Origin of the sequence: Brevibacterium sp. UCMA 11754, from assembly GCF_021532275.1 — a bacterium.
In the GTDB taxonomy this organism is placed as follows: domain Bacteria; phylum Actinomycetota; class Actinomycetes; order Actinomycetales; family Brevibacteriaceae; genus Brevibacterium.
In genome coordinates this window covers 1-115,343 of sequence record NZ_JACBOT010000011.1, presented here as the reverse complement: position 1 = coordinate 115,343, position 115,343 = coordinate 1, and the positions used below count along the sequence as shown (strand labels likewise).

Sequence of the window (115,343 nt, the reverse complement as noted above, 5' to 3'; positions counted from 1 at the left end):
ACACATTCGACGCTATCTTATACTTTGACCTCTTCAAATCCGAGATCGGAGCAGATGAGGCCGTTGATCGACCGGCACTCCCGGGCGCAGGCCGACCCTGAAGCAACCTCGGCGAGGCTATTTTCTGAGGTGGACGCGTTGTCCCTCCGGTCCGAAAAGGCTCAGATACTCGAGGCCGGACCCCTCCGCGCTTCCGAACCAGTGCGGGTTGCGGGTGTCGAATTCAGCGGCTTCCCCTGCGTCCAGAGTCATCGATCTGTCACCCAGGATCAGACTGAGCCTGCCCCTGATCACGTAGACCCATTCGAATCCGGGGTGTGTTTTCAGCGCGCCGAGCTTCGGCGTCTGCTTGCCGTCGACGATGTGCTTGAACGCTTGGACGCCGATGGCACCTTGACTCAGCGGAAGGACGGTCTGACCATTGATCTTCTGTGGCGTGATGTGAATTCGCGGGTCTCCGATCGTCGGCGTTCCGACGAGCTCATCGAGTGGCAGCCCGTAGATGCTCGCCAAAAAGAAGGAGAAGCTCCAGGCTGGGCTTTCGCTTTCCAGACTCCAGCCGCGACAAGGTGCTCAGTGACATCCCGACCAGATCGGCCACCTCTTCGAGGGCGTGCCCCTGCTCCCGACGCAGATTTCGCAATCGGGCGCCGACACCGGCGAGTGACTGCTGAATAGCCTCCTGCGGGCTTGACCCCCTCAGATTTCGCACCGAGCCGACGAGTGCCCAGCGGCCCCGCCCCATCGCTCGACCATCTGCCTGTGCTTGATTCCTGCGGAGCACCATCAACCATGGGTCACATACTGCCAGAATTTGCCAGTTCCGCAAACATACTTGCGTTTCGGTGGCTAGAAGGGTGAAACTGCAGAAGTACCGCTTCCTCACCACCCCATGAGCCAAGGAATGCCATGTCAGAATCAGACCCCACACCGCAGAGTCAGCCACACTCCTCCCCGCAGAGCCAGCCGCATCCCACTCCGCAGAGTCAGCCACCCACCTCCCAGCGGAGTCAGCCAAACCAGCACAGCCAGCAGAAGCTCATCGCCGAGGTGGCCGTCATCGGCGGAGGCGCAGGTGGTCTGGCCGCATCGATCGCTTTGGCTCGCTCGCTTCGCAGCGTCATCGTCATCGACGCCGGTTCCCCGCGCAACGCGGCGAGCGCTCACGCTCACAACGTCCTCGGCCATGAGGGCGTCAATCCGCTCGACCTCCTAGCCAAGGGACGTCAGGAGGCCGAAGCATATGGAGTCCAGTTCATCGACGCCACAGTCCTCGGCGCCAATAGTAGGACGCAGGCACCAGAGACACCTGGCTTCGATCTCGAGACATCGGTGGGAATCTCCATCGAGGCGAAGCGAATCGTCATCGCGACCGGGCTCACCGACGTGCTCCCCGACATCCCGGGGCTGGCCGACGGGTGGGGCGACACCGTCCTTCACTGCCCCTACTGCCACGGTTACGAGGTGCGCGGGCAGAACATCGGCATCATCGGCACTACCGCCATGTCATACCACCAGGCGATGATGTTCTCCCAGCTCAGCGACCGCGTCACCTTCCTGCGACACAATGCTCCGGCACCGGATGAGGCGCAGAGGAGAATGCTCGGCTCGCTTGGCATCGCCTTCGTCGACGCGGCAGTCGAAACGGTGGAACGCACCGAGGCCGGAACCGTCGTCACGCTGCGCGACAACGACAACGACAGCGAGGCCACCCGGTCAGACGCCGATTCAAGCCCCTCGGACATGACTTTCGACGCTCTGGCCGTCGGGCCCTACTTCCGGGCGAACGGCCAGATCTTCGAGCAGCTCGGCGGCACCGTCGTCGACCACCCGACCGGCATGGGCTCGTCCATACCCGCCGAGGCGAACGGCGCCACAGATGTACCCGGAGTCTGGGTGGTGGGAAACAGCGCGGACATCTCGGCCATGGTGGTGGCGAGCGCGGCCAGCGGTGTCCTGGTCGGTGCGCAGGTCAACGCCGAACTCATCATGAGCTCAGTGTCGTAGCAATCGCCCAGGCCCGATTTCAGCTGCCGAGCACCGTCACCGCCGAGGTGTCCCGGCCGTCGAGGTACCGAGCCACCGAGGTGCCGACCCCGCCGAGTTATCCAGCCACCGAGATACCTGGCCGCCGAGTTACCCGACCATCGAGTTACCCGACCGCCGAGTCACCCGCCGGCGTGGGACGCCCCACTACGGCGGACTCAGCTCAGTGACTGGCCTTCACACAGAGGACGGGGCAGACGGCTTCGAGTATGACCCGTTGGATCGTCGACCCCAGGAGGAACTTCCCAACCGGGGTCCGCTTCCGGGTGCCGAGCACGATCAGCTGAGCCCCCACCTCGGCGGCGGCATCGAGAATCTGCTCGGCAGGGTCGTACTCGCTGCCACGCGTCAGCACCTGCGCCTGCACACCGGAGCGCGACAGATAGTCCTGGACCGACTTGATCTCCCCCTCGCCGAGGCGGTAGGAATCTCTGCGATCGGATGATCGGGAAGCGTTGACGACGACCAGATCCCGGTTGTCCTTCTTCGCCTCTTCGATCCCCTTGTCGAGGGCCGCGTGGCCCGCTGGATTGTTGACATAGCCCACGACGATGGTCATTTCTCACCTTCACTTGTTGAGACTGATTGAAACCTAGTGCGTCCCGCGATCATGTGAGTTCCTCGGGATTGCGGAACTTGGTGCTCGCACCTTTGACCGAACGATTCCACAGCCACGTGATTGCCCAGAGGACGACGCCGATTCCAATCAGCGCCACCGCAATCTGATATTGGATGAGTTCGTCGAGGCGAGCCCACGGTCCCACGAGGAATGCGCAGGTGAACAGTCCGATCCAGGGCAGATAGGTCGGCGCTCTGAAGTGCTCGTGCTCGACCGGCTTCTTCCGCAGGATCAGCACAGCGACGTTGACGACGGCGAACACGGCGAGCAGCAGCAGCGAGGTCGTACCGCCCAGGGACGCGGTCACCGTCTCCGGCAGCAAGGTGGTCACGGCGATGATGAGGGCGAAGGCGATGAGAGTCGTGAAGAGGATCGACACCCAGGGCGAACGACGGCCGCGCAGCACCTTCGCGAATACGGGCGGAAGCACGTTCTGCTTCGACATTCCGTACAGCAGACGGCTGGCCATGAGCATGTTGATGAGTGCGGAGTTCGCGACTGCGAACATCGTCATGAACGGGAAGATCAGATCAATAGGAAGCCCTGGAGCACCGGCCCTGACGACTTCCAGCAGCGGCGTCTCACTCTCGGAGAGTTTGCCGATCGGCACCGCGGCCACTGCCACCAGCGAGACGAGCACATAGATCACGCCGGTGATCGACAGACCCGTGAGCATGATCTTCGGGAACACTCTCGGATCCTTGGTCTCCTCGACCATGTTCACCGAATCCTCGAAGCCGACCATCGAGAAGAAGGCCAAGGAGGTCGCACCGGTGATCGCGAGGAACACGCCCTTGTCGTCCGCGGTTTCGAAGATCAGCACACGCGAGAAGTCGGCGCTTCCGGATCCCAGTGCGAAGAAGCCGACCAGGATGACGAGCAGCAGGCCGCTGAGTTCGATCATCGTCAGCACGACGTTGAACCAGACGCTCTCGCCCACACCGCGCAGATTGATCGCGGCGATGACGGCCAGGAAGCCGAGCGCGATCCACATGACTCCAGTCCCGGATACGTCCCATCCGAAGCCGGCCACCATATTGGCCGCGAAGACATTCGAGGCTGTCGACGCTGAGGTGATGCCGGAGCTGAGGACGGCAAAGGCGACGAGGAACGTCACGAAGTGGATCCCGAACGCCTTGTGCGTGTACAGCGCTGCACCGGCTGCGGTCGGGTACTTGGTGACGAGCTCCATATAGGAGAACGCCGTGACAAGTGCGACTGCGAACGCCAGGATGACCGGGGCCCAACCGGCACCGCCGACCTGCCCTGCTACCTTGCCCGTCAGAGCATAGACACCTGTGCCCAGGATGTCTCCGACGATGAAGAGGAGCAGAAGTTTGGGGCCCATGACCCGCTTGAGCGTTTCCGGTTGCTGTTCGGCCCCCGACCCCGCCTTGGTGGTGTTCTCGCTGTGACTCACGATGGTTCCTCCGTGTTCGCCTGTGATCGCAGCCTTACGATCACTGGTGTTTGCTGCGGACCACGTCGAGGAAAGCTGTCAGAAGCGCCTTCGCCTCCCGTTGACTGTCCTCACCGCGTTCCTCTGCTTGTTCCAACAGGGTCTCTTTATTAAAGCCCAATTCTTGCAGTTTGTCCGCGTCCCAGTTGCGTATGTTCTGCCCTGAAGACTCGGGATGGAACTGCGTGCCCCATGCGTTGCCGATTCTAAACGCTTGGAACCGGCAGGCGGTACTGGTTGCCAACAGTGTTGCCTCTGGCGGAAGGTCGACAATCCGATCGACATGACTTTCGACGAAGGCCGCGCGATTGCCGAACGCGGAGAACACCGGATCCTGCGCCGCGTCTGCGGTCATATCGATCCAGGTGTACCCCTTCTCCGGCGCACCAGTCTGCGCCCGCACATCCCCACCGATGACGTGAGCGATGAGCTGTCCGCCGAGGCAGATGCCGAACTGCGGCAGATCCGTCTCCAGGGCATGTCGTGACAGCCGCGCCTCGGCCTCCAGCCAGGGCGCCCTATCGGTCTCATCGGGCATGTATCCCCCGCCGAGCATGATCAGCCCGTCGTAGCCGCTCAGAGCGTTCGGTTCCGGCAGTTGCGAGACGCCGCCGATGCGCAGGTCGAACTCGATGTTCTCGCTGATCATCCACTGTGTGAGCAGTCCCGGCTGGGATTCGATGTGGTTGACGATGACGAGGAGTCGAGTCATGACGACTGTCCCGCCGAGGTCCCCAGGAAGCGGGTATAGGCGTCCTCGTGTGCTTCGAGGACCCGCATCGCATTGTCGAAGCCGAGCTTGCGCAGATCGGAGTCCGACCAGCCACGTGAACTCAGTTCCGAGAACAGTGCCGGGTACTGCCCGGCGTCGCCGAGTCCGGTCGGCAGCTCATCGACACCGCAGATGTCGCCGCCGAGGCCGATATGGTCGATTCCGATCCGTTCGCGCACGTAATCGCAGTGATCAGCGACATCGGCCACGGTCACCTCGGGGGCGGTGCCGTTCTCCCCGGCATCTGCCCATTCGCGGCGCGCGTTCGAGACGAAGGAGGGCACGAAGGTCATCATCGCCACTCCCCCGTTGCCGGGCACCCGGTCGAGGACGTCGTCGGGAATGTTGCGCGGATGCGGGTTGAGCCCGAACGCACATGAGTGGCTGAAGATCACCGGCAGGGTCGAGATGTCTAGGGACTGGTGCATCACGCTGGGCGCGACGTGGGAAAGGTCGACGATCATGCCGATCCGGTTCATCTCTGCCACAACCTCACGGCCAAAGGCGCTTAAGCCCCTGTGCTGCGGTTCATCCGTGGCCGAATCCGCCCAGGAGTGAGTCGTCGACCAGGTCAGGGTCATGTACCGGGATCCGGCGCGCGCATAGGAACGAAGCACGGCCAGGGATTCATCGATCTGCTGTCCGCCTTCGACGCCCATCAGCGAGGCCACCTTTCCGGCTTCCCGGGCGGCGACCACCTCGGCGGCGGTGCGGGTGAACTGGAGTCGTTCCGGGTAGCTCGTGACGACGCGCTGCACTGCGTCGATCTGTTCCCACGTCGCCTTGATCGCGTCCGCGCCGGTGATCGAGGAATGGACGTAGACCGACCAGTACTGCGCGGCAACGCTGCCCGCGCGCAGCTGGTCCATCGTGGTGAAGGGCGAGACACTGGGGTCGTTGAGCCCCTCAACGCTGTAGTCGCGCTCCTCCCGCAGGTACCAGGCGAGGTCGTTGTGCCCGTCGAAGACGTCGATTGTCATGAGTGCGCTCCTTCAGTTCGGATGATCGTCGGTGGGTTGGGTGGAAATCTGTGCGGTCTCAAGCGCCGAATCAAGCTCATCATCCGATGCCCGACATCAGCTGCGCCGACCACAGCCCGAGGAAGGTTCCGGAGAACGTTCCGATGAGTGCGAAGAGGACGCCCACCGGCACCAGCTGACGGTTGAAAGCACCCGCGACCACCGGCGCCGAGGCGATTCCCCCGATGTTCGCGGTGCTGGCCACGGCAATGCTGAACAGTTCGGTCTTCGTCAGCTTCGCATAGACGAGCATGATGACGATGTGGACGAGGAGCACGATCACGCCGGCAACCAGATAGATCGGGGCTTCGGCCAGCGAGGTGAAGTCGGATCCGGAGGCGATGATGCCGATGATGATGTAGAGCATAATGGTCGCCAGCTGATTCGAACCCGCTGCCCGTCCCCACCGGGTAGACCCGATGACCAGGCCCAGGATGCTCACGATGAGGATCGTCCAGGCCGAGGCATTGATCACCGTGCCCACTTCCGGGAGCACTTCGCCCGCCTTGGCTGCCAAGGCGGAGACGAGCAGGGAGAAGCCCAGCAGACCGATGATCGAGGACAGCGTCATCGGCTTCTCCTCCTCGTCGGTGACCCGATCGGCGAAGTCGAACTTCGAGGTGTCTGCCTTCGTCCATCTGTTGAACTTATCGGAGACGGCGACCGAAGAGAAGATGAGGAGCAGCCAGAAGGAGTAGAGAACGGTGTCGACGATGAGCACATAGCCGAAGATGTCCTCCGGCGCCTCCAGAATATTCTGAACGGCGACCATATTGGCCGAACCGCCGGTCCATGACGCATTGAGCGCGCCGAGGGCCTTCCACGATTCGGGAGCCAAAGCCGAATGCACGATCAGGTAGGCGACGATGAAGCCGATGATGATGCTCGCAGCCGTCACCACGAAGGTCAGCAGCAGTTTCGGTCCGAGCCGGATGATCTGTCGCACATCGCATTTGAACAGCAGGAGCAGGATCATCGCCGGCAGCAGCGCGTCCTGCAACCCGTCGCCGACGCTGTCGATCGCGTCGTGGTCGAACATGCCGACCGTGTTGAGCAGGGCCGCCACGATGTAGAGGAAGACGAACCCGGGGACATATTTGAATACTTTGAATTTCCCGCTGCGATCGGCGACGACGAGAATCGCCGAAATCGCCAGCAGCAGGCTGATGAATAGAAAACCGTCCGTAATCACAAACGACACTCCTTCAGGTGGATTGGACCGCGTCGCGCTGCCCTCGGTCCATTCCACGAGGTGCAGGCGCAGTGCGCGGTGAAGCCATGTGCGGTTGTCGATTGGATCCGGTCCGGTGAGGGCCCAGGCAATCTTGGTGGTCGAGGAATCGAATCAGCCGAGGGGCGGGAGCTCTTGGTACTTCTTCGCCGCGTTGTTCACCGCGACGATGAGCGCCTTCTGGGAGGACCCGTGGTATCTGGCTGTGATCGAATCCGTGAGTCGACCGGTGTCCCTGATGTCTGCATCGATGAACAGGCCCCTGATGAACTTCCTTGTCAGGGCCAACGTCGCCGAGCAGTCGACATCGAGGACTCGATGTGTCTCCGCCTCGATCTCGAAGGCGATGTAGAACAATCCGTACTGTGCCATGATCGGGTTGTTCGACGGTGCTTTCGCTTCGCCTGTGAGGTAGATCGAGGAGGTCATAGGACATCAACGATACTCGAGGAACGGCGTGTGACAGTGCGTATTCTCGAGCCGATTGGATGCTGATCGATGTCCGGTTTCTCAGAGGAATCGGTGAATCGCCTCCCCCGCTTCGCGCATGATGGGCATGACGTCGACGACCCGGTCCGTGTCCTTCTCCCAGTTCGCGAACACGGCGTAGGCGACCCGCCGGGTCGGTGTCATGGCGATCCCGGCATCGGCGCGGATCGTCCCGTTCGTGCCGGTCTTGTTCCAGACCCACACGTCGCGCTGATAGTTGTAGTGGGCCAGAGGATCGAGATCGAACGCCGAGGCGACCATCGAGGTGTCCGCGCCGGCGCCCAACCAGCGCCGGAAGATCTCGTTCGTCGACTCGTCCCAGAACTCGTCCTTCGCGTGCCGGGCCATGAAGTCGCTGAGCTCGGCCGCGGTGCCCGTCGACAGAGTGCGCGGCGCCTTGGCCGGCCGGGGCCAGCGGAGGAAGTCATGGAGACCGGAGTTCCTGTACCCCAGATCCTCGACCTGGCGGGCGACGTTCTCGAGGCCGATCCGACGAATGAGCACATTGGTCGCGAAGTTGTCGCTGAAGGCTCCGACGAGCACGGCCACGTCATAGACGCTCAGATCGTCCTGCTCCATGAGGTACCAGATGCCGGACTCGTCGACTCGTTCCGAGGGACGCCTGGACAGCCGCTCCTGTAAGTTGAGATTGCCGTTGACGTGCATCTGCAGGGCCGTGTGCAGGAGAAACACCTTGCCCATGCTGGCGGTGTCGAGTTCATCGTTCTCGTTGTGGGCGAACACGCGTTCGCCGCTGTCGATGTCGAAGGCCAGGGCGCTGAAGCGCACCCCCGGCAGTCGGTCGAAGCCCACGCCGCCCATGTTCGACGCTGTCCCTACCTGCGACGCTGACTGTACCTGCGACGCTGTCCCTTGGTTCATGCTCTCACTCTTCACGTTCATGTCATCTGTCATCGTGCGAATTCCTCTGCTCCATCGACATCTGCAAGCACCACAGTCCGCTCGCGCCCCGTCTGCACACGCTCACGCCCAGTCTGCACACGCTCACGCCCCGTCCACCCACATTCGCGGTCGGCCCCGGGCCGGAGCCTCGAGTGTGACGGCGACTCCCAACGGAGTGCTCGGCGCATCCGGGTCATGCCCGAAGCCCATCTCGCTCACGATCGGTATGCCCGCCTCGCCCAGGTAGTCCATGATCAGGGCCTCGACCTCGTCGACCTCCGCGCAGTCCTGCCAGGAGCCCAGCACCACTGCGTCGGCCGAGTCGAACCAGCCGCCGCGAACGAGCTGCACCAGCAGATTGTCGAGTCGGTAGAGCTCCTCCTCAACATCCTCGAGCATGAGGATCGAAGGCCCGCTGCGTTCACGCAGCTCGCGTACCCCGGCCAACTCCGGACTTCCCATCCCGGCCGCGACCAGACTGAGGTTTCCTCCGCCGAGGCGGCCCTTCGCCGTCCCCGGAACCAAGGTTCGCGCCCGGCTGAGCGGGCGCCCACCCTGGTCTTGGGTGGACGTTTCGGGCTGATCCTCGGCCCGTTTATCGGACCAAAACGTCCACTCAGCCCCGGACTCCCCCGTGGCTCCGTCGAGGGCCGGGAACCCGAGTTCGCGGCCACCCCAGGGTTCAAACAGCCAGGCAGCCACCTCGTCGGGGACGACCGTGGAATTCTTGAACGGATCGTTTCCGACCATCGGGCAGAACAGCGTCGCCACGCACATGTGATGGTCCCAGGCCTGATGCAGCGCTGTGATGTCCGAAGAGCCGGTCAGCAGCTTGGGGCGGCCGTCGGGTCGCAGGGCATGCTTGCGCATGAAGTCGAAGTCGATGCCGTCGAGCAGACGCATCGCGCCGAATCCGCCCCGCAGTGCGATGACCGCTGCGGCGTCCGGATCGCACCATGCCTCGACGAGGTCGGTTCGGCGCTGTTCGTCGGTTCCCGCCAGGTACTTCACGCGTGGGTGCCGAGCGCGGACGTTGTCACCGACGACCACACGCAGCCCCCAGGATTCGAGCTGGGCGATCGCCCGCAGCAGGGACTCTTCGTCTGTGGGTCCCGACGGTGCGATGAGACGCACGGTGTCGCCGGCCCGCAGCGGTGCGGTGTCGAGGTACGGGCTGACGCTCGACTTCGGCTGAGCGTCGGAAGGGGTGGGGCTATGCATGCGTGACCAGACTCTGACTTCCCAATCGGGGAACTGCGGCGAGGAGTTCCTGCGTGTATGCGTGCTGCGGGTTCGCCAGCACGGAGTCGACATCGCCGTACTCGACGATCTCGCCATTCTTCATCACGGCCACTGTATCGGCGATGTTCCACGCCAGGCCGAGGTCGTGGGTGATGATCAGGGCGCTCATCCCCAGGTTCTTCTTCAGTGCCAGGAACAGGGAGAGGATCTCTCCCCGCACCGAGGCATCGAGAGAGGCGACGGGTTCATCGGCGATGAGCACCTGCGGGTCCAGCGCCAGTGCTCCGGCGATGACGACCCTCTGCCTCTGTCCACCGGAGAGCTCCTGCGGAATCGACTCGAGGTAGTCGGCCGCGGGAGTCAGCTCGGCGGCTTCCAGTGCCCCGATGACTCGCGCGTATTCGTTGTCGGTGATCTTCTGCACGCGCAGGCCTTCGACGACGGCCTCGTAGACGCTGCGCTTCGGGTTGAGCGAGCCCGCGGGATCCTGGAGGATCATCTGCACCTGTCGACGGAAGGTCCGCAGTGCCTTCGCCTTCTTCGGCAGGGCCTTGCCCGCGAACTCCATCTGCGAGCCCGAATCCACCTCCTGCAGGCCGAGCAGTGACCTGGCCAGGGTCGTCTTGCCCGACCCGGACTGGCCGACGACGGCGAGGATCTCGGCCTTGTGCAGCGCCAGGTCGACATCGCGCACGGCCCGTTCCCTACCCTGGCGGGTGACGAAGGAGACGTTGAGGTTCTTGGCCTCGAGCACCACCTCGTCGGTCATCGTGAACGGCTGCGCCCGGCGCACCTCGGCGGGCTTGAGGGTTCGGGGATTCATCCGCGACTCGGCGTCGCCGATCTGCGGGAACGCACCGGCCAGCTGCTTCGTGTAGTCCTCCTGCGGCGACAGGCACACCTGGTCGCTGGGACCGTATTCGACTAGCCTGCCGTAGCGCATGATCGCGAGGTTCTCACACACCGCGGAAAGCACGGCGAGGTCGTGGCTGATCATGAGCAGCGAGATCCCACGTTCGGCAACCAGCTTCGCCAGGCCCACGAGAATCTGCTTCTGCACGATGACGTCGAGGGCGGTGGTCGGTTCGTCGGCGATGATGATGTCCGGTTCGCAGGCCAGGGCCATGGCGATCATGATCCGCTGCTTCTGCCCACCGGAGAGCTCATGCGGATACGCCACGGCCTTGCTCGGATCGAGGTCGACCTCCTCGAGGAGTTCGAACATCCGGTCGCGTCGTTTGGCCGGTGTCGTCCAGGTGCCCTTCGCGTGGTGTTCGAGCGCCTCGATGATCTGTCCGCCCACCTCGCGCACGGGGTTGAGCGAGTGCAGGGCCCCCTGGAAGACGATCGAGGCCTGCGCCCAGCGCACCGCCCGGATCTGGCCGAAGCTGAGATCCCTGATGTCCTTCCCACCGAGGCTGACCTGCCCGTCGATCTGCGCGGACTTGGGCAGCAGGCGCAGGACCGACATGATCAACGTGGACTTGCCCGAGCCGGATTCCCCGGCGATGCCGAGAGTGGCACCGGTGGGCAGGTCGAGGCTGATGTCGCTGACGGCGGTGACGTCACCACGGGCTGAGGCCGAACGGTAGGTGATCGAGACCTTGTCAAAGCTGAGGTCGGTCATCAGCGGCTCCTCAGTGCTGGGTTGATGATGGCTTCGAACGCACGCCCGACCATCGTGAAGGCGAGCACCACGAGCAGGATCGCGATGCCGGGTGTGAGCACGTACCACCAGTAGCCCGAGGTCGCGGCGGAGATGTCCATCGAGTTCTTCAGGATCGTTCCCCACGACTCCTTGCTCGTGTCCCCCAGGCCCAGGAAGGACAGGGTCGATTCGGCGATGATCGCGCTGCCGACCGTCAGGGTCGTGTTCGCCAGCACCAGCGGCATCACCGCGGGCAGCATGTGCTTGAACAGGATGTGACGATGTCCGGCCCCGAGGATGCGCGCCCTTTCGATGTAGAGCCGAGACTCAACGCTCAAGGTCTGGGAGCGCACGATGCGTGCCGTCGATGCCCAGGAGGTCAAGCCGATCGCGATGACGATCGTGAAGACGCCCCGTTCGAGGACGGAGGACAAGACGATCGCCAGCAGCAGGGAGGGCAGGACGATAAAGAAGTCGATGATGCGCATGACGATGGCGCCGAAGAGTCCGGAGAAGTGTCCGGCCGCCAGACCCATCACGGTGCCGATGACCATCGACATCACCGTGGCGGCGACGCCGACGAGGATGGACACCCGGGCGCCCCAGAGAATGCGGACCCAGAGCTCACGCCCCAGGTCGTCGGTGCCCAGCGGGTGGGCGAGGCTCGGCGGGGCGTAGCGGGGCACATCGAGCTGCTTCGTCACATCGAGCATGGAGGCGGGGGCGATGAGTGGGGCGAAGATCGCGATGAGGATGAAGAAGACGAGCACGATCGCGCCGACCATCGCGGGGATGTCGGAGCGGAACAGGGACCAGTTCTTCTTGGCGTTGTTCAGTCGGCGTTCACGGACGAGCTTCGCGCCGTCGATGACGGGAGTTGGGTCGCTCATCAGGCCCTCCTGACTCGTGGATCCAGGAACCGGTAGACGATGTCGGCCGCCAGATTCATGACGATGATGATGGCCGAGAACACGACGAAGGTGCCCTGCAGCAGCGGCAGATCCGGTCCGCTGATCGCTTCGAACGTCAGCTTGCCCAGGCCCGGCCAGGAGAATACGGCCTCGACGGTGACGGCACCGGCGATGAGGCCGCCGATGTGCATGAACACGACGGTGACCGTGGGCAGCAGCGCATTGGGCACCGCGTGCTTCTTGCGCACTTCGTCCTCGGTCAGGCCCTTGGCCCGAGCTGTGGTCAGGTAGTCCTCGCTCATCTCTTCGATGAGGGAGGCCCGCATGACCATGAGGAACTGTGCGTAGACGACGGCCACCATGGTGATGACCGGCAGGATCAGGTGTTTGATGATGTCGACGATGCCGGCGAATGACCACGGGTCCAGTCCGGGGGTGATCATTCCGCCGGTGGGCAGCCACTGCAGGGTGCCCCCGAAGATCATGAGGAGGATGAGACCCAGCCAGAAGGTGGGCACCGACCAGAACACGAGCGAGGTTGAGGAGGCGATCTTGTCGAAGAGTGAATTGCGGCGCCAAGCCGAGAGCTGGCCCAGCCACAGGCCCAGTCCGATGGCGATGACGGCGGCGGCGGCAGTGAGCAGGAGCGTGGGTCCCAAGTACTCGCCGATGAGCGCGGCGACGGGTTTGCGGTAGACGTAGCTTTCGCCGAAGTCGCCGGTGAAGATGCCGACCAGGTAGTCCCAGAATTGGACGATGACCGGTTTGTCGAGACCGTACTGGCTGCGCAGCTCGGCGATCTGTGCCGGGCTCATCGGGCGTTCCTTGGCGATCTTGAGGACCGGATCGCCGGGCAGCATGCGGAAGGCGAAGAAGCCGAGGACGATGACAAGGATCATCGAGGTCAGGGCACCGCCGAGTTTGCGCAGGAGATAGCTGACAAACGAGGCACCCTTCGGCGGTTCGTCCATGTCGCGGCTGGGACCTCCGGAGATGCCGGAGCCTCCTGATTCGGGGCCGCCCGCGGGGGTGGGGAGGTCGTGCGTCGGTGTTGTCACTGGGAAACTCCTGGTCTCACTGGGAAACTCCTGATGTCACTGGGGATGCAGGTGGTGCAGGTGGTGCAGGTGGTGCAGGTGGTGCAGGGACCATCGTCGGGTGGGTTGCGATGACGAGGACCATCGTCGGCGAGCGCCGTGGGCACGACACTCGCCGACGATGGTTGTCGGTGCTGGGACTATTCGCGATCGTCGGACTTCTTGCGACGGCTGATCAGGAAGCCGCCTCCGCCGATGACCACGATGGCTGCGACGGCGATGCCGATCCAGCCGCCTGCGCCCATACCGCCGCCCTCACCGGAAGCGTCCTCCGCGCTGGCGGGTTCGACCGAGGAGTATCCCCAGTAGCCGACCTGGTTGGCGATGATGCCGCCCTCAGTGGGCTGCTTGGTGAAACCGGAGAACCGGTCGGAGCGGAAGGCCTCGAGCTGGTTCGGGTACCACAGCGTGATCGAAGCGGCGTCCTCATAGTGCTGAGCCAGCGCCTGGTGGACCAGGTCGGCGCGTTTGCCCTCATCGAGTTCGACGTGCTGCTGCTGGTAGAGCTTGTCGAAGTCCTTGTTGCAGTACCCGTCCTGGCTGGTTCCGCCGTTGCCGTCGGCGTCGGGGCGCGAATCGCAGGTGTTGATGAACAACTGGTAGTCGGGATCCGGTCCGAGCGACCATCCCGAGAAGTACATGTCGTAGTCACCCTTGGTGGTGCGCTCGGACACGGTGTCGACGTCGCTGGCCTCGTTCTTGAGACTGATGCCGATGTCCTTCATCCACGGTTTGAGGAACTTCGCCGTGTTCTGTTCGACCGTGGCGTCGGAGTCGGTGAGGAAGCGCAGCTGAAGCTTCTCGCCGTCCTTCTCGCGGATGCCGTCGGAGCCTTCCTTCCAACCGGCGTCGTCGAGAAGCTTCTTCGCCTTCTCGACGTCGAAGCCGGAGATCGCCGGATCGTCTTTGGGAAGCGCCCACGTCTTATACACGGATGGCACGAAGCTCGTGGACGGCTGTCCGTAGTCCTGCAGCACCTGATCACGCAGGGTGTCGATGTCGATGCCTGCACGGATGGCTTGGCGGACCTTCTTGTCCTTCAGCGCCTCATTGCCGGTGCCGAATTCCTTGTCCTTGGCGTCGGCCAGTCCCGAGTTGATGGAGATTCCCTGGAACCTGCGCCCGTTGCCCACATTGGTCTCGACGTTGTCGGCGCCTTCGATGGCCTTGAACTGCTCGGGAGTCAGTCCGGTGATGAAGTCGACCTCACCGGAGCGGATCGCCTGCACCTGGGCATCGGAATTCGTGTAGTAGCGGTACTGGATCTCGTCGAGCTTTGGCTCACCGCGCCAGAAGTTGAGGTTGGCCTTGAGCGTGACGGACTTGTTCGCCTCGTAGCTCTCGAGCTGGAAGGGCCCCGAGCCCACGGTCTTCTCATCGTTCTTGAACTCGCCGGGCTTGTCGACCTTCGACCAGATGTGCTCGGGAACGACCGGAATCTCCTGGCCCGGGTTGTTCGCCTGCGGGTTCTTCAGAGTGATGACCACGGTCTGGTCGTCCGGGGTTTCGACCTTGTCGAAGTTCTCGACGAGGGCGCCGTTGGCGACCGACAGTTCCTCCTTCTCCATCATCTGGTTGTATGTCCAGGAGACGTCCTTCGCTGTCAGCGGTTCTCCATCGGACCACTTCATATCGGGACGCATCTTGTACGTCCAGACCTTGCCCTCGGAATCCGTGTCCCACTCGGTGGCAAGACCTTCCGAGACCTGCGTGTCTTCGGCACTGTTGCCGACGAGGTTCTCGTACATGTATTTGAACGTATTCGTCGGCATCAGATAGAACGAGGTGAACGGATTGAACGAGTCGATGAAGCCGTCGGTGGCGATCCGCAGCACCTTGGAATCGTCGCCGGCCTCTGTGGTCTCTGCTTGGGCAGGGGCGGCGGCCATAGAGCCGACGAGTGCCATTGCCGCAAGACCGGCAAGACACGTTCCCAGCCGCCTGCGCAGCTTATATTGAGCGAACATCGTTGTCCTTTTTCTCGATTTGGTGATTCAGTTATCAGTCGTTGCAGGTGAGAGCCTGCTCACACTTCATCTTAAGTTCTCGGATCGTCAATTCGGGGCAAGCGCGCCCCGTCGTCTCGCGCCATTCTCACCCGCTTCCGAAAGCCCGGTCTGCAGCGGTTGAATCCTGACCTCGCCCGCCTCGGCGAGGACCTCTGCGATGGTCTGTCCGCGCCGGATGAGCGAGAACTCAACCTCTCCCTCGCCGAGGTGGCGCTGGGCATCGGCGCTCACGTCGGGCCGTACCCGGTACCCGAAGATCGGGACCCGCGGAAGCAGGTTGTAGGAGAACGGATTGGAGAAGTAGTAGGCGCCGGTATCGGGCACGGCCACGATGTCGCCGGCGTCGAGGCGCGGCAGCATTCGGTCGCGGGCCAGGAGGTCACCGGCGAAGCAGGCGGGGCCGGCGACATCGGTAGGCACCACCTCGGCGGATTTGAGACTGCCGTCCGGGCTGAAGGGCAGGATCCGCAGCGGCCAGTCTGCGGGGGCATAGGCCGTGCGGGTCGCGACCTGAACCCCGGCGTGGGTCATGGCGATGCGCCGACCGCCGGTGGTCTTCGCATACTCGACATAGGTGAGAATGGTGCCGGCCTTGGCCAGGAGTGCCCGCCCGAATTCGGTGATGATGTCGAAGTCGAACAGGCCCGGGACCTGTGCTTCGAGCACGGCCCGATATTCGGCGAAGGTCGGAGTGATGTCCTCGCCGGCGAAGTTCACGGGCAGTCCTCCGCCGATGTCGATGCGGGTGACCTGGCGGTCGCGACTGTGGGTCTGCGCCTGCGCGGCGCGCGCATTGATCTCCTGCGCCAGTTCGACGACCGTTTCGATGCCTGCGGCGGCCTGGTCGAGGCTGATGCCCTGGGAACCCGAATGGACGTGGATCTGGTTGAGCCAGGGACGTGCCAGATAGGCCTCGATGAGTGCCTCGCGTGCCCCGGGGTCGGCCAGTCCGATGCCGAATTTCGAGGTCTGCGTGGCGGTGGACAGCGCACCGATCGTGCCCGTCCCCGACTGCGGATTGATCCGAACCCCCACCCTCGCCGAGGTGGTCCCGGTGGAACCGCTCACAGTCGCCGAGGTGGTCTGTCCGTCAAGGAGCCCGTCGAGTCGTTCGAGCTCGGCGAAGTTGTCGATGTTCATCGATACCCCGAGTTCGACGGCGCGCTTGAGCTCGCTCATGGTCTTCGCCGGAGAGTCGAAGACGATGTTCTCCGGCGCGAATCCGGCTGTCAGAGCCAGCTCGAGTTCTCCCGGACTGGCGACCTCGCAGCCAGCGCCGGCCTCGGCGTAATAGCGCAGCAGGGGCTGCAGGGGCACGGCCTTGCAGGCCACGGCGTGGAGGACGTCATTGTCTCCGGCGAAGGCAGAGGTCAGATGCTCATATGCAGTTTCGATCTGGTCGAGGTCGATGAGTCCGATCACCGGGGTCGAATCGTCGAGCTGCGGGATCTGGTCCACCGTGCTGTTCGCGACTGCCTTGATAGCTTGGTCTCGGCTGACCTGGATCGATGGCCCCGACTGGTTGCTGTGCATACTGTCCTTCGTTCGTGGTGTGCTGCCACTGTAGAACGCGAGCACCAGGACGAACGGACAATAATCTGCCAAACCTTGACGTGGAACCTTGTGAGAATCACACAGCCGCCGGTCTTGGTGATCGTTTGACGACTGCTGAACGCGAGTAGGCGACGTCAGTCTCGACTCAGGCTCGCTCTCGATCGAAGACGAGCACCGCGAGCTCAAGCCACAGACGTCCGGACCGCTCGGCAGTCGACAGTCCGGTGATCTCTTCGATCCGACTGAGACGATGACGCAGCGAATTCGTGTGGACGTGCAGACGGCGGGATGCCTCCGCGGAATTGCCGACTGTGGCAAAGTACACCCGCAGGGTCTCGAGCAGCTGGCCCTGGTGCTTTGCATCATGCTCGGCCAGCAGTCGGGCAGGCTCGGTGATGCGAGGCCCGACGGGGCGCAGAGCATCAGCAGCTTCGAGCCCGACGAGTTCGGCTGCGACGTCCTCGGCTGTCGCACCGCGGACCATGCTTTGGTCATCGGCACATGTGACGCCCGCAGAATGGTTGCCCGCAGTCGTACTGCCTGCAGGTGTGCTCGCGCCGCTCTTCGACCGTGTCAGCAGCGCATCGATGACGTACACCGCCTCGGTCCACGATCGATGTACAAGGTCGAGACGTTCGACTGCGACACCCACCCCGAAGTGCAGCGGCTCGCTCGGAGACAGGGACCGCTGCAGGGCCGAGGCGACATGAGACCTGATGTCGGCGGCTTCCATTCCTTCGCTCATGTGCACGAGGACAGCCAGATGACCGTCCGACCCTACGTGGGCGAGCACGGCATCGGCGAAGGCGGCCCGCAGATGAAACCTCAGCACAGGCTCTCTGTCGGGGGCCACCTCGGCGAAGGCCAGGGTTGCATAGTGCCCGGAGAATGGCAGCGCGAGCAGGGTCGCGGCCGGCCCGAGGTCCGGCGAGCCACCGAGGATCGAGCCGAGGGCCTCACGACGGATCCGCTTCTCGAACGGGGAACGTCGCAGGGTCCGCAGCATGACCGGCAGTGCGGCTCGGGCCGCATCGCGGAGGACATCGCGCAGCGACGCGGGATCCACCGAATCCGGGTAGGCAGCCCAGATCGTGCCGAGCAGCTCGCCCTCGCTGCGCAGTGCGATCACCGAACGGGCAGGAGAGGCGCCCGCGGCTTGTCTCTCGACGACATCGGTCGAGTGGCGGACGACGTCGAGGAATCCGGACTCCTCAAGCTCAGCGATCCGCCATTGAGGAATCGCGCCCGAGAGGATCGTCTCCCGTCGGATGTCATCGATCTCATCGCCGAGGTTGGAGTGCGCGAGCACACGCGACGCCGGGTCCTCGATCGTGATCGACGCACCCGTCATCTCCGCGATGACCGCGGCCAGCGCGCTGAGATCGTCGACGTCGGGCCAAGCCAGGGCGCTCGAGGCACCCTCGTTGAGCTGTCGCAGATGGACGAGGACCTCGGACCAGGTCACGCCCGTGGACCGCTCGAGCAGAATGGGCAGCGCTGAGGCAGATGTCCCCTCACCGAGGTGGGTATGCGTTCCCGGCGGCACAATGAGTGCCGCGGCACCCGCAAATCGTGAGCGGATCGCGTTGAGTCCGGCCACACCGTCTACGGCTTCGGTGACGAGGACGACGGCTCCCGCGAGTCCAGTGGGAGACCTGAGAGCAGCAGCCGAGCTTCGCAGGTCGAGGTCGAATTCGATGCGAGTCACCTCAACGTCGATTTCGGTCTGAGTCAGGGGAAGCAGAAACCCCGCGGTCTCGCGCAACAGGCGGGAGACGCGTAGGGCATTCGTTTCACTCATACACCCACTGTAGTCAACAGTGCACCCACACACCTCGTGACCCGATCATCTGCCGAACCTGCTCGGGTTTCAGACATTCCGCAGCTGGACGAGGGCTTCGTCATTCGGGAACGTAGAACTTGTACTGGATGGCACGGATGACGACCTGTGCCAGATTCTTCGCATCCAGTTTGATGCGCAGGTTTCTGGCGTGGGACTTCACTGTATAGACGCTGACGACCTGTTGTTCGGCGATCTCCGAGTAGTCCATCCCCTCACAGATCTGCCGTAGCAGGAGCTTCTCACTCGGAGTCAGCGCCGGCACCGCGCTCGAACCTTCCGCGGCGATATCGCCGCTGATCATGATGTCCTCTGCCAAGGATCGCAGCAGGGCCGGAGACTCACCTGCGACTGCCGCTCGCGCGACGCGAACGAGTTCGGCGTCGGTGGCGGATTTGTTCACCGCCGCTATCGCTCCGGCCTCAAGAGCACGTGTGATTCCCGGCCCGGGCGAGACAGTGGTCAGCACAACGATCGTCGCCTCTGGGTCGAGACACATGATCTCCCGGGCCGCATCCACTCCACTCATCCCCGGATGCATGTTGACATCCATCAGGACGAGATCCGGGCGATGACGATCGAACGCTTCGACGGCGTCTTCTCCGGAGTGCTGAGGATCGAGAACTGAGAACCCGCCGTCATCGAACAGAGCTGCCGCCACGGCTCTCGTCGTCCACGAATCGTCGTCGACGATGAGCACGACTATGCGCTCGTCTGCTGACGAGTTGTCGATCTCCGAACCGACCGAGCCGCTCATACCCTCTCGCTCTTCGTCGCTGATACGTCACGGTCGGCATTCGCCTCACGAGCTGTGGAGGACTCCGCAGCGGTGAAATCGTCGCGGACACAGACAGCGTCGGCCTCGTCCCCATCGGCGAAGTCATTGAATCGCAGCGGCTGGGAGACTTCGACGACGACGCGGCCCTGATGATTCGATCTCGTGGTGCATGACCCGCCCAGGGCCTGAGCGCGCCGACTGAGAGAGCGAGGCGGACCCGTCAGCGACGTCGCCGCCTCGTTCTCCGTGCGGAAACGCAGGACGGCCGCATCAGATCCCTCACGATCCACGCTCACGGTCAGACTCGACTCGGTTCCCGGCAGAGAATGTCGGATGACGTTCGTCGCCAGTTCTCGCATGATTGCGGTGAAATGTGCGCCCAGCACCGGGGATGCGTATCGGGGCAGGGTGCCGACATCGAGCGTCAACGCCACACCGCCGGCGGCACAGCCGTTCTCAATGGACGTGGCCAGTGCTTTCGCCTCGGCCTGCAGCCGAATCCTGGGCTGCCGCTCGTCTCCGTCGCTGAGCTGTGTGACGAGCTGCCGCAGGCGCTTCGACGCCTCGGTGTTGACCAGGGAGAGCTCGGCGAGCTGACGGCTGATGTCGAGATCCCGCGATCCTCTGGCCAGTGCTTTGATGATTGCGCCCTCTGTTGCGAGTGAGTTCGAGATTGTGTCGTGCATATCGCTGGTGAAACGTGCACGCAAGGACTGCACCGCCTGCTGGTGTTACACGGCGGCGCGCTCCCGGCGATGGATCTCGCGTTGGATCCTCAGCTCGACGGCTCCAGCAGCCAAACCGATCAGTGAGTACGTGACCCAGCCGTACCCGTAGTCGATGAACCCTGCAATACCGCCGTCGTAGGCTGACATTTCGGTGCAGGTGATGAGGTAGGCGACCAGTCCCACGGTGGCGATGACTGAGCCGACCCACCGCCGCTGGCTGAACAGCACAGCCGTGGCGAAGATGAGCGACTCGGGGAACATGTTCTCCAGGTCGGGGTAGGGCACGACGAAGACGAGGCTCAGCCCGGTCGAGACGAACACCGTCGCCAGAGGGAAGAACGGGGAGAGGACGAGCAGAGCATAGGCACAGATGAGGAGGACCATGTAGCGAGGTTCTGTGATCTCAAACGATCCGGGAATCAGCAAGGTCAGCCCCATGATGAGGGCGAGGAGCCGCATGGGCAGATCCACGAAGCGCGGTCCGCGGAATACAAGCCACAATCTGTTGAGCGCACTCATGGTGCCGTCGTCTGTCGCTGATGCCATGGAGCCTATTGTGCTATACCCTCGTCCCTGCCGTAGCGGTCGGATCTCATACTTACGTGCGATGCCCGATCGCGGCAAGCACGATAGCGTTGCAAAGGCACTCCCCCACAGCAGCACACCCCTCGTGAACAACCCGGACCATCCCCCATGGAACCGGTGACGTCACCCAGCCCCAATAGAACCGGTGACATCACCCCGCCCCCCTGGGACCTGGCGATATCACCGCGTCCCAATAGAACCGGCGATGTCACCGCAGTTGAGCGCTACTCCCGCCCTGTCCCACAAAGACCGACGGCGGCGTATCGACCTCGCATGAGGTCGATACGCCGCCGTCGGAACCCGCAGACGCTGCCTGCGAGCGGGGCCGGATTCGAGCTGTCAGGCCAGCGAAGCGGCGACAGCCTCTTCGATGACGTCGAAGGCGTCGGCCAGGAGCTCATCGGAGATCGTCAGCGGGGGCAGGAAGCGCAGGATATTGCCGAAGGTTCCCGTGGTGAGCACGAGGACACCGTTCTTCGAGCAGTAGTCCGCGATCTTCTTGACCAGCTCGGGGTTCGGATCGATCGTGTCGTGCTGGACGAATTCGGCAGCGATCATGGCGCCGCGGCCGCGGATGTCACCGACCTCCGGGTACTTGCTCTGCAGCTTCGTGAGGCGATCGGTGACGATCTCACCGATGTGCGCGGCGTTCTCAACGAGTCCGTCTTCCTCGTAGGAGGCGATGGCACCGAGCGCTGCCGCACAGGCAACGGGGTTACCGCCATAGGTCCCGCCGAGGCGACCCGGTCCGACCGAGTCCATGATCTCCGCGCGACCGGTCACGGCCGAGAGCGGCAGACCGCCGGCGATGCCCTTTGCTGTGGTGATGATGTCAGGGACGATCTCTTCCCACTCGGAGGCGAACATCTTGCCAGTGCGGGCGAAGCCGGCCTGAACCTCGTCGGCGACGAATACGATGCCCTTGTCCTTGGCGTACTCGACCAGTGCAGGCAGGAAGCCCTCGGCCGGAACGATGAAGCCGCCCTCGCCCTGGATGGGCTCAATGACGATCGCTGCGACGTACTCGGAGCCGATCTGCTTCTCGATCATGGTGATGACGCGCTTGGCCGCTTCATCACCGCTGACCTTGGTGCCTGCAGCATCGTTGTCGCGGTAGGGGTAGGACATGGGTGCGCGGTAGACCTCGCCGGCGAACGGACCGAAGCCGGCCTTGTAGGGGGCGGACTTCGCGGTCATCGACATGGTCAGGTTCGTGCGACCGTGGTAGGCGTGGTCGAAGACGACGACGGCGTCGCGGCCGGTGTGGGCGCGAGCGATCTTGACGGCGTTCTCGACAGCCTCGGCGCCGGAGTTGAGCAGGATGGAGCGCTTCTCGTGGTCACCCGGGGTCAGGCGGTTGAGCGCCTCGGCGACCTCGACGTAGCCCTCGTAGGGGTTGACCATGAAGCAGGTGTGGGTGAAGGACTGGAGCTGCTCGGTGGCGGCCTTGACCACTCGGGGGTTCGAGTTGCCTGCCGTCGTCACGGCGATGCCGGCTCCCAGGTCGATGATCTGGTTGCCATCGACGTCCTTGAGGATTCCGCCGCCGGCTGCCACCACATAGGCGGGGAGGCTGGAACCGACTCCCGGGGCCACGGCTGACTGGCGACGCGCCTCGATCTCACGGGACTTCGGCCCGGGGATCTCGGTGACGATCTTACGTTCCTGCGGCAGAGCTTCGCCGCCAATTTCCAAAGCTGTCATAACGGGAACAATAGAGCCTCACGACGGTTCTTGTCACTTACCGTCCGCAGGGTGAGCAGATCACGCCTATCGCAGATCCAGACGGTGCGAAATCCGTTGCCATCGGTACAACTCAAAAACCGTGCAGAATACGCTCACAAGGCGTTTCAGGTCGGGCCTGAGAGTCAGGTCTGAGAGCCGCCGATGCGGATTCGCTCGCCGATTCCGCTGCATCCGCCGAGGGAGGAAATCAGCGTTGCTGATTCCGCATGTCGGTGTCCTTGTTGCGTCCCGGAAGTTCGATCTCGTGTTCGCGCACAGGCGCGACGATCGTCTCCTGGGCCCCGGCCACACGGGGTGCGTCATCGCCCAGATCGAAGCTGAGTTCAGCCTCGGCGGAGAGATTGCGTTTGACCACGGCCAGGCCGATCGGCCCGAGTTCCCAGTGCAGAGCAACCGAGGTCAGCTGGCCCACGGACCGTTCGGACCCGCGGACCTCAGCGAGCACCTCGGCGCCGGTTTCGGGCTGGATGTGCCCGGATCCGTCGAGGTGGACGAAAACGAGCCGGCGAGGCGGCTGGCCCAGGTTGTGCACGCGGGCCACGGCCTCCTGACCGCGGTAGCAGCCCTTGGCCAGGTGCACCGAGGTGCGCAGCAGATCGAGTTCGCCGACGAGCGATTTGTGGTCGATCTCGTTCGTGCCCGGACGCCAGGCGGCGATCCGCACGGCTTCCCAGGCGTCGAACCCGGCCATGATGAATTCGCTCGCCGAGGTGGCCTGCAGGTCCGTGCGGGCGATGATGCCGATGACGAACTGAGTCTCGAGCCCGGGGTGGTCCTCCCCTGCCACCTCGAGCCCGAGATCGACCTCGGCGTACGAGGCCGAACCGGACCCGATGTGCGGCCAAGGATCGGACCACAGCTGGGTCACGGGCAGGCTGTCGGGGAGCTTCACGACGGCGCCGATGCATTGGAACTCATCGCTGACGTCATCGATCGTCACCCGCATCATGAAGACCATCTTGCGGAGGAATTCGAGAGTCTCGTCGGTGCGCAGCTCACTGATCGCCCACAGCGATTCGCCGTCGTCGACGAGCTTCAGCCAGCCTTCGATGCGGCCGTTCGGGTCAAGGACGAGAGTCTCTGTGGACACGCCCGGGGCCAGGGTGTCGAGCTTCTGCGTGGTAATGGAGTTCAGCCAGGTGAGGCGATCGGCTCCGCTCAGACGCAGGATTCGCAGGTGGGGCAGATCGACGATCGCGCCCTTTTCGAGCAGTGCCCGCTGCTCGCGCAGCGGCGAACCGTAGTGGGCCGGGGTGTGCTCGAGCCCTTCGCCGCCGAATACCGCGGTGGAGCTCAGTGGGCGATTCAGCGATGAGGCAGTCATATCAGGCAATCTTCTTCAGTCGAGCTGAGGAGTGTGTGGCGAGTTCGTGGCCCAGTGCGGCCATGTCCCAGGCCCACATGAGCTCCCCGCCGACGAGGCCGTACATGCGGGTCGAGGCCGTGTACTCCTTCGCGGTCTTGGTCCGGGCGACGACATCGGTGGAGAGGTCGATGCGCGGTCCCTTGACGTGGCCTGCGTAGAGTTCCATCACGCCGTGCGGGTGGACGATCTCGGCTTCGATCTCGAATCCGTCATCATTCGTGCGCAGGGTGTCGACGGCGGCCGCCGAGGTGAAGCTGGACTCTTCGGTGGGCATGAGCATTCCCGGGCCCACGTCACCGGCATCGCGCGGACGCACCAGCTGCCAGATCCCTGTCTCCAGAGTCAGCGTCGATTCCAGTTCGCCGTCCTCACTCAGCAGCCACGCATGCGCAGTGTACTGCAGGAACGGTGTTCCCGGGTGGGCGATGAATTCGACGCGCTGCCCGAACTGCTTCTCCGGGGTGTCCGCGTAGCCGACGACTCCGACGCCTTCCCACGAACCGATCAGCCAGGACAGGGGAACGAGCTCGGGGTGAACCGAGGAATCAAGTTCGATCATTGAGTTCAGCGATTGTCTTTGAACAGCGCCGTGACGACCTTGACTCCGACGCCCAGGGCGCCGAGTGCGGCAATGCCGACGAGACTGGAGAAGACGATTTCGAGAGCGACAAGGTTATCCATGCTCCCAGTCTACATTTCCCATCTGCGGTATGCGCACTCAGTCCGAGCTCTGAGCACCGCTTCAGCACGAATCTGGCCACGGCATCAACGCGGAGTCGACCTCACCGTGTCTGACCTCATAGCCGAGGTCAGAAGGCGATGCGCTCCAGGGAATAGACGACGACACCGCCGAGGGCGATGGGAGCGGCCCCGAGCGCGAGCTGAACGGCAAAGCTGCGGGCTTTCTCCACGTTCTTCTTCAACTCGATGTTCTGGGAGAGCTCAAGGCTCACAGCCTGGTACTGGCTATAGGCGATCAGCCCGAGCATGCGGTCGACGCCGGCGACCAACAGCCCCATGATGCCGCCGAGGACGAGCGAGACAGGCACGCTGATGGCGTCCTTGAAGATGAGGACCGAGAGGATCCCGGCGACCGCCACCGGCATCGCAATCGCCAGCGGAGACGTGTAGATCGCAGGCCAGGGCAGGGCTGTCATGCAACCAGCGACGATGAGCGAGACGAGGCCGACGACGATGGCTTCCTTGTCGCCGGGCATGGTGATCGCCGCGACCCAGGTGCTTGCGGACAGGACGATGACCACGCCCGCAACTTGGGCTGAGACGTTGGCTACGGCATCAGAGGCACCCATTCCCCGGGTGAGATTCTGCACGAAGGTCCAGAGCAGGCCGAGACCCGCCAGGACAGGAAGCCAGTCAAGATAGGGTGCTGCGTCGTCGCGGAACGCCGCGAGCAGTCCGGCCACGCCGAAGAGGCCGAGCATGATCGACGTCGCGCGAGGCTGCGGTGAGTCTGTCAGTCGCGGCCAGCCGTAGGCGACACCGAAGACGATGAGCCCGGTCGCCAGCAGGAACAAGGTGTAGCCCCAGTACACGGAGGCACTGAGGGCCAGCGCCAAGGCCAGCGCGACAACTACTCGAATCCATCTGATCACAGCACTATCGTGCCTTATTCGGCCGAGGCGACGCGATTTGGGCCAGTGTCGGCGATCCCCGCCGACGTCACCGACGCCGCTCATCGTCTGTCCTTGCGGGCATCTGCTGAGTCACAGCCGACCCTGTTCACTCCTGACGCAGCGACCTACGCTGATGCGAACCTGCTCACTTCTGATGGAGAATCTCATGACCAATGTGCTGACAACAGGCAGCTGCACCGCCGACCAATACGACCTCAGCTGCGGAACCGGAACCGATCTGGGCACACAGCAGCTCACCCTTCTATCCGCACTCCTCGACCCGACGACGCGTACAGTGCTGAGGTCGCTTCAGCCGAAGGAGAACGCAAGGTATCTGGAGGTCGGAGCCGGAAACGGCTCCATCGCCGAAATGATGGCAGCAGACTTCGGCGGCAGCGTCCTGGCCGTCGACAAGGACGTGACGAACCTGGGTGCGTCCCCAGGTGTCGACGTCGTCCATCACGATGTCCACAACGGCGTCCCCATCGGGCCGTTCGACCTCATCCATGCGCGCCTGGTCCTCGCCCACCTGTCTGCCCGGAGACGGGTCTTCGCCCAGCTCGTCGAGCAGTTGGCTCCCGGAGGATGGCTCGTCATCGCAGATGTCGGTGTCGCCGCGGAACTGCTCGTGGCACCGGAGGAATCCGACCACGCGGTATGGCGGAGATACAACCACGCGGCGTATCAGCGGTTAGGCCCGGAAGTCGACTGCGACTACGGCTGGGCCGACCGGACCGAGGTCGAGATGTTCGGAGCCGGGCTCGCGGATGTCGCCGCGCAGCACCTCGTTCCTCTGGCCCGCGGCGGTGGACCCTGGACGAGCTACCATCTGAACCTCAGCCTGCAGAACGAGGAAGGTCTCCTCGCCACCGGTCTCCGTCGCGAAGACCTGGACCGCTACCGCACCATGCTGACCGACCCCGAGTTCCGCGCGCGCTTCTTCTCACTGACCTACACGACAGGGCGCAAGCCGACCGCATGACCGGCATCCCTCCCTTCTCCTGTGACCTGTTCTCTCCTGTGCCCCGTTACCCCTCCCCTGTGACCTGTTGCCCTCCCCTAGGCATCTGAGAAGCAGTTGGGCAGTTATCGAAGAAGCACAGCTGGGCACCCTCGGTATACTTTCCTCAGGCTGCTACTTCAGCGGCCGAGCCGAGTCCGAGGAGGTGGATGGAGCACATGCGAATCCTGCACATCTGTCCTGCACCCCGCCTCGACTCCCCCGTCGCCCCAGAGTCCCTGCAGTATCTCGGCCACCAGATCGAACGCCTCGGCCTCGATCAGCTGAGCCGGGCAGACTCCAACTCGCTCAGTGCCGACATCGTCGTCGCCGACGCCTGCCTGGACCTGTCCTTGGCACCTGCCATCGCCGAGGCGGTGGCGCAGACGCGCATCGCTGCTCCGATCATCGTCGTGCTCAGCGAAGGCGGACTGGCCACCGCCTCGGCGAAATGGAACGTGTCCGACATCGTCCTCACCACTGCCGGCCCCGCCGAGGTGGAGGCCCGCCTGCGTCTGGCACGTGATCACCACCGGGCGCAGGCCTCACACGGTGCTGCCTCATGGGGAGGCGGGGCCGGCGTGAGCGCAGCCGGCTCGACACCCACCGTCGGAGGATCGCGCCCCGACCGCCCATCCTGGAACACCAGCGGCCCCTGGACGAGCGAGGGCGAGCCCATGATCGTCGTCAGCGGCGCCCTGCGCATCGACGAGACCGCGTTCACCGCACACCTGGGCGAACGCAGCCTCGACCTGACCTACCGCGAATTCGCCCTGCTGAAGTTCTTCGCGATGCACCCCGAACGTGTCTTCACCCGCGATGAGATCCTGCTCGCGGTGTGGGGCGATGACTACTTCGGAGGGACCCGCACCGTCGATGTGCATGTCCGCCGCGTGCGTGCGAAACTCGGCAAAGACTTCGAGAACGCCATCCACACCGTCCGCTACGTCGGCTACCGCTTCAGCCCCGACTCCGCAGCCGAACACGGCGACGGTGATGAGACAGATTCGGACAACGAAGAAACGCCAGACACCGACGCAGCGGTGGAGACCGACGCAGCGGCGGCCACTGACGAGGTCGCGGAGCACGAACAGGCTGACCACGAACAGCCGGAAGCAGAGTCGAACGAGGAGGACGTGAAGGTATGAGAATCGAAGCCAGCGGAGCCGTGACCGGAACCCCGATCACCACTCTCTCCGAGACGGAGCTGACCTTCCTCGACCGCGTGGCAGCAGCCGATGGGTCCGCTGAGATCTCCGGCGGACTCCTGGCCATCGCCACCGGCGAGAACGAATCTCACTCCGCGCAGACGGCTTCCAGCGTATGGCGAATCTATGCCGACGACTCAGCAGACTCGAACGCCGACGACGGCGCTCTCATCGGCTTCGGCATCCGCGCGCTCCAGGGCGATCGTCATGCGGCCGAATTCCTCATCGACCCCGATCACCGCGGTCAGGGCCTGGGCGAAGAGCTGCTGTCGACGATTCTTCAGGAAGAGCCCGACTCCTGGTGCTGGTCACACGGCGACCACCCAGGCGCACAGGCACTGGCGAAGAAGCACGACCTCGGTCGTGATCGCGTTCTCTACCAGATGCGCACCGGTTCGGGACTCTCACTCGATGACCTGCCGCAGACCTCGGCGCCGGAAGGTGTCACGATCCGCTCCTTCACCTCCGGTGATGAGGACGGTTGGCGGCGAGTCAACAACGCGGCCTTCGACTGGCACCCAGAGCAGGGGTCGCAGACGGCTGAGGACTTCGCCGAGATCATCCAGGCACCCGACTTCGACCCGGATTCGGTGATCCTCGCCATCCGGGATGAACAGGTCATCGGATTCCACCAGACCAAGCTCACGGACTTCGGCGCTGAGGGCCGCCTCGGCGAGGTCTATGTCGTCGGGGTCGACCCGAGCATCCATGCCAAGGGTGTGGGCAAGGCGCTGACGATCGAGGGCATGCGCCGGATGGTCGCCGCCGGCGCGAGTGTGATCGAACTCTACGTCGAATCCGACAACGCGCCGGCGCTAGGCTTGTACGAGCGGCTGGGATTCCATGTCGCGGTGGCGCACGTGTCCTATGCGCCGGCTTCCTCGACCGAACGCAACCAGGAGTAGAGCGATGTACGACATCACTGCAGTCGGAGCGGAGCTGGGTCTGCCGGACCCAGAGGATCGATTCCTCGACCGGGAGCTCAGCTGGCTGGCGTTCAACGAGCGTGTCCTCGATCTCGCCTCCGACCCTGATATGCCGCTGTTGGAAAGGGTCCGATTCCTCTCCATCTTCGCCACCAACCTCGACGAGTTCTTCATGGTCCGCGTCGCCGGCCTCAAACGCCGCATCAACACCGGTTTGGCCGTGCCCAGCGTCACCGGCCGGATGCCGCTGCAGGTCATGCACGCGATCGGTGTCCGGGCGCATGACCTCATGACCCGTCACGCCGCCCTGCTCAAGGATGACATCGGTCCCCGCCTCGATGCGGAGTCGATCACGAAGGTCCAGGTGGACGAGCTCACCGAGGACGAGCGCGCCAGAGTCGACGAATTCTTCGCCGGCCACGTCTTCCCCGTCCTCACCCCTCTTGCGGTGGACCCGGCGCACCCGTTCCCCTACATCTCCGGACTCTCACTCAACCTCGGCGTCCTGCTGCGCTACCAGGATTCCGGCAAGGAGCTCTTCGCCCGGGTCAAGGTGCCGCCGCGCCTGCCCCGATTCTTCAATGTCGCCACGGCCACGGATCGCCCCGCCGGCCGCGATGTCCCCGCCCGCTTCGTCGCGCTCGAAGACATCATCGCCGAACACCTCGACACACTCTTCGAGGGCATGGAGATCATCCACCACTCGACCTTCCGCGTCACCCGCAATGAGGACCTCGAGGTCGAGGAGGACGATGCGGAGAACCTCCTCAAGGCTCTGGAGAAGGAACTCCTGCGCCGCCGCTTCGGGCCTGCCGTGAGGTTGGAGATCACCGAGAACATCAATCCTCGGGTCCGCGAGATGCTCAAGGACGAACTCGGCATCGACGAGAACGAGATCTACCAGCTGCCCACCCCTCTCGACCTCTCCGGCATGTCAGACATCGCTGACGTCCCTCGCGATGACCTGCACTTTCGAAAAATGGTCCCGCAGATGAATAAGGATCTGTCGCTGCGTGAATCCAGCGACCAGGTCGACGTCTTCGCGGCAGTGTCGAACCGCGACATCCTGCTCCACCATCCCTACGACTCGTTCTCCACGAGCGTCCAGGCGTTTCTGGAGCAGGCGGCAGCGGACAAGAACGTGCTCGCCATCAAGCAGACGCTCTACCGCACTTCGGGCGACTCCCCGATCATCGATGCCCTCGTCGACGCCGCTCAGGCAGGCATCCAGGTGCTCGCGGTCGTGGAGATCAAGGCCCGCTTCGATGAGGAGGCCAACATCACGTGGGCGCGCAAACTCGAACGCGCCGGCGTCCACGTCGTCTACGGGATCGTCGGGCTCAAGACCCACGCGAAGCTCTCCCTCGTCGTCCGCCAGGAGGCTGAGGGTCTGACCCGCTACTGCCACGTCGGCACCGGCAACTATCACCCGAAGACAGCGCGAGGCTACGAGGACTTCGGGCTGCTGACCAAGGACAAGAGCGTCGCCGATGACCTGACGAAGCTGTTCAATCAGCTCTCGGGCTACGCGCCCCTGGCCGAATACTCGCGCCTGCTCGTCGCCCCCACCCGGGTCCGTTCGGGGCTGACCGAACTCATCGACAAGGAGATCGCCATCGCCGAGGCGGGTGGTGCCGGCATGATTCGGATCAAGGTCAATTCCATCGTCGACGAGGCGATCATCGATGCCCTCTACATGGCTTCCCGGGCCGGTGTCCAGGTCGAGGTCTTCGTCCGCGGCATCTGCGCCCTGCGACCAGGCATCCCCGGCGTGAGTGAGAACATCACAGTGCGGTCCGTGCTCGGCCGCTTCCTCGAGCATTCGCGGACCTTCGTCTTCGGCAACGGCGGCGATCCTCTCGTCTACATCGGATCAGCTGACATGATGCACCGCAACCTCGACCGCCGCGTCGAAACCCTCGTCCGGCTCGTCGCACCGAATCACAAGGCCGAGATCATCGAACTCTTCGACCTCGCCTTCGCCGACACCACCTCGGCGTTCGTGCTCGCCGCTGACGGCAAGTGGACGCGCAGCACCCACGACGATGAGGGCAACCGGCTCACCGAGTACCAGACGGAGCTCATCCGCCGACATCGCAAGCGCCGGCAGATCGGAGAAGAGGCTTGAGCCCGAAATCGGTCGGATCCGCGCAGGCATCCTCACGCGTCACCGCCGATATCCTCGCCGCCGGTGCGCTGTGCTGGCGCAATGGCAGCGAAGGACTCGAGGTCGCTCTCATCCACCGCCCCCGCTACAACGACTGGTCCTGGCCCAAGGGCAAGGTGGAATCAGGCGAGACCCTTCCGGAGACGGCGATTCGCGAGGTCAAGGAGGAGACGGGACTCGATATCACCCTCGGCGTCCCCCTGCCTGCGGCGGAATACATGGTCGGCGGAAAGCACCTCAAGAAGGTCTTCTACTGGTCAGCACAGGTCAAGGGCGAGCACACCTTCACTCCGATGAATCAACGCGAGGTCGACGAGGTGAAGTGGCTTCCCGTCGGCGAGGCGCGAACGAAGCTGACTTCCTACGCGGATCGCGACCAGCTCGATGCGCTGGAGAAATTCGATTCGACCAACGCACTGCGTGCCTGGCCTCTGATCCTCGTCCGCCACGGGAAGGCATTTCCCCGAGCGAAGTGGCATGAGACGGAGCACGTGCGCCCGCTGCTGGCTTTGGGGACCCGTCAGGCCATGGCTCTGACCGGGCTGCTCTCAGCGTGGGGCACGAAGAGACTGATCTCGAGCCCCTGGAAGCGGTGCATGGCCACGCTCGCTCCGCTGTCCGCGGCGACCGGCAAGCCCATCCGCAGGGCTTCGTGCCTGAGCGAGAAGGCGAGCTCTGCGAACCCCGACAAGACCTCCCGATTCATCGAGAAGCTGCTGGAGAAGGGCAGGCCGGTCATCTACTGCACCCACCGGCCTGTCCTGCCTCTGATCCTCGAGGTCTATGCGAAGTACGCCCCACAGCGCATCGCGGAGAAGTTGCCGCGCGAAGACCCCTACCTCAAACCCGGTGAGATCCTCGTCGCCTATGTGCGTCCGGGCGCAGTGCCGCGCATCGTCGAATTCGAACGGATCCGCCCGATCGACGCCTGAGACTGGTTCCTCAGGGGGGCCCGGTTCCTCAGTGGGCGGGGAGTCTGCACCATGCTCCGTACATCGGCGGGCCCATGACCATGCCATCGAGGGCATCGATCTCATCATTGAGCCGATCGGTGAGCGTGTCGATCCCGATCTCCTCGGCGCTGGCGATGCCCAGTCTCTCCAGCAGCGGCACGACCGCCGTGATGATGTTCGACCATCCGAAAGCAGGCGAATCCCCGCGTCCGCCCACCGGAGCACCCATCATCATCTTCGGATCCGGCAGACCCGCTGCACGGTAAGCGGTGAAGAGCTCCGGCCCCATCTGGGCATGCACGCCGAGCTCGTCGAAGGCCTGGAGGATCCAGGTGCGCGCACGATTCCAGAGCGGGGTCTCCTCGTTCGTCCACATGTAGGTCATATCGGGTTCGTGCATGCACAGCAGCCCACCCGGACGAAGCTGCACGGCGGCAGAGCGTAGGACCGCCTCGGGATCGGGGACGTGCATGATCACAGCCCGTCCGACGACGGCGTCGAAGGTGCCGTCGAGTTCCAGATCGGGAAGAACCGCCTCGGCGAATTCGACTTGGGGCACACCGGCCAGGACTGCTCGGGCAGCCGTCAGGGACTCGACGTCCCGGTCGATGCCGAGAACATAGCCGGTCTCTCCGACGAGATTCGCTGCGATCGCGGCCACGGCTCCGGTCCCGGTACCCAGATCCAGCACCTTCATCCCGGGACCGACTCCGGCTCGAACAAGCAGCTCTTCGGTCAGAGGATCCAGAACGGTCGACTGCTCACGCAGACGGATCTCTTCCTCTAGGGCGTCTTCGAACATGTAGTGGTGCTCGGCTGACATGGGCTTCTCCTCATCGAGAATATGAATGACGGCATGTTCTGGCACGTCACTCTATGGACCCCGGTGATCATCGACAAGAGGTCGACGAACCTCAGCGCGCTGCCCTGCGAAATCGGGCCGATTCAGCCCTGCGAAATCGGGACAACGTCGTCCCGACAAGCATCCTTTCATGAATCCGCAGGTTCCTGTGATGGAGCACTCACCCCGACCTGAAGCCTTCAGGATTCATTCACCCTCCATTCACTTAGCGACTCCCAGGGCTTTACGCACGATCCTTAGCGTGTAACACGAAAGATCGAACAATCTCGAACAGTGTTCTCATACTCGAAAGGCATCTTCGTGAAGCTGAAGCACCTGGCACCATCCGCTGCAATCCTCGCAGCCGGCGCACTCACCCTGTCGGCCTGTGGCGGAACCTCTGCCACTGGAGAAGAAGCAAGCGGCGGCGACAGTGATCTGCAGGGCACACTGACCGGAATCGGCGCCTCATCGCAGAAGGCCGCGATGGATGCATGGACCGCCGACTTCGCCTCAGAGAACTCCGGCGTGACCGTCAACTACTCGCCCGACGGTTCAGGTGCGGGCCGTGAGCAGTTCCTGGCCGGAAACGCTCAGTTCGCCGGGTCTGACGCTCACCTCGACGACGACGAGGTCAAGCAGGGCAAAGAAGCTTGCGGCGCCGATGGTGCCTACGAGTTCCCCGTCTACATCTCCCCCATCGCAGTGACCTTCAACGTCAAGGGCGTCGATGAGCTCAACCTCGCGCCTTCGACGATCGCCAAGATCTTCAAGGGCGAGATCAGCAAGTGGAACGACAAGGCGATCAAGGCCGACAACCCTGATGCCGATCTCCCCGACACGAAGATCACTGCCGTGCACCGTGCCGATGACTCCGGCACCACGGAGAACTTCGCCGAGTACCTCAAGGCCACGGCCGAGAAGGACTGGGACGCTGAGATCAGCGGGGACTTCCCCAAGGACTTCGGTGGCGAAGCCGCACAGGGCACCGACGGTGTCGTGCAGACCGTCTCCGACACCGACGGAGCCATCGGCTACGCAGACGCCTCCGCCGTCGGATCACTGAGCAAGGCCAAGGTGAAGGTCGGCGAAGAATACGTCGAGCTCTCGGCCGATGCCGCGTCCAAGGTCGTCGACGCGTCCGACAAGGTCAAGGGCCGCAGCGAAGGCGACCTTGCCTTCGACCTGGCTCGCGACACCACCGAATCGGGCGCCTACCCGATCGTCCTCGTCTCCTACCACGTCGTCTGCTCGTCTTACAAGGACCAGGAGACCGTGGACATGGTCAAGGCCTGGGAGAAGTTCGTCGTCTCCGAGGAAGGACAGAAGTCGGCAGCGGATTCCGCCGGCTCCGCACCACTGTCCGATGACCTGCGTTCGCAGATCGAAACCGTCATCGATTCGATCAAGGTTGAAGGCTGATTCTTGGCTGCTGACCTGCAGAATTGATATGTCGAAGAGCGGCGCAGCGACCCTGCGCCGCTCTTCGGTGCCTAGGGACCCGTCCACCGGATCCACCGCAAGTTTCATGAGGAGCACTTGTGCCGACCAGCACACAGACCACAGTGTCCGGCCCTGCCGGAGCACCTGAGCCGGACTCACAACCCGAGTCCGGCACGGGCCAGAGGCCCAAAGCCGTCGTTCGTCCCGGTGACCGAATCTTCTCGGCCGCGACCCTCATCGCCGGCATCCTGATCCTGCTCATCCTGGCCGGAGTCGCACTGTTCCTTCTGGCGCAGTCTACGGACACCATCGAAGCCCAGGTCAATGATCCGAGCTCGATCACCGGCGGCAAAGGGTTCTTCTCCTACGTCTGGCCGCTTGTCATCGGCACACTCATCTCCTCCGCCATCGCGCTGCTCGTGGCCACCCCGTTCGCACTCGGCATCGCACTGTTCACCACGCACATGGCACCACGGAAGCTGGCGCCGGTCCTCGGCTACGTCATCGACCTGCTCGCTGCGATCCCCTCGGTCGTCTACGGTCTCTGGGGAATCGCCCTCGCCGGCAGCCTCACAGAGTTCTACCTGTGGCTGTCGAAGTGGTTCGGCTGGATCCCGATCTTCGCTCCCGATGCGAACGGCGATGTGTCGAACACCGGCCGCACACTGCTGACGGCCTCTCTCGTACTCTCCATCATGATCCTGCCGATCATCACCTCCCTGACCCGTGAGATCTTCCTGCAGACTCCCCGTCTGCAGGAAGAAGCTGCCCTGGCTCTCGGCGCAACGCGCTGGGAGATGATCCGCATGTCGGTGCTGCCGTTCGGAAAGTCCGGCATCGCCTCGGCGACCATGCTCGGCCTCGGCCGCGCACTCGGAGAAACCATGGCCGTGGCCATGATCCTCTCCCCCGGCCTGCTCACCGCGTCCCTGGTGGTCAGCGGCAACCAGACCATCGCGTCTGAGATCGCGCAGAACTTCCCCGAAGCCGCCGGACTGCGGCTGTCCGAGCTGATCACGGTCGGCCTCGTCCTCTTCGTCATCACCTTGCTGGTGAATATGGGCGCACGTGCAATTGTTGCCAAGACCTCGGTGAAGGGCAGTTGAGAATGTTGACTACTACGAACAATTCGACGACCACGTCCCGCGCCCTGACCTCGAAGCAGCTCCCCAAGGCCACACCATGGGTGGTTGCAGTCGCCTCGATCATCGTCGCGATCATCATCAGCTTCATCGCCTTCGGCGGGTTCAACATCCCAGTCGTCGCAGTCCTCGCCGGACTCATCAACGTGGTGGCCGTCTTCGCGCTCTCCGGAGCCTACGAGGGCCGCCGCAAGGCCACCGACCGGGTGGCCACCACCGTCGTCACATCCTCGTTTATCCTCGCCTGTGTTCCCCTCATATCACTGCTCTGGATGACCATCTCCAAGGGCGGAGCCGCTATCAGCTTCGACCTCCTCTCCCGCACGATGCTCGGCATGAAGGGTGTCCTCGACCAGCAGTACGTCGCCGGTGAAGCAACAATTGCCGGTGGCTTCTACCACGCGATCGTCGGCACCGTGCTGATCACGGTCATGGCCTGCATCATCTCGATCCCCATCGGTGTGCTGACCGCGATCTACCTCGTCGAGTACGCCGAGAAGAACAGGCTGGGCAAGGCCATCACCTTCCTCGTCGACGTCATGACCGGCATCCCCTCAATCGTCGCCGGACTCTTCGCCTTCGCGCTGTTCTCCACCATCGCAGGGTTCATCATGCCGGACGCGGCAGGCATCGCGAAGACAGGCTTCACCGCCGCCGTAGCACTGTCGGTGCTCATGATTCCGATCGTCGTGCGCAACACGGAGGAGATCCTGCGCCTGGTCCCGATGGATCTGCGAGAGGCGTCCTACGCACTGGGCGTGCCGAAGTGGAAGACGATCGTCAAAATCGTTCTGCCCACCTCGGTGTCGGGCATCCTCTCCGGCATCACCATCGCGATCGCCCGCGTCATCGGCGAAACTGCACCGATCATGGTCACCGCCGGATTCGCCAAGGCTCTCAACTGGAACCTGTTCTCCGGTTGGATGTCGACTCTGCCGACCTTCATCTACGATTCGCAGCTGCGGCCGGTCTCTCCCGGCGATGCCGCCCTGGCCAGCTCCGAGCGAGCCTGGGCAGCAGCCCTCGTCCTCGTCGCCCTGGTCATGCTCCTCAACCTCCTGGCCCGCGTCATTGCGAAGGTGCTGGCTCCGAAGGCAGGACGCTGATGAAGCGCTGAGACCCCGAGGCACGCCATACTTGTTCCAGACATTCCACAGATAGGGAAACACATTGTCCAAGCAGATCGACATCAAGGATCTCGACATCTTCTACGGCGATTTCCGCGCCGTCGACGGTGTGCAGATGCAGATCAAGCCCCGCTCGGTCACGGCCCTCATCGGCCCCTCGGGCTGCGGTAAGTCCACAGTGCTGCGCACACTCAACCGGATGCACGAAGTGATTCCGGGCGCCAGCGTCTCCGGTCAGGTCCTCATGGACGGCAACGACATCTACGGAGCAGGCGTCGACCCGGTCAACGTGCGCCGTGAGGTCGGCATGGTCTTCCAGCGTGCGAATCCGTTCCCCACGATGAGCATCAAAGAGAACGTGCTGGCCGGTGTGCGTCTCAACAGCCGCCGCATGACCAAGTCAGAGGCCGATGATCTCACCGAGCGTGCACTGCGCGGCGCCAACCTCTGGAACGAGGTCAAGGACCGTCTCAGCCTGCCCGGCTCAGGACTCTCCGGCGGTCAGCAGCAGCGCCTGTGCATCGCCCGCGCTATCGCCGTTGAGCCCGAGGTCCTGCTCATGGACGAACCGTGCTCCGCGCTGGATCCGATCTCCACACTGGCCATCGAGGATCTCATCAACGACCTCAAGGACCAGTACACGGTCGTCATCGTCACCCACAACATGCAGCAGGCCGCTCGCGTGTCCGACAAGACAGCGTTCTTCAACATCGCGGGCACCGGCAAGCCAGGCAAGCTCATCGAGTTCAACGAGACCTCGACGATCTTCTCCAACCCCGAGAAGGAAGAGACCGAGAACTACATCTCCGGCCGCTTCGGATGATCTGAAGTCTGGCCTGCGGCTGCGTGGGCGGCGACCGCAGTCCTCAGCGAAAATGTCCAACGGTTGGTAACTTCGTCGCGATCCAAGAGCTCGGATCGCGACGAAGTTACCAACCGTTACCTGTATTCACGGCTCATAGTGGTTAAGGGGCGAGGTCTCCACCCAAGAGACCTCGCCATCACGCCCCGGCCTGAACTTGGTCTGGGAGTTACCTCCGCAGTCGACGGAACGACCTTCCCAGCAACCCATCGACGATATATCGTTATATATCGTCAAGGCGATTCGATCAGACCTGGAGGTCATCATGAACGAGCCATTCAATCACGGAGGTTTCTCTCGTCGGAACGGCGATTGGGGCGGGGCGAATATCTGGGAAGCGGTGGAGCAGCTGCGCTCATCCTTCAACCCCAAACAGCCGTTCCGCATGAACCGCGGGGATGTCCGCGCCGGAATCCTCACACTGCTGGCCGAAGCCCCGATGCACGGCTACCAGATCATTCAAGAGATCGAAGAGCGCAGCGGCGGCAGCTGGAAGCCCAGCCCAGGATCGGTCTACCCGACGCTGCAGCTGCTCACGGATGAGGGCCTCATCAGCTCGGAGTCCTCAAGCGGGCGCAAGACCTATTCACTCACCGAGGACGGACGCGAACAGCTCGCATCCGAGCCGGAGTCCAATGCTCCATGGGAATCAGCGAAGAAGCCCGAAGCGCCCAGGGCCGCAAACCTGGCCAAGGCCGGCGTCGAGCTGGCGCAGGCAGCAGCTCAGGTCGGCCGATCCGGCAGCAAGGAGCAGGTCGCCGAGGCGGTCACCGCGCTCGAGGACACCAAGCGCAGATTGTATTCGATCCTCGCCGAGGACTGAACAGTGGCGGCGCGAACCCTTCGGGCTCGTTACGGTCGGATCCTCCGCTTCGCCGCGGCCCAGATGGTCATGGCCTGGTGGTTCGAGATGACGCTGCCGCGAATCGGCCTGGGTCATCTCGCGGCAAGAGGTCGGGTGGAGCGCTGGCGTTCCACGGCCAGGCGTTTCCGCACTCTGGCCGTGGAACTCGGCGGTCTGATGATCAAGGTCGGTCAGTTCCTCTCCTCGCGCATGGATGTTCTCCCACCCGAGATCACCAGAGAACTCGAGGGCCTGCAGGACGAGGTCGCCCCGGTCCCCTTCGACCAGATCCGCGACCTTGCAGAAGCGCAGTTGGGGATGGCACTCACTGATGCCTTCGCCTCCTTCGAATCTCGCCCATTGGCCGCGGCATCCCTGGGGCAGGCGCACTCTGCGACCCTGACCCCGGAGATCGCCGCAGAGAACGGCTTCGCCGAGGTGGTCGTCAAGGTCCAGCGTCCGAGCATCGCCGATATCGTCGAGGTCGATCTGCGTGCACTGCGCCGGATCGCCGGATGGCTCTCCCGCGTCCAGTTCGTCTCCCGTCGCGTCGACATGCCGGCGCTGGTCGAGGAGTTCGCCCATGTCAGCCTCGAGGAGATCGACTATCTCCATGAAGCGGCGAATGCGGAGGCCTTCGCCGTGGATGCGGCTGAGTCGGCCAGGGTGCATGCTCCGCAGATCGTCTGGGAACAGACCACACCACAGGTGCTGACCTTGGAGGACGTCACGGCGATCAAGGCCAACGACGTCGCTGCGCTGCGTCGAGCCGGGATCGACCCCCACGAGGTTGCGACGACCTTCGCGCACACAATGTTCGATCAGCTCTTCCGGACCGGGTTCTTCCACGCCGACCCCCACCCCGGCAACATCTTCGTGACACCTGCCCACCCGGGGACAGCCTCGGCGGGGGCGGGGTGGCACCTGACCTTCATCGACTTCGGGATGATGGGGCACGTGCCGGAGAATCTGCGCGCGGGCCTGCGGGAGCTCTTCATCGCCGTGGCGATGCGGGACTCCCGCCGCCTCGTCGCAAGCGTCGGACTCATCGGAGTTCTGCTCGACGGCGCGGACACGGAAGAGCTCGAACGCTCTCTCACGGGACTCTTCGCACGGTTCGGAGGCATGGGGTTCGCCCAGCTGCGCGACGTCGATGAGAAGGAGCTGCGAGCCTTCTCCACGGATTTCGAATCGGTGGTGCGGGATCTGCCCGTGCAGCTGCCGGAGAACCTCTTCCTCATCATTCGCTCGCTGTCCATGGTCTCGGGTCTGTGCAGTTCGCTCAATCCCTCGTTCAACATCTGGGAGGTGGTCGAACCCTATGCGAGCGAGCTGATCGAGGAGGAGAAGGGCGGCGCCGCCGGCACTGTGGCGAAGGAGGCAATCAACCTTGTGCGCCTCACGCTCGGCCTTCCGGGACGCCTCGACGGCCTGGTCCAGAGGCTCGAGAACGGTGAGCTCTCGGTGGCTACGCCCAAACTGGACCGCCGGGTCGCGGGCCTCGAACTTCTGGCCCGCGGGGTGATCTCAGCCGTGCTGTTCACCGGTTTCGTCATCGGCGGTGCAGTGCTGCTGTCCATGACCACACTGGGTGGCGTCCTGCTGCTCATCGCCTCGGCGCCGGCGCTCATCCACAGCCTGGTCACTCTGCTTCGACACAGGACGCTCAGCCGCCGACACCGCCGCAGGTGAGAGCACACGGTCATCCGATCCCAGCAGAAGCGCATGCCGAAACGACCTGTCACTGCCGCCTGGAAGCGCGGGCATCAAGTCGCCTGGCACGGTAGGCATAGGTGGCCCAACCGAGGGCCAGAGCCCACAGCGGGAAGAGCAGCGTCGGTCCGATCGTCACCCAGTTGCCATTGATGCTGACACCGTTGAGCAGAACCGTACGGATCATGCCCATACCTCCGGTGAACATCGCCAATGTGACGATGCAGGCGGGTATCGTCGCGAGGAGGATCGGCACACGTCGTCCTGCCAGCGGCCCTGTCCAACGCGGAAACCTCTCTCCCCATCTCTGCACCAGCCCCAGGGTCAGCAGCGCTCCGAGCAACCCGGCGATCGCCAAGGCGAGACCTGAATGCCACATCCCGACCTGGAGGCCTGCGGAATAGAACTCGGGGCTGAGCCCGAACGGGATACCCAGTGCCCACAGAATACGAGTGGATGCATAGATGACGGGAACCGCCACGGCCACGCCGACGGCGATCTTGGCACTGACCTGGACGGGCCGGCGACCTTCGGCAGCCTTCACAGAGGTCACCCCCGCGGCGGAGACCTCGCCGACAGAAGCATCCACGGCCGCACCATCGGCGCTTGCCCGGCTACGTCGCCTGCGGCCCTCCAGCGATGCCCATACCGCTGCCCACAGCCCCGGGCCGAGCAGCATGAATCCCTGCCAGAGCACGGCGACGGGAATCGCCGGGAACTGCAGGCTCAGGGTGTAGCCGAGGTATGCCAAGACCAAGGTGTCGGTGAAGACCATAGTGGTGACGAGGGTGAGGAAGACCGCGAAGATTCCCGCTGCGGCGACGGCTCTGCCGCGCAGTCGTGGCAGGGTCAGGAGGGTCGATGCGAGGGTCAGGCTCAGCAGCGCACAGGACCCGACCCATGCTGCTCCAGCAGGGATGGAGAGATAGTCCAAGAGTGTGCTGTACTCGCCCCGTTGCGCATGACCGAACGGAGAGACGAGCAGTCCGCTCCCCCACAGCACGGAGACGACCAGCATGGTCAGTGACCAGACCGCGCTCAGGCCGAGCATAGTGACATCGACATTGAGTGCCCGCGTCGATTGAGATGGATGTCCTGATTGTGTATAGCTCTGTGTTGTCTTCATGCTTCAACACTCGCGCCGTAGCCGTCCTGACAGACTCCCCCGAACGGGTGAACGGCATCCCTCAGAGGGTGAAGCATGCCCCTCAGAGGGTGATGAAACCCGATTCGAAGGCTCTGATGACGGCTTGAGTCCGGTCCCTGGCGCCGAGCTTGCCGAGCAGCGAGCTGACATAGGTCTTGACTGTCTCACTGCCGAGGAACAGTTCACCGGCGATCTCCACATTGCTCAGACCGCGCGCCATGAGTGAGAGCACCTCCTGCTCGCGACTGCTCAGCTGGGCAACACTGGCCAGGTCTTCGCGCCGCCCCGCCTGAGCTGCCATCTCACGCACCTTCTGCGGATACAGGAGCACCTCCCCACCGGCCACGACGTACACAGCTCGGATGAGTTCCTCCGGCTGGGCCCGCTTGAGCACGAAGCCATCGGCACCGGCACGCAGCGCTTCGAAGACGTAGTCGTCGCTGTCGAAGGTGGTCAGGATGAGCACACGTGGAGGGTCCTGCCGCGCCACGAGCAATCGAGTCGCTTCGAGTCCGTTGAGCTGCGGCATGCGCACGTCCATGATGGCGATATCGGGCTGCGTGCGCTGGACGAGGTCGATTGCGTCGGCACCGTCGCCGGCCTCGCCGACCACTTCGAGTCCAGTGTCCGAGTCGATGATCGCCGCGAGCCCGGCGCGGACCAACGGCTCATCGTCGATGAGGACCACCCTGATGCTCATGTCTGCCTCTCCTCGTTCGCAACTCGTACAGTGCCGCTGTCTGTCGGCAGCACGGCCTCAAGCGTCCATGAGCCACCATCTGCAGTCCACCGAACTTTCCCGCCGAAGAGCTCAACACGCTCTCTGATCCCCTGCAGACCCCGGCCTGTACCCGCATTGCTCCTCGCGCCACTGGTGTTCACCACGCAGGCGTTGCTCACCGTCAACGTCACGCATCTCGCATCGACGCTGATCGACACCGAGGCCCCCGGGACTGAGGCGTGGCGAAGCGAGTTCGTCAGAGCCTCCCGCACGATCCGATGCAGCTCGTGCGCCACGACTGAAGGCAATGAGCCCATGTCGCCTCTGATTCTCAGCTGGGTCGGGTGCCCCACTGATCTCGCTTCCTGGGCCAGGACCTCGAAATCCTCGATAGTTCGCCGAGGTGGTTGTGCCGTTTCCGCACTGATGACGGCATCATCATCTGCCTCCAGATCGGCCTCCGTGCGGAGCAGCGCGAGAATGTGGTCCAACTCGGCCACCGCCTCACGTCCGGTGCGGGCGATTTCGTCAACGGCCGCCTCGGCGATGGTGGGGTATGTCTGCAGTGCGCGCTTGGCGACTGCCGCCTGCATCGTCGTCACGGTCAGAGCGTGGCCGATCGAGTCGTGGACCTCGCGGGCAAGCACCGTGCGGCGGAACCGGCGGGCCCGCTCGCGACCAGCGAGCTCCGAGCGGTCGGCCGCCGACGGGCCGAGGAGAATGAGTGCATAGTTCGGCAGAAAGTATCCCTCCACGACGATGATGGCGATGCACATCAGCAGGATTCCCACGGCGAGGGCCTGGATCAGCCCTGCGGGCAGTACGGTGGCCGCCAGGCTCGTCTCGGTTCCGATCAGACCGTCGGAGAGTTCATGAGCCTGTTGGGGGTCGGCGGCCAGAACGATGGCGGCTGGGACCAGGACGACGATCGTGAGCAGGAGCAGTGCGCCGGCGAAGGTGTGACCGAAGTAGAACAGGGCACCGCGCAGTCGATCGGCCGTTCGGGGCCGCCTCGGCGGGGTGGGGATGCTCAGTTCGAGCAGCTGCTCGGCCAGTGTGCGTTCGAGGGCGCGGATGACGGCGAGGAATGCTGGAATGCACAGCAGCGCGAAAGCGATGATTCCGACGACGATGATGGTCAGCGAATCGGCGCGGTTGCCGACCCGGTTCGAGGCAGTCACGATCCAGATCACGACCGCCGCGTAGGGCACGGCGATGACGCCGCCGATCAGCAGGACCAGCAGCCTGCGCCACAACTTTGCCACGCGAGCCTTCACCGTCACCAGACTACCGTCGCGGCACTCGATCAGCTCGGAATACCGGGTGCATTCGAAAGCCACGGCAGAAAAGCCTCGACGGAACCCATCCACGACGAAATCCGCTCCGAATCCGCTGATGTACGACGAGAGTCTTCGAAAGGATCGTCATGAGCACTCACATAGTTTCATCATCAGCTCACACCGACCGCACCGGCGTCCAGATCATCTCAGGCATCTTCGGAGCCGTGTTCCTCCTCGTGGGCATCTTGGGCTTCGTCCCGGGCATCACCCAGAACCTGGACACGATGATGTTCGCCGGGCATCATTCACAAGCCGCGCTGCTGGGGATCTTCCAGGTCTCGGTGCTGCACAACATCGTCCATCTGCTCTTCGGCGTCGTCGGCCTGCTCGGGCTCAAGTCACGCCGACTGGCCAAGACCTACCTCATCGTCGGAGGCATCATCTACGCCGTGCTGTGGATCTACGGCCTCGTCGTTCCGATGGAGTCCATGGGCAACTTCGTTCCGCTCAACACCGCTGACAACTGGCTGCACTTCGTCCTCGCAGCAGCCATGATCACGACCGGGATCGTCTTCGGCCGGAAGGCTCACGCTGCGGCACAGCGGTGACGTCTCAGCCGGTGAAGACCCTGACCACCAGGCCGAGGCAGATCGCCAACGCCGCGGCCGCGGGAATGGTCAGCACCCAGACCCCGGCGATGGGAACGATGAAGCGGGCGCGGGCGCGACCCTGGCGTCCGGCGAACTGGGTTCCGAGGATGGCAGATCCGAGGATGAAGGTCAGCGACACCGGCACCCGCATAATGAGCGCCGCCGTGTACATGAGCACCGTGGCGGTGGCATCTGCTGTCGCGGACTTCAGCGGGTCGAGACCGGCCATGCGAACCGACAGTGTGCGGACAACTCGCCACCCGCTCAGGCCGGTGCCGATCGCCAGCGCTCCCGCGATGATCAGCCGCACCGGCCAGGAGATCTCGACGACGGAGAGCTCGGTGTACGGGTTGGCGTCCACGGCGAGGAGCCCGACCATGACCAGGGCCGCGATCTTCTGTGCGTCCTGAACGCCGTGGACCAGCGACAGCGAGGCGGTGAGCACCGAGTCGACCATGCGCGCACCGCGGAAGAGCGGTTTGGGCGGTGAGGCGGCAAAGGTCTTCGACAGCAGAGCCGTCAGGCCCCAAGAGAGTACGAATCCGAGGATCGGCGAGATCACGAGGGGCAGGATCACCGAGTTGACCGCCTCGGCGGAGTTGACCGAGAACCCCAGCACGATCCCGGCACCCAGGAGACCGCCGATGAGGCAGTGCGTAGAGGACACAGGCAGCGCGAGATAGTAGGTGAAGAGACTCCACGCCGTTGCGGCGACAAAGGCGATGATCAAGGAGGTGAGGATGACCTCGGGGTCGCCGTCGAAGTGGACGATCTGATTGGCCACGACTGAGGCGATTCCCTCTCCCAAGAGTGCGCCGATGAAGTTGAAGACGACGGCCAGGCCCAGTGCCCACCGTGCGTTGATGGAGCGTCCGACGACGGCATTGCCGATCGTCAGCGCAGCATCATGGAAACCGTTCGAACCGGCGAAGATCACCGCAGTTACGATGACTCCCGCCAAGAGCAGCTCCACGGACTACGACTCCTTGATCGCGATGGCGGCGACGACCTTGCCCAGCTCGGTGAAGCCGTATGCGGCACGCACGAAGGCCTGCCCCAACTGGGATACCGCGGCCATGTACGTCAGGCCGCGCTTCGAGTTCGGCACGGCGTCAGACATCCGCCATTGCAGGGCCTCTACTTGATAGGTGAGGCGGTTGATGGAGTCGACGTAGTCCCACTGATCGAGTTTGCCCGGCAGCCGAGTGACCATCCGCGAGGTGTGGTCGGTCTGGTTGGACAGGACCGCGAGGGTTTCGAGGACACCGGAAGGCAGTTCGTCGAAGGCCTCCGAGGCAAGGACGAATCCGGCACCGTGGAGAAGGTGGCAGATGTCTCGCATGTGATGACCGAGCAGGTAGAGGTCATTGCGGTCGAACGGGGTGATGTAGTTCTCGCGCAGCGCGCGGAGCACGGCGCCCATGTCTTCATCGGCTTGATCGCCGATCTCGCGGAGACGGTCTGCGACCTGCCGACGTTCGCTGACTTCGATTCCGGAGAGTTCGGCAAGCACCAGGTTGCATTGCCGCATCTGCCCGACCAGATCGGACAGACGTTCGTAGAAGACAGTGTCCTGCGGTACCCGCTTGAGCCGCATGCGTTCCTCCTGCCCGGGGCCCGGTCGAGCCGGACGAATGTGCATGTTGCTTCAATTGTATGTGCCGGACGCTGAACCGAGAGCGCCTCTCGGCGGTAGGCCGCTCGAAGCGGCTGAATTTGGAGCCCGGGGCTTCAGATCCAGCGTCCGGTGGCCACGAGGGCCACCCACCACGATACTCGCTCACGCTCATGAGTCCACCGCCGAGGCGGGTGAACGAGCGTTGAAAATCTCACAGTCTGCGTACGTGGCCGAGTTCCATCTCGGAGGACGAGTCCACGTGTCAGTCAGGCGATCGGACCGTCAGTTAGGCGGCCGGACTGTCAGTCAGGCGATCGGACCGTCAGTCCAGTCCGCCGTGACGATGGGAGATGGCGGCATCTTTGAGGTCCTTCGCGAACTGGCGCAGCCGCGTGGCGGTCTCGGAGCTGTCGGTGCCTTCGGCGCACATTCCGACGAACGCTGCGGCTCGGAGGAGAGCGATGACGACGTCCCCGCGGAAGGCTCCAGCGAGGATCTCATCGATGGCACGGGCAACCTCGTCGGGGCCTGCGGGAAGCTCGACTCCGGCGAGGATCTCATCGAGTCCGAGACCGTCGGTCATCCTGCGCTGCCCGGCGGAGAACATGTCGGCGAGCTCACGCGGAGCGGTGAGGATCCATTCGCGCAGTGCATACAGACGCCAGAGCGCTCCCGGCGCTGAGACGGCAGGGGCTGCAGACCACATTTCGGCGATGACCTCGAGACCGATGTCGTCGGCCAACTCCACGAACCGCTTCGTCGCGGCCTCATCGCGCCGTCCGCGCGAATCTCCGAGCAGAAGTGCGGCGGTCGCGTGAGAGGTCTCTGATCTGGTCACCGGGTCATTGGAGGCACTGACCGAATCAAGATCGGCCAGAGGTATCGGGCGGTGAAAGCGTGGCTGTGTCATCGTCAGAGCATTCTAGTCCCCTACTCTGACCGGCGCTCCACCCAGAGCAGGCTTTCGCCTCTCGCCGGTGAGATCAGGCTTTCGCCCCTCCCGGGTCAGATCAGGCATTCGTCTTCCGGTCAGGGTTCATTCGTCAGGTTCACAGTGGCAACTACTAAACTGGTGACAAATTCGGGCCTGCGACCAGCAGGTCACGAGTGCAGACAACGAGAAGGAACTCCCGTGGCAAAATCATCAGTGGCGAAGAAGGGCCTGGACAAGGCAGCGAAATTCGCTGTCAACGAGGACGGGACCCTCAACCCCCGCGCCCAGTCGATGCTGTCGAAACTTCTGTCGGTCCAGCGCCCAGTCGCCCTTGCCTATGTGCGCAGCCTGCGTCGCCGGAATCCGGATGCGACTCCGGAAGAGCTCATCAAGATCATTCGCCGGCACTACCTCGCGCTGACCACTTCGGGTGGCGCGGCAGTCGGTGCCACCGCTGCAGTCCCCGGACTCGGCACAACTGCCGCACTCGGTGTGGCCACCGCTGAGACCGCCGGATTCCTCGAAGGCACGGCACTGTTCGCACAGGCGATCTCGGAGATCCACGGCCTTCCGGTTCAGGACTCCAAACGCGCGAATGCGCTGGTGCTGGGCCTCATGCTCGGCAAGGACGGAAAGAACCTCGTCCAGAAGTTCAGCAAGCAGTCCGGCGGCTCGGAGTCGATGTTCGGCAACTGGGGCTCTGCCGTGACGAAGCAGCTCCCAGCCCCGGTCGTCGACCTGCTGGTGCGGAAGCTGCGCAAGACCTTCATCCGCAAGTTCGCCGCACGTGCCGGTGGCTCGCTGGTCGGTCGTCTGCTGCCCTTCGGCATCGGCGCGATCATCGGCGGCGTGGTCAACGCTCAGATGGCCCGCAAGGTCGCCGGTGAGTCGACCGAGGCCTTCGGTGCCGCGCCCACGATCTTCCCGCTGGAGACCGACCCTGAGTATGTCGCGCCGAAGAAGGATCGCAAGCTGCTGGCGGGCCTGAAGAACATCGCGGCGCTGCGCGGCGCCATCAAGAAGAACAAGGCCATTGAGTCCGATGTCATCGACGAGGCGGCCGAAGAGGATCCCACCGCACCGGATGCCCTCCCCCGCACCTACACCGGTGACGAGCGCCCTGAACTCGGAAAGTGATCAGCGGTGAAGCCTGCTGATTGCCACCGCGAACCAGTTTGAGTATTCGGGCTCCTTACCTCTAATATTATTGAGTCTCCAACAACTCCGGTGTGACGCTTGTCCACGCGGCTGTGTTGGGGCGGGGCCTCTAGCTCAGTTGGTAGAGCAACGGACTTTTAATCCGTGGGTCGTGGGTTCGATCCCCACGGGGCCCACCCACAGAAAAGCCCCGCAATCCCAGTAGACATCAGGGATTGCGGGGCTTTCGCATGGGTCGGCGCGGGATTCTACCATCGAGTCGGCGAATCAGACGCGAAGCCGCCGACACCTAATGTTCACTTACCGTTCAAGGCGGCCACCGAACGCCTGCTCAACTGGAATACTTCCGTCCTGCCAGGGGGTGAGGACCCAGGCGACGAGATAGGCGCCGATCCCCAGGACCGGAAGCAGGAACGAGATGAGGACCAGCAGGCGCATCAGCCACACGTTCATCCCTGTCGCCTCGGCGAGACCGGCGGCAATACCGCCGAGAATCCGGTCGGGTCCGCGACGGAAGCCAACTTTGCGAATGGAATCAAATAGTTTTCTCATACCCTCAACAGTACGCAGATTTCGCTGTCTGCACAGGGGTGCTGACCGTCGAACCGGACTGAGGGAAACCGGAATGGCATCCGGTGGGGGCGCTGGCAGCGGAACGGCCACCTCGGCGCCCATCTGATTGCAATTCTCGTTATATGAGATGACGATCACAGGTTTTGGGCGCGCCTACTCCGAGGCACCCAGCAAGGGCGGTTACGATTAACGGGTTGTGCAACCAATTGTCCGCATCCGCCTTCCCAGCGACGCGGCAAAGAGGAGTCCATTGTGAAGTGGGTAAAAAAGGCCGTCCTCACGCTCGTCGTCATATTTGTGGCGTTCTATCTGTTCAGTCGGCCAGAAGATTCAGCCGAGGCGGTGCGGAACGCTTTCGAGGCAGTGGGGACCGGTGTCGGCTCCTTGGTCACTTTCTTCACTTCTCTGTCCGCGTAACCGCGCGGGAAGCAGCCTGACGTGTTCAGGGCACTGACCGATCCGAAGGTCGAAAATCACCTCATCGCTGAAGAGGGTGAGCTCATTGTCGACGAAGTACGTCGCCATTTCCTCGCCTTCGTCGCACCCTCGCTCATCATTGTGCTTGGCGTGGCCGTCGCAGCCATCGCCTTCACGGTCCCAGTTGATTTCGCCCCGATCCCGCTGGGCATCGGCGCCGCCATTGCCCTGTTCGGCGTCTACCGCTCACTGTTCGTGCACATGGACCGGTTCGTCATCACGAACATGCGAGTGTTCAGAATCCACGGGATCTTCACTCAGCACAAGGCGACGATGCCGATGTCACGTATTCTCGACATCTCGGTGCACAAACCGCTGATGGGTCGGATCTTCAGATACGGGCATTTCGTCTTCGAGTCTGCTGCCCAGGACCAGGGCCTGCGCGATATCCGTTTTGTCGGACGACCGGACGAGAGAGACCTCACCATCCAGACGGTGATTCAGCGCTCCGGGCTGCGTTCAGCCATCAAATCCTTCAACGACAAGAACAACGATGATAACGCTGAACAGCCGGATACGAACCTGGAGATAGACGCGGACCTCCAAGCCGATGTCGAGGGTGACTCCGATTCCGAGGATGCCTACGGCTACGAATACGACTACGACCGCGAAGACGACGTCGAACCACACCGTGAGCCGGCTGTGATCGACAGTGAGCGTCGTTTCGATGCAGGAGAGAGAACCGATGGTCACTCGACCGTGCGCACGGGGGCAGGTCCTGACGTGGACACCGGAGAGTGGTCGACCATGGAACTCGATACCGGCCACGGCTTCAGCCAGTCCGAGGAATTCAGAATCGGCAGCGCACTGCCTGCGTTGAACGACCCTGTTGCCAGGGCTGCAAGCTCATGGGAGCTGCGGTGGCCTGAACGCGACCGTATGCAGACGGCGACGGAGCTGATGCGTGCTCACCGCCGCCTCATCTCAGACCTCGATGAGAAGCTTCGTCCCTTGGGTCTGACCTATGCCCGATACGAGGTGCTGCTCCTCCTGTTCTTCGACCAGCAGGGCGCACTCCCTCTGGTCGAGCTCACGGACCAGCTGCAAGTTGAAGCCAGCTCGTCCTTCTCCTCGGTCAGGTGGCTCGAAGACAATGGGCTGATCGAAAGAGTCATGGAGCCCGGTGACGACGGTGAGGTCTTCGCCGAGATCACGCCGCGGGGTCGGGCACTGACCGATCGAGCCAGTCAGATCGTCGCCGATGCCCGCTTCGGTCTGGATTCGATGACCGAAGCAGAGTGTCACCAACTGACCAAGCTGCTGGCACGGCAGCGTCGATACCGGGACTAGGCTTCCTGCGCGGTCCGGCTCTGGCCCTCCGCCCTCCGTCCCTCCGCCCTCCGGTCCATGCCATCGACTGTACGGCGGGCGAAGTCCGGAGCGTGCTCGGGGGTGACACCCAGGCCGAGGATGTGCGCCGGAATCACAGTCAGCGCGGGGAACGTCTTCAGCAGCCACAGGATCGGCGCCGGCGGGCGGATGACTCCGCCGTTGTGGACGACCGGCTCGATCATCCGATGAATGCCGCCCTGCAGCAGCTCGACGGCCTTCGTCGTCAGCAACCGTCGGCGCTGGACCCGCTTGAGATCGCGGGTGGACACTGTCCCTGAGCGCAGGGCCTCGGCCAGAAGACGAGCCGTGGCCACACCATCCTGGACCGCCAGGTTGACGCCGACTCCGCCCAACGGACTCATGGCATGGACGGAGTCGCCGATGCACAGCAGTCCGTCGATGAACCAGCGTTTGGCTTCGTTGCGGCGCACATCGAGGAGCTTCACGTCATCAAGCTGGAGTGCTTCGACATCATCTGCCAGGGCGGGGAATGTCTCTGCGACCGCACGGCGAAGAGACTCGATCCCCCGCTCACGGAAACGCACGTCCTCGCCTTTCGGGATGAGACGAGCCATCTGGACATGCCCGTCGCGCGGAATCGCGACGAACACATTGCCGCCCTTGGCTCGGGGAGCAATAGATTCGGCCAGCTGCGCCCGGGTGTCGATCCGGAACCACCACACGTCGATCGTGGACCGCAGCTCCCTCATCGACAGCTGCGCCTCGTCCCGGGCCTTCGACCAGCGTCCGTCGGCGGCGACGACGAGTGGCGCGCGCAACTCGGTCTCACCTTCGGGAGTCTGTGCGCGGACGCCGACGACCCTGTCATCGTCCCAGATCAATGAGGTCATCTCGACTCCCATCCGCAGATCGAATCCGGGTTCATCCTCCCCCGCCTTTGCCAGCAGGTTGAGGAAGTCCCACTGAGGTGCGATCGTCATGAACGGATGCGCTGTGTTCAGTCTGGACAGGTCGCCGAGGATGTAGTCGAGACCGTCGTCGCCGACAAGACTGATATTGGTCACCCTGCGGTGCGTGATCCGCGCGAACTCGTTGTAGAGTCCGAGCTCGTCGAGGAGCCGCAGTGTTGAAGGGTGGATGGTGTCGCCGCGGAAATCTCTGAAGAAGCCAGTGTGCTTCTCCAGCACCACAACTCTGACGCCTCCGCGTGCCAGGAGCAGCCCGGCGACGATTCCGGCGGGCCCACCCCCGGAGATGATGCAGTCGTATTCGACATCGAACTGGTCGTGCGCGGCTTCCGTCATGACACGCTCCTCAGCATTGTGTTCCTCAGCATTGCGGGCACAGAATCGATGCTAGTCCACGGGCGAGTCGAAAGACATGATGCGGCGAGACTCAGCACCTGTGACTGCGAAGTAGAGAACCGATCGCGGCCGAGAGTCGTCTCTCACACCGTTCCGCGGGAAGTGGCGGAGACCTTTTCAGTGACATCGAAGCGCTCACGGTAGCGACCGGTGAGCAGACGCCATTGTGAGTGCAGCGCCGTCGATGAGTTGAAGATGAGCAGGGTCAGCGGATAGAGCAGCCACTGCAGCCAGATGGTCAGACGCGCTCGCGACCACACGAGACGGCGCGGGCGCCTCCCAGATGTTCGTGATGTACAGGCTGATGGGTTGGAACGAGAGGTGGGCGCGATCGGGAGCGAGTGCGTATTCGTATGCGACGGAGTCGAAATACGCCTCATGGGGTGTGTTGTCGCAATCGAGACTGGTGACGAGGACCGACTCCGGATCGATGCCGTTCGCCTGCACCCAATGAGCCAGTCTGTGCCCCGCATAGGTGATGTTCGCTCCCTTCCCTGCGATCTCTCCCGGGATCCCGGCTGGATGTTCGACGAGGACGAACGCTGCGAATCCGTCACCGTATTCGGCCGCCAGACGTCGTGCTGTCGCAGCCATCTGTGGGCCGCCGCGTTCCTCATAGGCGAAGAACACGACGATCTTCGATGGTGAGGTCGAGGTGTGCAGGAGCGATCGGATTCCGGCGGCGACCACCTCATAGAGTTCGTTGTAGGCCGCGACAACGACAGCATGGAGCAGTGTCGAAGGACGCGCCACCGCGCCCGGGTACTCACGCACACGGGCAATGGACGCGGCATGCTCCTTGGCCTGAAATCCCGTCCAGGGATACGGTCGCGGCGGGAGACCATCCATCGCCCGTTCGATGTCGAGCAGTCTGGCACCCCAATCAACCCGAGAGCTGCGCCGGTAACGCACGAAGCGGCGTGAGACGTCGACCGCACCGCGCATCGCTCGTATCAGCGTCAGACCGACGACGATGAGCACATAGACCGCCCCAGCCATCGCGTTGATGAACGGCAGGACGAACACCAGTCCGATGGCGGAGAGGCTGACGATCGCCGGCAGCGCTTCGAAGAACCGATAGGCCCGCGTGCGCGGCCCGGTGGGAAGTTCGAGTTCGGCCGAGGACGATTCGCGATTCAATCTCACAGAGTCGATCCTGGTTGAGGATCCTGACCAGCGGTTGGTCCAGGGATGCCGGCCAGATGAACATTCGGTGCGCAGCAGGGGCTCCCGCACACCTGCTGTAGCCTCGTCGTATGTCTTTTGTGATTCGACCTCCCGTCATCGACGACGTCGAGGCGGTGGCACAGGTCCATGTTGAGACCTGGCGCGAGGCCTATCGCGGACTCATGCCCGATGAGCTGCTCGATTCCCCTGACATGATGGGCAAGCGCAGAAGGATGTGGAGTTCGCTCATCACGCCTGAGAATCATACGGACCATATCTCAGCGATCGCCGACCAGGACGGCGCCATCGTGGGAATCGCCTTGTCAGGCCCGTCCGCAGCTGAGGATCGCCCCGGAGAGCGACAGCTGTTCGTCCTCTACGCATATGCTGCTGTCCACGGCTCGGGCGTCGGACAACAGCTTCTAGACGCTGTCGTCGGTCCCGAGGAGCGAACTTCTCTGTGGGTGGCCGACCCGAATCCGCGTGCCCAAGCTTTCTACCGAAGAAACGGCTTCGACTTCGACGGTGACGTAGAAACAAATGAAAACGACGGAGTGCGTGAACTTCGGATGGTCAGAGAACCGGCAGAGGCTTAGTGCCTCACACGGCTGCAGAATTTCACATCCACAGCACGGAGTTCTGAGCGCGAAGCTTCCCTTCTGCAGCGAGTACGCCAAGCCTCACAGCTCCGGCCAACGGATCACCGGCGGGCTCCTCGATGATGACGCCGGTATTGAGACGAGCGGCCTCATCCCTGAACCCGGAGACGAGTGCTTCACCAGCCCGGACCAGTCCCCCGGTGAGAGCGATGCGCAGTGGGCTGTCGAGGCTGTTCGCTGCGGCGAGAGCACTGCGAGCGGCTTCGACACCAGCCTCACGGAGCAGGCCAGTGGCAACGGCGTCGCCGGAGTCTGAGAGTGCGGCGACCTCGACAGCGAAGTCCGCAAGCAACCCTGCTCGATTGTCGCGAGTGTAGAACTGAGACGGCCAGGTGGCCGGTGAGCCGAAGAGTCGGGTCGCGGACTCGAGCAGTGAGCGCCCACTCGGGTCAACCCCGTCATGGGTGCGCAGCGCGAGTTCAAGAGACCGTCTCCCCAGCCAGGCTCCTCCTCCTCGATCTCCGAACAAGTGCCCCCAACCATCGGTTCGAGTCCAATTCGGGGACATGATTCCGTGTTCGTCCGGCCCCCGATGTGCAATCGAGATCGCCCCGGTGCCCAAGACCGTGATCGCGCCTCCCCTTCCAGAGAGTGCTCCGAGGTGGGCAGTCACCGCGTCGATCGCCGCGGCAGCGGGTGCCCCTGCCCTGCCCGAGATCTCTGCGATCACGGTCGCTGGGTCTTCGGTCAACGAGGCAATTCCCGTAGCACCGATTCCTATGCCGGCAATCTGGTCGAGACGTTCACCCCATGTCTCCTGCGCCGAGGCGATAAGGCCAGAGGCAATGCCGAGAACATTGCTGCCAGCGGCACTGATCTCTACCCCAGGGCCGGTCATGGTGGCGACGACGCTCAGGTCCCGGGTGGCATCGACCTTCGCCAGTGCGACCCGACTTCCGGTGCCGCCGATGTCGATCCCGAGGACGAAGGCGCTCATGTGGTCTCGCGCTCCGCCGCAGTTCCGTCCTCGGTGCCTGCGGCGATCGCAGCTTTGACTGACCCGTCATTGTCCGCGAGGTGCCTGGCCGCAGCCGCAGGGGTCACCGAGGTGAAGGAGACGACCAGTGCTGTCTTGAGTTCGCCGCCGCAGAGCTCCAAGAGGTCTCGTGCCTGCGCATCTGAGAGGTCCGCGGCTTCGCAGAGGATACGCACGGTCCGCTCGCGGAGTTTGTCGTTGGTGGCGACGACGGAGACCATGAGGTTGCGCCAGGTGCGACCGAGGGCGATCATCAATGCCGTCGAGAAGCCATTGAGGGTCAGCTTCTGTGCTGTGCCGGCTTTGAGGCGGGTTGAACCCGTCACCACCTCGGGCCCGGTGTCGAGCACGATATGGTCAGCAGCCGCCTCGGCGACGGGGGCCTCGGGGTTGTTCGAGATGAGCACGGTGTGCGCGCCCGCCTCACCAGCAGCCTCCAGCGCACCGCGGACATAGGGCGTCGAACCGCTCGCCGCGATTCCGATCGCCACGTCGTCCGGGCCCAGCTCTGCCCCGACTCTGCGTCCGTCATCGACGGAGTCCTCGGCGTTCTCCACCGCGTTGACCAGTGCCGCCTGGCCGCCGGCGATGTGTCCGACCACGCGACCTGGTTCGAGGTTGAACGTCGGCAGGAGTTCGCTGGCATCGAGGACTCCCAGGCGACCGGAGGTGCCGGCTCCGAAGTAGTGGACAGTACCGCCTCGGCGCATCCGCTCGGCCGCGATGTCGACGAGTTCCGCCAGCTGCGGCAGGGCGTTCGCGACCGCGGTGAGGACGGCTTGGTCCTCGCCGTTCATCACCTTCAGGACGCCGAGGGTGTCGAGCTCGTCGAGTCCCTCGCTGCGGGGATTGCGCTGCTCCGTCGGCGACAGCGGGCGCAGGGACGACGGTCGCTGGGACTGCGTCATCAGCGGTTGCTGCCTTCCACCTCGGCGACGGTGTTCCGGTTTGCCGGCTTCGGGTGGCGCAGGGACAGGAGCCCGCCGAGTGAGACCATGACGATGACGCCGAGCAGCGGGTACCACTGCCAGGCGACCCAGACCTCGCCGGTGACGTACTTCTCCATGACGAAGAAGAAGGCGTTGACAGCGACCGCCAGCGCGAACGTGATGTTCGCATCGACCGCTGTGGCGCGCTTGTTGACGATGCCGAACACGAACGCTCCGAGGAGCCCGCCGTAGGTAATGCCCGCGACGCCCAACGCGAGGATGACGATGTTGCCCTCATCAGATTGGAAGATCGTTGCCGGGAGGATGAAGGCGATTCCCCAGCCGATGGTCGCCCAGCGCCCGACCTTGAAGCCCTCGGCGTCGGTCATCGGCGTCTTCTTCAGTCGTGCGTAGACATCGTTGACCGTCGAGGAGGACAGTGCCGACAGCGACGAGGACAGGGTCGACATGGCCGCTGCGAGGATGCCGGCCAGCAGCAGCCCCGAGACGCCGGGTGGCAGACCTTCGATGATGAAGAGCGGGAAGATCTCGTCATCGCGGCTGAGCCCCAGGTCAGCAGGCAGAGCGTGGTCGTAGTAGGCCCACAGTGCCAGTCCGACGGCGAGGAAGATCGCGAACTGCACGAAGACGACGACGCCTGAGACGATGAGGGCCTTCTGCGCCTCGACCTTGGACCTGCAGGACAGGAGGCGCTGGACGATGAGCTGGTCCGAGCCGTGCGAGGCCATGGCGAAGACCGCACCGCCGAGCAGCGAGGGAATGAACGAGGCATCTGCGGAGATCGGATTGCCCTCGAAAATGAACATATTGAGCTTGCCCGCTTCGGCGGCATCGGCCACCCATCCGCCGCCGAAGGTCGCGGTGATGACGATGATGGTGAGGAGACCGCCGACGACGTAGAGGCACATCTGGGCCACGTCGACCCAGACCACGGCCTTGATGCCGCCGATGAAGGTGTAGGCGATCGTCACAAGCGAGAGGACGACGATGATGACGAAGTAGTTCGTGTGGATGCCCAGACCGTCGAGGATCACCTTGACGGGAATGGCTGCGGCGAGGACCCTGATGCCGTCGGCCAGGAGACGGGTGAACAGGAAGGTCACACCCGCGGTCGTCTGGGTCGAGGTGCCGAAGCGTTTGCCCAGGTAGGCGTACGCGGTGAGCATCTCACCGTCGTAGTATCTCGGGAGCATGAAGAAGGCGACGATGACTCGGCCGAGGATGTAGCCCAGCCCCAGCTGCAGGTAGTTGATGTCGCCGAGGTAGCTCATGACCGGGATGCCGATCACCGTCAGTGCGCTGGTCTCCGTGGCGACCACGGACAGACACACCGCCCACCACGGTATGTTCCGGCCACCCAGGAAGTAGCCCTGGAGGTCCTTCTGCTTTCCGCTGAGCTTCAGACCCAACCACGCTGTGGCGGCGAGGTAGGCGATGATCACCAGAAGGTCGATGATCTGCATGGTGTGTCTCCTTCATACAAGGGGTGTGCGTTGCTTCGGATGGCCTGCGTCGTCGCAGGTTACTCATCTGTTCAGTGGTCTCATCGGTCCAGCATCCTCAGGCGTGTGGGTTTGGCTGCCAGCGGATCGGGAAGTGTGAGCGGGCCGCGTCCCGGACTCAGTCGCCCGGCGATGCTCGGATGCGCGGCGCCGGTGAGGTTCGGCTCGGTTCCTGCCAGTCCGTTCCAACTCAGCCACCCCAGCAGCGCCATCAGGAGGGCCTCTTTGGCTCCCTCCGGCAGGCCGAAGGCCTTATCGGTGCTGGTCAGGGTCACGCCGGGTCCGAGCTCCGAGGCCAATCGCCCCAGCAGCGTCGGGTTCCTGGTGCCCCCGCCGGAGGCGATGACCGTGGTGATCCCGTGTGCGTGGCAGGCATCGGAGACTGTGCGCGCGGTCAGTGCCGTGACTGTCGCAATGGCGTCGAACTCGCCGAGGCTGGACCGGGCTGAGAGGAAACGGTCGAGGTAGTCCGCGTGGAAGAGTTCTTTGCCCGTCGACTTCGGTGCCGGGAGCCTGTAGTACGGATCGGCGAGCAGCTGCCCGAGCAGCTTGTCGTCGACCCGGCCCTGTGCGGCCAGCTCCCCGTCACGGTCGAAGTCCTCTTCCCCATTGGTGATCCTGCGCGCGAGGACGTCGATAAGGGCGTTGGCAGGTCCTGTGTCGAAGGCGAGCGGATCGCTCTCGGGCGCGAGGACTGTGATGTTGGCGATCCCGCCGAGGTTGAGCACCGCAGTCGGTGCCTCGACGTCTCCGAGGAGGAGGCTGTCGAGGATCCCGACCAGTGGAGCGCCCTGACCGCAGGCAGCGACGTCGCGGGCACGGACGTCGGAGAGCACGGGTGCCCCGGTCGCCTCGGCGATCCAGGCGGGCTGGCCGATCTGCAGAGTCGAGGTGACGACGCCGTCGGTGATGTCATGGCGCACGGTCTGCCCGTGGGAGACGATGAGATCGCAGTCGACTCCGACTTCGGCGCATACCTGCTGCAGCGCCCCGGCACTGAACCGTCCCAGGCGAGCATCGACGCTGCTGAGAAGGGACAACGGCACATCGGCGGGTTCGAGCAGGTGCAGGATGTCGCGGCGAAGCTGATCGTCGAACTCGATCTCGCGGTTCGCCAGGATGCGCACGCCCAGGGCTGTGTTCTCCTCGCCCAGGGCTGTGTCGTCGTGGACGAATTCGGCAAGGACGACGTCGAGGGCGTCGGCGGAGGTTCCTGTCATGAGGCCGGCGATGATCATCGGCTGACACCTTCCGTCTGGTCGGGTTCGAGACGCGGAGCGGACTCGAGAGACTGGCCGGGCTCATGGGGCTGCTCGGGCAGGGTGAGTTCGGTGCGGATCTTGTAGCGGTCGCCGCGGTAGACCGAGCGGACGAACTCGAAGGGAATGCCCTCGGCCCCGCGCGAGGTGCGCTCGAAGAGCAGCGCCGGGGACTGTTCGGGGACGCCGAGATCCTTCGCCTCATCGGCATCGAGGAGGGTCGGTTCGATGGTCTGCACGCTGTGGTTGAGAGCGATGTCGAAGCGCGAGCGCAGCAGTTCGTAGAACGAACTGTTCTCAAGGTCTTCAGCGCACAGTCCGGGAACGAGGGCAGAGGGGATATGGAGCTCTTCGAGCGCGAGCGGCTCTTCGTCAGCCAGACGCAGACGCAGGATCGTGATGACCTCGGCGCTTTCGATGATGTGCAGCCTGCGCCCGATGTGGGCTCCGGCCTTCGTCACGTCGAAGGAGAGTACACGAGATCCGGGGCGCATGCCGCGAGCGAGCATGTCTTCGGTGAAGGAGTTCGCGGCGAGGGGCTGATCGAGCTTGGGGCCGAGGGCGAAGACACCGGCACCGTGGCGGCGTCGCACCACGCCCTTGGCGACCAGTTCGTCGATGGCTCGGCGCAGGGTCATCCGTGAGATGCCCAGCGTCTCGGCGAGCTGGCGTTCAGGCGGGAACTGCTCGCCGGCCGCCATTGACTCAAGGCGGTCGAGGAGCTGATCCCGGATCGAGTGGAATTTGGTCACGTGACTATTGAGGCATAGGACACACCAGAAAATCAAGACCACTGGTCTATTTTGTGTCCGCCGTGGTTGACACAGTTGAGTCCGATCGAGCCGTGGCGAAGGAGAGCAGGATGCCGATGAACCAGCCGAGGAGGATGAGGCAGGCCCGTGGGAAGCGGTGGAGTCCCCTCACTCCCAGTTCCGCGGGTACGGCAGATCGAAGACTCTGAGGTCGACTGGGGTTGACTCAGCAACGGCGTAGACAGTTCCCTCACGCAGTGTGATCGCGCCCGAGGCAAGCATCGAGTCGAGAAGATTGCGGATGAAGTCGTCGACGTCCCGACCGACGGTCGCGGCCGAGTCGGTGACCCAGGCGCGCTGGCCGAGATAGCTCTCGAGTTCGGTCCGAACAATCCCGTTGTGGATCATCAGCGCGAAGGCGAGGATGCGCTTTGCCCCGTAGTCCACGGCGAGGTCGATGTTCTCGCGTTGCCTCTCCAGTCGGGAGATGGCCTTGTTGATCGCCGGTTCCGGGGCGGTCACCAGCGGACCATGGCCGGGAAGGAGCACCTTGGCGCCGAGGTCGTGCAGCCGCCTCAGAGAGGCAATGGCCGGATCGAGGGCACGGGTTCCCTGGTTCATGATGCTCACCCAGCCGACGTCGTAGGCGGTGACCGAGTCACCTACTGCCGCGAGGCGATGCTCGGCGTTCCAGAGCGCGATGTGCCCTGGCGTGTGGCCTGGGATCGTGAGGATCTCCCATTCTGAATCGCCCAAAAGCTCGCGGTCGCCGTCGGCGAGTACCCGGTCGACGGCATATTCAGGGACGGGCTGGTCCAGATACTCGGCGGCGCAGCACCCTGCGTCGTGGCGGTGGATCGCTCGGGCCTCGACTGTCGATCCGGCGATCTCTGCTCCTGCGGATTGGAACAGGGCGTTCGCGCCGACGTGGTCGGAATGCCAATGGGTGTTGACCACCACGTCGATCCGCGAGCTCTGCTCACCGGCCAAAGCTGCCGTCTGTTCTGAGTGGGCGACGAAGCCGGTGTCGACCAGACTCGGACGCTGGCCGCGAAGCAGCAGGAAGTTCGAGTTCGGGAACGGTCGCGACTGCCAGACCACCTCGGTGGGGAGTCCGGGCTCGGTCGGCGTCGACGCTGGGGCCATGGCGATCAGGCCTGTGCCTTGATGAGGGTCTGCTGTCCCGCAGCGACGAGCTTCCGCTTGCCCCCATCGTGCGCGAAGACCTCAAGTCGAGAGATCGTCAGCGTGCGTCCCGGCTTGAGGACCGTGCCGATGGCCTCAAGCTCCTCGCCGACGGCAGGAGCGATGAGATTGATCTTGAACTCGACCGTGAGCACCGCCGACTCGGAGTCGAACATCGTCAGCGCCGCGTACCCGCCAGCGCTGTCCGCGATAGTGCTCGTCGCGCCGCCGTGGAAGAACCCGTGCTGCTGAGTCACCTCGGGGCTCATCGGCAGGTGGATGTGCACCTCGCCCTTGTCGACATCACCCAGTCGGGCGCCGAGGCTGTTCATCAGTCCCTGCGCCGCGAAGCTGGCCGCGATCTTGTCCTTCATCGCCTGACTGACGTCGTCGGTCTGCGCGCGGTCGGTCGATTCGCTCATTGTTCTCCTTCGATGGTTCGGGTTCAGATCGGAGCGTGGTGGGTGACGACTGTCTTCATGATCAGCGTCGAGGTCAGACGTCGGACTCCCGGCAGGCTGCTCAGCTCTCGGTCATAGAGCTCTTGGAAGTGCTGTTTGGACTGCGCAGCGACGTAGAGTTGATAGTCCGGTTCGCCGAACAGGCGCTGGGCCTGGACGATGTTCGAAATCTCAGTGACTCCCGCTTCGAAGTCGGCAACGGAACGCTGGTCTCCGGACTTCATGGTCACGAAGACGAGGGCTTCGAAAGGGAGTCCGAGCAGGTCAAGGTCCAGGTCGGCCCGGAATCCGCGGATGACGCCTTCCGTCTCGAGGTCGCGGAATCGACGGTGACAGGCGGAGAGGCTGAGCCCCACGTGGGAGGCCACTTCGGTCATCGTGGCACGGCCATCCTTTTGGAGTGACGACAATATCTCCATGTCAATTGCGTCCATGCTCAATATTCTTCACATGATCAGCGCTTATGGCAATAGCTTTCGCAGCACATTGCGTCGAATTTTGCATAGTCTCTCTCCGTGCCCATTGATCGGGCGGATCGGGACCGCGGTTCAGCCTCGGCTCTTCGGACATGTATTTCACAGGAGGAGAGCTCATATGGACGATTCGTCAACGATGGCATTCTGGGGCGTGTCGATGCTGTTCGTGCTCACTCCCGGCGTCGATTGGGCCTTCGCCATCTCTTCGGGACTGAAGCACGGCGGCACCGCACCAGCCATTTTCGGAATGCTCGCAGGACATCTGAGCGCCACGCTCATCGTCTCGGCCGGGGTCGCGGCGGTCATCACGGCCTCGGAGACGACGATGCTCATCCTCACCGGTGCCGGTGCCTGCTATCTGATAGGGCTCGGGGTCTCTGCTCTCCTGCATCCGGCCGCTCCCGACCTCGAGGGCGAGCGGGTCCCGGTCGGAGGATGGCCGCTGTTCGCAAAGGGCGTCGGCATCAGTCTGCTCAATCCCAAGGTGTTCCTCCTCTTCCTGGCTCTTCTCCCGCAGTTCACCTCGACCGAGGGAACGTGGAGCACCGGGTTGCAGATGATCACCCTCGGCGTCATCCACGTTGCCAACTGCGCGATCGTCTACTTCGCAGTCGGATTCGGCGCGGGAGCGCTGCTGAGCAGACGTCCTCGGGCCGCGAAGATCGTCGGGATCGTCTCCGGCATCGTCATGATCGGGCTCGGCATCATCCTCCTCGGTGAGAAGGCGATGAGCATGTTCGCATGAGCGGCAGTCGGTCGCGCGAGCGGCCCGTGGGCTCACCGATTAGGCTGAGGGAACATCCGTGAGAGTTCAGACCCAGGAGGCACCGTGTATCAAGCAGCCGATGACCGCTACGAATCGATGACCTATCGCCGGGTCGGCCGATCCGGTCTGGTTCTTCCCGCTCTGTCATTGGGGCTGTGGCACAACTTCGGCGATGACGTCGCCTTCCAGAATCAGCGCGACATCGTGCGTCGGGCCTTCGATCTGGGAATCACTCATTTCGACCTCGCCAACAACTACGGACCGCCGCCCGGCTCGGCCGAGACGAACTTCGGTCGACTGCTGCGCGAGGACCTCCATCCGTATCGTGACGAGCTCATCATCTCGACCAAGGCCGGCTGGGGGATGCATCCCGGGCCCTACGGTGGTCCGGGCGGCAGCCGGAAGTACCTGCTCGCCAGCCTCGATGCCTCGCTGAAGCGATTGGGCCTGGACTATATCGACATCTTCTACTCCCACCGCCCCGATGCCTCGACACCATTGGAGGAGACCATCGGCGCGCTCGACACCGCGGTGCGCTCGGGTCGTGCCCTCTACGCAGGCATCTCCTCGTACTCGGCGGCCGACACCGCCAGGGCCTCGGCGCTGGCGAAGGACCTGGGCACACCGCTGCTCATCCACCAGCCCTCCTATTCGATGGTCAACCGCTGGATCGAATCCGATGATCTGCTCGAGACCACAGGGTCCGAGGGGTTGGGCGTCATCGCGTTCTCTCCTCTCGCGCAGGGGCTGCTCACCGACAAATACCTCGGCGGCGTCCCCGAAGACTCGCGCGCAGGCAAAGCCACTCCGTCGTTCAAGGACGGGTTCCTCTCCGAGGACAACCTCGAGCGCATCCGCGGACTGAACGAGATCGGTGCGGCGCGCGGTCAGTCACTGGCACAGATGGCTTTGAGCTGGGCACTGCGCGACGATCGTGTGTCCTCGCTGGTCATCGGGTCCAGCCGCGTCTCGCAGCTCGAGCACAATGTCGCCGCCCTCGACGCGGATCCTCTGAGCGCCGAGGAACTGACCGCAATCGATGAGTTCGCGATCGATTCCGGCGTCGACATCTGGGGAGACGCCCGCCGCAGCACGAAGGACTGATAACCCCGGCAGCCTCTTGCTGATGAGCTACTCGTGCGCGGCGTCAAGCAGAGCCCCTGTCAGTCCACTCCACCGCGGCCGAAACGCATAGACGCAGGCCAGCCGCACAAGTGCTGAGCGCTCATAGGTGCGCACCCGCCGTGGATCGAGTCCGCTCGCCGAGGTGACGCGGGAGATCTCCCGGATCACCACCTCGGCGTAGTCTGGCGTCCAGATTCCCTGCTGCGTGCGCCACCGTGCGTGGGCGCGCAGATTGCCGAGGTCGAGTTCGCGTTCGCCCAGGCAGGCGGTGTCGACGTCGAGCAGTCCTGGCCCTGCGACCGGGTCCCACATGATCTGCTTGTCGTGGAGGTCCCGATGGATCGGCCCCCAGTTCCTTTCGCCCGCGTTCTCTTCCCCTGCGTTCTTTTCCCCCGCCGAGGCGGCACCGACGTCGAGGAGGTCAGCGCGCACGTCCGCGATCAGGGAGTCAATCTCGGCACGCTGTGGTCCGAGGAACTCGTGGGCGCGGTCGCGCCACTCCTCGAGCACCTGCACCTCCGAGTCTGCCGAATGAACCGGCATCGGGGTCACAGTCTCTCCGGCGGCGAGCGCCCACGCGTCGAGGGCGTCGGTCCAGGCACGCGACCAATGAGCACCAAGACGCTGCGGATCGTGGAGTTCAACGCCCGGCAGTGCACTGAGTACCACTGTTGAGCCATCCGCAGACAGCACATTCGGCAGTGCGAAGCCGTTCCGGAAGTCCTCGGCCCGATCCTGGCCGGCGACGATGCCTGCCGCCCGGGAGGGGCGCACACATTTGGCGAAGCGTCCGTCGGCCAGTCGGATCACGGCTCTCTTGCCGGGCCGGTGCGAGATCAGCTGGTTTCCAGCGGCGGCGAGGAGCCGTTCGAGTCCCGGAAGCTTCGGATCTCTGCCCTCCTCGAGCATGTCCACGTGTCCATCCGTGTCCACGTGCCCATCGATGCCCGATTGTCCATCACTGAGGAATCCGGCTCTGATTGCCGAGTTCCTCTTCGCCTCGATGGCGATCCGATTGCGGCTGGCCGGCCAGGCTCGGCGCACCGCCCATGTCTCACCGTCGATCGTGACGACGTCGGGAATGACGCGTGATGCCATCACGACACTCGGCTGTCGCTCGCGGTCAGCGCCCGCTGCGCAGCGCCGATGGACTGCAGTGTGGCTTGCTGCCAGTCCGATCGGCACGCACGCCACGGTTCGAGGGCCGTGATGAGCATGGCCCAAGCGGCCCATGATTCCACGTCGACCTCGCCCCCTCCAGCGCTCCGGTAGCCGTCGAGGAATCCGGTTTCGAGGGTTTCTGCCTCTGCATCGGTTCGTCGTCGGCATGCGGCCACCCACCTGCCGAGGTCCGTCCCGACGTGCCCGACGCCGGCTCTGTCGAGGTCGATGATGCGGCATTCCGAATGACCGACGAGCACCTGGTCGGGGCTGAGATCGCCGTGAATCGCGCGATCATCCAGGCCGGCTTCAGCGCCGACACCCGTTCCGCTCTCGGTCCCGATCCGTCGGCGAAGCTGCTCGACGCAGTCCTGCGTTGCGTCGCTGACCTCGGGCAGCAGCTGCGACAACACGGTTGCGGCCTCATCTGCTTGACCGATCGGCGATGTCGAGAAGCCAGGGACAACCTCGGTGGGGGTGTGGCGGTGGAGTTCTGCGATGATCACTCCCACCTCCTCTGCCACGGCCAGATCCGGGTGGGTCTCGAGGTCACCGGTTCCCCACCATGGGGAGCGCACAGCCGTGCCCCTGCTGCCGATGGACTCGACGGGCAAAGTCGGCAGACCCCACCTGGCCCACTGTGCGGCGGTCCCGACCAGGTGCTGCTGGGAACGGGTGCCGATGCGGATGAACTCGGGTTCGCCCGAGGTCTGCCCAGTGTGTCTGAGAAGAACGCGCCGGCCCGGGTTGTACCGGATCACCTCGAGGGCGTCTGCGCCGGGCAGGCTCTGCGTCCCACGGGCGATCTCCTTACTCAGCTTCGAATCGGCCAGCACCGATCCGCTGAGCAGCACGCTGCCCGTGGCACCGGCGGATCTCGGCTCGCTGCATTCGTGAACGACCACCGGCTCGCCTGCGCGGGCGGCCCGCCTGCGGATGTTGGCGAGTTTGTCCGCGCTGGTCACAACCGCACTCCACCCCCAGTCCTGGAGCCCGCCGAGGCGGCCCTCACCCTTGCGCTGCCAGGAGACGATGGCGCTGCGGCCGCGTTTGACCCGAATCCGGGTCGGGACAACGGCAGATCCCACACGCTGTGACAGTGCTTCGGCTGATCTGAGCTCGGTGACATACGGCAGGCCCGCGAATTCTGCGGTTGCCTCATCCATGCCCTGGCGATTCGTCATCCCGTCACCTCCTTGAGAGTGTTCCCCATCTGGGAATCCTCGGCCTGCGTGCGCATCCAGCGAGCGATTCTGGTGTCCGGGTCACTGGCCAAATCGCTCAGCGATCCGTCTTCGACGATCTGCCCGTCCTCGAGCCACAGCACCCGGTCGAGGTCGCGGATCATCGCCAGGTCGTGAGTGATGACGATGCTCGTCCGTCCTTCGGTCAGATTCGACACCGAGCCCGCGACCTGCCCGCGAGTCTGCGGGTCAAGACCCGAAGTCGCCTCGTCGAAGACCACAACAGGTGCGTCACGAACCAATGCCCTGGCGATGGCCAGACGCTGCCTCTGCCCACCGGAGAGCGTGTCGCCCCGGTTGCCCAGCACGGTGTCATACCCCTCGGGCAATCCCACGATGAATTCCTCGGCCTGGGCCGCGCGAGCCGCATCTTCCACCTCGGCGTCGGTGGCGTCCAGACGGCCGTAGCGGATGTTCTCCCGCACGGTCGCGGCGAACAGAACCGATTCCTGCAGGAGCACCGATACGTTCGAGCGCAGGGAGGATCTGGTGACGTTGTGCGTGTCGTAGCCGTCGATGAATATCGACCCCGATTCCGGCTGGGAGAGCCGCAGCAGGTAGCTCATCAACGTGGACTTCCCGGCTCCGGAGGCGCCGAGGATCCCCACCTTCTGCCCCGCGGGGATCAGCAGATTGAAATCGTTGAACAGCGGATTCCCATGGCCGTCCGCCGAGGTGATGCGGTCGAATACAACATCACCGACGACGGGCCCCATGGTCAGAGCGCCGGGGACATCGGCAATCTCGATCGGTTCGTCGAGGAGATCGGCGATCCGTTCCCCAGACGCGGTGGCTCGGGCGATGCGGCCAGTGTATTTGGCCATATCGCGCAGCGGCTTCATCGCGATCTTGAGGTACATGAGGAACAGCACCAGATCCCCGGGGGACATGGCCCCGCGCAGCACCTGGTAGCTGCCGAAGATGAGGACCAGCGCCTGGGAGATGCCGACGAGCACGTCGGTTGATCGTTCCAGCCCCGCGGCCAGACGGCGGGCACGCACACCGGCCTTGAGCGCGCGTTCGTTTCCGTTGGAGAATTCGCGTGCCACGGTGCCCTCGAGACCATAGGCCTGGACGACGCGGATGGCGCCCAGCGCTTCGGCGGCGGAGCCGACGAGCCTGCCTTCGCCCTTGCGAGTTGAGCGGGAGGCTGTCGTGATCTTCGGAGTCGCGATCTTCGACAGCACCCCGTAGATCGCCGCGGTGACGAGCACGATGGCACTGAGCACCGGGTCGAGGATGACCATGACGACGAGGAGGACGGCCAGGGTGATGACGTTGCCCACCAACGGAAGACCAGCAGTCACTGCCACTTCCTGGAGGCGTCCGATATCGCCGACGAGGCGCTGGGAGGTGTCTCCGATCGAGGCCCGCGAGTGGTACCTCAGCGACAGAGCCTGCACATGCTCGAAGACCCGCGAGCGCAGCTGGGTCGCGACTCGGGCGCCGACGAGCGCGAAGCAGATGGTCGAGGTATAGTTCGCCACGGCTCTGCCTGCCACGATGACCGCCAGACCGATCGCGGCCGCTGCCAAGGTCATCCCGACGTTCGATCCGACGCCGATGGTCGGCCCGATCTCTGCGCCCAGGGCAGAGGTCACGGCATCGATGGCGATCTTGAGCGGCCATGGTTCGAGGATGCGGAAGATGACGTCGCAGAACAGTGCGGCCAGCCCGCCGAGGATGAGCCACTTATGCTGACCCAGGTGCGGGGTGAGGATCCGCAGGGTTCGCTTCAGCGCCCCGGGCGAGATCTTGGTCCGGGACTTCTTCGCTTTCGAGGTCTGACTCATACCGACTCCAACACGAACGGCGCCAGTATCTCCTGGCACCGACTGGTCCACGAATGATGGGCAAGTGCTTCGGCACGGGCGGCAGCACCCATCCGCTGCCTCACCTCGGCGTCGTCGATGAGGTACTGCAGGGCACATGCCAGCGCACCGGAGTCGCCGGCAGGCACAAGCGACGCCGCACCGGTCCCGTCGAGGACAGCGGGAATCGAACCGATCGCCGAGGCGACGATGGGCAGTCCCGCCGCCAGGTACTCGTAGATCTTCAGCGGCGAGAAGTAGTTCTCCCCCGCCGGGTACGGGGCCACAGCAATATCGAAGGTGCGCAGTCGGGCAGGGATCTCTGCCGGGGCAAGCGCACCGTCGAAGGTCACACGGCCACCGAGGCGAAGAGCCTTCGCCTGCTTCTGCAGAGCCTCCGCCTCCGGTCCGTGCCCGAGGATATCGAGATGGAAGTTCCCACGCAGATCGGCACAGGCCTCGATGAGCCGGTCGGTGCCGTGCCAGGGTTTGAGGGTTCCCACAAATCCGATCCGCACGGGTCGATCGTGACTTGGCACAGGTCGATCGTGACCTGGTTCCTCACCGTGACCTGGTTCCTCGTCGAGGCTGCCCACTCCTTCAGAAGACCGTGCCGGTGTGATCCGCTCCGTGTTCACACCGTTGGGGACCACCGAGACATCGCGCAGTCCCGGGTAGTCACGGTCCACCCAGGCGGCAACCGCGGAACTGACACAGACGATGCGCTCGGCTTCGACGAAGCTGTGGGCCGTGGTCCGAGCGGCGTGCGCATCGTGGACGAGACCGCGATGCTGCTTCTGCTCGGCGAGCAGAGGCGCGTTGACCTCGAGGACCAGAGGCACGCCGAGGCGGCTGCTGATCTGCGCTCCGGCGGTAGAGAACAGCGAATACCGTTCGTAGACGAGGTCGAAGGCCTGGTCAGCTCCGGCATCCGGAGCAGACGCGGTGTCGACGACCATATCAGCGAGCATGTCGGACAGGCGCATGAGCGCCATCTCCCGTTGGCTTCGATCAAGACCGCCGGGCACTTTGAGGCGGGTGACGTTGAGATCGGCGAGGTCGGTCGGGATGTCGTCATCGGTGCGGGTGCAGAAGACGCTGACGTCATGCCCGAGGCTTCTGAAGGTGCGGATGACTTCCTGCACGTGGACGCTTGCGCCTTTGGTGCCGAAGACTCCGATGCCCGGGTCGAGCAGAATGTAGGCGATTCTCATGACACATGCTCCAGTTCTCGGTCGGCGTGCAGTGCGGTCGCGATTGTGCCTGTCACCAGGTCGGCAAGTTCGCGGGCCTGGGAGCGTGAGTCGTGCTCTCGGCACACGAGGCGGCGAGCAGCATCGGTGATCTCTCGTACGGAAGCAGGATTCTCCTGCAGCCGATGGACCACCTCGGCGATGGTGGATGCGATCTGATCGGGGGCATCCCCCTCGACCAGCCACCCGGTCTCATCGTTGATGATGACCTCGGGCACGGCCGTGACTGTGCCGGCGATGCACGGGATTCCGGTGGCCATGCCTTCGAGCAGGACGGTCGGCAGGCCATCGGCATTGCCGTCGGCGCCGATGACGAACGGGGCGACGAGGAGGTCGTGACTGGCGAACATCTCGCGGACTTCGGACTGGGTCAGCGCTCCGTGCATGTCGACGAGCTCGGTGAGGTGGCTCGTGACGATGAGCTCTCGCAGCTCGTCATCAAGCGGACCCGTGCCGACGAGGTCGAGGTGACAGGGCAGGCCGGCGTCGCGCAGTCGGGCGAGCGCGGTGAGCAGATGTGCGAATCCCTTCTTCTCAACGAGGCGACCGACGGCCAGAAGCGAGGGAATCGCCTGCGCCGCACCGCTTGGTCGCTCCGCGATGTCGGGACGATAGGGGAAACGATCGAGTTCGAGACCGTTGCGCACGACGACAATCCGCTCGCTGAGCTCATGGCCGAGGGTGCGGCTCAGATAGCTGTGGTTGTAGTCGCTGATGGCGATGACGTGGTCGGCGTCGGCGACCTTCCGGCTCAGATCGTTAAGTTCGACGCTCTCATGGAAGATGTCCTTCGCATGCGTGGTGAATGAATATGCGATCCCCGTCAGCGCCGAGGCGGCCCGAGCCACCGTCGTCGCCACCGACGCGAAGTGGGCGTGGAGGTGGGTGACCTCGTGTTCGAGTGCCAAACGGGCCACGGCAGCGGCCTGGACGGCATCGTCGTGGCTCAGCTCTGTGATGTCGCCGAGGTGGGCCATGAGACCAGCGGCGATCCTCGGATCCTGCATGCTCTCCTGCCAGGTCTGCCAGAAGCTGCGGGCGCTCGAGGGCCGTTCGACGTGGATGACAGGGGCCTTGACCCTGGCCAGCTCCGGGTGGAAGCGGGTATCGGTGCTCGGCCGCAGGGAGAAGATGATGAGATCCTCCCCCGCTGCCTCCCTGGCAAGGATCTCGGAGACGATGAAGGTCTCGGAGAAGCGCGGGTACATCTTCAGGACGTAGGCGCGTTTGGTGCTCAGGTGCGCAGATGTGGGTGCGTGTGTGAGTGCGTGTTCAGCCTGCATAGCTGGCCTCCTCGATTGAAGCGACGGCGCCGAGGGCCGAGGAACTGTGGTCAGGGACGATGGCGGTGACGTGTGGGCCGATGAGTTCGGCAGCGAGGTGCGCGACCGCGGCCAGCCCGGCCAGGTCGATGTGCGAGCGGTCGATGGAGTGATCGACCTGCCGGCTGAACCAGTCGCTGAGTGCCGTTGCGCTCATCCGATCGATGGACAGTGTGTCGATCGCGCCGACCGCGGCAAGCGCAGACGCCCGCCGAGGCTGCTCGGCACGATGACCGTTCCGGGGGACGACGAGGGCCGGAGTCGTCGTCGCGATCACCTCGCTGATGGTGTTGTATCCACCCATGCAGACGAGTGCGGATGCCCTGTCGATGAGGCCGGGAACGTCGTCGCTGTGTCGGATGACGATGGTCGACTCCGACGCGGATCGTTTGAGAGCTTCGAACTCGGCGAAGTCCATCTGGGGACCCGTCACGACCAGGTGGGCGTGGCCTGCCGGTGGACGCGCACGTACCGCGATCAACGCGAGGTCGGCGCCGTCGGAGCCTCCTCCCAAGCAAGTGAGGACGAACCGTCCACGCGTTGTCGCGGCACGTTCCACGGAGTGTTCCACGGGGCGCTCCATGGCCAGGTAACCGGTGCATTCCGCGATGCGCGCAAGCTCCTCAGGCACTTCCCCGGTCGCCCTTGGGTCGTAGACGTCCGGGTCACCGTAGATCCAGACCTCGTCGAAGGCAGCGGCGACGACGCCGGCTCCGCCGACACGATCCCATTCTCGTTCGATCACCGAGGGGGTGTCGAGGACCTCGCGCAGGCCGAGGACCGTGCGGCACCCGCGGGCCCTGACGTGGTCGAGCGCTTCGTTCAGTTCGCCGTCGATGCCGAAGGGGTGGCGATCGACGATGAAGAGTTCAGGGTCCTGCTGGTCAAGAATCGCGGTGATCGCGGCGGCCCGCAGGGCGCTGAGCCCTTCCATCGACGAGGCCAATGCCCGGGGCTCGTAGCCTCCAGCCGATGGGGTCACACCGGGCAGAATCACCCAGTCCCATCCGGCGGGGAGATCGAAGCGAGTGGCCTCGGGGTTGCCTGCGATGAGCAGACCGCTCACTCTGCGTCCGGTCAGTGTGGGAAGGTCCTTGGCCAGGGCGAAGGCCAAGGCACGGTTCCGGCGGATGTGTCCCAGACCCAGGGAGTCGTGGGAGAACAATGCGATTCTCAGAGTGGAATTCATACTCTTCATCCTGGTCTGCCTGATTAAGGTGGAATTAAGACGCAGATGAGAAGACTCTTAGGCTCGCTTTCAGTCCACGCGGTAGCCGAATCCGCGCACGGTGGTGACGAAGTCGCTGCCCAGCTTCTTGCGCAGATAGCCGACGTAGACGTCGACGACATTGGAACCGGGATCGAAGTCGAAGCCCCACACATGTGAGAGCAGCTGTTCCCGCGAGAGCACATTGCCGCGGTTCTGCAGCAGGATCTCTGCCAATGACAGCTCACGGGCAGAAAGATCGACGATCTTCCCAGCCAACCACACCTGCCGTCTGAGGAGGTCGATGTGCACATCTCCGCGAACGAGTTCTGTCTTCGGAGCTTCGATGATCGTCTCCTTGAGCCGCAGTCTGATGCGGGCCAGCAGCTCGCCGAAGCGGAAGGGTTTGATCATGTAGTCGGCAGCGCCGGACTCCAATGCGAAGATCGTGTCGTCTGCGTTGTCACGTGCGGTGAGCACGAGGACCGGAAGGTCGGGGCGCTGTGTGCGCAGCTGGCCGAGAACGCTGAATCCGTCGAGGCCCGGCAACCCGATGTCGAGGACGAGCAGGTCGAAGTCTCCTGTCAGCGCCAGGTCTCGACCCGAGATCCCATCGGCGGCGATCTCCGTGCTGAAGCCTGCGGCTTTGAGTCCCTTGGCGATGAAGGCGGAGATCCGCTCCTCATCTTCGACTACGAGAATTCTGTTCACTGCGGTCCTTTCGGCAGGATCATTCGGAATTGGGCGCCCCTGGACACGTGATCGAGGACGACGGTCCCACCGTGCGCCTCGGCGATGGCCATGATGATGGACAGTCCGAGGCCGAAACCGTGTCCCTCGGTCGATCCTCGGCTGAATCGTTCGAAGATGTCGGCTGCGATCTCATCCGGGACACCGCTGCCTTCGTCGCGAACCCAGAGATGGACGCTGTCACTTTCGACGCCGGCGCCGAAGGTGATCGGCTGGTCCACCTCGGTGTGTTCGAAGGCGTTTGCGGCCAACTGCAGCAGAGCCTGCGTCAGCCGCTGTCGATCAGCGGTGAGGACGACGGCCGGTGGAGTCTCGACCTTCCAATCACGCTGTCCCAGTCCTTTGGCCTTAGCCAGGGTCTCATTGAGCAGTGAAGGTACGTCGACCTGGCCCGGTCGAACGAAGTCGGGGCGACGAGAACGCGCCAGAATGAGCAGCTCCTCGACGAGGCGGGCCATCCTGTCCGTTTCATCGAGGAGCATCGTCCGAGTCTCATCGACATCATCAACGTCGCTGGAGTCCATGGTCTCAAGATGGCCGCTGAGGATGGTCAGGGGTGTGCGGAGCTCATGACCGACGTCGTCGAGGAAGCGCTTCTGCGTCTCGAAAGAGGCTTCGAGGCGGTCGAGCATATCGTTGAATGTGCGTCCGAGCTCGGCGATGTCGTCATTGCCTCGTGTGGCGAGCCGGCTGCTGAGATCGCCGCCGGAGATCGACTGTGCCGTCTTTCGCAATTCGGTGACCGGAGCCAGAAGTCGCCTGGCCAGCACCGAAGAGATCCCCGAGATGAGCAGCGCAGCGGCCAGTGCGACGACGATGTAGATCTGCATGACCTGCGAAAGATCGGTGTGGCTGGCGGTGACGTTGTGCACGACGACGAACGACCCCGGGCCGTTGTCCGCACCTGACTTGGATCCGCCGGCTGTGCTTCCACCGGGCGTGCCCTCTCCGGGTCCGGAGGTGATCGGCAGTACGTAGCCGTCGTATTCGTCGCCGTCGATCGTCAGGTTGATCTCGCCGCCGTCCGCGGACACTCCGGCCACGGCCTTCTCGAACTCTGCGGAACCGTTCACCGCGGAATTCGGCTCCCCTTGGTACAGGACACGACCGTCGGTGAGGAAGGCGAACAGGGTCTCATCTTCGTCTGGGCGATTCTGGGCGAGGAACTGGCTGAGGATCTGGTCGACAGAGGTGAAGCGCTCCCCGGTCTCGGGATCGACACCGTTCTGGGCGAAGGAGCGCATCTCTGCGACCTCCTGCGCCATGGAGGCCGTGTTCCGACCCTCGACGTTGTTCGCTTCGACGGTGTAGAGGACGAGTCCGACGACGGTGAGAGCGAGTACGGAGAGAATGGCGACCGTGATCGTCAGTCGATTCTGAACGGTCATCCGGATGCGACGTTCAGTCGTCGTCGTCGTCATCGTCGTCGTCGTCATCGTCGCCGTCGTCGTCATCGTCGTCATCGTCGTCGGAATCGGCGGGCACTTCGCGCGGCGGGTTGGGCACCGGCTCATAGGAATGTTCGAGTTCGTCGGGCACAGTCGAGTCGTCGGAAGAATCGGAGGACTTGGTCGACTCGGTTGGTTCATCGGCAGATCCATCGGGCTTATCGGCAGCTCCATCGGCGTTCGAGGGAGCCGAGGTCTCGGGGGTGACTTCGACCGGGGTGAGATCTGGCGGCTCCGGCGAAGCGGAGCTTCTGACGATGATGACCGTGAGAACTGCGAGCACGATCACCAGAGCGGCCACTACCGAGCCCAGAATCTTCGATCTTCCTTCCACGCTCTCAACACTGCCCAAGGCCGGAGGGTTTGTCGAGCGATCAGCGATGAGAGTCTTCTTAGACAGATCAGCCACGCGCTGCCAGGGATCACCTGAGTCGCTGTGATACCGTGAGCGCCGACCGCACAGCCCCATGCAGGAGCCATTGATGAGTGAGAACCGTCTGCCCGATGACGAGGCCCGGTTCGAGGAATCCGAAAGCGCTGACTCCTCCGACGAGAGCCCCTGGGCCGCGCTCAAACCATGGCAGGGCAAGGCCTCGCGCCTGGACAAGGTGCTGCTCTTCCTCATCATCGGCGTCCCTCTCGTCTACCTGGGACTCATGCCGCTGCGCCCTTGGATGCTGGTCAACGCACCGGTCCTGCAGGAATTCATCAACGGCGCGAAGACCGCGGTCGTCGCGGCCGGAGCCTACGCACGGATCGGCGAGATTCCGCTGTGGCTCGTCGTCGTTGCGGGATTCATCGGAATGGCGAAACTCGACTGGGCGTTCTGGCTGGCCGGCCGACGCTGGGGCGACGGAATCCTGCGGCTCTTCGCCCAGAACGAACGACAGCTCAAGCGAATCGAATCCCTCAAGCGGATCCCCAACTGGGCCCTGTTCCTCATGACCATCGTCTCGCGGTGCCCAGGAGTACCGGGAACCCTCGTCTACCTCGTCGCCGGTTGGACGCGGATGCGACTGTCACTGTTCCTCATCGCCGACCTCCTGGGTTGCCTGCTCTTCACCATCATCTGGACGACCTTGGGCTATCAGCTCGGCGAAGCCGCCGTCGATGTGCTCAAGGTCGTCGACAAGTACGCGCTGTGGCTGACCTTGGCGATCATCGTCGGCATCTTCGTCATCACCTATATCCGGGAATATCGCAAGCAGAAGAACGCACAGTGAGCCGCCACTTCACGCCTCGGTGAAGTCAAGCGCCGAGGTGTCTGACCTCGCTCGCCGAGACAGCTGAACTCAGGCGCCGAAGGACAGGAAGGTCTCGCGCATCCGCGTCGGATCGGCCTTGCATCCGCTGAAGAGTTCGAAGGCATCGATCGCCTGGTTGACGGCCATACCTGAACCGTCGAGGGTCCGGCACCCCTTGTCCATGGCCTCCCGGAGCAGTTGGGTCTCGAGTGGGAAGTACACGACATCGGCGACCCAGGTCTGCGGATCCAGCAGCCCGGTGTCGAAGGGCGTCCCAGGAAAGGCCGCCATGCCGACCGGGGTGGCGTTGACGATCCCGTCCGCCGAGGTGATGGCCGGCTCCAGCTCTTGTGTTGAGATCGCGCGTACGTGGCCCCCGATCTCGGCGGCCAGATCCTGAGCTCGCTGTGCACTGATGTCGGCGATGACGAGGTCCTTGGCCCCCAGCTCTGACAGCGCGAAGGCGACGGCGCGTCCTGCTCCGCCTGCACCGATCTGCACGACGCGATTCCTTGCAGCACCTTCGAGTCCGGCTTCGAATCCTCGTGCGAACCCGGTGACGTCGGTGTTGTGACCGATCGTCCGTCCAGCTTCGTCGATGACGACCGTATTGACCGAGCCGATCCGGCGAGCGCCGGGGGCAACCTCGTCGAGGTGGTCGATGACCTGCTGTTTGAAGGGGTGGGTGATGTTGAGCCCGTCGAAGCCGAGGTTCACCGCCGATGTCAGCAGCTCAGTCAGCGGCACTGTGGCCAGTCGCTCCTCGGCGATGTCGATCGTGCGGTAGATCGTGGTCAGATCGTGCGCAGCTCCTTCATTCTCGTGCATGCGCGGGGTGCGGGAGGCGGAGATGCCTTCGCCGATGAGTCCCAGGAGCAGTGACCGGGTCATAGTCTCACTTTCGTGTGGTGCGTGTGGTGTTCGTGTCAGACGTGGTCGCCGCTGTTCAGAGGGCCGCGGTACCGAGCTTGTCGGCCAGGATCTCCAGCGCGTGCACATACCCCTTGGCGCCGGCACCGGCGATCACCGCGGCTGCCACGGGTGAGAGATAGGAGTGGTGACGGAATGATTCGCGGGCATGCGGGTTGCTCAGGTGCACTTCGATGATCGGATGATCATAGGATTTGAGCGCATCGTGAAGTGCCAGAGACGTATGCGTATAGGCGCCGGCGTTGATGATGGCACCCACGGTGGTCTCTCGGGCCTCGTGCACGGCATCGATGAGCTCGCCCTCGTGGTTGCTCTGGATACAACGGACGCCCAGGCCAGCCTCGGCGGCACTTGCGGTGCACATGTCCTCGATGTCGGCCAGAGTGGTGTGGCCGTAGATCTCGGGTTCGCGCACGCCGAGGAGGTTGAGGTTGGGTCCGTTGAGGACGAGGACGGTCTGCATGGTCACCTGGGCAATCTGGCGGCGATCGCGGCCGCCGTCTCGGTCAGTTGGGGGACGAATTCGATGAGCTCGTCCAAGGTTCGGCGGAACACCGGTGCGGCCAATGCAAGGGCCGCCAGCAGGCGACCGTCGAGGTCGAAGACGGGTACGGCCAGGGCGTTCATGCCGACGTCATTCTCCTCGGACTGTCCCGCCCAGCCGGTGGCGCGGATCTGTTCGAGCTTGGTTCGCAGCTGTGCGGGATCGGTGATGGAGTTCGGAGTCCGCGGCGCCAGTTCGAGCTCACCGATCGTGTCATCGCGCTTCGGGTCGTGGGCGAGGAGCGCCTGTCCCAACGCCGAGGTGTGCAGCGGCGAATCGTCGCCGGGATCCGTCGTGGTCCGGAACTGCGGGCCGTCGACGGTGATCACCGTGAGCGCGGCATTGCCGCGGCGAACGGAGAGGATGCTCGACTCCCCCGTGGACGCCGTCAGCGCCTGCAGCAGGTCTTTGGACGATCCGGCGAAGCCGCGACGATGCGCAACCTTCTGCCCGAGACGGAAGACCTCCAACCCCAGGGTGTAGGCCTTGGTGGAGGGCTCGTAGTCCGCGTATCCGGTCTCGACGAGGCCGCCGAGCAGCCTGTAGGCGGTGCTGAAGGGATGGCCGGTGAGCTCTGCGGCTCTGGCTGCGCTGATGCCCTCTGCATGGTCACCGAGGAGTTCGAGCATATCGAAGGCCTTGGTCACGGAGTTGGATCCCTTGGTCGGCATTCTTCGCCTCCTCGGCTCGACTGAGTGGTTCGACTGGGTGAACTGAACGTGGCTCATTGACGTGAACTGAACGTTGACAGACTATGTCATCTCGATCACACTGTAAACCACACTGTAACAACGACTTCCACATTATGGCAATAGAGAGATGCGAGGAAGCATGATCAACGCGACCGATGACGCTCGTCCCGCCAAGACCCCGCTGAGGGCGGCACTGTCGAGCTGGACGGGCTCGGCTCTCGAGTACTACGATTTCGCGGTCTACGGAACCGCCGCAGCTCTGGTCCTCAACGTCCTGTTCTTCCCAGACACGACCGCTCCGGGCATGGCCATCCTTCTGGCGATGGGCACCGTCGGCGTCGCATATGTCGTTCGCCCGCTGGGTGCCCTCGTCATGGGGCCCCTGGGAGACCGGTTCGGTCGGAAGTTCGTCCTCATGCTCACCTTGTTCCTCATGGGGTTCTCGACCTTCGTCGTCGGCTGCCTGCCCACCTTCGACCAGGTCGGATATCTCGCGCCGATACTGCTGGTGCTGTGCCGAGTGATCCAGGGGCTCTCCGCTGCCGGCGAGCAGGCGAGCGCGATCAGCGTCTCCCTCGAGCACTCGGAGGAGACCAAGCGCGCCTGGACGACGAGTTGGACGCTGCACGGCACCCAGGCAGGCACCCTGCTGGCGACCGCGGTCTTCATCCCCTTCACCGCTTTCCTCCCCGAGGAGGCGCTGTTCAGCTGGGGCTGGCGCGTACCCTTCTGGCTCTCGGCACTCGTGGTGCTGACCGCCTGGCTGATTCGCCGCGGCCTGGACGAGCCGCCTGCCTTCAAGGAAGCTCGCAATGAGCACCCCCCGCTGATGGCGGTCTTCCGTTGGCACAAAGCCGCGGTTCTGCGGGTGGCGGCCTGCGCCATGGTCAACACCGTGAACATGGTCTTCACCGTCTGGTCGCTGTCATTCGCCACCTCGATCGTCGGCCTCGAACGGTCGACCATGCTGCTGGTCTCGGTCATTGCCAACGGGGTGGCTCTGCTCGCAATCCCGGCCGCAGCGATCCTCTCTGACCGCATCGGCCGCAAACCCGTCTTCATCATCGGAGCACTGGGGGCCGGGCTGATGATGTTCCCCTACCTGGCTGCGGTCTCAAGCGGAAACTGGACCCTCATCTTCATCTGCGGTTCGATCATGTCCGGCTGCGCCTACTCGATGGCCAACTCGATCTGGCCTTCGTTCTACGCGGAGATGTTCCCCACCACCGTTCGCGTCACCGGGCTGGCTCTGGGCACGCAGATCGGCTTCGCCGTCTCCGGCGGACTCGCCCCAGTACTGGCCTCAGCCGTCGCCGGCGCCTCGGGAGAGAATTGGATCTCCGTCGCCGGGTTCACCGCCGGTGTCTGCGTCTTCACGGCACTGGCCGCGATGACGGCGAAGGAGACCAAGGGGCTGAGCCTCGAAGAGATCGACACAGTCCACGCTGCACGCTCACACTGAGAAGCGTGCCGGTGATGAAGAACTGCCGGTGATGAGAAGCAAGGAAGGACGTCCATGCGAACGTCGATAGCAACAGTCTGCCTGTCAGGAACTCTGGAAGAGAAGCTTCGGGCCGCAGCGCGGGCCGGCTTCGACGGAGTCGAGATCTTCGAACAGGACCTCGTCGTCTCCCCCGACTCCCCCGAGGCCATCGCGAAGTTGGCTGCCGATCTTGGCATCAGCCTCGATCTGTACCAGCCCTTCCGGGATCTCGAAGGCGTCGACGAGGCGCAGTTTCAGAAGAACCTGAAGCGGGCGGAGACGAAATTCCAGCTCATGGCCCGTCTCGGGATCGACACCATGCTGCTGTGCTCGAACGTCGGGACTGCCACCATCGCCGATGACGGCGTGGTCGTGGAACAGCTGCGTCGCCTCGGCGATCTGGCCGACCGCCATCGCGTGAATATCGCCTACGAAGCTTTGGCCTGGGGTCGGTTCGTCTCCGAATACGACCATGCCTGGGACCTCGTGAAGGCCGCCGACCACCCTCGGATCGGGACCTGCCTCGACAGCTTCCACATCCTCTCGCGCAACACGGATCTCAGTCGCATTGCGGAGATTCCCGGAGACAAGATCTTCTTCCTCCAACTGGCCGACGCGCCCGCACTGACCATGGACGTCCTCAGCTGGTCTCGCCACCACCGTGTCTTCCCCGGTGAGGGCGCCTGGGATCTCAGCGACTTCCTGACCAGGATCGCCGCCACAGGCTACGCCGGGCCGGTATCGCTTGAAGTCTTCAACGACTCGTTCCGGCAGGGCGATACCAACCGGACCGCCGTCGACGGCCTGCGCTCGCTGCGCTGGCTCGAGGCCAGCATTGCCGACGCATCTGCGGCCGCTGCTGAGTCTGCGGATCCCGGCTCGGGCCTTGATCTGCAGCCTCTGCCAGAGGTGGAGGAACCGCGCGGAATCAACTATGTGGAGCTGAGCACCGATGACCTCGGCGCCCTGACTCGCCAGATGCACCAACTCGGGTTCCAGTTCATCGGCTATCACCGCAGCAAACCGCACGTGCAGCTGTGGCTGCGGGGGAAGGCCCGCATCATCGTCAGCGAGGTGACCGAGGAAGCGGGCACCACCTCGGCGCCGGTGAACGGTACATTCCTGCGCGGAATCGGATTCGAAGTCGCCGACTCGAAGTCGGCCATGGAACGCGCCGCGCTGCTGCATGCGGACGAAGTTCCCCGCGATCAGGCGCACAACGACGAGGTGCTGCGCGGCGTGTTCGCCCCCGACGGCTCCGAGGTCTTCTTCCACCAATTCAACGAGACGACACCGGCGTGGATCAAGGAATTCGGACATGATCACGACGAGCAGACCTCGCACATCGACCATGTGAACCTGGCCCAACCGTCGAACCACTACGACGAGGCCGTCCTGTTCTACACCTCGCTGCTGGCACTGCACGCCCAGTCCTCACAGGACGTGCCGAGCCCTTCAGGGCTGGTCAGGTCGCAGGTCATGTCGAGCACCGACGGATCGGTTCGGATGCCGCTCAACGTCTCGCCGCAGCCGAATGCCGAAGCCGTCGCGGGCCGTGGAATCGGCTCAGTGGCCGAGTCCTACCCGGAGCACGTGGCCGTGGCCTGTCAGGACATCTTCAATGCCGCTTCCACCGCGCTTTCACGCGGATTGGACTTCCTTCCTGTACCCCAGAACTACTACGAGGACCTCGATTCCCGCTTCGACCTCGACCCGGAGTTCCTGCAGCGGCTGCAGGCCCATCATGTGCTCTACGATCGGGACGAGCACGGTGAGTTCCTGCACTTCTACACATCGACGATCGGCTCCGTCTTCTTCGAGATGATCGAGCGCCGAGGCGACTACCTCGGATTCGGTGCACCCGATGCTCCCGTTCGGCTGGCCGCACAGCATCGGAAGAACGCACAGCACTCCGCATAGCAGCAGCGGCAGTCAGCCAGCAGAGGTGTCAGCCAGCGCGGCAGAGCCGTCAGCCAGCGCGGCAGGGGCGGTTTCTGGCAGGTTCCAGGTTCTTCTGGCAGGGTATGGACCATGAACAATGAACAGATCTTCGACGGGCCGCTGGCTCGCGCAGCCCGTGCCCTGGTTCGAGTCTCTGCCAAGGACGTGGCGTCCAAGGCCGATGTGAGGAAATCCGAACTCAAGGACTTCGAGAAGGGACGCGACGACCTCACCGAACAGCAGGAGCATCGGGTACTCGAGGCCCTCGAAGAGTTCGGTGCCAGGTTCGTCCTCGATGACTCCCAGGGCGGCTACGGAGTGCGTCTGAAGTTCAACCGCGCCAAGGTTCGCGCCATCGAGCGTTGGGAAGACGAGGGCGGAACACCCGCCGAAGACGACGTCTGAGACCACCCGAGTAAGACAAGAAGCTGCCCCGACCGTGCGATGTGCACGATCGGGGCAGCTTCTGTCTTGCTCGAAGGTCAGCTGGAAGGTCAGCTTGCCTCGCTGGACTCTCAGCCTTCGGCGATGAGTTCCAGATTGTCGACGACGCGGTTCGAAAAGCCCCATTCGTTGTCGTACCAGGCGGTGACCTTGACCATCTTGCCCTCAACACGGGTCAGGGCGGAGTCGAAGATCGAGGATGCGGCCTGCCCGACGATGTCACTGGAGACGATCGGTTCGGTCTCGTACTCGAGGATTCCCTTGAGTTCCCCGTCGGCAGCCGTGCGGTAGGCCTCGAGCACCTCGTCGCGGGTGACGTCACGGGACACGATGGCGTTGATCTCGACGATCGACCCGACCGGCACGGGCACGCGCAAGGCGTCGCCGCTGAGCTTGCCATCGAGTTGCGGAAGCACGAGGCCGATGGCCTTGGCGGCCCCGGTCGACGTCGGGATGATGTTCTCCGCGGCGGCCCGGGCACGACGGGGATCCTTGTGCGGTCCGTCCTGGACCATCTGGTCGCCGGTATAGGCGTGGACGGTGGTCATGAAGCCCTGTTCGATGCCGGCCAGGTCGTCGAGGACCTTGGCCAGTGGCGCCAGAGCGTTCGTCGTGCATGAGGCGTTGGAGATGATCGTGTGTTCGGGCTTGTAGGCCTCGGTGTTCACGCCGTAGGCCAGCGTGACGTCTGCTCCCTTGGACGGGGCGCTGACGAGGACCTTCTTCGCGCCGGCCGTGATGTGCGCCCGCGCCTTGTCAGCCTTGGTGAAGCGTCCCGTGGATTCCAGGACCACGTCGACGTTCATCTCAGACCAGGGCAGGTTCTCGGGGTTCTTCTCGGCGAGGACCTTGATCGGCTTTCCATCGATGATGATCTCATCGCCGGAGACCTCGACGGGGAAGGCGAAGCGGCCCAGCGTGGTGTCGAACTTGAGCAGCCTGGCCAGGTCTTCGACGGGGCCGAGGTCATTGATGGCGACGACCTCCAGGCCACTGCCGCGTTCAATCAGAGCGCGCAGTGTGCTGCGTCCGATACGACCAAAACCGTTGATGGCGATGCGAGTCAATGTCACTCCTTGTCAGAGGTACTGCTTGTGGGTACATCTCTATAGTCTCGTGTTCCCGCAGAAGACAACAGTGGCCAGAGAGACATTCTACGCAAGGTTCTAGCCAGAGGTATTGCCAGATACCGAAAGTATCTGGCCAGCATAGATTCGACCCGCTCAGGTGCCGATCAGTCACGCTCGCCAACGGTCGATTCCCCGGAATGCCATTCGCCGTCAGCACGAATGGCGGCGGTGATTCTTCGACTGGCGTCGCGCAGCCGGCAAGCCTGAGTGCGAGTCAGCGAATCGAAGACGAGCCTGCGCACAAGAGCAACATGCCCGGGCGCCGCCGCATGTACAGCCTCCTGTCCAGCGTCGGTCAGCGTCGCGATCGTGATGCGACCGTCGCTCGGATCCGGAGCCCTGCGGACCCACAGCTTCCGCTCCAGTCGTGCAACTGCGCGCGACAGGCGGGACAGTGTGCTGTTGGCGTAACCGGCAAGCTCACTCATTCGAAGCGATTGCCCCTCAGCCTCCGAGAGGGCGAAGAGGATTCCGAACTCGAAGTGACTGATCCCCGAATCACCCTGCATCTGCGCGTCGAGCGCCGCAGGAAGCCACTCAAGAAGCGTTGCCACTGCCGCCCATGTTTCAAGTTCATCGGGATTGAATGCATCAGCGGATTGGTCATCGATCATGAGCGCCACTCTATCATTTCACTTGTCTAGGAAAGTTAAAACATCTACGATTCACTTACTCAGGAAAGTAATTGCTGCCGTGGACAGCGGCACGAGAGGACAGATGCACCATGGACACAGAGATCTCAGGCAAAAGGGCATTCGTCAGCGGCTCCACCCAGGGCATCGGATTTGCGGTGGCCGCGAGCCTGGCCGCAGAGGGCGCCACCATAGTGATCAACGGTCGCGATGGGCACCGCGTGTCCGAAGCCCTTGAGAGTCTTCGCTCCCTGGTGCCCGGCTGCGATGTCTCGGGGATAGCCGCTGATTTGGCTGACTCAGGGCAAGTCAATGCACTCCTCGACGCACTCGAACCCGTGGATGTGCTGGTCAATAATGTGGGACACTTCGAGGTGTCTCCATTTGAGGAGATCTCGGACGCGGAGTGGTCGCGGCTATTCGAGATCAATGTGATGAGTGGGGTCCGGCTCTCGCGTCATCTTCTCAAGCCGATGCTGAAGCAGGGGTGGGGCCGAATCATCTTCGTCGGCACCGAGTCCGCCGTGGATGTGCCCGCTGACATGATCCACTACGGTGCGACCAAGGCTGCTGCGCTCGCGCTGAGCAATGGTCTCGCGAAACTCACCCGTGGCACCGGTGTCACGGTCAACACCGTACTGGGCGGTCCGACCTATTCCACCGGCGTAGCAGACACGGTCGAGCAGATCGCTTCCGCGCAGTCGCTCTCTCCCGAGGCGTTGAAGTCCACACTCGTGCGTGAGTCCTCGCTCATCCAACGCTTCATCGAACCCGAGGAGATAGCGAATCTGGTGACCTATCTGGCCAGCGCGAAGTCGTCGGCAACCAATGGCGCCGCGCTTCGTGCCGAAGGCGGCGTTCTCCCCACCACCGTGTGAGACATCTACGCGCATGAGGCACCTACGCGTATGGGCCACCACCGGTGCACAGACGAAACCGCCGGTCGAACCTTTCCCAGAATCACCCGGAGAACGTGTGCCGGTATTCATTGGGAGAGGTCGAGAGGATGCGCTGGAAGTGCATGCGCAGATTCGCTCCGGTGCCGAGTCCCACCTGGTCAGCGATCTGCTCGATCCCCAAGTCGCTGTTCTCCAGGAGTTCCCTGGCCAGATCGACGCGGGCTCTGAGCACCCACTGCATCGGCGTGTACCCGGTATCGTCGACGAAGCGCCGCGAGAAGGTGCGTACGGAGACTCCCGCATTTGCCGCGAGGTCAGTGAGCGTCAGTGATTCGCCGAGGTGCTGCAGGGCCCATTGCCTGGTGTCGGCGAAGACCTCGCCGAGCGGATCGGGCACGCTGCGCGGCACATATTGGGCCTGCCCGGCACTGCGGTAAGCGGCCGCAACCAACCGGCGGGCGACCTGGTTGGACAGCCCCACACCGTGATCGCGGCGGATGAGGTGGAGACAGAGATCGATCGCCGAGGCTGCTCCTGCCGAGGTCAGCAACGGTCCTTCATCGATGAACAGCACGTTCTCGTCGACCTCGATCGAGGGATAGCGTCGGCCCAGCTCCTTCGCCGTGGACCAGTGAGTCGTGGCACGCCGGCCTGCGAGCAGACCGGTGCGTGCGAGGACGAAGGTCCCGGTCGAGATCGCGGCGATCCGAGCGCCGCGTTCGAACGCGGAGAGCAGAGCGCCGACAACGGCCGCCGATGGCTCATCGTCGACGACCGAAGTGGCGCCGGGGATGACGATGGTGTCTGCCGATTCCAGCGCGTCGAGGCCGACATCGACGCAGTAGGAGAGACCGTCGGCACCGGTGACCAGTCCGGGAGCAGCTCCGCACACTTCAACCGAGTAGGGCCAGGTTCCGCCCGGGAGGATGCCGCTGGGATGGACCGTTGAGGTGGGGCTGACCGCATTGGAGCTGCGGCCGAAGACCTGGACGGGAACGCCGAGGTCAATGGCAGACACCCCGCCCAGAGCCAGCACGAGAATGCGGTGCGGCTGCAGACGGGGTGTTCTGCGCAGAGGTGTTCGGGAATCTTCAGTCATGATTGCTCTTCAGTCTAGGCAATCGAAGGGCCCCGTTCATCAGCGACTCTGAGCAGTCGAGGATCAGGCACGACTCCCGGTTCGATTCAGCTGTGGTCGTGGGCTCCGGTGAGCTTGAAGCCGAGGCGGCCGTGGGCGAATGCGCCGCCGGCCCGAATCGCCGAGGCAGTCCATGCTGTCTCTGCCAGTTCGGTCTCCGAGGCGCCGGCCTTGACCGCCGCGTTCGAGTGCGCATCGATGCAGTAGGCACACTGGGTGGTCAGTCCGACGGCATAGGCGATGAGCTCGCGGTACTTCAGCGGGATCTCACGCCCGTCCTCGGCGAAGACGGCATTGTTGAAATCGCCGAAGGCCTTGAGGATGTCCGGAGTGGTCTCCTTGTAGGCCTTGTCGTACTTTCCGTCGCCTTCGCGATCGAAGAAATCAGTCATGGTGCGCTACCTCCTGGGATCGAAATCGTTCCAATTCGTCACGCTACAGCCAGAAGCAGTGGGATGCATCCGTTTTCGTCATACGCGGGCGGGCAGCGGCGTTTGAACGCGAGTCAGACGATGCCGGACTGAGGCACGTACTGCTGTGGTGCGATGCTAGCGGCAGCGGCGGGTGCGGCCACGTTCGGAATCAGGGTGCCTGCTGCGGCAGGGCGGGGAACCGCGGCGTGCGCAGCTGCAGCGTTCGGAGCTGGGACATCTGGTGCGTGCGCAGCTGCAGCGTTCGGAGCTGGGACATCTGGTGCGGGCGCACCTGCCACGGCAGTGTTCGATGCTGGGGCCGAAGCGCTCCGAGCTGGGGCTTCGGGAGCCGCACTGCCGAGATCACTCGAGGGTTCGACTGCGGACGCCGCCGGCGATACAGCCGCGGATTCAGTCTTCGGGGGAACCGCCTCGGCGATGGCCTCGAACATGGCCAGGGTGCCGTGCTGGTGGGCAAGGCTCACCGGCTGAGGGTCACTGGAGAGCTTGACGCCCACGGTCTGGGTGGCGCGGTCGATGTAGAGCATCTGGCCGTGGATGCCGATGCCGATGACCACGTCGCGGCTGGCCGAGGGCACCCAGAACTGGCTGCGGTACATTCCGCCCGGGTAGGACAGGCCCGACGGGGAGTCGGCGAAGACCTGGGCGGAATCGGCTCCTCCGGTGAAGATATCGTCGATCCACTTGCCTGAGAGGACACGTTCTCCCTCGGCCGTGGTTCCACCGCGGGCGATCATCTCACCGAACCTGGTCAGGTCTCGCAGGGTGGTGCTGATGGCGCCATCGGCGATGGATCCGCCCCACCGGTCCTGGCAGACCTGGGCCGCGTGGGCCGCACCGATCTTCGACCATACGTATTCGCTGGCGATGACGGAGAAGGGCTGCCCGACGACGGCTTCGCAGATCCAGGCCAAGACGTCGGTCTCGCAGCTGCGGTAGACGTAGGCACCGCCGTGCTCGCGTTCGCTGGTCAGGCCTTTGAGGAAGTCCTTGATTCCGTTCGCCGAGGTGGCTGTCCGCGGCGCGAAGTCGACCGCCTCGAACAGGTCCCGGATCTCGGATCCTTCCTTGAGGTATTCCTCGGAGAACTTGATGCCCGATCGCATGTCGAGGAGGTCGCGGATGGTCGCCCCGGCATATCCGCTCTCGGACAGTGCGGGCACGCGGGTGGTGACCAGGTCGCCTGGGGAGAGGAGGCCCGCGTCGGTGAGTGCGCCGACGACCGCGGAAACGATGGACTTGCTGATCGAGAACAGCATGTGCTGGCGCGCAGGCTTCATCGGCCAGGCGTATTCCTCTTCCAGCGCGATGCCGTCACGGGAGACCATCCAGGCGTCGGTGAATGTGTTGGCCAGAACGTCGCCGACGGTCGACCAACTCTCGTCAGCACCGGACCACTTCTCGCGGTCGATGGGCAGGGGACGGAAATCGTTCTCTTCGGTCACAAGCTCGCGGACCGGGCCGATCCCGCGCGGAATGCCCCCAGTTGGGAAGATCTCCTCCATGCGAGTCAGAGCGAAGGCGAAGTACTTCGGCCACTTCCAGGAGTCGAGATCGATGCGTTCGAGGATCGCCTCGGAAGGATCGACGATGGCGTCTTCGCTCGCCGATGTGAGTTCGCCGGCGCGCGGCAGCGGCGGCTCGGCTGGGGGCTCCGACGGAGGTTCGGTTGAGGCGGCGCTGTCGCCGGTCTGCTCCGTCTGCGGAATGATGCCTTTGGTGTTTCCCGAAAGTGCTCCGAAGCGGCGTACGCCAGATTCGTCGGGGGAACCGGGCAGTGTCTTGTCCCCATCTGCCATCGCTCGCCTCCACCGGTCTCGACCGGCATGGACTGCCGATCCGCATGGAAGAGCCTACCTGGAGGAGAAGAACCATCACAGTTGAGTCCGGGCTCCAGGCCGCATTTCGAACTTCAACGCGTGAAATGACAGGCCTGCTACCAGGTGCGACATCGCAAACGGTTACTTATCAGTTATTCAACTTACAGTCTGACGCAATCGGCACGTTCTTGATTATTCGCGTCTGTATAAGGCTACCGAGCTTCAACACATCGCCGTCGTGTCGAGACCCCGGTGCACGCACAGGGGTGGCGACGCTCCATGTGTGTTTCGACGAATCCGAATGGGATGTCAACACCATCGCTGTCCGTCAGAGGAACGCGAACCCGATCAGTCCGGCGGCGATGACGGCGGCCCAGGCGGGCAGCTTCCATTTCACCTGAGCGATGAAGACTCCCACGGCCAGTGCCAAAGTGGCAGGCGAGGTGATGCCCTGTGTGAATACCGGGTCATAGAGAGCGGCTGCAAGAATGCCGACCACGGCGGCATTGACGCCCAGCAGTGCCCTGCGCACAGCCTGTGCGCGGCGAAGACGCGCCCAAAAGGGCAGTGCCGCGATAACGAGGAGAGCTGCCGGCAGGAAGATCGCCAGCAGAGCGATACCGGCGCCGATCAGTCCCGTCGGCCCCGTCGTCGCAGAGGCCCCGAGGAACGCTGCGAATGTGAACAGCGGACCCGGCACCGCCTGGGCAGCGCCGTATCCGGCGAGAAAGGAATCGTGTCCCACGAGTCCGGTCGCGACGGTTTCCGTCTCAAGCAGAGGAAGCACGACATGACCGCCGCCGAAGACGAGTGCGCCAGCGCGGTAGAACACGTCGACCAGGCGCAGACTCGGATCACTGGTCACTGCGCTCAGAATCGGCAGTGCCACCAACAGCAGCACGAATGTGATCAGCGCGACCACGCCCACCTTCCGGGAGATCCGCACCCCAAAATCAGGCTGCACGCCGCCTCTCGCAGGCTGCCCACCCGTGCCCGAACTCTCCACTGCACCCTCACGAGCAGCGTCGTCTCTGGCCGCACCGACCGGAGCGGCGCTGTCAGGCGCCGCCTCGTCAGGCGCAGTCTCTCGACGCAGCCAGGCCAGCCCGACGACACCGCCCAGGACGATCGCCGCTACCTGCACGAACGGGCTCGGGATGAGCAGGATGATGATCATCGCGGCCCCGGCGACGGTGGCGCGTTTGGCATCGGGAGTGAGGTTCTTTGCCATCACGAGCACCGCCTGAGCGACCACGGCCACCGCGGCTGCCTTCAGCCCCGACAGCCACCCCATGCTGGCATCTCCACTGAAAGCGGCGATGCCGAGTGCGAAGGCCACGAGCACGATGGCCGAGGGTATGGTGAAGGCGAACCAGGCTGCCAACAGCCCGCCGATGCCTGCTCGCTGCAGTCCGATCGCCATGCCCACCTGGCTGGAGGCAGGACCGGGAAGAAACTGGCACAATGCGACCAGGTCCGCATATGCCCCGTCGGAAAACCACTTGCGACGGGCGACGAAGGTCTCTCGGAAGAACCCGAGGTGCGCGACCGGACCACCGAACGAGGTCACGCCGAGGCGTAGAAACGCCCAGAACACTTCTCCGATCGTGCCGGGATGTTTACGCTCATCCGCCACGTCTGCCATCGCCTCGCTCATTCTCACTATTCTGGCCGGGCCAGCTCAGGCAGACCGTCATTACGGCAGAGAAGGTCGATGAACTTCAGGACAACTCTTGTGCCCTCATCCCCGCGGACTCGATGTCGAGTGCTACACCAGGCCTTGATCCTCGGCGACGCGGATGGCACGCGATCGAGAGTCCACGCCCAGCTTCGTGAACACGTTGACCAGGTGACTCTTCACTGTCGCCTCGGTGACGAAGAGCTCCTGTGCGATCTGCGCGTTCGAGGCACCGGTGGCCAGCAGCTTCACCACATCGCGTTCCCGTCGGGTCAGCTTCGGGCCCGGATTGCGCATCGCGGCGATGACCTTCGATGAGATCTCAGGCGGTAGATAGGTCTCCCCGCGTGAGGCCTTCTCGATCGCAGTCGAGATGTCCTCGGGGTTGATGTCCTTGAGCAGATACCCGGACGCTCCGGCGTTGAGGGCGGCGACGATCTCCGAATCGTTGTCGAAGGTCGTGAGGATGAGGACTGCAGGCTTCTGCGGCAAGGCGTTCAGTCGCTTCGTCACCTCGATGCCGTCGATGCCCTCCCCCAGGCGCAGGTCGCACATCACCACATCGGGTGCGAGCTCATCGACCACGGCCAGTGCCTCTTCACCGCTGCCGGCTTCACCGACGACGGCGATGTGCTCGGGGGCGTCGATGACGGACCGCAGGCCGGCCCGCACCACGGGATGGTCGTCGACGAGGATCACTCGAATCGTCATGCGCTGTCTCCTTGTGTGGATTGTCCATTGGCGCCATCGGCCCCGCCGAGGTGGTCCTTGGGTTCACCGTCGACCGCGGCTCCCGACCGGGAGGTCAGAATCGGATTCTTGGGCAGTGTGGCTGAGATTGCGAATCCCGAGCCCGGCGTCGTCTCGATGACGAGTTCGCCTCCCAGCTCGCGCATGCGCGACCCGATGAAATCGAGTCCGAAACCTGACTCCGATTCGCGTTGCCGCGAGCCCGGATCAGCCATGCCGACTCCGTCATCGACGATGTCCATGCGGATCGACCCGTCGAGATCCATGAGGCTGATCATGACCCTCGAGGCTTGAGAGTGCTGTCTGACATTGGCGAGCGCGGACTGCGCGGTCCGCAGCAGCGCCACCTCCACCTCGGCGGGCAGGGAAGGAACTGTCTCGTCGACCTCGACGCGACCGCGGATGGAGGTGTCCTCCTCCAGGCGGGTGAGCAGTCGTCGGATGGCCGCGGTCAGCGCCCCGTCCTCGAGCTCGGCCGGGGCGAGGGCGGCGATGATCCGGCGCACGTCGCGCGAACTCTGCGCGGCGAGGTCCTCGACTTGGCGCAGAACCTGCTGCGCGTGCTCATCGGTGGTCCTGTCCACCTCGGCGTGGGCGATGAGACGGATCGAGGAGATCTCCTGCGCGATCGTGTCGTGGATGTCGCGGGAGACGCGGGTGCGTTCCTGGATCTCACCGGCGTGACGCTGGGTCAGGGCGAGCTCGTCCTGCAGGTCCAGCAGATTCTGGTGAGCCAGCTCCAAGGACTGCAGCAGCTCTTCGCGCCTGCGCCCTTCTCGCAGGAGTTCGATGTAGCCACGGGAGAGGCCGAGCGCGAAGACCGCGCCGATGAGCGATCCGATGATGCTCGCGGTGCCGACCGCACCGTAGTGGGCCAGGGGTGCCACGACCGTCGCGATGTAGGTCAGCGCGGTGATGACGACGGCGATGCGCAACGAGAACAGGTGACCGGCGAGCAGCCAGAGGACGAAGGCGATCCAGATGAACTCGGCGGAGACCAGCAAGGTGCACAGCCACGCACCGGCGAGGACCAGCAGCCACCATTTGGCCAGGACGATCGCGCCGCTGCGAGCGGCCCGGACGGCACCGAGGGCGTACCAGGCGAGGAACACGATGCTCACGGCGATCGCGGCCAGGGGTGCCGCTCCGGTGTCGATGGCGCGGATGCACGAGATCACGGTGAGAGCCAGGGCCATTGCGTGCTGGCCGATCTCCATGGTTCTCTCTGTCCACCCGCGTGTGTCCACGGTTTCGCCTTCCTGCAAGTCGTTCTTCGTGCTTGTCGTCATTCCTGCTGTCGTCATTCCTGCCAACTCAATCACATCTGCGGCGAGTGCGTGCGTTTTTCGGCGGTCGACGCTTGCGGCGACGGGGCCCGGACATCGAGTTGTCTCGATGTCCGGGCCCCGCCCGTGTGAGCTGACTGCGTCAGCCGCCTGTATCAGCTCTCGGCACCTTGAGTCAGTGCCCGCGGTCAGCAGCTTTGTGTCAGTGCCCGCGGTCAGCACCGATGGTCAGTGCCTGCCGTGACCTCCCGAGGCGCTGGCCTCGTACCGGTCGGATTCGGCGAGGAGATGGGTCCCCTCCGCCGACGTGCCGTCGGACTCTGTGCCACCGGCCGGCGAGGACTGGGTTGAGCCTGCTGGCTGGAGGTCCCGAGTCTCCTCGTCACCGGCTGCGGCGGCGTCAGCATCGGCGTACTTGTGCTCCGAGTGCGTGATCGCCTTGTTTGGCCACCACATCCGGTTGCCGGCCAGGCCGAAGATGGCTGGAACGATGACCGTGCGCACGAGCACGGTGTCGACGAGGACGCCGACTCCGACGATGAGTCCCAGCTGGCCCAGGACCATCAGGGGCAGCATGCCCAGGGCCGCGAACACTCCGGCCAGGACGATGCCGGCGCTGGTGATCACGCCGCCGGTGTGGCTGACGGCTTCGATCATGCCCTGGCGGGCACCGTGGACGACCGATTCCTTCTTCGCTCGGTGGGACAGGAAGATCGAGTAGTCGATGCCCAGCGCCACGAGGAACAGGAACGCGAGGATCGGAACCTGAGCATCGAGGGCTCCCTGACCGAACATCGTCCGGCTGAGGAATGCGCCGAGTCCGATCGCCGCGGCCGAAGACGCCACGTTGACCACGAGCAGGGTGCCCGCCACGAGCGGGGCCCGGAGGATGCCGAGGAGGATGATGAAGCTGATGGCCAGGACCAGGGGTGCGATGGTCAGGAAGTCCTGTGCGTTGCCGTCGCGGGCGTCGAGTTCGGTCGCCGCTGCGCCGCCGACCTGTGCGTCGGCACCGTCGATTGCGTGGACGTCGGAGCGGATGTCCGTGACCAGGTCGAGCCCGGCGGGGCTGTCCGGCGCGTATTCGCCGGTGACCATGATCTTCGAGATCGAGTCTCCTCCGGTGCTCGTTTCGTCGATGACGTTGGCTCGCACGACCCCATCGATGTCAGCAACGGAGTCCTTGACGTCCTCGGCATGCGCCGAGTCGGTCACAACCCAGATCGGCTGCGATTCTCCGGGAGGGAAGTGCTCGGACAGGACGTCGAGGCCCTGGGCCGATTCGGACTGCACGCGGAATTTCTCGGACTGGTCCAGTCCCACCGAGGTGCCGATGAGGCCTGTGGCCATGACACCGAGAATGATGATTCCGGCGCCGAGGTGGATGACCGGGCGCTTGACAACCCGAGTCGCGATGGTCCTCCAGACGGAGGTTTTCGGTGCCGTCTCCTCGGCTCCCTCCTGAACCTTCGGGACAAAGGGCCAGAAGACGCCCTTGCCGCAGATCGCGAGGACCGGGGGCAGTGCGAAGAGCACGGCGGCTGCGGCGATGATGAGTCCGATTGCTGCGGTGATGCCCAGTCCGCGGGTTCCCGGGATGACGGCGAAGACGAGGCTGAGCAGTGACAGAACCACGGTCAGGTTCGAGGCGAGGATCGTCGATGCGGTGTGGGTCCAGGCGGAGCCAAGTGCCAGACGGTGGTCGCTTTCGCGGCCCAGCTCCTCCCGGTAGCGGGAGATGAACAGGAGCGCATAGTTGGCACCGGCGCCGAAGACGAGGACGCTGATGATGCCCGAGTCGAACTGCAGATCGAGTGCGTCACCGACTGCTGCGGTCACGGTGGATGCGAGTCCGTCGGCGGTGCCGATGACGATCAGCGGGAGCAGCCAGAGGATCGGCGAGCGGTAGGAGATGATGAGCAGGAGTGCAACGATGACGATGGTGACGATGAGGAGTGTGAAGTCCGCGCCGCCGAATGCCGAAGCGATGTCGGCCCCGATCGCGGGACCACCGGTGACCAGGAGCGACATTCCGGAGTCCGTGAGTTCACCGGCCTGAGAGTCGTCGGCGATGAAGTCGCGGAGTCCGTCGACAGTATCGGCGGTGTCGGAGTTGCTCAGGCCGACCTCGATGGGGACCATGAGGAGCGCAGCCTTGCCGTCGTCGCTCATGATCGGTCCGCTCGCCTGGGATGCAGCATCACCGGACGAGGCGTCTGTGCTCGAATCGCTGTTCTGGGCGGAGTCGATGTAGTCCCCGAGCGATCCGCTCAGCTTCCCCAGTTCGGTCTGGTCGGTGTCGCTGAGGACCGAGCCATCGTCATGGGAGGCCACGACCATGACCGACTGCTTGTCGGCGTCGGGGAACTTCTGCAGGAGCTGTGCGGCCTGGGTGGATTCGGAGTCGGCCGGAGCTGATTCGTTGGCCCGGTCCTCGCCTGCGCCGGACAGGAGTCCGAAGAGGAGGGTGACGAGGATGACGACCCCGCCGAGGACGAACCACGAACCGCGCTTCGACACGAGTGTGTGCGCGCTTTTCGTGAGTGTTGTGTTCATGTCTTAAGCTCATCAATATTCTGAGCTGAAAACATCGCCTAGGAGTTCAGACTAAATCTGCAACTTTCGATTGAGTCTCGCGAGTATCAGGCGATCGTGGCGCCCGCAGCGTCCATCTCAGCCAGCGCCAAAGTGGAAGAGTCCTTGCCGACACCGGCGATGAGATCCTGCAAAACGCGGACGGACAATCCGCTCTTCAGAGCGTCGAGGACCGTGGCACGCACGCAATGGTCAGTGGCGATGCCGACGACATCCACCTCGGTGATGGTGAGCTCTGTGAGCAGATCGCCGAGGTGCTCCCCCGGATCCGTCGTCCCCTGGAAGGCGGAGTAGTCGGGAGTGCCCCGCCCCTTGCACACGTGGTGGGTGACGGCGTCGGTGGTCAGCAGAGGATCGTATTCGGCACCAGGGGTGTCAGCAACGCAGTGGACTGGCCAGGTGTCGACGAAATCCGGGGACTCGCTGAAGTGGCCGCCGTTGTCGCTGTCGGGATCATGCCAATCACGGGATGCGATGATCGCGTCGTAGTCATCGGCGTGGGTGTCCACAAAGCGTGTCACCTCTTCGGCCACACGGTCGCCACCGTCCACGCCGAGCGCCCCGCCCTCGGTGAAGTCGTTCTGGATGTCCACGATGAGAAGTGCCTTCGCCATATCTCGAGCATAGGCGCTCAGCCGGTGGGTTTGCCCTCAAACCAGTAGAACTGTGAAAAGTAGTGATCCTTCGGCAGCTCCAGATCCTGTTTGACCACGGAGCGTACCTGCTTGATGAGGCCGCGTTCGCCTGCGGCCCAAACATAGAGACCGCTCTGGTCGAGACCAAGTGATCGTATGTGTTCGGCCAAGGCATGCCCATTCGGGCCGTCGCGGGGGATCCAGTCCCACCGCACATTCGGGTGGTCGGTCCGGGGAAGGTCTGAAACGGTCTCTGAATCATGGTCATCTTCGAGCACAACGGTCACAGCCACCTCGGCGGGGAAAGCGTCGAGCCAGGAATTCACGGCGGGCAGTGCTGTCAGATCGCCGGCGAGGACTACGTGATCGGTGGCATCAGGCAGATCGATGCGGGCGGGTGTCAGCGCGGCTTCGATCCTCGTGCCCGGCGTCGCGGTCGCGGCCCACCTGCTGGCGGGTCCGCTTCCCGCGGGATTCGTCTCATCGCCGTGGAGGACGAAGTCGAGGCTGAAGGATCCGGCGGTCAGATCAACATCGACGAAGGTGTACCCACGCTGACTGACTTGGCCGCGGCCCTTCTCCGGATGAGGGAACCAGAGACGAGTCCAGACAGTGGGAAAGACCTCGCTGAGCTCGGACAGGAGCTCGGGTCCCGTGAAGTGGATTCGACGGTAGTAGTCGGTGAAGTCCTCGACCCGCGTCACCGCGACCTCATGGTTGGTGATGCGCATCAGGCGCATGACCCCGCGTTGCCAATTGACCATACTCGCCCACCCCTTCGCCCAGTGATGCTTTCATTCCTGAGCTTAGCCTAAGCTAACTAAAAGGGGTGGACTGGGAAGCGACGTCCCGAGGGCAGCGTCAAACTCGTTTCAGCCCTGCCTCAGGGCCTTCTTCTGAGCCTTCTTCGCGGCCTTCTGTGCCGCCTTCTTCGCTGCCTGCTTAGTAGTCTGAGCGCCTGCGACCAGGAGGAGTCCGCCCAATGCCGCAACGTTCTTCGAGAAGTGGGTCTTGTGAGCGGCAGCGTCGGCGCCGTCCATGTCCCAGAAGGCGTGACCGGCCAGCGTGGTCGGCACCAGGGATCCGGCGAGGGCGAGCGCGGACAGGCGCGGCTTGATGCCCAGCGCCATGGTGGTTCCGGCGAGGAGCTGCAGCCCGCCATTGGCGCGAACCAGGAGTTCATCGTCTTCGGGCAGGACCGGAAGGTATTCGCGGATCGCGTCGAGCGTCGGTGCCGCGGCTTCGACACGGCCGCCGGGGCTGGTCAGCGCCGAATATCCGCCGGTGATGAAGATCGGTGCGGTGAGTACGCGTCCTGCTGTCTGCAGCAACGATGAACCGAGTGCCGATGAACCTAGTGCCATGGAGTTCTCCTTCAAGTGTGGGGTTTTGAGCCTAGCGGATGCTCGACCTCAGCCTCAAAGCACTTCGCTGCTAGGCGCTGCGGTCGGCCTCGCTGCAGGTGCCTCGGTCGGACTCGCCGCAGGTGCAACGGGCACGGGCGCAGCAGCCTTCGGCGCCTTGAAACCCAGTTCGGGCTGTTTGCGGAACTGGCCGGTGGCGAAGAGCACGGCGATGACGATCGCTGACACAATCCAGCCGCTCACTCCCAGGAACGAGACCAAGGCCATGTCCGGTGTCTCGGCGGAGCCATCGATGAACAGTCCGAGCAGCATTCCAGCTGAACCGTTGAGCGCAGCATGTGCGGCAACCGCCGGCCAGATCGAACCGGTGCGCAGTCGCAGCCACCCGAACAGGATTCCCAGCATGATGCAACCACCGACCATGAAGGCCAAACCAGTGATGTCGGGGCGTGCGAAGTTGTATCCGAGCAGGATCAGCGGTGCGTGCCACAGGCCCCAGATCACTCCGACGATGATGAGCGCGGGCCAGGTGCCGAGCGGACGCAGGCTCGTCAGCAGCCAGCCCCGCCAACCGACCTCCTCACCGAAGGCGACGATCACGTTGAGCACCGAGCCCAGCGCCATGATCACCAGGTAGCCGATCACCGCCAGTGCCACCGGGACCTCGTCCAGGCCGGGCAGCTGCGCCAACTGCGCTTTGAACCCAGAGAGGCCAAGGAGGTCAACCTGCATCCACCCGAAGGCCGCTCCCACCAGATAGGCCGCAGCAACGAGTACGAATATCCCGAAGAAGGCGAGTGCGGTCGTCCCCAGAACCCGGCCGAAGGGGCGCAGCGGCCAGATGCCGAGGTACCTGACGATGCTGGCCCGCGGCTCACCGGTGCGACGGCGCTGGACGAACATCGCCACGACCACAGCGACCAGCGGGGTGAACATCATGGCCATCCCCGAGACCTGCACCAACATCACGTTTCCGAGGCCCTCGCCGCTCAACCACAGCGGCAGGCACACGAGCCAGGCGAGGATCACCGCGACGGCGACGAATACTGCGAATTCGAGCCACGGCACCGAGCTCGGAACGATCGCCAGCGGTCGCCCCTTGGGGTCGACTTCTTCCCCCGCCGAGGCAGCTGCCGGCTCTGCGCCCACAATGACCTTGTCGTTGCGATCCGTTCCCATGCTCACGGCTCCTCCTCAAATCCTGCACTGTCCTGCATTTCCTATGCTGTCCTTAGGATCCAACCTACGTTGCCGCAGAGCCCGCCGCCTCCGCCTCGTGGATGAAATCGATCTCGCCCGGATGGCCGAGCCGCGCTGCTCTTCCATCGGGCCCACCGACTCCAGACACCCGGACCTATCCACATTCTGAGATACGATGAGGCTCGTTGAATCACCGTCGACTCGTGCAAAGGTGCACTCCTGATGACCGAACCATCCCCGAAATCACATCTCTCAGACGCCGACCACCTCTCCGTCCTCGGCTACAGCGACTCCTTCGAACGGTCGATGAGCCCTTGGGCGAACTTCGCCCTCGGCTTCACCTACCTTTCACCCCTTGTCGGCGTCTATTCCCTCATGGCCGTCGCTCTGTCCACCGGTGGTCCTCCGTCGATCTGGTGGATCATCATCGTCGCGTGCGGGCAGATGCTGGTGGCACTGGTCTTCGGCGAAGTCGTCTCCCAATTCCCCATCGCTGGCGGAATCTACCCATGGGCACGCAGACTCTGGGGCAAGAGGTACGCGTGGATGGCCGCCTGGGTCTACATATGCGCACTCATCGTCACCATCACCTCGGTGTCGGAGTTCGGAGCCGGATTCGTGGCAAGCCTCTTCGGCTTCGCGCTGGGACGCAACACCACTCTCCTGCTGGCATCGGCGCTGCTGGTCCTCGCCCTGGCCATCAACTTCAGCGGCACCAGATGGCTGGCCAGGATCGCGCGCATCGGTCTGTTCGCGGAGCTCATCGGCGTCATCGGGCTCGGGCTCTTCCTCCTCCTCTTCGAGCGCAAGCACAGCTTCGGCGTGTTCCTCGACTCCATGGGCACCGCCGGTGATGGCAGCTACACCGCCGCATTCATGGGTGCCGCAGTCGCCGGGCTCTTCCTCTTCTACGGCTTCGAGGCCTGCGGCGACGTCGCCGAGGAGGTCTCCAACCCGGCCCGAGGCATCCCGAAGGCCATGCTGATGACGATCCTCGTCGGCGCAGTCTCGGCACTGTTCTCCTTCGCCGGCTACGTCCTCGCGGCCCCGAACCTCGACGAGATCGTGGCCGGACAGGTCGAGGATCCCATTCCCACGATCCTCGAGGGCAGCCTCGGCGGGGTCGGAGCGAAGATCTTCCTCCTCGTCGCCATCACTGCGTTCATCTCCTGTGTGCTCAGCCTCCAGGCCGCGGCCTCCCGCCTCATCTTCAGCTTCGCCCGCGACGGCATGATGCCCGGACATCGCTGGCTGTCCAAGGTCACCGACGGCACGAAGATCCCGCGCAACGCCCTCATCGTCGCCTGCATCACCCCGGCCCTCATCTGTGTGCTCATCTGGTTCAATGACGGGATTCTCGTCGCAGTCACCTCGTTTGCGATCCTCGGCATCTACCTGGCCTTCCAGATGGTCGTCCTCGGCGCGCTGCGGCAGCGCGTCAAGGGCTGGAAGCCGGCTGGTCCATGGTCGCTGCGCGGCTGGGGCTTCCTCATCAACGCCGCGGCCTTGGCCTACGGCATCTTCGCCATGATCCTGCTCTCCCTGCCCGGCGATTCGGGGTCCTTCTTCTCCGACTGGATCGTGCTCATCGGCCTCATCGTGGTGCTGGCGGCCGGTTTCATCTACCTCTTCATCGCCCGCCCCGATCGACAGTCCGATGCTCCCGAAGGTGATGCGATCGCCGTCGCCGAGGCGATCCGCTCCCACCACTCGAATCCCTGAGCCCCGCCTCGGGATCGCCAAGCGCCGAGCGGACCACTTAGCTTCGAGCGGGGCGCTTAGCTTCGAACGGCCCTTCTATAGGGTGGCCCTGCGAAGCTAAGTGGTCCGCTCGATCCCGCGCAGCAGGGGCCACCTCGACAATATTCACATAAAAATACATATCTATGCATAACAATTCGACAGGAGTTGGCCGGGCCGCTAAGCTGGTTCGCATGTCGAAAGTATTGTCTTCGCTCCCAATCGGTGAGCACGTTGGAATCGCCTTCTCCGGCGGACTGGATACGTCCTGCGCGGTCGCATGGATGCGCCACAAGGGAGCCGTTCCCTGCACCTACACGGCCGATATCGGCCAGTACGACGAGCCCGACCTCGACTCTGTGACGGAGCGTGCGAAGGAATACGGCGCAGAGATCGCCCGTTTCGTCGATGCCAAGCGCCTGCTCGTCGAAGAGGGCTTCGTCGCCCTGCAGTGCGGTGCCTTCAACGTCCGCTCCGGCGGCAAGACCTACTTCAACACCACTCCCCTGGGCCGCGCGGTCACCGGCACCTTGCTCGTGCGCGCCATGAAGGAAGACGGCGTCGACATCTGGGGCGACGGCTCGACCTACAAGGGCAACGACATCGAGCGCTTCTACCGCTACGGCCTCATGGCCAACCCGAAGCTGCGCATCTACAAGCCGTGGCTCGACTCGGACTTCGTCGAGGAGCTCGGCGGGCGCCAGGAGATGAGCGAATGGCTCGTCGAGCACGGCTATCCCTACCGTGACTCCGCAGAGAAGGCGTACTCCACCGACGCCAACATCTGGGGTGCGACCCACGAGGCCAAGACGCTTGAATTCCTCGATGCCGGACTCGACATCGTCGAGCCGATCATGGGTGTCGCCGCCTGGCGCGATGACGTCGAGGTCGCGACCGAAGAGGTCACGGTCGGCTTCGAGGCTGGTCGCCCAGTATCGATCAATGGCGAGAAGTTCGACGATCCCGTTGCCCTGGTCTTCAAGGCCAACGAGATCGGCGGCCGTCACGGACTCGGCGTCTCCGACCAGATCGAGAACCGCATCATCGAGGCCAAGTCGCGCGGCATCTACGAGGCTCCCGGCATGGCGCTGTTCCACATCACCTACGAGCGCCTGCTCAACGCCATCCACAACGAAGACACCATCGCGCTCTACCACGAAGAGGGCCGCCGCCTGGGTCGCCGCATGTACGAGGGTCGCTGGTTGGACCCGCAGTCCCTCATGCTGCGCGAGTCCATGCAGCGTTGGGTCGCCTCGGCGATCACCGGCGAAGTGACGTTGCGCCTGCGCCGCGGTGACGACTACACGATCGTCAACACCACCGGCCCGAACCTCAGCTACCACCCGGAGAAGCTGTCGATGGAGCGCGTGGGCGACGCCGCCTTCGGTCCCGAGGACCGCATCGGCCAGCTGACCATGCGCAACCTCGACATCGCCGATTCGCGTGCCCGCCTCGAGCAGTACGCGGCCATGGGCATCGTCTCGGGCCCGACATCGGAGCTCGTCGGCTCCCTTGAGGCCGGTGGCGCCGAGGAGATCGCAAACTCCACCGACGATGTCGACGCTGCCAGCGACCGTGCCGGCCTGTCTGCCGCCTTCGACGCCGGCACGGACTGATCAGGATCCACCTGACCGGCTGAGTGGCTGGCTGGCCGAGTGGCTGGCTGGCCGGCTGAGTCATTCTCGGAGCCCACGCGCACAGTGATGTCACTGTGTGCGTGAGCTTCTGTGTCGTCGTGGGCTTCTGTGTTGTGGCGGGCTTCTGTGTCGTCGCGGACTTATGAGTTGCAACGAACTCCCCCGCGGCGCATCCCCACCTTCGGCGCGCAATGGGATGATCGTGCCATGACATCAGCTGCGTCCAGTGTGCGTTCCCTCGCCGAGGTGCTCGACCGTGAACTTCGGGGCCGTGGCAGCTCCGTGCGCGCCACGAAGGAACGGGCGTACCTCAAGAGCGAGCTCGTCCACTACGGCGTCGGCGTGCCCGATACTCGGGGAGTGGTCCGCGAGGTGCTGCGCACGACTGAGCTGAAGCATGACGATGTGGTTGCTCTTGCCGAGGAGCTGTGGGACTTCGCAGGCAATGCAGACGGCATGAACCGAGCCGCCAGCCGGAACCCTGTCTACGAACTCCGCAGCGCGGCAACGATGGTGCTCATCCAAAAGCAGGACCACCTCGGCGCCGATGATACTGACCTCTTCGAACGGCTGCTGCGTCAGGCACACACCTGGGCACTCGTCGATCCACTCGCCGGTGATGCCATCGGCCCGCTGTCCGAACACGATGCGGAGTTCGATCCCATCCTCGAGCGTTGGGCGGGCGACGAAGATTTCTGGATCCGGCGCTCTGCGCTGCTGGCCCACCTCAGGCCACTGCGTGAGGGCAGCGGTGACTTCCCCCGATTTTCACGGTTCGCCGATGCGATGCTGGAGGAGAAGGAGTTCTTCATCCGCAAGGCCATCGGCTGGGTGCTGCGCGATACCGCCCGCACACGTCCCGATATGGTCTTCGACTGGATGCTGCCGCGTGCGCATCGAGTTTCGGGTGTGACGATGCGCGAAGGGGTGAAGCATCTGTCGTCGGAGCAGCGTGAAGCGGTGCTCGCGGCACGCTGAACCGATATTCGGCGCTTGTCAGGCCACCCCGGCGGTGCTTCGAGGCTGGCCGACCATATCTTTACTATGTAATGACAAATAATCCTTCTTATACTCTTTTGACCTGACAAACTTGCCTGTAGTGTGGTGCCCGGCTCCCACTTGACCCGCCCGAGCGCCCGCCGCCAGGGCACAGCGGCCGGGAGATCCGCGAACACATCGACGTGCACCCACGCACGGGCGAAGACCCACACGCATTCGAAGGAGAATCATATGACCCAGCGACTCGGAATCGCAGTCATCGGGGCAGGAATGGCCGGCCGGGCGCACGCCTCGGCCTGGCGCGCCGCCCCCACAGCCGGAACCGGAGAGCTGCCGGAACTCGAGCTCGTGTCCGTCTGCGACATCGCCGGAGACATCGCGGCTGCGACCGCCGCCAGGTACGGCTACTCCCGGCACGACACCGACTGGCAGGCCGTCGTCGAAGCCGATGACATCGACATCGTCAGCGTCGTCGTCGCGAACTCGCTGCACCAGCAGATCGTCGAAGCCCTGCTCAAGGCCGGCAAGCACGTCCTGTGCGAGAAGCCGCTGACCGATGAGGTCGTCGATGCAGAGTCGATGGTCGCGGCCGCAGAATCCGCCGCCTCAATCGCGCGCCTCGGCTTCACCTTCCGCCGCGCCCCAGGGCTGGCAGCGATCAGGGATCTCATCGAGGACGGGACCCTCGGCGAGGTCCAGCACGTCAACGCATGGTACTGGACCGACTACGCATGCTCGCCCACCGCGCCGATGAGCTGGCGCTACCGCGGCGAGCTCGGCAGCGGAGCTCTCGCCGACGTCGGCAGCCACCTCACGGACACCGTCGAATTCCTCGCCGGCCCCATCATCTCCGTCTCCGGCGGACGGTTCCACACCGCGATCACCTCCCGCCCGCTGCCGCTTGGCCACGTCACCGGCCACGACCATGTCGAGGTCAGCGACGAGCACGAGCCCGTGGGCAACGACGACTATGCGGGCTTCGGCGTCGAGTTCCCCACCGGCTCCGGCCTCCTCCAGGTCTCACGCATCGCCGCCGGGCACCCGAACAGCCTCGGTATCGAAGTCTTCTGTGCCAACGGCTCGGCGAGCTTCGACTTCCGCAACCCGGGACAGATCGTCCTCAACCGCAGCTTCGAAGGACAAGCAGCGACCGGACTGACCACGGTCCAGCTCGGACCCGAGCACCCCTATATTGCGGACGGCCTGCCGATGGCGGCACCGGGAGTCGGCGTCGGACAGAACGACGGCTTCACCTTCCAGGCCCGCGCCTTCCTCGACGAGATCGCAGGCATCCCCGAGGTCGGCTCGCTGCCCCGCTGCGCCCCATTCTCCGACGGCCTCCACGCACTGCAGGTGCGCGATGCCGTCATCGCCTCAGCCAATGACAACGGAACCGCGAAAGAGGTCAACTGATGAAGTACGGCGTCTACACAGCCATCCTGCACGACCGCCCACTGCCCGAGGCGCTGTCCGTGATCAGCGAACTCGGACTCGGCGCCGCCGAGATCAATGTCGGCGGCTTCCTCCCGCCGATCCACATGCCCACCATCGACGACATCCTCACCTCCGATGACGCTCGCGACGAATACCTCGCCACCTTCGCCGAGGCTGGGGTCGAGTTGGCGGGCCTCAACGCCAACGGCAACCCGCTCCACCCCAACCCCGAGATCGGCCCGCCGACCCTGGCCGACATCGAACGCGCCGTCAGGGTCGCCGCACGACTGGGCCAGACCCGGGTCGTGACGATGTCGGGACTGCCCGGCGCCGACCCCACTGCCCCGAAGCCGAGCTGGGTCGTCAACCCGTGGGAGTCTTCGCTGCTCGACACTCTCGACCAGCAGTGGGACGTCGCAGTTCCGGTCTGGCGCGATCTCGACCGCCTCGCCGCCGACAACGGGGTGAAGATCGCCATCGAGATGCACCCGCACAACCTCGTCTTCAACCCGGCCACTCTCATCCGCCTCATCGAGAGGACCGAAGCCACGAACATCGGGGCCGAGATGGACCCCTCCCATCTGTTCTGGCAGGGCATCGATCCGGTCGCAGCCATCGAGCACCTCGGCGAACTCGTCGTCCACGCCGCAGCCAAGGACGTGCGCATCAATGGCAACGCTGCGATCAACGGCGTCCTCGACGACCGTCATTCGCGGTTCACCGGCGAGAGGATCACAGAGATCCGCGGCGGTGCGGCGATCAGTGCCTGGCCGCAGGAGTCCGCATGGGACTTCGTCGCGCTCGGCAAGGGCCATGGCCAGGACTTCTGGAATCGCTTCGTCGCGGCCCTGGCCACCGTCGATCCGAACATGGCTGTCCACATCGAGCACGAGGACGAGACCCTCGGGCGGATCGAAGGGCTCCAAACCGCCGCCGAGGTGCTGCTGACCGCCGCACAGAAGGTCAACCCTACTGGTCACACAGCGTCAGCGGGTCAGCCGACCGCTGCGGCCGCGGCCGAGTAAGCTCAGAAGACAGATCCCCGACGAGGCAGGAGCACATGGCACGCGAACCCGAGACCGAACTCCCCACGGAGTTCTTCGGTCCTCTCGACCGCTCCCCCGGAGCCGTGCCGCTCTATATGCAGATCGCCCGCCGGCTCGAGGCCGCGATCTCGACCGGGCAGCTCGTGGCCGGAACCCGGCTCGAGAACGAGGTCGCCATGGCCAAGCGGATCGGCCTCTCGCGGCCGACCATCCGGCAGGCGATCCAGGACCTCGTCGACAAAGGACTGCTCGTGCGGCGGCGCGGGGTCGGCACGCAGGTGATCCAGCGCCCTGTGGCCAGACCCGTCGACCTCACCAGCCTGTACGAGGATCTCGAGAAGTCGGGAAATCCGCCCTCGACCGTGGTCCTCTCACATCGGGTCAAAGCTGCCGACGCCGAGGCGGCCGAGAGGCTGGGGGTGCCCATCGGCACTCCCAGCCTCCACCTCAAGCGCCTGCGACTGGTCGGCTCCACGCCCCTGGCTGTGCTGCACAATGTGCTTCCTGCCCCCTTCACCGACATCACCGCCGATGAGCTCGTGAGCACGGGACTGTACGAGACCCTGCGTGCCCGCGGGGTCGTCTTCTCCGTGGCCCAACAGAGGATCGGCGCGAAGGCCGCCGATTCCGAGGACGCCGAGCTGCTGGAGATCGATGCCGGTTCGCCGCTGCTGACGATGAACCGCACCGCACTCGACCACTCGGGACGAATCATCGAGTGGGGCGATCACTGCTACCGCCCGGATCTCTACTCCTTCGAGACGACCCTCGTCTCTCGCTGACTTCCCGGTGCCTGCGCGCCCGCTTACACCCAGCGCAACCATTTCCACCCTGCACTCTTCACGTGCATCCACACCCTCGAACCACCTGTGAAACTTTCACGTCAGGGGGTGACGAGGCACACGAACAGTGCTAATGTCAGGACAAATACTTTGTCCTGACAAATACATTCGCAACGGCATCGCAGCCGTGGAGAAGGAACAACGACAATGGCCTCCTCGCCGACTCCGGCCATCCAGCCGGCTCCTCGAACCTCACCGTTCGACCTCATCACCATCGGACGCATCGGCGTCGACATCTACCCACTCCAGGACGGGGTGGGCCTCGAAGACGTCGACACGTTCGGCAAGCACCTCGGCGGATCGGCGTCGAACGTCGCTGTCGCCGCCGCCAAGCACGGTGTCGACTCCGCCGTCATCACTGCCACCGGCGACGATCCCTTCGGCCGCTATCTGCGCTCCGAGGTCGCACGCCTCGGCGTCGACAATCGGTGGGTCGCAACCAATCAGAAGTACAACACGCCAGTGACCTTCTGCGAGATCTTCCCGCCGGATGACTTCCCGCTCTACTTCTACCGCGATCCGAAGGCACCGGACCTCGATCTCACCGACGATGATCTCGATCTCGACGCGATCACCTCGGCGAGCATCTTCTGGTCCACCGTCACCGGACTCAGCACCGAGCCCAGCCGAGGCACCCACCACACCGCTTGGGCAGCCCGGAACCGTGCCGAGCATACCGTCCTCGACCTCGACTACCGCCCGATGTTCTGGGAGAGCCCGGAGATGGCCAGCGCCGAGGTGGGGCGTGCACTCGAACATGTCACCGTGGCCGTGGGCAACCGAGAGGAGTGCGAGATCGCTGTCGGCGAGACCGAACCCGAACGTGCCGCCGATGCTCTGCTCGACCGCGGCGTCGAACTCGCCATCGTCAAGCAGGGACCCAAGGGCGTGTTGGCGAAGACTGCCGATGAGCGGATCGAGGTTCCGCCCTACCCCGTCGACGTCGTCAACGGGCTCGGGGCAGGCGACGGCTTCGGCGGAGCACTGTGCCGGGGACTGCTGGCCGGCTGGGACCTCGACTACCTGCTGCGCTTCGCCAACGTCGCAGGTGCGATCGTGGCCACCCGACGCGAATGCTCGACCGCCATGCCCTCGACCGAGGAGATCACCGAGATCATCGGCGAAGATTCGGCGAGCCAAGCCGCGCCGTCGACTCTCACGAAGGGAGCACGGGCATGACATCGATCATCACACCCAATACCATCTCCGAACTCCGCGAGATCCGCTTCACCGACCCGGCGGCCATCGCCCGCGCCTGGCAGTCCCGCTCCCGCCGCACGATCGTCGGCGAGGACTCACGGCTGTTCATCGTCGCCGCCGACCACCCGGCCCGCGGGGCGATGAAGGTCGGCAGCGACCCGCTGGCAATGGCAGACAGGGTCGATCTCGTGACCCGTCTGGCCGCTGCCCTGTCACGCCCCGGAGTCGACGGAGTCCTCGCGACTGCGGACATCCTCGACGACCTCGCCTTCCTCGGACACCTCGAGAACAAACTCGCCGTCGGCTCGATGAACCGCGGCGGACTCGCCGGCTCCAACTTCGAGATCGACGACCGCTTCACCGGACACACTGTGGACCAGATGGCCCGCGACGGCATCGACCTGGCCAAGTCTCTGCTGCGGATCAATCTCGGGGACCCGGCCACCGCCTCGGCGCTGGAGGCCAACGCGAACGCCGTCAACGCCTGCGCGGCGGCAGACCTCCCGATCATGATCGAACCCTTCATGAACGAATGGGCCGATGACCGCGTCCGCAATCAGCTCACCCCCGAGGCCGTCATCAACTCCATCGGCATCGCCCAGGGCCTGGGCGCGACCTCGAGCCACACGTGGCTGAAGATCCCGGTCGTCGACGATATGGAGAAGGTCATGGCTGCGACCACCCTGCCGACGCTGCTGCTCGGAGGCGAGCGCTCGGATGATCCCGAGGCGACCTTCCGCAGCTGGGAGAACGCCCTGGCGCTGCCCGGCGTCCGCGGCCTCGTCACCGGCCGCTCGATCATCTACCCCGCTGACGGCGACGTCGTCTCGGCCGTCGATCGCGCCGCTGGTCTCGTCCACGCACCAGAGAGGATGTTCGCATGATCAACGAATGGTTCCACTCGAATGGCAGCCTCGCTCGGGACGGTTTCGACTCCATCGTCGATGCCTCGATCGACGGCTGGACCCACACCGGGTTCCGTTGTGCGACGCTGGGCGGTGACGCGGGCCCATCCATCGACCTGCCTGCCGCTTCGGTCGAACGCGTCCTCGTCCCTCTTGCCGGCGAATCGTTCACCGTCGACTACGTCCTGGCCGACGGCACAACCGGCTCTCAGGTTATCAGTGGCCGCACCTCGGTCTTCCACGGACCGGCCGACTGCCTCTATCTGCCCACCGGGAGCCGTGCCGCTGTGGCCTCGGCGAAGGGCCGGATCGCCATCGCCGAGGCGCCGACCTCGGAGGCTCGCCCCGTCCAATACCTCCCGGCCTCCGAGGTTCCGGTGGAGCTGCGCGGCTCCGGCATCTCGAGCCGTCAGGTTCACAATTTCGCAACCCCGGCCGGCCTCGACTGTGTGAAGATCATCGCCTGCGAGGTCATCACGCCCGGCGGCAATTGGTCGTCCTATCCCCCGCACAAGCACGACGAGGCGGTCCCCGGCTCCGAGTCCCGTCTCGAGGAGATCTACTACTTCGAGACCGCAGTCTCCCGCGGCTCGAACGCCCCGGCTCAGGCGGACCCGTTCTCCCTGTTCTCGACCTATTCCTCGGCGGCCGGGGAGATCACCACCACGGCCACGGTGCGCACGGGCGACATCGCTCTCGTCCCCTACGGCTACCACGGTCCCCTTGCCGCGGCCCCCGGATACGACAACTACTACCTCAACGTCATGGCCGGCCCTGATGAGGACCGGGTGTGGCTGATCAGCGACGACCCTGCCCACGGGTGGGTGCGTGATGAATGGGAGGACCTCGAATTCGACTCCCGCCTGCCCTACACCTCGAAGGAGAAGTGACATGAGCGTGAGGATGAGCGTCGCCCAGGCGCTGACTCTGTTCCTGACCCGCCAGTACACCGTCGACGGAGACGTGCGGCAGCGGACCATCGCAGGCACATTCGGAATCTTCGGCCACGGCAACGTCGCCGGCATCGGCCAGGCTCTGCGCCAGCTGGGGTATGAGGATCCGACCGCGATGCCCTATCACCAGGCCCGCAACGAACAGGCCATGGTCCATCAGGCAGCGGGGTTTGCACGAATGAACCGTCGCCGATCGACCTTCGCAGCCGCAGCCTCGGTGGGGCCCGGTGCTGCGAACATGCTCACCGGCGCGGCCCTTGCCACGGCCAACCGTCTGCCGGTTCTGCTGCTGCCCTCTGACACCTTCGCCACCCGCGTAGCCGATCCGGTGCTCCAACAGCTCGAACACCCGCATGACACGTCACTGCAGGTCACGGACGCCTTCCGGCCGCTTTCGCGCTACTTCGATCGGGTCGAGCGCGGCGAGCAGCTGTTCTCCATCGCTCTGTCCGCGATGCGGGTCCTCACCGACCCGGCCGAGACCGGTGCGGTCACGATCGCCCTGCCCGAGGACGTCCAGGCCGAACTCATCGACGTTCCCGAGGAGTTCCTGGCGGAACGCGAATGGCACATCCGCCGTCCCCTGCCAGAATCCGGTCCGCTAGAACGCACAGCCGCCGCGATCCGGGGCGCTCAGGCACCCCTCATCATCGCCGGCGGCGGCGTCATCTATTCCGAAGCCGAGACCGAACTGCGGGCCTTTGCCGAGGCGACCGGCATTCCCGTCGCCACGACCCAGGCCGGCGGCGGGGCCCTCGACCACGATCATCCGCTCAACCTCGGCGGAGTCGGCGCCACCGGATCCTCCGCCGCCAATCGCATTGCCGCCTCGGCAGACGTCATCATCGGCATCGGCACCCGCTACAGCGACTTCACGACCTCGAGCCGCACGGCCTTCGCCCACCCGGAGGCGGTGTTCGTCAACCTCAATGTCGCCGGCTTCGACGCCTACAAGCACGGCAGCCGCTACCCCCTCATCGCCGACGCCCGCGCCGGCCTGCTGGGACTTCACGATCGCCTCGGCGACTTCCGCGTAAGCACGGCGCATGCCGATCGTGGGGCGGAGGAGAAGAAGAACTGGGTCGCCGAGGTGGACGCTGCCACGGCTCCCACCGGAGCACGGCTGCCCGGTCAGCCCGAGATCATCGGCGCGGTCAACCGCGCCACGGGCCCACGCGATGTCGTCGTCCAGGCCGCCGGATCTCTGCCTGGTGACCTTCAGAAGCTCTGGCGGACCAGGGATGCGCTCGGCTACCACGTCGAATACGCGTTCTCCTGCATGGGCTACGAGATCGCCGGAGGACTCGGCGTGCGACGTGCCATCGATGCCACCGACGATGACCGGGACGTCGTCGTCATGGTCGGCGACGGCTCCTACCTCATGCTCCACACAGAGCTGGTGACCGCGGTCGCCGAAGGGCTCAAACTCATCGTCATCCTGATCCAGAACCACGGCTACGCCTCGATCGGCGCCCTCTCGGAGACTGTCGGCGCGCCCCGTTTCGGCACCTGGTATCGCAGGTACGACGGAGAATCACCGGAGTTCCGCACCGACGAGGTTCTGCCCGTCGACCTCGCCGCCAACGCCCGCTCCTACGGCGTCGACGTCGTCGAGATCGATCCCGGTCCGTCGGCAAGCTCCCGCCTCGCCGAGGCTGTCGAAGAGGCCCGTGCGGCACCGACCTCGACGCTCATCCACGTCAATTCCGATCCGCTCGTCTACGCCCCCGACGGCGAGGGCTGGTGGGACGTTCCCGTTGCGGCGACCTCGACTATGGATGACACCCGCGCCGCCCGCACCGCCTACGAGGAGGAGCGCAGCCCGCAGCGGCCCCTGCTGTAATTACCCCTGCAAGACCAACTCCAAGGACATCACAATGACGTCGAAGTCACTTCGCATCGGCACCGCCCCCGACTCGTGGGGAGTGTGGATGCCCGATCATCCCGGCCAGGTCCCCTGGCAGCGCTTCCTCGACGAGGTGGTCGAGGCCGGTTACACGTGGATCGAACTCGGCCCCTACGGCTATCTGCCGACGGATCCCGAGCAGCTGCGCGAGGAGTTGGACTCCCGCGGCCTCAAGCTCTCCGGCGGAACCGTGTTCACCGGCTTCCACAAAACCGACGACCAGTTCGAACGTGCCTGGAAGCAGGCCGAAGCCGTCGCCGCCCTGACAGCCGAACTCGGCGGCGAGCACATAGTCGTCATCCCCGATCTGTGGCGCTCCGACGCCACCACCGAAGTGCTCGAACCGCGGACTCTCGATGACGAGCAGTGGAAGCGGCTGACGGCCGGTCACGATTCACTCGGCAGGGCGTTGTTCGAGGAGTTCGGTCTCCACCAGCAATTCCACTCCCACGCGGACTCACACGTCGGCACCCATTCGGAGGTCGAACGCTTCCTCGAACTCACCGACGAGCGGTTCACCAACCTGTGCCTCGACACCGGCCACTTCTCCTACTACGGGGGCGACAATCTGAAGCTCATCGCCGACTACCCGTCCCGGATCGGCTACCTCCACCTCAAGCAGGTCGACCCGATCAAGATCTTCGACGTCCTCAAGTCCGACGTCCCCTTCGCCGAGGCGGTCGCCGACGGGATCATGGTCGAACCGGACCAAGGGATCCCGCCCCTCGACCCGATCATCGAGGCCGTTTCAGGCCTGGACGAGGACATCTTCGCCATCGTCGAACAGGACATGTTCGGCTGCAGCGTCGACGCCCCGTTCCCGATCGCCGAACGCACCCTGGCGACGATCCTCGGTTCGACACAGGCGGCCGTCGTCGACCGCTGACTGCGACATTAACAACCCACACTGACTCACACTGACTCACACAACACAGGCAACCGCACGAACACAGGAGTGACAATGACCGTTACAGACTCGGCCCATGATTTCAGGGTCGGCGTCATCGGCGCCGGCATGATGGGCGCAGACCACGTCAAACGCATCGGTTCGACGATCAGCGGAGCCAGAGTCTCGGCCGTCGTCGATCCCGATGAGTCCCGAGTCGCCTCGGCGCTGGAGAATGCGCCGGGAGCTGTCGGCTACTCCCGCATCGAGGATGCGCTCGAGGACCAGGCCATCGACGGTGTCCTCATCGCCACCCCCGGTTTCCTCCACGAACCGGTCCTCCTCCCCTGCCTCGAGGCGAAGCTGCCCATCCTGTGCGAGAAGCCGCTGACCCCGGATCCAGAATCCTCCTGGCGGATCCTCGAAGCCGAGCAGGCCACCGGTGAGCACCTGATCCAGGTCGGTTTCATGCGCCGCTTCGATCCCGAATACCGGCAGCTGCGTGAACTTGTGGACTCGGAGGATGCCGGCGAACTGCTCATGCTCCGGTGCGCCCATCGCAACCCCTCGGTCCCGGACTCCTACTTGCAGGAGTCCCTCATCAACGACTCTGTCGTGCACGAGTTCGACGTCGTGCCCTGGTTGGCCGACTCCCCCATCGTCACGCTCGAGGTCAAACACGCCCGCCGCAATCGGCTCACTCCCGAGCGTCTCAAGGAACCGATCCTCGTGCTCATGGAACTCGCCAACGGAACCCTCGTGGATCTGGAGATGAACGTCAGCATCCAATTCGGCTACCAGGTGACCACGGAGGCCGTCTTCGACTCCGGGATCGCCCGCATCGGCGAACCCAGCGGCCTCCAACTATGGCATCAGGGCCGCTCCGGCGTCGCGGAGCACGCGGATTTCACCACACGCTTCGCCACTGCCTATGACAATCAGGTGCAGGCCTGGGTCGATGCTGCCTGCAAGGGGACCATCGCGGGGCCCTCCGCCTGGGACGGGTACAAGGTGGCCGTTGCCTGCCAGGAGGGGGTCGCGTCGCTGTCGGACGGCAGGCCCCGCTCCCTCAATCTCCCCGAGACTCCAGCCTTCTACCTCTGAGGACGCATCATGAAGCTCGCCTATGACCCCACACCGCTGCACCACACGCATCGCCTGCTCGACTTTCCGGCGGTGACCGCGGACCTCGGGTTCGAGCATCTCCAGCTGACGCCGCACCCGGACTTCGCCACGCACTTCCGTTATCCGAAGATGGACCGCGACCTCATCAGGCGCTTCGGTCAGGCCGTCGAAGCCGCGGGGATCACGGTTCCCGCTCTGCTGCCGGTGCAGCGGATCTCCTGGCCCGATGAGTCCAAGCGCGCGGCAGCGGTGAAGAACTTCCGCCGCGTCATCGAGATCGCCCTCGACCTCGGCGTGGGGACCATCAACACCGAGTTCAGCGGTCGCCCGGAATCCTTCGAAGACTCCGAGGAGTCCTTCTACCGGTCGATGGACGAACTGCTGCCGATCATCGAGCAGGAGGGCATGAAGCTCAACTTCGACCCGCACCCCGATGACTTCGTCGAGGACGGCCATGAGGCCTGGAGGGTCCTGCGCGGACTCGATTCCGAGGCGGTCGGCTTCGCCTACGTCGCCCCGCACACCTTTCACTACGGGGACTGCCTCGACACCTTGGTCGAGGAACTCGGAGAACGCCTACGCGCGGTCTACATCTCCGATGCCTTCGACCATCGGGCCTCGCACGGGCTGCGGTACATCGCGAACCCGCCGACCACCTCGGCGCGAGTGCATCAGCATCTCAAGATCGGTGACGGAGACGTCGATTTCGACGCTCTCTTCGCCACCCTGGCCCGAAGCGGATTCGTCGATCGCGAGGACGGCCTCATCGTGTCCAACGTGTTCGGCGAGAACGAGAACAACGATGCAGTCAGCCGGTTCCAGACGCAGCGCATCAACGAACTCGCCTCCGCCTATGGAGGCAGCGCCGGCTGAGCTGCCCGACGCAGCGCTCCCCCTTCGAGCATCCGCATCCCCGCAACGCTGGCATCGCTGACGAAACCGACTAACAAGACGACATCATCACGCCTATCCGCATCAACCGATGTTGGAGCGGCGGCATCATCGAACCGCAAACCGCGGCCCGACTGAGAAATCATTCGAGAATCATTCAAAGGAGAGTGAAAGCCATGAGTGGTGAACAGAAATCGCTGGTGGACCTTCCGCCCGACACCAAGGGCCCGCACACCTCAAGACTGGGCATCATCGCGGTGGTCGCCACTTTCGGAGGCCTGCTGTTCGGCTACGACACCGGTGTGGTCAACGGCGCACTCGAGCCCCTGGCCCATGACTTCGGTCTGACGCCGAGGACCGAGGGAATCGTCGTCAGCTTCCTCACTATCGGTGCGGCCTTCGGCGCAGTGGTCGGCGGACGACTCTCCGATGCATTCGGACGGCGATCGAACATCATTCTGCTGGCCTGCTTCTTCGTCGTCGGCACCCTCGCCTGCGCGCTGTCGCCGAACTGGCAGTTCCTCACCGGTGCTCGGTTCTTCCTGGGACTGGCCGTCGGCGCCGCCTCGACGACGGTTCCCGTCTACCTGGCCGAGCTCGCTCCCTTCGAACGGCGCGGCTCACTCGTGACTCGCAATGAGGTGATGATCGTCTCCGGTCAGTTCGCGGCCTTCGTCATCAACGCGATCATCTTCAACATCTGGGGAGAGCATGAAGGCGTATGGCGCTACATGCTCGCCGTCGCGGTCCTGCCCGCCATCGCGCTGCTCATCGGCATGCTCTTCCTGCCGGAGAGTCCCCGCTGGCTGATCTCGAAGAAGCGTGACGAACAGGCCCTGGGAGTGCTCAAACAGGTGCGATCGAACGAACGCGCCGAGGCGGAGATGCGCGAGGTCGAACTGCTTGCCGAACAGGAGGAGGTCGCCAAGACCGGTGGTGTCTCCGACCTCGCCTCGAAATGGGTGCTGCGCCTCGTCCTCATCGGAGTCGGCCTCGGCGTCGCCCAGCAGCTCACCGGCATCAACTCGGTGATGTACTACGGCACCCAGCTGCTCACAGATGCCGGCTTCTCCGCTGATGCCGCCATCGTCGCCAACACCTTCAACGGGCTCTTCTCAGTCCTTGGTGTGACTGTTGGAATCCTGCTCATCAACAAGCTCCCGCGCAGATTCATGCTGCTGGGAGGCTTCACGCTCACCAGTTCGTTCCATCTGCTCATCGGGCTCTCCGCCGTGTTTCTGCCCGAGGGAACGTTCAAGGCCTACGCCATCCTCGTCTTCGTCGTGCTGTTCGTCTTCTCCATGCAGGGAACTCTGGGACCGCTCGTGTGGCTCATGCTGGCAGAGATCTTCCCACTCAAGATCCGTTCCTTCGCGATGGGCATCTGCGTCTTCGCTCTGTGGCTGGCCAATGCGGCTGTCGCACAGTTCTTCCCGAGTGTGGTCAGCGGACTCGGCATCGCGAACACGTTCTTCCTCTTCGCGGGTCTCGGAGTTCTGGCCCTCATCTTCATCTACTTCTTCGTTCCTGAGACCCGCAATAAGACTCTCGAAGATCTCGAGGCCGAATTCCGCTCGAAGTACGGTGAGTAGACTCCGCCATCACCCAATCTCTGCCAGCTCACCCATTCTCCCAAGCAAGGAGTTTCACCATGTCCGTACTTGTCGCCGTTCCCGACCGCAAGGAAGGCGCGCCAGCCGTCACTGCCGCCATCGCCGAAGCCAAGCTCTTCAACACCGACCTCATCGTCGTCTCACTCGGACTCAACAGCGCCTTCGATACGACGGCCCTCGATGAGAGCGGGGTCGACTATACCGTCATCAGCCGCACGGGCCGAGGAGACAGGGACCCCGCCGAGGCGGTCCTCGACGAACTCGATGAGCGGCCCGAGGTCGTGCGTCTTGTCATCGGCATGAGGCGCAGATCACGAGTCGGCAAGGCTCTCATCGGTTCCATCAGTCAGCGACTCTTGCTCGACTCCCCGGTCCCGGTCCTGGCCGTCAAGAACTGACCGACTGGCTGGCTGGCTGGCTGGTTGATTGACTGGCTGGCTGGCCGACCGACTGCGACCATGTTCGCCGGTCCGCCGGAATCTGTCGCACCTCCGGCCTCCGTCCACCGCTCAACGGACACTCATCGGTGCTCCCAGTTCCGGTCAGAGGGACCCGGCGAACTCGAGCAGGATCTGGTTGAAAGCCTCGGGCTGCTCAATGTTGGCAGCATGCCCATCATTGGGGATGACCGTCGATGAGCCGATCGGAGCCAGCCCCGCGGTCGCGGCTGCATGCGATGCTGGCCAGTGCTCGCTCTCGGCTCCGGCGACGAAGAGCACGGGCACGTCGGCACCTTCGATCACCGGACGCCAATCGGCCTTCGCGTGGTCGTTCAGAAGTGCGAGCTCGCCGCGGCTGAGGCTATGATCCACACCCTTCATGGCCTTGAGCAGACGCAGCATGCGCCTGCCCCGCTTCCAGACGGGGGTGCCGTGCCCGGTGGGAGGAATGCCCTCGGCGAAGAAGGCGTCGACGTTGGATTCGTCGTAGCCGTAGTATCCGTGAGGCCAGTCAGGGGTGTTGAGCATCTTCGGGGTCTGGTCGACGATGACGATTCCGGCGATGCGATCAGCGCCGAATTGGGTGAGATAGGGCCAGATTGTATTGCCGCCCATGGATCCGCCCACGAGCAGAACATCTGTGAGTTCCAGAACCTCGAGAACCCGCGCCACATCCTGACCGCGCCGCTCCATTGTCACACCTGACTCGGGGTGATCGGCGTTGCCGTGACCGCGCAGATCGACGGAGAACACCTCGTATCCAGCCCGTGTCAACGGTCCGACCTGGTAGCGCCAGCTGGTCGCAGGCGCCTTGAATCCGGCCAACAGCACCACTGGGCGACCGGAGGAGTCTCCGGCCCGGGTGTACTCGAGACGGATACCGTCATCTGCAGTGATTGCGGCCATGGTCCAATCCTAGCGTCGAGCACCCTCAGACAGCTCGAAGCCTCGGCCCCAGGTGCTCAACGCATTAAGACGGCGTCGAAGTGTGCACCGCATCGAAAAAGCCCTTCACCAACATTTCTGCTGGTGAAGGGCTTTGCTACTGTGCGCCACGAGGGATTCGAACCCCCAACCTTCTGATCCGTAGTCAGATGCTCTATCCGTTGAGCTAGTGGCGCATGTCGTCTGGACTTTCGCCCTGCAACTCGATCAACTATACACACCGAATTCACCCAAGCTCAAATTCGGCCCGAGTGCGCTTCGCCACATTTGCGGCTTCGGCAGGGAGGGGCCGGGCTCGCTCGATCGGCAATCCGCAGCCCCTCCACGGGGCAGTCAGCAGGCTACTGCTGCGCGGCCTCTGGCTGCGCCGAATTCTTCCAGCGCCGGGCCGCAATGAAGGAGCGCACGCCCATGATCACGTAGATGATGAGCAGCACGAAGGTGATGATGCTCGTGATCACGGCCGCAGGCCGCTCGGCTTCACCGGCGATCAGCGCACCGACCTTCATGACGTTCATGCCGGTGCCGAAGATGCCCAAGATGGCAACAACCAGAGCGATGTGGACTCCGAGCTTCTGATTCTTCAGTGCGATGAGTCCGCAGATGAGGATGACGGCGCCCAGAATGGCCGGGATCAGAGCGGTCCAGCTGGCGAATGAGGTTGCGACGTAGGCGATGACGCCGACAACGATGAGGACGATACCAAGTCCGATGGTGGTGCGGGGCATGATGCTCCTTAGATTCTCATTTGAGGTCACAGATGCCCTGTCCCGACAGTTCCGATTCAGAGCATGATCGAAGTCGTCAGTGAAGACGACAACTGCCCCTTATTCTACTATTCGTAGAATTTAAGTCCATCTCGTAGGCAGCCTGCCTGCAGGCGGCACCGGGATGCACGGAAAACCATCCACGAAAGCTTCGACCAGAAGATGAGACCCGCCTCGGCGAGGGTGTTGAAGGTGTTGATTCCATGAACAATCACGTTTTGCAACAAACAATCACCGTTATGCAAAGACACATCACTCAGCTGATGCATTCACGTCTTTCGAGATGCCGTTGTGATCCAATGCACATCTTCCAGTGACTCAAAACCAGGATTTTCAGGCCTGTCCGAGTCCTACGGTGGAGATGTACCAGCCGCCAGGCGGAACCCGTAATCCCGATTGACCAGGAGACCACTCATGACTGTCCTCGACCATGACGTCGTCGCTGACCAGCTGAAGAAACGCACCGACCGATAGCGAATCGGTGCTTTCGTTCGTCAGCAGGGTCGCCACCCTCACCACTCCAGACGATATCGTCTGGGTCGATGGTTCGGAGGGGCAGAAGGCCACCATCGCCGACCAGCTCG

At 64.0% G+C, this 115,343-nt stretch carries 106 protein-coding genes and 2 tRNA genes; 39 read left to right on the top strand and 69 right to left on the bottom strand.

Translation table 11 applies throughout. The features are described 5' to 3' along the window. Nucleotides 1-117: 117 nt before the first annotated feature. Complete coding sequence (locus HX613_RS22560; protein ID WP_328284915.1) at nt 118-513, bottom strand: cupin domain-containing protein; 396 nt, start codon at nt 511-513, stop codon at nt 118-120. Continuing rightward, nucleotides 482-745, bottom strand: a complete 264-nt coding sequence (locus HX613_RS22555) for a helix-turn-helix domain-containing protein (RefSeq protein WP_328284914.1) — start codon at nt 743-745, stop codon at nt 482-484. Before HX613_RS22555 ends, HX613_RS22560 begins: the two co-directional genes overlap by 32 nt. A gap of 164 nt (nt 746-909) precedes the next feature. Here HX613_RS22555 and HX613_RS06855 point away from each other — a divergent pair, with 164 nt between their 5' ends. Further along, entirely contained in the window at nt 910-2,007 is a 1,098-nt protein-coding gene (locus HX613_RS06855) for an NAD(P)/FAD-dependent oxidoreductase (RefSeq protein ID WP_235344650.1), read from the top strand. A 202-nt stretch (nt 2,008-2,209) separates the two neighbouring features. On the opposite strand, the gene HX613_RS06850 is transcribed toward HX613_RS06855, so the two are convergent. The 21 genes from HX613_RS06850 to HX613_RS06750 form a co-directional block, all read right to left on the bottom strand. Beyond that, on the bottom strand, nt 2,210-2,605 hold the full coding sequence (locus HX613_RS06850; RefSeq protein ID WP_235344649.1) for a universal stress protein: 396 nt from the start codon (nt 2,603-2,605) through the stop codon (nt 2,210-2,212). A gap of 49 nt (nt 2,606-2,654) precedes the next feature. Next, entirely contained in the window at nt 2,655-4,085 is a 1,431-nt protein-coding gene (locus HX613_RS06845) for an APC family permease (RefSeq protein WP_235344648.1), read from the bottom strand. A gap of 40 nt (nt 4,086-4,125) precedes the next feature. Beyond that, on the bottom strand, nt 4,126-4,836 hold the full coding sequence (locus HX613_RS06840) for a type 1 glutamine amidotransferase (RefSeq protein ID WP_235344647.1): 711 nt from the start codon (nt 4,834-4,836) through the stop codon (nt 4,126-4,128). After that, nucleotides 4,833-5,876: a dipeptidase gene (locus HX613_RS06835; RefSeq protein WP_235344646.1), complete on the bottom strand. Its 1,044-nt coding sequence runs from the start codon at nt 5,874-5,876 to the stop codon at nt 4,833-4,835. Before HX613_RS06835 ends, HX613_RS06840 begins: the two co-directional genes overlap by 4 nt. 79 nt (nt 5,877-5,955) lie before the next feature. Then, on the bottom strand, nt 5,956-7,107 hold the full coding sequence (locus HX613_RS06830) for a DUF819 family protein (RefSeq protein WP_235344645.1): 1,152 nt from the start codon (nt 7,105-7,107) through the stop codon (nt 5,956-5,958). Between the two features lie 153 nt (nt 7,108-7,260). Beyond that, nucleotides 7,261-7,575 carry a DUF3870 domain-containing protein gene (locus tag HX613_RS06825; protein WP_235344644.1) on the bottom strand — a complete coding sequence of 105 codons (315 nt, stop codon included), beginning with the start codon at nt 7,573-7,575 and terminating at the stop codon, nt 7,261-7,263. Between the two features lie 81 nt (nt 7,576-7,656). Beyond that, complete coding sequence (locus HX613_RS06820; RefSeq protein ID WP_235344643.1) at nt 7,657-8,517, bottom strand: serine hydrolase; 861 nt, start codon at nt 8,515-8,517, stop codon at nt 7,657-7,659. 123 nt (nt 8,518-8,640) lie between these two features. Continuing rightward, entirely contained in the window at nt 8,641-9,759 is a 1,119-nt protein-coding gene (locus tag HX613_RS06815) for a S66 peptidase family protein (protein WP_235344642.1), read from the bottom strand. Beyond that, nucleotides 9,752-11,407, bottom strand: a complete 1,656-nt coding sequence (locus HX613_RS06810) for an ATP-binding cassette domain-containing protein (RefSeq protein WP_235344641.1) — start codon at nt 11,405-11,407, stop codon at nt 9,752-9,754. The genes HX613_RS06815 and HX613_RS06810 overlap by 8 nt, the downstream gene beginning before the upstream one ends. Continuing rightward, the gene (locus HX613_RS06805) at nt 11,407-12,318 is read right to left on the bottom strand and encodes an ABC transporter permease (RefSeq protein WP_235344640.1); all 912 of its coding nucleotides are present in this window, start codon (nt 12,316-12,318) and stop codon (nt 11,407-11,409) included. The genes HX613_RS06810 and HX613_RS06805 overlap by 1 nt, the downstream gene beginning before the upstream one ends. Beyond that, nucleotides 12,318-13,397 carry an ABC transporter permease gene (locus HX613_RS06800; RefSeq protein ID WP_198396030.1) on the bottom strand — a complete coding sequence of 360 codons (1,080 nt, stop codon included), beginning with the start codon at nt 13,395-13,397 and terminating at the stop codon, nt 12,318-12,320. The genes HX613_RS06805 and HX613_RS06800 overlap by 1 nt, the downstream gene beginning before the upstream one ends. Before the next feature lie 179 nt (nt 13,398-13,576). Next, on the bottom strand, nt 13,577-15,403 hold the full coding sequence (locus HX613_RS06795; RefSeq protein ID WP_235344639.1) for an ABC transporter substrate-binding protein: 1,827 nt from the start codon (nt 15,401-15,403) through the stop codon (nt 13,577-13,579). An 87-nt stretch (nt 15,404-15,490) separates the two neighbouring features. Further along, the gene (locus HX613_RS06790; protein WP_235344638.1) at nt 15,491-16,978 is read right to left on the bottom strand and encodes a diaminopimelate decarboxylase; all 1,488 of its coding nucleotides are present in this window, start codon (nt 16,976-16,978) and stop codon (nt 15,491-15,493) included. Between the two features lie 166 nt (nt 16,979-17,144). Then, on the bottom strand, nt 17,145-18,800 hold the full coding sequence (locus HX613_RS06785; protein WP_235344637.1) for a PucR family transcriptional regulator: 1,656 nt from the start codon (nt 18,798-18,800) through the stop codon (nt 17,145-17,147). Nucleotides 18,801-18,900: 100 nt separating this feature from the next. Continuing rightward, nucleotides 18,901-19,596: a response regulator gene (locus tag HX613_RS06780; RefSeq protein WP_235344636.1), complete on the bottom strand. Its 696-nt coding sequence runs from the start codon at nt 19,594-19,596 to the stop codon at nt 18,901-18,903. Beyond that, nucleotides 19,593-20,303 carry a hypothetical protein gene (locus HX613_RS06775; RefSeq protein WP_235344635.1) on the bottom strand — a complete coding sequence of 237 codons (711 nt, stop codon included), beginning with the start codon at nt 20,301-20,303 and terminating at the stop codon, nt 19,593-19,595. Before HX613_RS06775 ends, HX613_RS06780 begins: the two co-directional genes overlap by 4 nt. 45 nt (nt 20,304-20,348) lie before the next feature. Continuing rightward, nucleotides 20,349-20,891, bottom strand: coding sequence for a hypothetical protein (locus HX613_RS06770; RefSeq protein ID WP_235344634.1), 543 nt, complete (start codon nt 20,889-20,891; stop codon nt 20,349-20,351). 378 nt (nt 20,892-21,269) lie between these two features. Continuing rightward, nucleotides 21,270-22,634: a 4-aminobutyrate--2-oxoglutarate transaminase gene (gabT, locus tag HX613_RS06765; protein ID WP_235344633.1), complete on the bottom strand. Its 1,365-nt coding sequence runs from the start codon at nt 22,632-22,634 to the stop codon at nt 21,270-21,272. 229 nt (nt 22,635-22,863) lie between these two features. Continuing rightward, the gene (gene ygfZ, locus HX613_RS06760; protein WP_235344632.1) at nt 22,864-24,000 is read right to left on the bottom strand and encodes a CAF17-like 4Fe-4S cluster assembly/insertion protein YgfZ; all 1,137 of its coding nucleotides are present in this window, start codon (nt 23,998-24,000) and stop codon (nt 22,864-22,866) included. 1 nt (nt 24,001) lies between these two features. Beyond that, nucleotides 24,002-24,601, bottom strand: a complete 600-nt coding sequence (locus HX613_RS06755; protein ID WP_235344631.1) for an FABP family protein — start codon at nt 24,599-24,601, stop codon at nt 24,002-24,004. 250 nt (nt 24,602-24,851) lie between these two features. Next, entirely contained in the window at nt 24,852-25,655 is an 804-nt protein-coding gene (locus HX613_RS06750) for an ammonia permease (RefSeq protein ID WP_235344630.1), read from the bottom strand. A gap of 187 nt (nt 25,656-25,842) precedes the next feature. Here HX613_RS06750 and HX613_RS06745 point away from each other — a divergent pair, with 187 nt between their 5' ends. The 5 genes from HX613_RS06745 (at nt 25,843) to HX613_RS06725 (ending at nt 31,909) form a co-directional block, all read left to right on the top strand. Then, the gene (locus HX613_RS06745; RefSeq protein WP_235344629.1) at nt 25,843-26,658 is read left to right on the top strand and encodes a class I SAM-dependent methyltransferase; all 816 of its coding nucleotides are present in this window, start codon (nt 25,843-25,845) and stop codon (nt 26,656-26,658) included. A gap of 188 nt (nt 26,659-26,846) precedes the next feature. Then, nucleotides 26,847-27,824, top strand: a complete 978-nt coding sequence (locus HX613_RS06740; RefSeq protein ID WP_442862590.1) for a winged helix-turn-helix domain-containing protein — start codon at nt 26,847-26,849, stop codon at nt 27,822-27,824. After that, nucleotides 27,821-28,789: a mycothiol synthase gene (mshD, locus tag HX613_RS06735; protein ID WP_235344628.1), complete on the top strand. Its 969-nt coding sequence runs from the start codon at nt 27,821-27,823 to the stop codon at nt 28,787-28,789. Before HX613_RS06740 ends, mshD begins: the two co-directional genes overlap by 4 nt. A 4-nt stretch (nt 28,790-28,793) precedes the next feature. After that, on the top strand, nt 28,794-30,938 hold the full coding sequence (locus tag HX613_RS06730; protein WP_235344627.1) for an RNA degradosome polyphosphate kinase: 2,145 nt from the start codon (nt 28,794-28,796) through the stop codon (nt 30,936-30,938). After that, a complete protein-coding gene (locus HX613_RS06725) occupies nt 30,935-31,909 on the top strand; it encodes an NUDIX hydrolase (RefSeq protein WP_235344626.1) in 975 nt (324 codons plus the stop codon). Before HX613_RS06730 ends, HX613_RS06725 begins: the two co-directional genes overlap by 4 nt. Before the next feature lie 28 nt (nt 31,910-31,937). On the opposite strand, the gene HX613_RS06720 is transcribed toward HX613_RS06725, so the two are convergent. Continuing rightward, the gene (locus tag HX613_RS06720; protein ID WP_235344625.1) at nt 31,938-32,753 is read right to left on the bottom strand and encodes a methyltransferase domain-containing protein; all 816 of its coding nucleotides are present in this window, start codon (nt 32,751-32,753) and stop codon (nt 31,938-31,940) included. A gap of 339 nt (nt 32,754-33,092) precedes the next feature. On the opposite strand from HX613_RS06720, the gene pstS reads away from it, so the two are divergent. The 6 genes from pstS (at nt 33,093) to HX613_RS06690 (ending at nt 39,881) form a co-directional block, all read left to right on the top strand. Continuing rightward, nucleotides 33,093-34,193 (top strand): phosphate ABC transporter substrate-binding protein PstS, encoded by a 1,101-nt coding sequence (gene pstS / locus HX613_RS06715; RefSeq protein ID WP_125188310.1) that lies wholly within the window; start codon nt 33,093-33,095, stop codon nt 34,191-34,193. Nucleotides 34,194-34,429: 236 nt separating this feature from the next. After that, a complete protein-coding gene (gene pstC, locus HX613_RS06710) occupies nt 34,430-35,320 on the top strand; it encodes a phosphate ABC transporter permease subunit PstC (protein WP_235344673.1) in 891 nt (296 codons plus the stop codon). A 2-nt stretch (nt 35,321-35,322) separates the two neighbouring features. After that, on the top strand, nt 35,323-36,462 hold the full coding sequence (pstA, locus tag HX613_RS06705; RefSeq protein ID WP_235344624.1) for a phosphate ABC transporter permease PstA: 1,140 nt from the start codon (nt 35,323-35,325) through the stop codon (nt 36,460-36,462). Between the two features lie 64 nt (nt 36,463-36,526). Then, the gene (pstB, locus tag HX613_RS06700; RefSeq protein ID WP_143920666.1) at nt 36,527-37,306 is read left to right on the top strand and encodes a phosphate ABC transporter ATP-binding protein PstB; all 780 of its coding nucleotides are present in this window, start codon (nt 36,527-36,529) and stop codon (nt 37,304-37,306) included. A gap of 304 nt (nt 37,307-37,610) precedes the next feature. Continuing rightward, entirely contained in the window at nt 37,611-38,168 is a 558-nt protein-coding gene (locus HX613_RS06695) for a PadR family transcriptional regulator (protein WP_235344623.1), read from the top strand. 63 nt (nt 38,169-38,231) lie between these two features. Next, complete coding sequence (locus HX613_RS06690) at nt 38,232-39,881, top strand: ABC1 kinase family protein (RefSeq protein WP_235344672.1); 1,650 nt, start codon at nt 38,232-38,234, stop codon at nt 39,879-39,881. 49 nt (nt 39,882-39,930) lie between these two features. Here HX613_RS06690 and HX613_RS06685 read toward each other — a convergent pair whose 3' ends face one another. The 3 genes from HX613_RS06685 to HX613_RS06675 all read right to left on the bottom strand — a co-directional run bounded on the left by HX613_RS06685 (nt 39,931) and on the right by HX613_RS06675 (nt 43,035). Then, the gene (locus HX613_RS06685; protein ID WP_235344622.1) at nt 39,931-41,028 is read right to left on the bottom strand and encodes a hypothetical protein; all 1,098 of its coding nucleotides are present in this window, start codon (nt 41,026-41,028) and stop codon (nt 39,931-39,933) included. Between the two features lie 82 nt (nt 41,029-41,110). Further along, complete coding sequence (locus tag HX613_RS06680) at nt 41,111-41,749, bottom strand: response regulator (protein WP_235344621.1); 639 nt, start codon at nt 41,747-41,749, stop codon at nt 41,111-41,113. Continuing rightward, on the bottom strand, nt 41,746-43,035 hold the full coding sequence (locus tag HX613_RS06675) for a sensor histidine kinase (protein ID WP_235344620.1): 1,290 nt from the start codon (nt 43,033-43,035) through the stop codon (nt 41,746-41,748). The genes HX613_RS06680 and HX613_RS06675 overlap by 4 nt, the downstream gene beginning before the upstream one ends. A 161-nt stretch (nt 43,036-43,196) precedes the next feature. On the opposite strand from HX613_RS06675, the gene HX613_RS06670 reads away from it, so the two are divergent. Further along, nucleotides 43,197-43,658: a DUF4383 domain-containing protein gene (locus HX613_RS06670; RefSeq protein WP_235344619.1), complete on the top strand. Its 462-nt coding sequence runs from the start codon at nt 43,197-43,199 to the stop codon at nt 43,656-43,658. A gap of 4 nt (nt 43,659-43,662) precedes the next feature. Here HX613_RS06670 and HX613_RS06665 read toward each other — a convergent pair whose 3' ends face one another. The 3 genes from HX613_RS06665 to HX613_RS06655 form a co-directional block, all read right to left on the bottom strand. Next, nucleotides 43,663-44,673 (bottom strand): inorganic phosphate transporter, encoded by a 1,011-nt coding sequence (locus HX613_RS06665; RefSeq protein WP_235344618.1) that lies wholly within the window; start codon nt 44,671-44,673, stop codon nt 43,663-43,665. Nucleotides 44,674-44,676: 3 nt separating this feature from the next. Continuing rightward, a complete protein-coding gene (locus HX613_RS06660) occupies nt 44,677-45,342 on the bottom strand; it encodes a DUF47 domain-containing protein (RefSeq protein ID WP_235344617.1) in 666 nt (221 codons plus the stop codon). Nucleotides 45,343-45,640: 298 nt separating this feature from the next. Continuing rightward, the gene (locus HX613_RS06655) at nt 45,641-46,228 is read right to left on the bottom strand and encodes a hypothetical protein (protein ID WP_232488196.1); all 588 of its coding nucleotides are present in this window, start codon (nt 46,226-46,228) and stop codon (nt 45,641-45,643) included. 222 nt (nt 46,229-46,450) lie between these two features. Here HX613_RS06655 and HX613_RS06650 point away from each other — a divergent pair, with 222 nt between their 5' ends. Both HX613_RS06650 and HX613_RS06645 read left to right on the top strand, forming a co-directional pair. Further along, the gene (locus HX613_RS06650) at nt 46,451-47,389 is read left to right on the top strand and encodes a hypothetical protein (RefSeq protein ID WP_235344616.1); all 939 of its coding nucleotides are present in this window, start codon (nt 46,451-46,453) and stop codon (nt 47,387-47,389) included. A gap of 124 nt (nt 47,390-47,513) precedes the next feature. After that, nucleotides 47,514-47,586: transfer RNA gene (locus tag HX613_RS06645), tRNA-Lys, on the top strand. Nucleotides 47,587-47,710: 124 nt separating this feature from the next. Here the strand turns inward: HX613_RS06645 and HX613_RS06640 are convergent. Next, entirely contained in the window at nt 47,711-47,962 is a 252-nt protein-coding gene (locus HX613_RS06640) for a PspC domain-containing protein (RefSeq protein WP_143920677.1), read from the bottom strand. A gap of 459 nt (nt 47,963-48,421) precedes the next feature. On the opposite strand from HX613_RS06640, the gene HX613_RS06635 reads away from it, so the two are divergent. After that, nucleotides 48,422-49,750 carry a PH domain-containing protein gene (locus HX613_RS06635; RefSeq protein ID WP_235344615.1) on the top strand — a complete coding sequence of 443 codons (1,329 nt, stop codon included), beginning with the start codon at nt 48,422-48,424 and terminating at the stop codon, nt 49,748-49,750. On the opposite strand, the gene HX613_RS06630 is transcribed toward HX613_RS06635, so the two are convergent. Together HX613_RS06630 and HX613_RS06625 are read right to left on the bottom strand one after the other, a co-directional pair. Then, entirely contained in the window at nt 49,747-51,057 is a 1,311-nt protein-coding gene (locus HX613_RS06630; protein ID WP_235344614.1) for an FAD-dependent oxidoreductase, read from the bottom strand. The genes HX613_RS06635 and HX613_RS06630 overlap by 4 nt on opposite strands. Before the next feature lie 195 nt (nt 51,058-51,252). Then, complete coding sequence (locus HX613_RS06625) at nt 51,253-52,263, bottom strand: hypothetical protein (RefSeq protein ID WP_235344613.1); 1,011 nt, start codon at nt 52,261-52,263, stop codon at nt 51,253-51,255. 110 nt (nt 52,264-52,373) lie between these two features. On the opposite strand from HX613_RS06625, the gene HX613_RS06620 reads away from it, so the two are divergent. After that, nucleotides 52,374-52,880 carry a GNAT family N-acetyltransferase gene (locus tag HX613_RS06620; RefSeq protein WP_235344612.1) on the top strand — a complete coding sequence of 169 codons (507 nt, stop codon included), beginning with the start codon at nt 52,374-52,376 and terminating at the stop codon, nt 52,878-52,880. 22 nt (nt 52,881-52,902) lie between these two features. On the opposite strand, the gene HX613_RS06615 is transcribed toward HX613_RS06620, so the two are convergent. From HX613_RS06615 to HX613_RS06580, 8 genes are all read right to left on the bottom strand, one after another. After that, nucleotides 52,903-53,880, bottom strand: coding sequence for an N-acetylglucosamine kinase (locus HX613_RS06615; RefSeq protein ID WP_235344611.1), 978 nt, complete (start codon nt 53,878-53,880; stop codon nt 52,903-52,905). After that, nucleotides 53,877-54,827, bottom strand: a complete 951-nt coding sequence (murQ, locus tag HX613_RS06610) for an N-acetylmuramic acid 6-phosphate etherase (protein ID WP_235344610.1) — start codon at nt 54,825-54,827, stop codon at nt 53,877-53,879. The genes HX613_RS06615 and murQ overlap by 4 nt, the downstream gene beginning before the upstream one ends. Beyond that, on the bottom strand, nt 54,827-56,332 hold the full coding sequence (locus HX613_RS06605; RefSeq protein WP_235344609.1) for a sodium:solute symporter: 1,506 nt from the start codon (nt 56,330-56,332) through the stop codon (nt 54,827-54,829). Before HX613_RS06605 ends, murQ begins: the two co-directional genes overlap by 1 nt. 80 nt (nt 56,333-56,412) lie before the next feature. Beyond that, complete coding sequence (locus HX613_RS06600; protein ID WP_235344608.1) at nt 56,413-57,609, bottom strand: anhydro-N-acetylmuramic acid kinase; 1,197 nt, start codon at nt 57,607-57,609, stop codon at nt 56,413-56,415. Continuing rightward, nucleotides 57,606-58,382, bottom strand: a complete 777-nt coding sequence (locus HX613_RS06595) for a GntR family transcriptional regulator (protein ID WP_235344607.1) — start codon at nt 58,380-58,382, stop codon at nt 57,606-57,608. The genes HX613_RS06600 and HX613_RS06595 overlap by 4 nt, the downstream gene beginning before the upstream one ends. A gap of 168 nt (nt 58,383-58,550) precedes the next feature. Next, nucleotides 58,551-59,528 (bottom strand): MBL fold metallo-hydrolase, encoded by a 978-nt coding sequence (locus tag HX613_RS06590; protein WP_235344606.1) that lies wholly within the window; start codon nt 59,526-59,528, stop codon nt 58,551-58,553. 5 nt (nt 59,529-59,533) lie between these two features. Next, nucleotides 59,534-59,989 carry a PaaI family thioesterase gene (locus tag HX613_RS06585; RefSeq protein ID WP_235344605.1) on the bottom strand — a complete coding sequence of 152 codons (456 nt, stop codon included), beginning with the start codon at nt 59,987-59,989 and terminating at the stop codon, nt 59,534-59,536. A gap of 23 nt (nt 59,990-60,012) precedes the next feature. After that, nucleotides 60,013-60,462 (bottom strand): Lrp/AsnC family transcriptional regulator, encoded by a 450-nt coding sequence (locus HX613_RS06580; RefSeq protein WP_235344604.1) that lies wholly within the window; start codon nt 60,460-60,462, stop codon nt 60,013-60,015. 160 nt (nt 60,463-60,622) lie between these two features. Here HX613_RS06580 and HX613_RS06575 point away from each other — a divergent pair, with 160 nt between their 5' ends. Continuing rightward, nucleotides 60,623-61,249: a LysE family translocator gene (locus tag HX613_RS06575; protein WP_235344603.1), complete on the top strand. Its 627-nt coding sequence runs from the start codon at nt 60,623-60,625 to the stop codon at nt 61,247-61,249. Between the two features lie 84 nt (nt 61,250-61,333). Next, on the top strand, nt 61,334-62,374 hold the full coding sequence (gene mgrA / locus HX613_RS06570) for an L-glyceraldehyde 3-phosphate reductase (protein WP_328284912.1): 1,041 nt from the start codon (nt 61,334-61,336) through the stop codon (nt 62,372-62,374). Between the two features lie 27 nt (nt 62,375-62,401). On the opposite strand, the gene HX613_RS06565 is transcribed toward mgrA, so the two are convergent. From HX613_RS06565 to HX613_RS06525, 9 genes are all read right to left on the bottom strand, one after another. Continuing rightward, nucleotides 62,402-63,493: a phosphotransferase gene (locus tag HX613_RS06565; protein ID WP_235344602.1), complete on the bottom strand. Its 1,092-nt coding sequence runs from the start codon at nt 63,491-63,493 to the stop codon at nt 62,402-62,404. Continuing rightward, nucleotides 63,493-64,740, bottom strand: coding sequence for a phosphotransferase (locus HX613_RS06560; protein WP_235344601.1), 1,248 nt, complete (start codon nt 64,738-64,740; stop codon nt 63,493-63,495). Before HX613_RS06560 ends, HX613_RS06565 begins: the two co-directional genes overlap by 1 nt. After that, the gene (locus HX613_RS06555; RefSeq protein WP_235344600.1) at nt 64,737-66,593 is read right to left on the bottom strand and encodes an ABC transporter ATP-binding protein; all 1,857 of its coding nucleotides are present in this window, start codon (nt 66,591-66,593) and stop codon (nt 64,737-64,739) included. The genes HX613_RS06560 and HX613_RS06555 overlap by 4 nt, the downstream gene beginning before the upstream one ends. Continuing rightward, nucleotides 66,590-67,825 carry a glycosyltransferase family 4 protein gene (locus HX613_RS06550; protein WP_235344599.1) on the bottom strand — a complete coding sequence of 412 codons (1,236 nt, stop codon included), beginning with the start codon at nt 67,823-67,825 and terminating at the stop codon, nt 66,590-66,592. Before HX613_RS06550 ends, HX613_RS06555 begins: the two co-directional genes overlap by 4 nt. Then, nucleotides 67,822-69,147: a glycosyltransferase family 4 protein gene (locus HX613_RS06545; protein WP_235344598.1), complete on the bottom strand. Its 1,326-nt coding sequence runs from the start codon at nt 69,145-69,147 to the stop codon at nt 67,822-67,824. The genes HX613_RS06550 and HX613_RS06545 overlap by 4 nt, the downstream gene beginning before the upstream one ends. Continuing rightward, nucleotides 69,137-70,375, bottom strand: a complete 1,239-nt coding sequence (locus HX613_RS06540) for a glycosyltransferase family protein (protein ID WP_235344597.1) — start codon at nt 70,373-70,375, stop codon at nt 69,137-69,139. The genes HX613_RS06545 and HX613_RS06540 overlap by 11 nt, the downstream gene beginning before the upstream one ends. Before the next feature lie 69 nt (nt 70,376-70,444). Next, complete coding sequence (locus tag HX613_RS06535) at nt 70,445-71,104, bottom strand: response regulator transcription factor (protein WP_235344596.1); 660 nt, start codon at nt 71,102-71,104, stop codon at nt 70,445-70,447. Continuing rightward, a complete protein-coding gene (locus HX613_RS06530) occupies nt 71,101-72,597 on the bottom strand; it encodes a sensor histidine kinase (RefSeq protein ID WP_235344595.1) in 1,497 nt (498 codons plus the stop codon). The genes HX613_RS06535 and HX613_RS06530 overlap by 4 nt, the downstream gene beginning before the upstream one ends. Continuing rightward, nucleotides 72,545-73,000 (bottom strand): hypothetical protein, encoded by a 456-nt coding sequence (locus tag HX613_RS06525; RefSeq protein WP_235344594.1) that lies wholly within the window; start codon nt 72,998-73,000, stop codon nt 72,545-72,547. Before HX613_RS06525 ends, HX613_RS06530 begins: the two co-directional genes overlap by 53 nt. Nucleotides 73,001-73,073: 73 nt before the next feature. Here HX613_RS06525 and HX613_RS06520 point away from each other — a divergent pair, with 73 nt between their 5' ends. Then, nucleotides 73,074-73,814 (top strand): DedA family protein, encoded by a 741-nt coding sequence (locus tag HX613_RS06520; RefSeq protein WP_235344593.1) that lies wholly within the window; start codon nt 73,074-73,076, stop codon nt 73,812-73,814. A 69-nt stretch (nt 73,815-73,883) separates the two neighbouring features. Here HX613_RS06520 and HX613_RS06515 read toward each other — a convergent pair whose 3' ends face one another. Genes HX613_RS06515 through HX613_RS06505 form a run of 3 tightly spaced genes read right to left on the bottom strand, consistent with a single transcriptional unit; the run spans nt 73,884 to nt 75,980 of the window. After that, nucleotides 73,884-74,726 carry a shikimate dehydrogenase gene (locus HX613_RS06515; protein ID WP_235344592.1) on the bottom strand — a complete coding sequence of 281 codons (843 nt, stop codon included), beginning with the start codon at nt 74,724-74,726 and terminating at the stop codon, nt 73,884-73,886. A 55-nt stretch (nt 74,727-74,781) separates the two neighbouring features. After that, nucleotides 74,782-75,228, bottom strand: a complete 447-nt coding sequence (aroQ, locus tag HX613_RS06510; RefSeq protein ID WP_235344670.1) for a type II 3-dehydroquinate dehydratase — start codon at nt 75,226-75,228, stop codon at nt 74,782-74,784. A gap of 2 nt (nt 75,229-75,230) precedes the next feature. Continuing rightward, complete coding sequence (locus tag HX613_RS06505; RefSeq protein WP_235344591.1) at nt 75,231-75,980, bottom strand: IclR family transcriptional regulator; 750 nt, start codon at nt 75,978-75,980, stop codon at nt 75,231-75,233. 160 nt (nt 75,981-76,140) lie between these two features. Between HX613_RS06505 and HX613_RS06500 the strand changes: the two genes are divergently transcribed. From HX613_RS06500 to HX613_RS06490, 3 genes are all read left to right on the top strand, one after another. Further along, nucleotides 76,141-77,463, top strand: coding sequence for an MFS transporter (locus tag HX613_RS06500; RefSeq protein ID WP_235344590.1), 1,323 nt, complete (start codon nt 76,141-76,143; stop codon nt 77,461-77,463). 54 nt (nt 77,464-77,517) lie between these two features. After that, on the top strand, nt 77,518-79,404 hold the full coding sequence (locus HX613_RS06495) for a bifunctional sugar phosphate isomerase/epimerase/4-hydroxyphenylpyruvate dioxygenase family protein (protein ID WP_235344589.1): 1,887 nt from the start codon (nt 77,518-77,520) through the stop codon (nt 79,402-79,404). A gap of 111 nt (nt 79,405-79,515) precedes the next feature. Beyond that, nucleotides 79,516-79,830 (top strand): XRE family transcriptional regulator, encoded by a 315-nt coding sequence (locus HX613_RS06490; RefSeq protein ID WP_235344588.1) that lies wholly within the window; start codon nt 79,516-79,518, stop codon nt 79,828-79,830. A gap of 110 nt (nt 79,831-79,940) precedes the next feature. On the opposite strand, the gene gap is transcribed toward HX613_RS06490, so the two are convergent. Then, a complete protein-coding gene (gap, locus tag HX613_RS06485; protein WP_235344587.1) occupies nt 79,941-80,936 on the bottom strand; it encodes a type I glyceraldehyde-3-phosphate dehydrogenase in 996 nt (331 codons plus the stop codon). Nucleotides 80,937-81,103: 167 nt separating this feature from the next. Continuing rightward, on the bottom strand, nt 81,104-81,613 hold the full coding sequence (locus HX613_RS06480) for a MarR family winged helix-turn-helix transcriptional regulator (RefSeq protein ID WP_235344586.1): 510 nt from the start codon (nt 81,611-81,613) through the stop codon (nt 81,104-81,106). Between the two features lie 110 nt (nt 81,614-81,723). Between HX613_RS06480 and HX613_RS06475 the strand changes: the two genes are divergently transcribed. Then, complete coding sequence (locus HX613_RS06475; RefSeq protein ID WP_235344585.1) at nt 81,724-82,509, top strand: SDR family NAD(P)-dependent oxidoreductase; 786 nt, start codon at nt 81,724-81,726, stop codon at nt 82,507-82,509. 82 nt (nt 82,510-82,591) lie between these two features. On the opposite strand, the gene HX613_RS06470 is transcribed toward HX613_RS06475, so the two are convergent. The 11 genes from HX613_RS06470 to HX613_RS06420 all read right to left on the bottom strand — a co-directional run bounded on the left by HX613_RS06470 (nt 82,592) and on the right by HX613_RS06420 (nt 95,409). Then, on the bottom strand, nt 82,592-83,629 hold the full coding sequence (locus HX613_RS06470) for a GlxA family transcriptional regulator (RefSeq protein ID WP_235344584.1): 1,038 nt from the start codon (nt 83,627-83,629) through the stop codon (nt 82,592-82,594). 86 nt (nt 83,630-83,715) lie between these two features. After that, nucleotides 83,716-84,060: a carboxymuconolactone decarboxylase family protein gene (locus tag HX613_RS06465; RefSeq protein WP_235344583.1), complete on the bottom strand. Its 345-nt coding sequence runs from the start codon at nt 84,058-84,060 to the stop codon at nt 83,716-83,718. Between the two features lie 113 nt (nt 84,061-84,173). Next, on the bottom strand, nt 84,174-85,901 hold the full coding sequence (locus HX613_RS06460; RefSeq protein ID WP_235344582.1) for a serine hydrolase domain-containing protein: 1,728 nt from the start codon (nt 85,899-85,901) through the stop codon (nt 84,174-84,176). A 349-nt stretch (nt 85,902-86,250) separates the two neighbouring features. Further along, nucleotides 86,251-87,579: a chromate efflux transporter gene (gene chrA, locus HX613_RS06455; protein ID WP_235344581.1), complete on the bottom strand. Its 1,329-nt coding sequence runs from the start codon at nt 87,577-87,579 to the stop codon at nt 86,251-86,253. 111 nt (nt 87,580-87,690) lie between these two features. Further along, entirely contained in the window at nt 87,691-88,311 is a 621-nt protein-coding gene (locus tag HX613_RS06450) for a response regulator (protein ID WP_235344580.1), read from the bottom strand. After that, nucleotides 88,308-89,639, bottom strand: coding sequence for a sensor histidine kinase (locus HX613_RS06445; RefSeq protein WP_235344579.1), 1,332 nt, complete (start codon nt 89,637-89,639; stop codon nt 88,308-88,310). Before HX613_RS06445 ends, HX613_RS06450 begins: the two co-directional genes overlap by 4 nt. A gap of 225 nt (nt 89,640-89,864) precedes the next feature. Then, nucleotides 89,865-92,192 carry an MMPL family transporter gene (locus HX613_RS06440; protein ID WP_235344578.1) on the bottom strand — a complete coding sequence of 776 codons (2,328 nt, stop codon included), beginning with the start codon at nt 92,190-92,192 and terminating at the stop codon, nt 89,865-89,867. An 86-nt stretch (nt 92,193-92,278) separates the two neighbouring features. Continuing rightward, a complete protein-coding gene (locus HX613_RS06435; RefSeq protein WP_235344577.1) occupies nt 92,279-92,845 on the bottom strand; it encodes an isochorismatase family protein in 567 nt (188 codons plus the stop codon). A gap of 17 nt (nt 92,846-92,862) precedes the next feature. Next, the gene (locus HX613_RS06430; RefSeq protein ID WP_235344576.1) at nt 92,863-93,630 is read right to left on the bottom strand and encodes a siderophore-interacting protein; all 768 of its coding nucleotides are present in this window, start codon (nt 93,628-93,630) and stop codon (nt 92,863-92,865) included. 108 nt (nt 93,631-93,738) lie between these two features. After that, nucleotides 93,739-94,230: a DoxX family protein gene (locus tag HX613_RS06425; RefSeq protein ID WP_235344575.1), complete on the bottom strand. Its 492-nt coding sequence runs from the start codon at nt 94,228-94,230 to the stop codon at nt 93,739-93,741. A 54-nt stretch (nt 94,231-94,284) separates the two neighbouring features. Continuing rightward, on the bottom strand, nt 94,285-95,409 hold the full coding sequence (locus tag HX613_RS06420) for a CPBP family intramembrane glutamic endopeptidase (RefSeq protein WP_235344574.1): 1,125 nt from the start codon (nt 95,407-95,409) through the stop codon (nt 94,285-94,287). A 243-nt stretch (nt 95,410-95,652) separates the two neighbouring features. Here HX613_RS06420 and HX613_RS06415 point away from each other — a divergent pair, with 243 nt between their 5' ends. From HX613_RS06415 to HX613_RS06345, 15 genes are all read left to right on the top strand, one after another. Continuing rightward, complete coding sequence (locus HX613_RS06415) at nt 95,653-97,152, top strand: APC family permease (RefSeq protein WP_235344573.1); 1,500 nt, start codon at nt 95,653-95,655, stop codon at nt 97,150-97,152. 212 nt (nt 97,153-97,364) lie between these two features. Continuing rightward, on the top strand, nt 97,365-98,786 hold the full coding sequence (argG, locus tag HX613_RS06410) for an argininosuccinate synthase (protein ID WP_235344572.1): 1,422 nt from the start codon (nt 97,365-97,367) through the stop codon (nt 98,784-98,786). Nucleotides 98,787-99,014: 228 nt separating this feature from the next. Next, nucleotides 99,015-99,785: a DNA alkylation repair protein gene (locus HX613_RS06405; protein WP_235344571.1), complete on the top strand. Its 771-nt coding sequence runs from the start codon at nt 99,015-99,017 to the stop codon at nt 99,783-99,785. A 252-nt stretch (nt 99,786-100,037) separates the two neighbouring features. Beyond that, nucleotides 100,038-101,219 carry a Gfo/Idh/MocA family protein gene (locus HX613_RS06400; protein ID WP_235344570.1) on the top strand — a complete coding sequence of 394 codons (1,182 nt, stop codon included), beginning with the start codon at nt 100,038-100,040 and terminating at the stop codon, nt 101,217-101,219. Continuing rightward, nucleotides 101,219-102,265, top strand: a complete 1,047-nt coding sequence (locus tag HX613_RS06395) for a sugar phosphate isomerase/epimerase family protein (protein WP_235344569.1) — start codon at nt 101,219-101,221, stop codon at nt 102,263-102,265. The genes HX613_RS06400 and HX613_RS06395 overlap by 1 nt, the downstream gene beginning before the upstream one ends. A 35-nt stretch (nt 102,266-102,300) precedes the next feature. Continuing rightward, on the top strand, nt 102,301-103,068 hold the full coding sequence (locus HX613_RS06390) for a GntR family transcriptional regulator (RefSeq protein ID WP_235344568.1): 768 nt from the start codon (nt 102,301-102,303) through the stop codon (nt 103,066-103,068). Between the two features lie 207 nt (nt 103,069-103,275). Beyond that, nucleotides 103,276-104,307, top strand: a complete 1,032-nt coding sequence (gene iolC / locus HX613_RS06385) for a 5-dehydro-2-deoxygluconokinase (RefSeq protein WP_235344567.1) — start codon at nt 103,276-103,278, stop codon at nt 104,305-104,307. Then, on the top strand, nt 104,304-105,212 hold the full coding sequence (locus HX613_RS06380) for a Cgl0159 family (beta/alpha)8-fold protein (RefSeq protein WP_235344566.1): 909 nt from the start codon (nt 104,304-104,306) through the stop codon (nt 105,210-105,212). Before iolC ends, HX613_RS06380 begins: the two co-directional genes overlap by 4 nt. After that, entirely contained in the window at nt 105,209-106,123 is a 915-nt protein-coding gene (iolB, locus tag HX613_RS06375; protein WP_235344565.1) for a 5-deoxy-glucuronate isomerase, read from the top strand. Before HX613_RS06380 ends, iolB begins: the two co-directional genes overlap by 4 nt. A gap of 1 nt (nt 106,124) precedes the next feature. Beyond that, entirely contained in the window at nt 106,125-108,029 is a 1,905-nt protein-coding gene (gene iolD / locus HX613_RS06370) for a 3D-(3,5/4)-trihydroxycyclohexane-1,2-dione acylhydrolase (decyclizing) (protein WP_235344564.1), read from the top strand. 34 nt (nt 108,030-108,063) lie between these two features. Then, nucleotides 108,064-108,978, top strand: a complete 915-nt coding sequence (locus HX613_RS06365) for a sugar phosphate isomerase/epimerase family protein (protein ID WP_235344563.1) — start codon at nt 108,064-108,066, stop codon at nt 108,976-108,978. A gap of 75 nt (nt 108,979-109,053) precedes the next feature. Then, nucleotides 109,054-110,082, top strand: a complete 1,029-nt coding sequence (locus HX613_RS06360; protein ID WP_235344562.1) for a Gfo/Idh/MocA family oxidoreductase — start codon at nt 109,054-109,056, stop codon at nt 110,080-110,082. 9 nt (nt 110,083-110,091) lie between these two features. After that, nucleotides 110,092-110,976 (top strand): sugar phosphate isomerase/epimerase family protein, encoded by an 885-nt coding sequence (locus HX613_RS06355; RefSeq protein WP_235344561.1) that lies wholly within the window; start codon nt 110,092-110,094, stop codon nt 110,974-110,976. A 194-nt stretch (nt 110,977-111,170) separates the two neighbouring features. Beyond that, nucleotides 111,171-112,586, top strand: coding sequence for a sugar porter family MFS transporter (locus tag HX613_RS06350; protein WP_235344560.1), 1,416 nt, complete (start codon nt 111,171-111,173; stop codon nt 112,584-112,586). A gap of 59 nt (nt 112,587-112,645) precedes the next feature. Further along, complete coding sequence (locus HX613_RS06345) at nt 112,646-113,005, top strand: universal stress protein (protein WP_235344559.1); 360 nt, start codon at nt 112,646-112,648, stop codon at nt 113,003-113,005. 144 nt (nt 113,006-113,149) lie between these two features. On the opposite strand, the gene HX613_RS06340 is transcribed toward HX613_RS06345, so the two are convergent. The 3 genes from HX613_RS06340 to HX613_RS06330 all read right to left on the bottom strand — a co-directional run bounded on the left by HX613_RS06340 (nt 113,150) and on the right by HX613_RS06330 (nt 114,720). Beyond that, nucleotides 113,150-113,953 carry an alpha/beta fold hydrolase gene (locus tag HX613_RS06340; protein WP_235344558.1) on the bottom strand — a complete coding sequence of 268 codons (804 nt, stop codon included), beginning with the start codon at nt 113,951-113,953 and terminating at the stop codon, nt 113,150-113,152. Between the two features lie 142 nt (nt 113,954-114,095). Continuing rightward, a tRNA-Arg gene (locus HX613_RS06335) sits at nt 114,096-114,168 on the bottom strand. 165 nt (nt 114,169-114,333) lie between these two features. Continuing rightward, nucleotides 114,334-114,720, bottom strand: a complete 387-nt coding sequence (locus HX613_RS06330) for a hypothetical protein (protein ID WP_235344557.1) — start codon at nt 114,718-114,720, stop codon at nt 114,334-114,336. Nucleotides 114,721-115,343: the final 623 nt, after the last annotated feature.

Excerpts from the sequence above, each read along its gene's own strand:
- HX613_RS22555 (WP_328284914.1), bottom strand. The coding sequence starts at position 745 with ATGGGGCGGGGCCGCTGGGCACTCGTCGGCTCGGTGCGAAATCTGAGG.
- HX613_RS06855 (WP_235344650.1), top strand. The coding sequence starts at position 910 with ATGTCAGAATCAGACCCCACACCGCAGAGTCAGCCACACTCCTCCCCG.
- HX613_RS06850 (WP_235344649.1), bottom strand. The coding sequence starts at position 2,605 with ATGACCATCGTCGTGGGCTATGTCAACAATCCAGCGGGCCACGCGGCC.
- HX613_RS06840 (WP_235344647.1), bottom strand. The coding sequence starts at position 4,836 with ATGACTCGACTCCTCGTCATCGTCAACCACATCGAATCCCAGCCGGGA.
- HX613_RS06835 (WP_235344646.1), bottom strand. The coding sequence starts at position 5,876 with ATGACAATCGACGTCTTCGACGGGCACAACGACCTCGCCTGGTACCTG.
- HX613_RS06825 (WP_235344644.1), bottom strand. The coding sequence starts at position 7,575 with ATGACCTCCTCGATCTACCTCACAGGCGAAGCGAAAGCACCGTCGAAC.
- HX613_RS06820 (WP_235344643.1), bottom strand. The coding sequence starts at position 8,517 with ATGAACCAAGGGACAGCGTCGCAGGTACAGTCAGCGTCGCAGGTAGGG.
- HX613_RS06815 (WP_235344642.1), bottom strand. The coding sequence starts at position 9,759 with ATGCATAGCCCCACCCCTTCCGACGCTCAGCCGAAGTCGAGCGTCAGC.
- HX613_RS06810 (WP_235344641.1), bottom strand. The coding sequence starts at position 11,407 with ATGACCGACCTCAGCTTTGACAAGGTCTCGATCACCTACCGTTCGGCC.
- HX613_RS06805 (WP_235344640.1), bottom strand. The coding sequence starts at position 12,318 with ATGAGCGACCCAACTCCCGTCATCGACGGCGCGAAGCTCGTCCGTGAA.
- HX613_RS06795 (WP_235344639.1), bottom strand. The coding sequence starts at position 15,403 with ATGTTCGCTCAATATAAGCTGCGCAGGCGGCTGGGAACGTGTCTTGCC.
- HX613_RS06790 (WP_235344638.1), bottom strand. The coding sequence starts at position 16,978 with ATGCACAGCAACCAGTCGGGGCCATCGATCCAGGTCAGCCGAGACCAA.
- HX613_RS06785 (WP_235344637.1), bottom strand. The coding sequence starts at position 18,800 with ATGAGTGAAACGAATGCCCTACGCGTCTCCCGCCTGTTGCGCGAGACC.
- HX613_RS06780 (WP_235344636.1), bottom strand. The coding sequence starts at position 19,596 with ATGAGCGGCTCGGTCGGTTCGGAGATCGACAACTCGTCAGCAGACGAG.
- HX613_RS06775 (WP_235344635.1), bottom strand. The coding sequence starts at position 20,303 with ATGCACGACACAATCTCGAACTCACTCGCAACAGAGGGCGCAATCATC.
- HX613_RS06770 (WP_235344634.1), bottom strand. The coding sequence starts at position 20,891 with ATGGCATCAGCGACAGACGACGGCACCATGAGTGCGCTCAACAGATTG.
- gabT (WP_235344633.1), bottom strand. The coding sequence starts at position 22,634 with ATGACAGCTTTGGAAATTGGCGGCGAAGCTCTGCCGCAGGAACGTAAG.
- ygfZ (WP_235344632.1), bottom strand. The coding sequence starts at position 24,000 with ATGACTGCCTCATCGCTGAATCGCCCACTGAGCTCCACCGCGGTATTC.
- HX613_RS06755 (WP_235344631.1), bottom strand. The coding sequence starts at position 24,601 with ATGATCGAACTTGATTCCTCGGTTCACCCCGAGCTCGTTCCCCTGTCC.
- HX613_RS06745 (WP_235344629.1), top strand. The coding sequence starts at position 25,843 with ATGACCAATGTGCTGACAACAGGCAGCTGCACCGCCGACCAATACGAC.
- HX613_RS06740 (WP_442862590.1), top strand. The coding sequence starts at position 26,847 with ATGGAGCACATGCGAATCCTGCACATCTGTCCTGCACCCCGCCTCGAC.
- mshD (WP_235344628.1), top strand. The coding sequence starts at position 27,821 with ATGAGAATCGAAGCCAGCGGAGCCGTGACCGGAACCCCGATCACCACT.
- HX613_RS06730 (WP_235344627.1), top strand. The coding sequence starts at position 28,794 with ATGTACGACATCACTGCAGTCGGAGCGGAGCTGGGTCTGCCGGACCCA.
- HX613_RS06720 (WP_235344625.1), bottom strand. The coding sequence starts at position 32,753 with ATGTCAGCCGAGCACCACTACATGTTCGAAGACGCCCTAGAGGAAGAG.
- pstA (WP_235344624.1), top strand. The coding sequence starts at position 35,323 with ATGTTGACTACTACGAACAATTCGACGACCACGTCCCGCGCCCTGACC.
- HX613_RS06695 (WP_235344623.1), top strand. The coding sequence starts at position 37,611 with ATGAACGAGCCATTCAATCACGGAGGTTTCTCTCGTCGGAACGGCGAT.
- HX613_RS06690 (WP_235344672.1), top strand. The coding sequence starts at position 38,232 with ATGGTCATGGCCTGGTGGTTCGAGATGACGCTGCCGCGAATCGGCCTG.
- HX613_RS06685 (WP_235344622.1), bottom strand. The coding sequence starts at position 41,028 with ATGAAGACAACACAGAGCTATACACAATCAGGACATCCATCTCAATCG.
- HX613_RS06680 (WP_235344621.1), bottom strand. The coding sequence starts at position 41,749 with ATGAGCATCAGGGTGGTCCTCATCGACGATGAGCCGTTGGTCCGCGCC.
- HX613_RS06670 (WP_235344619.1), top strand. The coding sequence starts at position 43,197 with ATGAGCACTCACATAGTTTCATCATCAGCTCACACCGACCGCACCGGC.
- HX613_RS06660 (WP_235344617.1), bottom strand. The coding sequence starts at position 45,342 with ATGCACATTCGTCCGGCTCGACCGGGCCCCGGGCAGGAGGAACGCATG.
- HX613_RS06655 (WP_232488196.1), bottom strand. The coding sequence starts at position 46,228 with ATGACACAGCCACGCTTTCACCGCCCGATACCTCTGGCCGATCTTGAT.
- HX613_RS06640 (WP_143920677.1), bottom strand. The coding sequence starts at position 47,962 with ATGAGAAAACTATTTGATTCCATTCGCAAAGTTGGCTTCCGTCGCGGA.
- HX613_RS06630 (WP_235344614.1), bottom strand. The coding sequence starts at position 51,057 with ATGACGGAAGCCGCGCACGACCAGTTCGATGTCGAATACGACTGCATC.
- HX613_RS06620 (WP_235344612.1), top strand. The coding sequence starts at position 52,374 with ATGTCTTTTGTGATTCGACCTCCCGTCATCGACGACGTCGAGGCGGTG.
- HX613_RS06615 (WP_235344611.1), bottom strand. The coding sequence starts at position 53,880 with ATGAGCGCCTTCGTCCTCGGGATCGACATCGGCGGCACCGGAAGTCGG.
- murQ (WP_235344610.1), bottom strand. The coding sequence starts at position 54,827 with ATGACGCAGTCCCAGCGACCGTCGTCCCTGCGCCCGCTGTCGCCGACG.
- HX613_RS06605 (WP_235344609.1), bottom strand. The coding sequence starts at position 56,332 with ATGCAGATCATCGACCTTCTGGTGATCATCGCCTACCTCGCCGCCACA.
- HX613_RS06600 (WP_235344608.1), bottom strand. The coding sequence starts at position 57,609 with ATGATCATCGCCGGCCTCATGACAGGAACCTCCGCCGACGCCCTCGAC.
- HX613_RS06590 (WP_235344606.1), bottom strand. The coding sequence starts at position 59,528 with ATGGCCCCAGCGTCGACGCCGACCGAGCCCGGACTCCCCACCGAGGTG.
- HX613_RS06585 (WP_235344605.1), bottom strand. The coding sequence starts at position 59,989 with ATGAGCGAATCGACCGACCGCGCGCAGACCGACGACGTCAGTCAGGCG.
- HX613_RS06580 (WP_235344604.1), bottom strand. The coding sequence starts at position 60,462 with ATGGACGCAATTGACATGGAGATATTGTCGTCACTCCAAAAGGATGGC.
- HX613_RS06575 (WP_235344603.1), top strand. The coding sequence starts at position 60,623 with ATGGACGATTCGTCAACGATGGCATTCTGGGGCGTGTCGATGCTGTTC.
- HX613_RS06565 (WP_235344602.1), bottom strand. The coding sequence starts at position 63,493 with ATGGCATCACGCGTCATTCCCGACGTCGTCACGATCGACGGTGAGACA.
- HX613_RS06560 (WP_235344601.1), bottom strand. The coding sequence starts at position 64,740 with ATGACGAATCGCCAGGGCATGGATGAGGCAACCGCAGAATTCGCGGGC.
- HX613_RS06555 (WP_235344600.1), bottom strand. The coding sequence starts at position 66,593 with ATGAGTCAGACCTCGAAAGCGAAGAAGTCCCGGACCAAGATCTCGCCC.
- HX613_RS06550 (WP_235344599.1), bottom strand. The coding sequence starts at position 67,825 with ATGAGAATCGCCTACATTCTGCTCGACCCGGGCATCGGAGTCTTCGGC.
- HX613_RS06545 (WP_235344598.1), bottom strand. The coding sequence starts at position 69,147 with ATGCAGGCTGAACACGCACTCACACACGCACCCACATCTGCGCACCTG.
- HX613_RS06540 (WP_235344597.1), bottom strand. The coding sequence starts at position 70,375 with ATGAATTCCACTCTGAGAATCGCATTGTTCTCCCACGACTCCCTGGGT.
- HX613_RS06530 (WP_235344595.1), bottom strand. The coding sequence starts at position 72,597 with ATGACGACGACGGCGACGATGACGACGACGACGATGACGACGACGACG.
- HX613_RS06520 (WP_235344593.1), top strand. The coding sequence starts at position 73,074 with ATGAGTGAGAACCGTCTGCCCGATGACGAGGCCCGGTTCGAGGAATCC.
- HX613_RS06515 (WP_235344592.1), bottom strand. The coding sequence starts at position 74,726 with ATGACCCGGTCACTGCTCCTGGGACTCATCGGCGAAGGCATCTCCGCC.
- aroQ (WP_235344670.1), bottom strand. The coding sequence starts at position 75,228 with ATGCAGACCGTCCTCGTCCTCAACGGACCCAACCTCAACCTCCTCGGC.
- HX613_RS06505 (WP_235344591.1), bottom strand. The coding sequence starts at position 75,980 with ATGCCGACCAAGGGATCCAACTCCGTGACCAAGGCCTTCGATATGCTC.
- HX613_RS06500 (WP_235344590.1), top strand. The coding sequence starts at position 76,141 with ATGATCAACGCGACCGATGACGCTCGTCCCGCCAAGACCCCGCTGAGG.
- HX613_RS06495 (WP_235344589.1), top strand. The coding sequence starts at position 77,518 with ATGCGAACGTCGATAGCAACAGTCTGCCTGTCAGGAACTCTGGAAGAG.
- HX613_RS06490 (WP_235344588.1), top strand. The coding sequence starts at position 79,516 with ATGAACAATGAACAGATCTTCGACGGGCCGCTGGCTCGCGCAGCCCGT.
- HX613_RS06480 (WP_235344586.1), bottom strand. The coding sequence starts at position 81,613 with ATGATCGATGACCAATCCGCTGATGCATTCAATCCCGATGAACTTGAA.
- HX613_RS06475 (WP_235344585.1), top strand. The coding sequence starts at position 81,724 with ATGGACACAGAGATCTCAGGCAAAAGGGCATTCGTCAGCGGCTCCACC.
- HX613_RS06470 (WP_235344584.1), bottom strand. The coding sequence starts at position 83,629 with ATGACTGAAGATTCCCGAACACCTCTGCGCAGAACACCCCGTCTGCAG.
- HX613_RS06465 (WP_235344583.1), bottom strand. The coding sequence starts at position 84,060 with ATGACTGATTTCTTCGATCGCGAAGGCGACGGAAAGTACGACAAGGCC.
- HX613_RS06460 (WP_235344582.1), bottom strand. The coding sequence starts at position 85,901 with ATGGCAGATGGGGACAAGACACTGCCCGGTTCCCCCGACGAATCTGGC.
- chrA (WP_235344581.1), bottom strand. The coding sequence starts at position 87,579 with ATGAGCGAGGCGATGGCAGACGTGGCGGATGAGCGTAAACATCCCGGC.
- HX613_RS06450 (WP_235344580.1), bottom strand. The coding sequence starts at position 88,311 with ATGACGATTCGAGTGATCCTCGTCGACGACCATCCCGTGGTGCGGGCC.
- HX613_RS06445 (WP_235344579.1), bottom strand. The coding sequence starts at position 89,639 with ATGACGACAAGCACGAAGAACGACTTGCAGGAAGGCGAAACCGTGGAC.
- HX613_RS06440 (WP_235344578.1), bottom strand. The coding sequence starts at position 92,192 with ATGAACACAACACTCACGAAAAGCGCGCACACACTCGTGTCGAAGCGC.
- HX613_RS06435 (WP_235344577.1), bottom strand. The coding sequence starts at position 92,845 with ATGGCGAAGGCACTTCTCATCGTGGACATCCAGAACGACTTCACCGAG.
- HX613_RS06430 (WP_235344576.1), bottom strand. The coding sequence starts at position 93,630 with ATGGTCAATTGGCAACGCGGGGTCATGCGCCTGATGCGCATCACCAAC.
- HX613_RS06425 (WP_235344575.1), bottom strand. The coding sequence starts at position 94,230 with ATGGCACTAGGTTCATCGGCACTCGGTTCATCGTTGCTGCAGACAGCA.
- HX613_RS06420 (WP_235344574.1), bottom strand. The coding sequence starts at position 95,409 with ATGGGAACGGATCGCAACGACAAGGTCATTGTGGGCGCAGAGCCGGCA.
- HX613_RS06415 (WP_235344573.1), top strand. The coding sequence starts at position 95,653 with ATGACCGAACCATCCCCGAAATCACATCTCTCAGACGCCGACCACCTC.
- argG (WP_235344572.1), top strand. The coding sequence starts at position 97,365 with ATGTCGAAAGTATTGTCTTCGCTCCCAATCGGTGAGCACGTTGGAATC.
- HX613_RS06405 (WP_235344571.1), top strand. The coding sequence starts at position 99,015 with ATGACATCAGCTGCGTCCAGTGTGCGTTCCCTCGCCGAGGTGCTCGAC.
- HX613_RS06400 (WP_235344570.1), top strand. The coding sequence starts at position 100,038 with ATGACCCAGCGACTCGGAATCGCAGTCATCGGGGCAGGAATGGCCGGC.
- HX613_RS06395 (WP_235344569.1), top strand. The coding sequence starts at position 101,219 with ATGAAGTACGGCGTCTACACAGCCATCCTGCACGACCGCCCACTGCCC.
- HX613_RS06390 (WP_235344568.1), top strand. The coding sequence starts at position 102,301 with ATGGCACGCGAACCCGAGACCGAACTCCCCACGGAGTTCTTCGGTCCT.
- iolC (WP_235344567.1), top strand. The coding sequence starts at position 103,276 with ATGGCCTCCTCGCCGACTCCGGCCATCCAGCCGGCTCCTCGAACCTCA.
- HX613_RS06380 (WP_235344566.1), top strand. The coding sequence starts at position 104,304 with ATGACATCGATCATCACACCCAATACCATCTCCGAACTCCGCGAGATC.
- iolB (WP_235344565.1), top strand. The coding sequence starts at position 105,209 with ATGATCAACGAATGGTTCCACTCGAATGGCAGCCTCGCTCGGGACGGT.
- iolD (WP_235344564.1), top strand. The coding sequence starts at position 106,125 with ATGAGCGTGAGGATGAGCGTCGCCCAGGCGCTGACTCTGTTCCTGACC.
- HX613_RS06365 (WP_235344563.1), top strand. The coding sequence starts at position 108,064 with ATGACGTCGAAGTCACTTCGCATCGGCACCGCCCCCGACTCGTGGGGA.
- HX613_RS06360 (WP_235344562.1), top strand. The coding sequence starts at position 109,054 with ATGACCGTTACAGACTCGGCCCATGATTTCAGGGTCGGCGTCATCGGC.
- HX613_RS06355 (WP_235344561.1), top strand. The coding sequence starts at position 110,092 with ATGAAGCTCGCCTATGACCCCACACCGCTGCACCACACGCATCGCCTG.
- HX613_RS06350 (WP_235344560.1), top strand. The coding sequence starts at position 111,171 with ATGAGTGGTGAACAGAAATCGCTGGTGGACCTTCCGCCCGACACCAAG.
- HX613_RS06345 (WP_235344559.1), top strand. The coding sequence starts at position 112,646 with ATGTCCGTACTTGTCGCCGTTCCCGACCGCAAGGAAGGCGCGCCAGCC.
- HX613_RS06340 (WP_235344558.1), bottom strand. The coding sequence starts at position 113,953 with ATGGCCGCAATCACTGCAGATGACGGTATCCGTCTCGAGTACACCCGG.
- HX613_RS06330 (WP_235344557.1), bottom strand. The coding sequence starts at position 114,720 with ATGCCCCGCACCACCATCGGACTTGGTATCGTCCTCATCGTTGTCGGC.